Raw genomic sequence first — 115,343 nt, 5'->3', positions numbered from 1 at the left:
GCATAGGGCTCGATTGTGACACACGGATGCGTTTCTAACCGACATCATCGGCCTCCACTATCGACGACCAACTGAACACGGGAGTATCGCTATGAAACCCGAAGTCCGCCCGATCCTGCATCAGCCCAGCCATACCTTCTCCTATGTTGTCTGGGATCCGGCGACTCGCAGGGCTGCCATTATTGACGCGGCCCTCGACTATGACCCGCATTCCGGGCATCGCGGGACCGATACCGCCCAAAAGCTCGTCGATATCGTCACGGCGGAGGGGCTCGAGGTTGAGTGGATTCTGGAAACCCATGCCCATGCGGATCACATGATGGCGATCCCTTTCCTCCGCGCGCATTTCGACGCACCCACGGCCATCGGCGAACATATCACCGAGGTACAGGAGCGCCTGGCCTGGCTATTCAATCTGCGAGCGGATTTCCCCGCCGACGGCAGCCAGTTTGATCGACTGTTCGCCGACGGAGACACATTCTCCGTGGGCCATCTGCCGGCACGCGTCATCGACACGCCGGGGCACACCAGCGATCACATCACGTATGTCATTGGCGATGCCGTATTCGTCGGCGACACCCTTTTTATGCCTGACGCGGGAACCGCCCGTTGCGACTTCCCCGCTGGCGATGCCCGCCGGCTCTATCGCTCCATTCAGCGCCTGTTCACCGAGCTGCCCGCCGACTTTCGGCTGTTCGTTCTGCATGACTATGGCACCAAGGCGCGGGGATTGGCGTGGGAGACCACCGTCGGCGAACAGGAACGCCGCAATATCCATGTTGGCAATGGCGCGTCAGAACAAGCGTTCGTTGCAAAACGCGAGGCCCGGGATGCCACGCTGCCCATGCCAGCGCTGATCCTGCCTGCGGTGCAGGTCAATATCCGCGCCGGGCGCTTCCCAGCCCCCGAGGCCAACGGCCTGCGCTACCTGAAAATCCCGGTGGATGAATTCGGTGCCCACTGGGAGCTGCCCGCATCGGTGAACCGCAGCGCCGAGTGAGCCGCGAGAGACGGAGCCCGGATGCCCGATCACGGGTGAGTCACCGGTTTTATGCCTCGCTCACGGGGTCGAGTGCTCCGGTGCCGACGTTATAGACAAATCCGCTAATGGCGTCGCCATTGGGCAGATAGGGAACGGCCTTTAACCGACGGATTGACTGGCGGACGTCGACATAAGGGTCGTCGAAGGCATCAAGCGCGAACGCCGGCCGATGGCCTGTCTCCTTCTCGACGTCGGCTTTGACCGCGTCATCCTTGAAAGTCAGCATGCCGCAGTCGGTGTGGTGGATGAGGACGATCTCCGTGGTCCCGAGCAGCCGCTGCGAGATGAGCAGCGAGCGAACCACATCGTCGGTGACGACGCCGCCCGCATTACGGATGACATGCGCCTCGCCGAGGCCAAGCCCCAAGAGGCGATAGACATCCAGCCGGGCATCCATGCACGCGACAACTGCGACCTGGCGCCCGGGGGGCATGGGCAGATCGCCTTGCGTGAACGCGCTGGCGTACTGCTGGTTCGCCTCAATGAACTCATCGGCTCGACTCATGACGGGCTGCTCCTTGATTAACTGGAATTGCGATCGTATCAGCCAGCGTTTCAGGGCATGAATACCGAATATTCATGAGCTTAGTCGCAAACGGACTATGCCCCGCATTGCTCCCATTCGCGGGCGATGTCCTCAGCGAGATCGCGCACGGCCTGATCGTCAACATCGCGCTCCGCATAGGTTCGAAGGCCAACGACATCTGCCTGCAGGCGTCGACCCAGCCGCGCAGGATCCAGCCCGTTCGGAACCTCTCCAGCCGCCTGGGCATCGGCAAGACGTTCGGTCAAACGCTGCTCCATGCGGGCGAGCAGGTTCTCGACCCGTGAACGGGCCGCCGCCTCGCGAGGGCCGAATTCAACCAGGCTTTTGACCAGCATGCAGGCGGCACAGGTCTCGCCGCGTTCCCGCAGGCGGCCAAGCGTGCGGATATACGCCACCAGCCCGCCGATCGGAGATGGCTCCGCGGCGATGACACGCTCGAGCTCGGCCATGGTCCGCACCGCGTAGCGCTCAAGGGCCTCGCGGAACAGGTCCTCCTTGCTGCCAAAGCTCGCATAGATGCTGCCCGGGCGCATATCGAGGGTGCGCTCGATATCTTTGAGCGAGGTCGCACCGAATCCCTGTCGCCAGAACAGATGCAGCGCTTTCTCCAGCGATTCGTCTCGGGTATGAACGGCGGTGCGCGGCATAGCATGGTGTCGATGATTTTGAATGATGACTCAAATATAGCTTGAGCGATCGCTCAAAAACAAGCAGACTGTGAACTTAACGACGGACTCAGACACCACTCAACGGAGATATCGGGATGACCGAATTTACCTTGCATGACAAGTCGACTGCCCCGGAGGAAAGCCGGCCATTCCTGGAGAATTCAGAACAGGCTTTTGGGATGATCCCGGGGCTTCACGCGGTGATGGCAGAGGCGCCGGCGCTGCTTGAGGCCTATCAGGCACTGCATCGGCTGTTCACGGAAACCAGTTTCGATGCGACCGAGCAGACAGTGATCTGGCAGGCGATCAACGTCGAGCATCGCTGTCATTACTGTGTTCCGGCGCATACGGCGATTGCGAAAATGACTGATGTGCCGGACGCGGTCAGTGAGGCGCTACGTAACAACACACCGCTGCCAACGGCGAAGCTGGAAGCACTACGCGATTTTACGCTCTCGGTCGTGCGCGATCGTGGCAACGTGGACGAGTCCGCCGTACAGCGCTTCCTTGAAGCCGGTTACACCCGGCGCAACATCCTCGAGGTGGTGCTTGGCGTCTCCCAGAAGGTCATGAGCAACTACACCAATCATCTGGCGGATACCCCGATCGACAAGCCGTTCCAGCCATTCAAGTGGCAGCCGCGTCAGGCGTCATGAACAGGACGCCTGCCGGCGTGTGAGGAGATCCATCATGCAGAACCTTCGCATCGACCTGGTTTCTGATATCGCCTGCCCCTGGTGCGCGATCGGCTACCGACGCCTTGAACAGGCGCTGGAGACGCTCGACGGCGAAATCGAAATCGAGCTCGCATGGCAGCCGTTCGAGCTGAATCCCGACATGCCACCTGAAGGTGAGCCGATACTCGATCATCTATGCCAGAAATATGGCCAGGACGCCGACAGTGTTGAGCGCACCCAGGACGAAATGATCAAGCTTGCGAGCGACCTGGGCCTGAATTTCGATGGTGCGAGGGCTCGCCGTGCGCACAATACGTTCGACGCCCATCGCGTGCTCGCCTGGGCCGCGGAACAGGGCCGCGAAACAGCATTGCAGCAGGCGCTGTTCGATGCCTACTTCGGTGAGGCGAAGCGCCCATCAGACCCGGTGGTCCTGCGCGAGGCGGCCCAGCAGGTCGGCCTGGACGGTGAAGCGGCCGAGGCCGTTGCCCGCTCTGATCGCTACGCCGAGGCCGTCCGGGCGGCCGAGCAACGCTTCATTGAGGCGGGCGTCAGTGCCGTGCCCGGTTTCGTGATCGACGGACGCTATCTGATTTCGGGCGCCAGGCTGTCATCAACCTCGCGCTGCCATTCTTCGCGCTGATTTTCACCGGCTACCTCGCCGCCTCAGCGCGGATGCTCAGCGAGCATACGGTGGGGGGACTGAATACGTTCGTATTCTATTTCGCGCTCCCCGCGCTGCTGCTGGTCGAGACTTACCAGGCACCCGCTGCGACCCGGGACATCGGGTCGCTCATCGCCGGTTACTACCTGCCGGGGATCGCGCTTTTCTTCGCGGCGCTATTGATCGCCCGACGGTTGATCGGGCTCCGCCTCGCCGATGCGGCCGTACAGGCGCTCGCCGCCGTTTTCTCCAATGTCGGCTTCATCGGGCTGCCGCTCGTCATCCTCCTGTTCGGAAGCGAAGCGGCACTACCGGCGGTTGCGATCGTGATGGGGGATACCATCGTGATGCTCGGCCTTGCGACCGCGCTCATCGAGGCCGATCTCGGCGACCCGCGCGCGCTATCCGCGCTTTTCAGGCGCATCGCGGTCGGCGTGGTGAAAAACCCGATCGTCATGGCTGGTGTCATCGGTCTGACGCTTAATCTCACGCAGGTGCCGATCGCTGATCCGCTCATGCGCTATGGCGGGTTACTGGCCGATGCGGCCGGTCCATGCGCGCTCTTTGCCCTCGGCGCAACGCTCGCCGGTCGCCCTATCAGCCAGGGTGCGGGAGAGACCGCCTGGGTCTGTCTGCTCAAGCTGATCGTGCATCCGGCACTCGTGGCCGTCGCGCTCATCGGCCTATTCGATCTACCCCCGGTCTGGGTGGCCGTCGGCATTCTTCAGGCCGCTTTGCCGGTCGCCGCGAACGTCTACGTCCTCGCCCAGCGATATCAGCTCCGCCCGGCCCAGACCTCCACCGGGATTTTCTTCTCGACCGCCCTGGGGATCATCTCACCAACCGCGGAGGCAAATGAAGTGGCCGTCATCACCTGCATCGATGACCTCAAGCGTCTGTACAAGCGCCGCGTGCCAAAGATGTTCTATGACTACTGCGAGACCGGTAGCTGGACGGAGCAGACGTTTCAGGAAAATAGCAGCGACTTCCAGTCGATCTATTTCCGCCAGCGGGTGGCCATCGACATGACCAACCGCACCACGGCGGGCCAGATGCTGGGTGAGGACGTCCGGATGCCGGTGGCGCTGTCACCGGTGGGGCTGACTGGCATGCAGCACGCCGATGGCGAGATCCTTGCCGCCAAGGCGGCCGAGGATTTCGGCGTGCCGTTCACGCTCTCTACGCTGTCGATCTGCTCGATCGAGGATGTCGCCGCGGAAACGACGAAGCCATTCTGGTTCCAGGTCTACACGCTGTCGGATGACGACTTCATGCGTCGGCTGATGGAGCGTGCGCGGGCGGCCAATTGCTCGGCGATCGTCATCACGCTGGACCTACAGGTCCAGGGGCAGCGCCACAAGGACCTGAAGAATGGGCTGAGCGCGCCGCCCAAGCTCACGATCAAGTCCATCGCCAATCTGGCGACGAAGGTCTCCTGGGGCCTGGAGATGCTCGGCGCGAAACGCCGGACCTTCGGTAACGTGGTCGGCCACGCGCAGGGCGTGACCGATTCAAGCTCTCTGTCGTCATGGACGGCGGAGGCCTTCGATCACTCGCTGGACTGGAACCGCGTCAAGGAATTGATGGACATGTGGGGCGGCAAGGTCGTGCTCAAGGGCATCATGAACCGCGCGGATGCCGAGCGCGCCGTGGAATTGGGCGCCGATGCCATCGTTGTCTCCAACCATGGCGGCCGCCAGCTCGATGGGGCGTTGAGCAGCATCCGCGTGCTGCCGGACATCATTGAGGCAGTGGGTGATCGCATCGAGGTCTATTTCGACAGCGGTGTACGGTCCGGTCAGGACATCCTCAAGGCCCTCGCGCTCGGCGCCGACGGCGTCATGATCGGTCGCGCATGGGTCTATGGGCTGGGGGCGATGGGCCAGGACGGTGTCACCAAAGCACTCGAGGTTCTGCATAAGGAACTCGATACCACCATGGCGCTCTGCGGTCATCGCGATATCAACGAGGTCAACCGCGAGATCCTGCATATACCCGAGGATTTCGAGGGTCGCTGGGCCAACTGAGCCGAGAGAGGGAATCATGGACGCGACAGACGAGCTTATCCAGCGGCTGCAGCGCATCGCCGGCGAGCAGCACGTACTGACCGATGCGGCCGCCACACGGCCCTACCGGACCGGATATCGTTCAGGCAGTGGCGATGCCGTCGCTGTCGTCCATCCGGGTACGTTGGTTGAGCTCTGGCACTGCACCCAGGCCGCCATCGAGGCAGGTGCTGTCATCGTCCCCCAGGCGGCTAACACCGGGCTCACCGAGGGTTCAACGCCCAAGGACACCTACGACCGCCCCGCCGTTGCCATCAACGCCATGCGCATCAAGGGTCTGCAGCTGCTCGGCAATGCCGACCAGGCCATCGCCCTACCCGGTGCGACGCTGTTCGAGCTGACCCAGACACTGGCGCCGCACGGGCGCGAGCCGCATTCGGTGATCGGTTCCACCTCGCTGGGGGCGACCGTCGTCGGCGGTGTCTGCAACAACTCCGGTGGTGCGCTGTGCCGGCGCGGGCCCGCGTATACCGAGCTCGCCGTCTACGCCCGCGTCAACGAAGACGGTGAGCTCGAGCTGGTCAACGAGCTTGGCATCGATCTAGGCGACACGCCCGAGGCGATCCTCGATCGCCTTGAGCACGGTGACTACCGCCCCGAAGATATCGACTGGAACGCCGGCAAGGCGAGCGATGACGGCTATCCCGAGATCATCCGCGGTGCTGACGAACCCGGCGCAGCGCGGTTCAACAACGATCCCCGGCTGCTCTACGGTGTTTCGGGCAGTGCCGGCAAGGTGATGGTATTCGCGGTCCGTATGGACACATTCGAACAGGAGTCGGATGTACGGACGTACTACATCGGCAGTAACGACACGCACGAGATGGCGGAATTCAGGGCACGGTTCCTGCGCGAGGCCTCCAGACTGCCGATTACAGCGGAGTATCTGCACCGCGAGCTGTTTGACGTGGCTCGCCGCTACGGCAAGGACAGTTTCCTGCTGATCAAAAAACTGGGTACGGCCCGTCTGCCCAAAGCGTTTGCGCTCAAGACCCGCATTGACGCTTTTTTCCGGCGCTTACCGCTGCTGCCCGCACCGATCACGGATCATGTCCTCCAGCGTCTGTCATGGCTCGCCCCTGACCCGCTGCCTGAGCGCGTCGTTGAATGGCGCGACCGTTTCGAGCATCACCTGATCCTGCGCGCTAACGGTGACATGGCCGAGGAGACGGAGGGATTCCTCCAGGAATGCTTCCCTGATGCCTGGTTCCGCTGCACAGCGGACGAGGCCGAACGGGCGATGCTGCATCGCTTCGCCGCCGCAGGGGCCGGTGTGCGCTACCAGACCATCCACCACAAGGAGGTCGAGGATATCCTGGCGCTGGATATTGCCCTCGCGCGCAACGATCGGGACTGGTTCGAGGAACTGCCCGAGAGCATCACCCGTGATCTGATGCATCGGCTCTACTACGGGCATTTTTTCTGCAACGTATTCCATCAGGACTACGTATTCCGCGAGGGGGCCGATGTGGCGGCTCACAAGGCGAAAATGCTGGAGATCCTCGACGAACGCGGTGCGGAATACCCGGCCGAGCATAATGTGGGCCACCTCTATCCCGCCAAGCCGCCGCTGGCGGCTTTCTACCGCCGACTGGACCCCACCAACCGCTTCAACCCGGGCGTTGGCAAACTCCCGCGCGGGCCGCGGTATGGCGAGGCCGCCGAGGCCTGATCAGTCCGCCGTCGACTCGGTATCGAGTCCCAGGTCGAGGATCGGCGCGCTGTGCGTCAGGGCGCCGACCGAGATGATGTCTACGCCACTGGCCGCCACGGCGGCGATCGTCTCGCGGCTGACCCGACCGGACGCCTCAGTGACTGCCCGGCCGTCCACACGGCGGACGGCCTCGGCCAGCGTCGCCGGATCCATGTTGTCGAGTAGCACGGCATCGGCCTGACCGGTCAACGCCGCCTCGAGCTGCTCCAGCGTATCCACCTCTACCTCGATTCTCACCAGATGCCCGGCCGCGGCTCGGGCCCGGGCCAGTGCGGGTCCGATGCCACCGGCTACAGCGATATGGTTGTCCTTGATGAGCATCGCGTCGTCGAGCCCGAAGCGGTGATTGACGCCACCGCCGGCCCGGACTGCATGCTTTTCCAGTCCGCGCAGGCCGGGTGTAGTCTTGCGGGTGCAGGCGATTCGGGCCGGCCAGTCACCGGTTGCCGCGACCAGCGCCGCCGCGGCGGTCGCGATCCCGCTCAGATGGCAGAGCAGGTTCAGGGCGACTCGCTCGGCGGCGAGGATTGCCCGTGCCGGACCCGTCAGACGCATCATCACTGAGCCCGCCGCGACCGTGTCGCCATCCGCGCAGACCCGCTCCACCATCACCCGCTCGTCAAGCAGCGAGAACGCCAACGCCGCGGCGGCGGTACCCGCGATCCGACCCGGTTCACGGGCGCGGATAACCCCAGCCATTGTCGCGTCCGCGGGAAAGACAGCATCGCTGGTCACATCACCGGCCCGGCCGAGATCCTCCGCCAGCGCCGCACGGACCAGCGGCTCGAGCTGGACGCGGCTCGGATCCGTCACGCCGATCATGCGAGGGCCCTCGCTGTTCGATCAATAACGCCGGGGACAGATCCGGAGTGGGCAAGGTCCGCCAGCGTCAGGGACGCCCGGGCCGGCGCAGGCGAGCGCGTCTGCGGACAGTCATCACGCAGGTGCCCACCACGGCTTTCCGTGCGCCGTTGTGCCGCAGTGGCCACAAACAGCCCGGCAAGCGCCGGATCAGCCTGCCGATGCTGCACATCGAAGGCCACCGGCGTCAGGGCCTCAATGGCCCTATCGAGTCCGGCGGCCGACCGGACAACGCCCACATAATCGCTCATGCAGTCGCGGATCCAGGTGCTGGCGCCCATGCCTGAAAAGGTTCCTGTCCGTCCCGGGTCATCCGTCCGGGCTCGATGCACATCGGTCTGTCCGGCGATGTCCTCGGCGATCCAGCGGGCAAAGGCAAGTCCCTCGAGCAGTGAATTGCTTGCCAGGCGATTGGCACCATGCAGACCGCTACCCGCCACTTCACCGCAGGCCCATAGCCCCTCGACGGTGGTCCGCCCACTGCCATCCACCGCGACACCTCCCATGTGGTAGTGCGCCGCTGGCCGGACCGGGATGCGAGCACGGGCAGGATCAATGCCGGCACGTTGACAGGCAGCAGTGACCGCCGGATAGCGGCTGGGGAATGCATCACCGATCGCCGAGCGGCCATCAAGATAGACGCCATCACCAGCTTCCAGCGCGGCATGGATACGCCGGGCGATGATATCCCGCGCGGCCAGATCGCCGCCCGGGGTATCCGCCATCAACGGCTCACCCGCTCGGTTGACCAGTGTCGCGCCTTCACCCCGCAGGGCCTCGGTGGCGAGGGGCATCGGATCGCGTCCCACCGCCATCGCGGTGGGGTGGAACTGGACGAACTCGGCGTCGGCGATGGCAGCGCCCGCCCGCGCCGCCATGGCCAGGCCACGGCCCGCGGCGCCCAGGGGGTTGGTGGTATCGGCATACAGCCCACTCAGACCACCGGTGGCCAGCACGACCGCACGACCGGTGAGATCGGTATCAGCAACTCGAACGCCCTGAACACGACCTGACGCCGTGATCAGTCCCTCGACCGCCGCGCGTTCGCGGACTTGAATCGACGGCGTTGCGCCGACTGCCTTGATCAGGCTGTTGAGGATGGCCGCACCACTGCCATCACCGCCTACATGGGCGACTCGATGGCGGCTGTGTGCGCCCTCAAGCCCCATCGCCAGAACGCCATCAGCCCCTCGGTCGAAGGGCACACCGAGGGCCGCGAGGTGATCCAGACACGCCGGCGCCGCCTCGGTCACCGCCCGCGCGACGGCACGATCGACCAGATCGACACCGGCGGCTTCGGTATCGGCCTGATGCAGAGCGGGCGCGTCATCACCCGCCATCGCTGCGGCGATCCCGCCCTGGGCCCAGGCTGTGGATGTGTTCTCACGCAGGCGCCCGGCGGTCAGCACCACCACGGGCAGCGGCGCGAGTCGAAGGGCCGTCGCCAGTCCAGCGATACCGGCACCCACCACAATCACCGGCCGGTTCTTCGCGCTCGCGGCCTTCATCGCACGGCCAGCATCCGTGTCACGGCCTGACGCGCCCGATCGGCGACATCGGTCTCGATCTCCACCCGCGGGGCGCCATACTCCAGCGCCTGCCGGATTTTCGGCAGGGTGATCCGTTTCATGTGCGGGCACAGGTTGCAGGGACGGACGAACTCCACCTCCGGCACTTCGGCGGCCACGTTATCGCTCATTGAGCATTCGGTGACCATCAGCACCCGGCGTGGCTTGCGCGATGACACGGCATTGATCATCTGCGCGGTGGAGCCCACCTCATCCGCCGCCGCCAGCACATCCGGCGGGCATTCCGGATGGGCGATCACCATGAGATCGTCATGCGCCTGCCGGTACTGACGGATCTCGTCGCCGGTGAAGCGTTCATGCACCTCGCAGTGCCCTTTCCAGGAGATGATCTCGACATCGGTCTGCAGCGCTACGTAGTGCGCCAGATACTCATCGGGCAGAAAGATCACCCGGTCCACACCCAGCGACTCGACCACCTGGACCGCATTGCCCGAGGTCACACAGATATCGGACTCGGCCTTGACCGCCGCTGAGGTGTTCACATAGGTCACGACCGGAACGTCCGGATAGCGCTCGCGCAGCGCGCGGACATCTTTGGCGGTGATGGATTCGGCCAGGGAGCAGCCGGCGGCGAGGTCCGGGATCAGAACGGTCTTATCCGGGCACAGCAGCTTCGAGGTCTCGGCCATGAAGTGCACGCCCGCCTGAACGATCACATCGGCCTCGGTCTCCGCGGCCCGGCGCGCCAGCGCCAGGGAATCACCGACAATATCGGCCACACCATGGAATATCTCCGGCGTTTGGTAATTGTGCGCCAGGATAACGGCGTTACGCTCGGCCTTGAGGCGATGGATCGCGTCGATCTCGGGCTCGAAGATCGCCCATTCCATCGGTGGGATGGTATCCCGCAACCGCTCCCGTGACTGGCGTGTTTGTTCCATGACTGCTTCCACTGAACGCTCCTTATGCTCGATTTGAGCATTAATGGCGTGACGATATTGCACCGTTATGCACGCTTTGAGCATAAGATCAGGAGAGAAGTTTCATCAAGCCCGATTGAGGCTTCGATATGACCGTCTGATCAGGGACGAGCTACGCGTCCACCGGTCTTGATATCGACACCGGGCGCCGGCCGCTCCAGCGTGACCGCGGGACGGAATCGCATCAACCGGGCGGGGCGGCCGCCGGTCTGTGTTTCATGTTCGCCGGTCTCTTCCACCAGATGCTGGCGTTTCACCAGTCGGCGGAAGTTCTGTTTATGCAGCCGCGCCCCGGATAGCGCCTCTGCCGTGCGCTGGAGCTGCAGCAGCGTGAAAGTGGGCGGCATCAGTTCGAAAAGCAGCGGTCGGTATTTAATCTTGCCACGCAGCCGACCGACGGCCGTCGCAAGGATGCGACGGTGATCGGTCGCCATGGGACGATCGGGGCGCCCGCCCAGATCGGCGGGTGGCACCAGCCCCTGGTCATGCCAGGCCTCGGAGAGCAGCCGGGCGCTGTAGAGCAGTTCGTAGCGCTCCAGCGATCGTTCCTCGTCCCAGGGGGTGGCGTCGCTCGCGAAGGCGAGCCGCAGACGCTCGGTGCGGCGCATGCGTTTCTGCGCACTGGGCGCCGCCTCGACCCAGCGCGCCAGCCCGGCAAGGATGGTGTCAACGACCGCTGGGCGTTGCGTCCGCCAGTCCTCCCAGGGCAGGTAGTGATACCAGGGCTGCCAGGCGGTGGCCGCTCGATGCTGATGCTCAACCTCGTTGACCAGGGCGAGATAGGCGACCGAGACAGGGCGCACACCCGGGCCATCAGCGGCTTCGCTATTGGCCCGATCGCGATCGGCGAAGGTATAGAGCTGTTCCATGTAGCCGAGCCGGAGCCCGGTCTGGTGGGCGACCCAGCTGCGCAGTCCGGCCTGGAGGGTGCGGTGATCAGGCTGCAGTGGTCCGCAGGGCAATGTATCCGGCTCGCCGGCGCCAGGCCGGACGGTGAGGATACGCGGCTCGCCATCGATCATGGCGACGATCACCGCGGTCAGGTCGACGGTTGCCGGGCTTGCCCCCTCACTCAACGCCATCAGGCACTGTCCCGATCGGGCTCCCCAAGCGCATGACGCTGCAGCCGTTTAACCTCGTCACGCAGTTTACCGGCCTCCTCGAACTCAAGGTTGCGCGCGTGCTGATGCATCTTCTGCTCGAGCTCCTTGATCCGCTTCACCGCCTGGGCTGTCGTCAGGTCGGCATAGGCCTTGGCCTCATCGGCCACCTCGGCATAGTGCTCGGCGGTGTCAGGGGCACTGGCGCCGCCCCGCTCCATGACATCGGCGATGGCCTTTTGAATACCCTGCGGCGTAATCCCGTGCTCCTCGTTGTAGGCGATCTGTTTTTCGCGCCGGCGCTCGGTCTCGTTGATTGCCTTACTCATTGAGTCGGTCATCTGATCGGCATAGAGAATGGCGCGGCCGTTGACGTTCCGGGCGGCCCGGCCGATGGTCTGGATGAGTGAGCGCTCAGCGCGCAGGAAGCCTTCCTTGTCGGCATCCAGGATCGCCACCAGGGAGACCTCCGGGATGTCCAGCCCCTCGCGGAGCAGGTTGATGCCCACCAGCACATCGAACGCCCCCAACCGCAGGTCACGGATGATCTCGGTGCGCTCCACGGTATCGATATCGGAGTGCAGGTAGCGCACCCGTACGCCGTTCTCGGAGAGGTACTCGGTCAGGTCCTCCGCCATACGCTTGGTGAGCGTGGTCACCAGTACGCGCTCACCGATCTGGCTGCGTTCGTTGATCTCGCCGAGCACATCGTCCACCTGCGTCCCCGCCGGCCGGACCTCGATCTGTGGGTCGACCAGCCCGGTCGGCCGCACCACCTGCTCGGCCACGGCGCTGGAGTGCTGCTTTTCATACGGACCGGGTGTCGCTGAAATGTAGATCCGCTGCGGGGCGATGGTGTCGAACTCCTCGAACTTCAGTGGCCGGTTGTCGAGCGCCGACGGCAGACGAAAGCCGTACTCGACGAGCGTCTCCTTGCGGGCGCGGTCACCGCGGTACATCCCGCCCACCTGCGAGACTGTGACATGTGATTCGTCGATGAACAGCATTGCATCATCGGGCACGTAGTCGAACAGGCACGGTGGTGCCTGCCCCGGCCCCCGGCCGGAGAGATAGCGCGAGTAGTTCTCGATGCCGTTGCAGTAGCCAAGCTCCTGCATCATCTCCAGATCAAACCGGGTGCGCTGTTCAAGCCGCTGGGCCTCCAGCAGCCGCCCGGCGCCCTGGAGCTGCTCGAGCCGCTCCTGGAGCTCGACTTTAATCTTCTCCACCGCGCTCAGAACCGTGTCGCGTGGCGTCACATAGTGGGACTTGGGATAGACGGTCAGCTGCTGGACACGGCGCAGGACCTCGCCGGTGAGTGGATCGAACCAGGCAAGGCTCTCGATCTCGTCGTCGAAAAGCTCGACTCGCACCGCCTCGTCCTCGGACTCCGCGGGGAAGATATCGATCACATCACCCCGGGCGCGATAGTTGCCGCGCGAGAAATCGTAGTCGTTACGCGCGTACTGCAGCTGCGCCAGGCGCCGGAGGATCTGGCGTTGATCCACCTGTTCGCCCACCTTCAGGTGCAGCACCATTTTCAGATAGGCGCTGGGATCACCCAGCCCGTAGATCGACGAGACCGAGGCAACGATGATGGTATCGCGCCGCTCGATGATCGCCTTGGTCGCTGACAGCCGCATCTGCTCGATGTGCTCATTCACCGAGGCGTCCTTCTCGATGAAGGTATCCGATGCCGGCACATAGGCCTCGGGCTGGTAGTAATCGTAGTAGGAGACGAAATACTCGACCGCGTTATGGGGGAAGAATGCCTTCATCTCGCCGTAGAGCTGGGCGGCGAGCGTCTTGTTCGGCGCCAGCACCACCGCGGGGCGTTGCTCCTTTGCGATCAGGCTCGCCATCGTGAATGTCTTACCTGATCCGGTCACGCCGAGCAGTGTCTGGTGCGAATGCCCTGACTGCAGGCTCCCGGCGAGTGTCTTGATGGCCGTGGGCTGGTCACCGGCGGGCTCGAAGTCACTCTCGAGCTGGAAACGCAGTGTCTGGTCAGTCATAGCGATGCAGGCCCTGTCATGTTTGGCGTATCATTTCGATCAAACTGTGGAAACGGAGACCATCCTTGGCTATTGAACTCTCTGAGCGTGTCGGGCGCGTCCAACCCTCCCCGACCATGGCGGTGACCGCCCGGGCGGCTGAGATGCGCGCGGCCGGCCACGACATCATTGGACTGGGGGCGGGCGAGCCGGATTTTGATACCCCCGAGCATATCAGCGCCGCCGCGATCCAGGCGATCCAGGACGGCCAGACCCGCTATACGCCCGTTGATGGCACCGCTGCGCTCAAACAGGCCATCCAGACCAAATTCGAGCGGGATAACGGCCTCGACTATGCGGCCAACCAGATCCTCGTGTCATCGGGCGCCAAACAGAGCCTCTACAACCTGTTCATGGCCGTCCTGGGCGACGGCGACGAGGTCGTGATCCCCGCTCCGTACTGGGTGTCTTACCCGGACATGGCCCTGCTCGCGGACGCTGTACCACGAATCGTCGAGGCCGATCAGTCGCAACGCTTCAAGATCAGTGCCGAGCAGCTTGAGGCCACGATCACCGAGCGTACGCGGATCGTTGTGCTCAACAGCCCATCCAACCCAACTGGGACTGCCTACACCCGCGCGGAGTTCGAGGCACTGGGTGAGGTTCTGCGGCGCCATCCGGATATACTCATCGCCAGCGATGATATCTATGAGCCGATCCTGTGGACCGATGAGGCCTTTAGCAATATCGCAATGGTCTGCCCCGATCTTGCCGAGCGCACGGTGGTGGTCAACGGCGTCTCCAAGGCCTATGCAATGACCGGTTGGCGAATCGGCTATGCGGCGGGACCGGCCAACGTCATCGGTGCGATGAAAAAGATCCAGTCGCAGAGCACCTCGAACGCCAGTTCAATCTCGCAGGCGGCGTCGGTGGCGGCACTGAACGGCGATCAGGGCGTCATTGCTCCGATGGTGAAGGCGTTCCGCGAGCGGCATGACTTTGTTGTCGAGCGCTTGAACGCCATGAAGGGCGTCAGCTGCATCGCCGGCGATGGCACCTTCTATGCCTATCCCGACGTCAGCCAGGCAATGGCCGCTATCGATGGCATCGACACCGATACGGCCCTGGCCGAGTACCTCATCGCCGAGGCCAACGTTGCCCTTGTGCCGGGTACCGCGTTTGGTCTGTCGGGGCACGCCCGCATCTCTTACGCCACAAGCATGGAGAATCTCCAAAAGGCCATGGACCGACTGGAGAGCGTATTCGGGCGCGATTAGCGGTGCATTCGTGGCGCCGTGCCGGTTGACGGCGCGGCGCAAAACGCTAGACTACGCACGTTCCGACGATAATTCCCCGGTAGCTCAGTGGTAGAGCGAGTGACTGTTAATCACTTGGTCGGCGGTTCGAATCCGTCCCGGGGAGCCACTCCATGCGAGTATCCAGCATGCGCTGTCCGGCGCGGGCATTCCCTCTGAAACCCATTTTCAACGATGTGCAATCGGTCGCCGACAGGTGTTGGATGAGCCGCACGAATGGATGATCAAGCCAATCCACTCAGCATGGATTTCACGCCCTATACGGACTTCGATGCGGCCTCACGCGCCGTCCTTCACGCCCTGAACATGCTCTACCCCATGGGCGCCTGGCTGATGACCCGCGTTGAGGGCGATGACTGGCTCATCCTTCAGTCCGAAGACAACCGCTATATCGGTGTGCCTGTCACCGATGCCAATGGAGCGCTCTTTGGCACTCTGTGCGCGGTGGATACGGTGGAAAAGCCCGAACTGACCGACGCGCTCAATGAAAGAGGACTACGAGACCGCCATTAGGAATGCGGACAAGGCGATGTATGTGAACAAGGCTGAGCGCTATCAATCCGGCATTGTTCCCGACCGCCGGGTCCGTCCGGGACCATGACGCGCGCACTCGGCTGGGGATCCGTGGATGTTACGATGAAAATCTGTAATGCCGATGCGGGCAGAGTGATTTCGCGCCGGTCTGGAGCCGAGCAATGACCATCGCAGGGCGATACAACGCACTGCTCCGTGATATCACCGAGGCATTCCATGCGGTGTTCGACGTCAGCTGCACCGCTGTCGTGGTCGAGGACCAGCCGCTGCCCGTCCACTGCCTCTGTGATCAACCACCGGCTCAGCCGCTCCTTGACTTACCGGCCGTCGCCCAGACGCTGCGCGACGGCCACCCCAGAACGCTGCCTGCACCCGCTGGAGGTCCTTTCGCGGATGCCGCACTGATCGGGATCGAGCCGCTCAGTACCGCGCATGGTGACGGGGCCGCGGTCCTTGTCTTTGTACTGCGTGATCCGGCGCAGACCAACCATGCCGTGGCGCTGGCTCACGCGCTCGCGACAGAAACGGCAAGGGAGCGGGTGGTGCGACAGCAACCGCCGTTCCTTGCCGCCGCGCTCGCCGATGTGGAATGTGGGGTCACCATTGCCGATCCCAACCTCGAGGATACGCCGCTCATCTATGTCAACGAGGCGTTCACCCGATTGACCGGCTACTCCCGGGCCGAGCTGCTGGGCCGGAACTGTCGGTTCATGCAGGGGCACTCGACCGATCAGGCCGCGGTTCAGACCATCCGCCATGCGCTTGCACGCGGTGTGGACTGTACGACGGTCATCGAGAACGTCCGCCGCAACGGGGAGGGATTCCAGAATCGGCTGAAATTGCGACCCATCCGAGCGGCTGATGGGCATATTTCCCATATCGTTGGCATACAGACCGACGTTAGTCGTGAACAGGCCGCGCTGGCGTCGCTCGACATGCAGAAGCGCCGTCACGAGAGCCTGGTCAACAGTGTCGCTAGTTACATCTGGCACATGGACGCCGATGGCGTCATTCGGGATATTGACAGGCGATGGCTTTCACTGGCCGGATTACCGAAGGGTGACACGCGACCGGCGCTGGCGGATATTCGGACGGCTCTCGGAACCTACACCGCACAACGTTTTCGTGAGCGCTGGGCGCAGGCCCTGGAGGCGGTCACACCGTTTGAGGTGACCTATCCGCTGCCAGCCAACGCCACCTCACCGCGCTGGTTCCAGGATCGCATCGCACCCGTGTTGGGTGACGAGGGTCAGCTGCTGGAATGGTTTGGTGTATCGCAGGAGGTGACAGCGCTGCGCCAGGCCGAACAGAACCTCTTCCGGGTCATCCAGAATGCACCGACCGGCATGCTCATGGTGAACAGTGATGGCACCATCGAGTACGCCAACGAGCAGGCGGCCCACTTGTTCGATTACTCGGTGGAGGCACTCAAAGGCATGTCGGTTGATGCGCTGGTGCCGTTGTCGGTGCGCGATCGCCATCATCGGCTGCGGGATCGGTTTATGGCATCGCCATCACTACGCCGGATGGGGATGAACCGCGAGGTCAAAGGCGTTCGGCGTGACGGGACCGAATTCAGTGCCGAGATTGGTCTCAATTCCTTCAGCGATGATCACGAGCGGCGGGTGATCGCCTCGATTACTGATAAAACCGAGCTCAACGACGCCCATCAGGCCCTCGAGCGTGCCGCCTACACCGATCGTGTCACCGGGCTGCTCTCGCGCGACGGCTTTGCCTGGAAACTCGATGAGCTCCGTGAGGCGCGTGTCCTCCATCCAGCGAGTCTGATTGTCTCTATCGATATCTCCGGTCTGCGCGAGATTAATAATGCGCAGGGCTTCGCAGTCGGCGATGAGGTCCTCCGGGAAGCGGGGCGACGGCTGACCGCCGCGGTGGGCCACGCCAACCGGATAGCCCGTCCGGCGGGTGGCGAGTTTCTGGTCATTGTGGCGGTCGACCGGGCGCACACACCCGCACGCTGGCGCCAGCGCCTGGCGGCGCTTTTCGATACCCCCTTCGAGGTCAGCGGCTTTCGGGTCTTTATTGGCGTTGCGTTCGGCTATGCCCGGGTCGGCACGACGGAAACCGTCGATTCGGAGACGCTGATGAACAATGCCGAGTTGGCGCTGCGACGGAGCCAGCAAAGACTCTCCGTCACCTGGACGCAATATACCCGCGCGCTCGAGCAGCACACACGTGCTGTGGTGACGACGACCCGTGAGCTACGCTCGGCACTCGAGTGCAATGACCTCCGGCTTTACTATCAGCCCAAGGTTGATATGAACGATGGTCGCCTGGTGTCAGCGGAGGCATTACTGCGCTGGCAGCATCCCGAACGGGGACTCCTCCCACCGGCGGCATTCATTCCGCTCGCCGAGCAGAGTCAGCTCATCGCACCGATGGGTGAGTGGGTGTTGCGCCAGGCCTGCCAGGACATGCGGCAATGGCAGGACGCCGGGCTGACAGTCGCACCCATTTCCGTCAACATCTCGCTGGTGCAGTTCCAGCTCGGCTCGGTCCCCGACATTGTCAGCCGCGCGCTGACGGATTTCGGCATCGCCCCCCACCAGCTCACACTGGAAATCACCGAAAGCGTCTTCGAGGAGCACTGCGAGGCGCTGAAGGTCGACCTGAACGCCATCAATCGAATGGGCGTGAAGCTGTCACTCGATGACTTCGGGATGGGCTATTCATCGCTCGGTCATCTCAACGATTACCCCTTCGACGAGATCAAGATCGACAAGAGCTTTATCTGGCAGTTGAGCGGCCGGGCCTACGGACAGGCGATCGTGAAGGCGGTTCATGCCATTGCCGAGGCGATCGGCGCGCAGGTGGTCGCCGAAGGCGTGGAATCCGCTGAGCACGTCGAGGCGCTTCAGCGTCTTGGCTGCTGGATCGGCCAGGGCTTTTACTATAGCCGCCCAATGCCCGCCTCGCAGTGGCAGATCCAGCTGGCTGGCCCTCAGGGCACGATCCAGCGCCCCACCCACTCATCCTGACGCTCAAACCAGCCGCGGCGGTGACGATTGCCCAGGTGGAGAATGTCCATTTGCTGGATGGTCATATCAAGCACCGCAAAGGCCGATGGCTGAGGCCACTGTTCATACCCGAGCGAGTCCGCGATCGGGGCACCGGATGTTGGCTGGAAACCGTAGCAGTTCCGCGCATGCTCAGAGAGTTCCGCCCAGACGGGCTCGACGGCCGTGCCGACCTGCACGGCGACATCAGCCAGTAGTCGGATCTGCAGGTGAGCACTCTGATCCCACACATGGATTCCGGCATGGGGCGTCGCCTGCAGTTCATCGACCTTGTCGGCATAGCGATCGGTGTAGACTCTGAGCTTCGCCTGATCCCGATCGGCGGCGCGCAGCACGACCGTTCGCGCCCGCGGCATCCCCTGCCGATCGACGCTCGCGAGCGTTGGATGGCGGGCGGCCGCCCGGCGATCGGCCACGCCGCGGGATAGACGCTTCCATGCCTGCTCACGCAGCGTATCGAGGGATCGGGCCCACTCGTGCAATTCGTCGGTCATTTGTACGTGTCTCTGAGGTCGGTGAACCGGCAGCCGTTGTATCGTCCGTCGGCTTTGCACCCATCGGAATCTTTCCGCGCGCCGGTCGTGTCAAAAGATGGATTCTAATTGCTGCTGTGGAGTATTTGCATGCTCTCGGACCCGCGTATCGCCGGAATGTTGCAGCTAATCAAGGCGGCGCTGCGTCCACCTGCTGGACCCGGTCGTATCTCGCTCGCTCTGGGCGTTGGCGCAGTGACCCACCTGTTATTCACCGCCGGTGTCCTCGCGATGATCATTGCCATGTTTCACGGCATGAGCGCGAGCCTCGGGCGTGTCCCACAGCCCTGGGCCTGGATGGTGAACCTGCTTCTGATCATCCAGTTCCCGCTGGGCCACTCGCTACTGCTGTCGCGGCGTGGCGGGCGGTGGCTGTCACGATTGGTACCGGGACCGCATGGCGGCAAGCTGGCCAGCACCACCTTCGCCTTGATCGCCTCGATACAGCTGCTGATTCTTTTCACCCTGTGGACGCCTTCCGGAATCATCTGGTGGCAGGCGGAAGGGGCGGTTTTCTGGGTAGTCTGCGGTGTCTACGGGCTGTCCTGGCTACTGCTGATGAAGGCCACCTTCGACGCCGGTCTCGAGGTCCAGTCGGGAGCACTGGGATGGATGTCGTTGCTGGCGAGGATCACGCCGCGCTTCCCGGACATGCCCACAGAGGGACTCTTTCGGCTCATCCGGCAGCCGATCTACGTCGCCTTCGCCCTGACGCTGTGGACAGTGCCGGTGTGGACTCCCGATCAGCTACTTCTGGCCGTCAGTTATACGGCATACTGCTTACTGGCACCGCGCCTCAAGGAACGACGGTTCAGCAAGCGTTATGGTGAGCGCTTCGAGCGCTACCGGGCCGCGGTCCCCTACGCCATTCCCGCCATAAGAACCGGTTCGGGAGACAAGCATGCGGAATAACCTGGAGATCTACGACGCAGTTGCCGATCAGTGGTGGTCGGATGAAATCCGCTGGGTGCGAACCCTGAAAAACCTCGTCCCCGGCCGGCTCTCGTGGATGGACCGACAGTTCGACTGGGCCGGACAGACGGTGCTCGACCTCGGTTGTGCCGGCGGGTTCATGGCCGAGGCGCTCGCCGATCGCGGCGCCCGTGTCACCGGCATTGACCCGGCCACCGAGGCGATCGAGGCGGCCCGAGCGCATGCCCGCGGAAACAACCGGGCGATCGATTACGATGTGGGCGTCGGCGAGTCGCTCCCCTACTCCGACGCTCGCTACGACGCCGTGGTCTGCGTCGACGTGCTCGAACACGTGCAGGATCTCGGACAGGTGCTATCGGAGGTACACCGGGTGCTGAAGCCGGGCGGCCGTTTCCTGTTCGACACCATCAATCGCAACCCGCTGGCCCGCTTTGCAACGATCACCGTTGCCGAGGACATCCTGCGTCTGCTGCCACGGGGAACACACGACCCAGCGCTTTTCATCCGGCCCGACGAGCTCCGGACAGCACTCGAAAACGCCGGTCTGGTCGCGGGGCCCTTTACGGGCCTGGGTCCCCGCGGGATCAACCGCCGCGGGGACCTGACCTTCGGCCGCCTGCCGCTGACCGCCATCCTCTACATGGGAACGGCAGACCAGCCGCTGACGCCGGGCGACTAGGCGCAGTTAGCGCGACTCCACCTCGCGCCAGATCTGCTGGACGAACTGCAGCGCATCGCCCTCAAGGCTGGGGATGAACGTAAGCCGGTCCATCTCCTCGTCGGTCGGGGTGATCGGCGGCTCCTGGAGCACCGCATCAAGCATGGGTAGGGAAGCCGCGTTGGGGCTGGAGTAATAATTCCAGTTGGAGAGTTGCGCGCCGACCTCCGCACTCAGGATGTAGTTGATGAAAGCATGCGCCAGCTCGGGGTTGGGGGCATTGGCCGGGATCATCATGTTGTCCACCCACAGCTCGGCGCCCTCCTCCGGGATGACATACCGGATGTCCTCGAAGCCCTCCGGATCCTCCGTCTTATAGAAGACAAAGTCGCCGTTGAAGGTCATGCCGGCGGCGACGGAGCCACGCACTAACTGCTGGAGAATCGGCGTGCCCTGAACGAAACCGGCGAAATTATCACGCTGTTTCGACTCGAGAATCAGCCGCGCGGCGGGCTCGAGCTCATCGCGCTCGATGCAGTCATAGCCGTGACCAAGATAGGCACAGGCCGCGCCGAGACTCACCTGAGCGTCTTCCGGCACCGCGAACGGGGCATCGGCGTTGACTGCCGGGTCGAACAGCACCGACCAACTCGCCGGGACATCGCCGAGCGCCGCCTGGTCGTAGACCAGTCCCGTCGTCCCCCATTGATACGCTGCGGTATATGCGTTGCCCGGGTCGAAGGCCGGATCGATGAACGTATCCATCAGGTTATCGAGGTTGGGTAGCTGCTCGTGATCCAGCGGCTGAACAAGATCGCTGTTGATCAGCCGCGGAACATAGTAGTTGGACGGGACGATCACGTCGTACTGGCTGTCGCCACCCGCCTGCAGTTTGGCGAACAGCTCGCCGTTGGAATTGAAGTAGTTGCGGACCACCTCCACGTCGTGGCGATCCTCAAACCGCTCGATAATGGCCGGATCCATATACTGCGACCAATTGAAAAGATAGAGCGTCTCGCCCTCGAACTGGGCGGCGGCCGGCGCCGCCACGCCAGCCAGACTGAGGGCAAGCAGGCCCGTCCTTGCGATGCGATGGGTCATGATTACGGACTCCCTTGAGTGGGTGATCACGCCGACGGTCGGCGCTGGACGAAAAGGCTGATCAGGGCGACGACGAACACACTACCGATCATGATGGTTGCGATGGCGTTGACCTCTGGCGTCACACCCTTTTTGATCGCGCTCCAGATATAGATCGGCAGCGTTGTGCTCTCGGGGCCAGCGGTGAAGAAGCTGATCACGAAATCATCGATCGACAGTGTCAGCGCCAGCAGAAAGCTGGAGACGATCGCCGGCCCGAGCACCGGCAGGAGAAAGAAGCGGACCCGCTGCCAGGGTGACGCATAGAGATCCTGTACCGCCTCGAAGAGCTGCGGATCCAGGGCCAGCAGCCGCGCGTTCACGAGCAGCGCCACAAAAGGAACCTGAAAGGTCACATGGGCGATGATCATCGTTCCAAGGCCCGGCGCCAGAATGCCAAGACTGCGATCAATGGCGATGAAAAAGATCATTTCGGCGATGCCGAAAATGATATCCGGCATGACCATCGGCAGATAAATCAACCAGATCAGCCAGCTGAGCCGCCGCAGGCGATATCGATAGAAGCCGTAGCCCAGCATTCCGCCGATGACAATCGCGATCAGTGATGATGTCAGCGCGAGGAACACGGTGTTGAGCAGCGCGGCAATGATCTCATCGTTGCTGAAGAGCTGTTCGTACCAGGTTAGCGAGAACCCGGCGAACCGTGCCGACGAATTAATGGCGTTGAACGAGAAAAACACCACCACCGCGAGCGGCGCATAGAGGAACACCAGCAACAGATACCAGAACACCCGCAGCCCGTGATGCAGCGCGCCCCCCTTCACAGCAGCACCTCCCGGTCACCGCCCAGGCGCCGGCCCAGATCACGCAGTACCTTGAGCCCGATGAGGGTGACGACAATCATGATGATCGCGCCGGCGGCGCCGAGGGGCCAGTTGCTCGCCTGTACGAACTGCCGCGCCACCAGATTGCCGATCATCGTCGCCTTGCCGCCGCCGAGCAGCTCGGTGACCACATACATGCCAAACGCCGGGATCGCCACCAGTACGGTGCCCGCCATCAGTCCAGGCAGGGTCTGCGGGAAAACGGCATGCCGGAACACGCCCACCGGTGAGGCGAACAGATCGCGGGCGGCCTCGACCTGTTCGGTATCGAGCCGTTCAAACGCGGCATAAAGCGGCAGCACCATGAACGGCAGAAAGTTATAGACCAGGCCCACAATCACCGCGAACTGCGAGGGGAAGAGCCCCATCTGCGGCTCTGTGAGGCCAATCCATACCGCCAGATCCGAGACCGGTGTGCCGGGGGCGAGGATGTTCATCCAACCCACCGAGCGAATGACCTGGTTCGTCCAGGAGGGCACGACAATGGCGAGCAGCATCAGGGGGCGCCAGCGCGCCGGTTGCCGGCTGATGGTGTAGGCCGCCGGATAGGCGATCAGGATGACAATGGCAGTCGCCAGCAGGCTCTGCCAGACCGAGCGGATCAGGGTGTATAGATTACCGGGGCTCCAGCCCAGAAAGCCGAAACCGGCGAGTTCGCGGAACGACTGCAGGCTGAGCGGCGGTGTCGGCAGCCCATAGGCGCCATTACTGAGAAACGCCATCGCCACCAGATAGGCACTGGGCAGTACCAGAAAGACGACAATGAAAAACACCCCGGGGGCGGTGGTGGCGAGTAGAAAACGGGTATCGCGACGCAGGCTGGACAATCCAGTCGACCTCAGTCCGAAACGGTGGCCGTGCCGCGCGGCGACACACCAATCCGGATACGCTCGCCCACACGATAGCCGGGCTGGCCACGATTGGCGCAGCTTGCGAGCAGCCGCAGCCCGTCGCAGAAGAGGCGGTACTCGGTGGTCTCGCCGCGATAGAGGCGCTCCTCGACCGTTGCCTCGAGGCGGTTGGGCGCGGTGTCGGCCTCGTCATCGAGCCGGATCGTCTCCGGGCGCAGCAGCAGGTGGTCACCGTCGCCGAAATGCCCCTCGAGTCGGCCGAGCGGGGTATCAACCCCGTCGCCATCCCGCCCGTGAATGGGAACAAGGTTTTCATGGCCCATGAAGCGCGCCACGAATAACGCCGACGGGGATTCGTAGATCGCATCCGGCGTGCCGACCTGAGCAATGCGCCCGGCGTTGAGCACCGCCATCCGGTCACTCATCACCATCGCCTCCTCCTGATCATGGGTGACGAAGACAAACGTCATTCCCAACTGCCGCTGGAGTCGCTTGAGCTCGAGCTGCAGGCGACCACGCAGATCCGCATCAAGGGCTGACAGGGGTTCATCGAGCAGCAGTACGTCGGGTTCGTTGATCAACGCCCGTGCCAGTGCCACGCGCTGGCGCTGGCCGCCGGAGAGCTGAGCCACCTCGCGGTCAAGCAATGCGTCGATGCCGATCAGTTCAGCGATCCGATGGGTGCGCGCCGCCACCGCCGCTGGATCGACTCCCTGCATCTCCAGGCCAAAGCCGATATTGCGACGGACATTACGGTGCGGGAACAGGGCATAGGACTGGAAAACGGTGTTGACGCTGCGGCGATGCGGCGGTACGCCGTCCATCACTTGCCCACCGATGGTGATCCGGCCGCTGTCGGGTTGCTCAAGCCCCGCGAGCAACCGTAGCAGCGTCGTCTTGCCACAGCCCGAGGGCCCGAGCAGGGTAAAGAACTCGCCGGCGCCGACATCCAGATCCACGGCGTCGACGGCCTTGACCCCGCGCTCGAATGATTTGGTCGCGGCATCAACGCGAATCGCGGACTCAGTCCGTGGTGAACCGGCTGGGTGATCGGCCATGCGCAACGTCCCTCGGCGGCTGCATTGCGTATAATCCTTCAGTATACCGCAAGTTGAACCGATATGACGGCTCAGCGCGTGGGCAGGCTGGCCCGTTCCCGTTCGAGGCGCTCGCGCGCGCCGCTGCAGACGATGTCACAAAGGTCGAAGATAAACGGCGCGGTGATCTCGAAATACGCCCAGTTACCGGCCTGTCGACGCCCGACCAGGCCGCTGGCGCGCAGTGTCGCCAGATGCTTGGAGACGTTGGACGGACTCGCCCCGGTCTGCGCGGCGATCTCACCCACTGTCTGCTCGCCGGACTGAAGGCAGTGGAGAATCCCCAGTCGCTGCACATCGCCGAGGAGGCGGAAGGTGTGGGCGATCAGCTCCATCGATTCGGATTGCTGCGCGTCAACATCGGCCATTGAGCCGCTCCTGCGTTGGTGATTGCTTGGATCTGGATCGCTACGATAACGGAATGTTCACTGGTTTACTATATGAGCACATAGGCATATAGTTGTCCGCCACTTTCTGATGAGGAGCGGACATGGGTCGTCGGATCGCCAGCCTCGCCATGAACCACCCGCGCATGATCTTTCTTGCCACCCTGCTGTTAACGCTGGTGGGAACGGCGCTGATCCCGCTCATCCAGATCGACACCGATCCGGAAAATATGCTCCCGGCGGATCAGGCGGATCGCGTCCGGCATAACGCCATCAAAGAGCAGTTCAACCTCCACGACATGATCGTTGTCGGTGTGGTCAACGAGCGCGCCGATCCAGGGGTCTTCAACCCGCGCTCACTGTCGGCCATCCATGCGCTGAGCGGGGAAATCGCCGAAATTGACGGTGTCATCCGCCGTGACCTGCTCTCGCTGGCGACCGTCGACAACATTGAGCAGGGCGAGCCCGGTACGATCCGCTTTGAGTGGATGTTGAACAGCCCGCCCGAGACGCAGGAAGAGGCCAATCGGATACGCGAGGCAACACTGGATCTGCCGCTTTTCCGCGACACGCTGATTTCCGGCGATGGGGAGGCCACCGCGCTCTACGTGCCCATCGAGGCCAAGGATCAGAGTCATCGCATCGCCGGCGAGATCGAGGCGCTGATTGATGGGCTCGACACCGACGACCGCTTCCATATCACCGGCCTGCCGGTGGCCGAGGATACCTTCGGCGTGGAGATGTTCACTCAGATGGCGATCTCCGCACCACTGGCTGCGCTGGTGATATTCGCGCTGATGGTGTGGTTCTTCCGCTCGGTCACGCTGGTGATCGCCCCCATGCTGATGGCGTTCGCGGTGGTCCTGACCACCATGGGGGCACTGATTGGGATGGGCTTTACGGTCCATATCATGAGCTCAATGATCCCCATCTTCCTCATGCCGATCGCGGTGGTGGACTCGGTGCATATCATCTCCGAGTTCGCCGATCGCTATCGTCCTGAGCGCGGCGCCCGCGAGACGATGCGCGAGGTCATGGGCCATTTGTTCACGCCCATGTTCTACACCTCGATCACTTCCGGTATTGGCTTTGCCTCGCTGGCCTTCACACCGATCCCGCCGGTGCAGGTATTCGGCCTGTTCGTCGGCGCTGGCATCCTGCTCGCGTTCGTCCTCACGGTGATCTTCATCCCCGCCTATGCGGTGTGCCTCAAGCCCGAGCGCCTCAAGGCCATGCAGACAGCCGGACAGCGTCGCGACCCGGCCCATACACCCCTTGCGCGGAGCCTGCAGGCACTTGGTGGCGTCGCGATCAGCCGGGCCAAGCTGGTGGTGAGTGTATTCGCCATCGCCATTGTCATTGGCGCCTATGGCATCAGCCAGATCACCGTCAACGATAATCCAACCCGGTGGTTCCAGTCCGACCACCCCATTCGGGTGGCGGACCGGGTGCTGAATGACCATTTTGCCGGCACCTACAGTGCCTACCTGCGCCTTGAGTCCGACGTCGGCGAGGGTGCACCGGCGCGCTTCCGCACGCAGGTCCAGCGACTGCTCGATGAGGCCGACCAGGACGGCGTGGCGATCGCCGGCGACTGGCAACAGCTGCGTGATCGGGCCCGCGCCGAAACCGAGCGTTTCGACGCCGAGCTGGAGGCGCTGGGCTCAGCGGTCTCCGATCGGCTGTTCGAGGCCGGCGACGCGAGCTATCCCTACTGGAAGGAGCTGCTCACCGTGATTGATCAGACCCGGGGGGATCTCAACTACTTCCAGCGTCCGGAGATGCTGCGCTACATCGGCGACTTCGAGGCGGCGCTTGTCGAGTCGGCGGAGGTCGGCAAGGTCAACAGCATCACCGACCTGGTCCGCACCGTCTATCGCGAGCTGCGCAGCGGCGAACAAGCCGACTACCGGATTCCGGATTCGCGCCGGGCGGTGGCTCAGACCCTGCTCAGTTTCCAGGGCTCGCATCGTCCCCATGATCTCTGGCGGATGGTGACGCCGGATTATCAGGCCGCGAACCTCTGGGTCCAGCTCACCAGCGGCGATAACCAGGACATGCAGGCGGTCATCGACCGGGCACAGTCGTATGTGGCGGCCAATCCGCTACCGGCGGGTGTGCAGATGAGCTGGGGTGGTCTGAACTATATCAACGTGGTCTGGCAGGACGCGATGGTGAAGGGCATGGCCCAGAGCCTCGCCATCGCCTGGGTCATGGTGGCGCTGATGATGCTGGTGCTGTTCCGCTCGCTGCGTTTCGGGCTGCTGGCGATGGTGCCGCTCACGGTCACGATCGCCATCATCTACGGGGTGATCGGGCTGATCGGCAAGGCCTATGACATGCCCATCGCTGTGCTGTCATCGCTCACGCTGGGGCTGTCGGTGGACTTCGCCATCCACTTCATCGAGCGCAGCCGTGAGTACTATCGGCGGACTGGCAACTTCACCGAGAGCATGCGCCACATGTTCGGCGAGCCAGCGCGGGCGATCAGCCGCAACGCGATTGTCATCGCCATTGGCTTTTTGCCCCTGCTGGCGGCGCCGCTGGTGCCCTACAACACGGTGGGCATCTTTCTGGCGAGCATCATGGCGGCATCGGCACTCGCCTCGATCGTCCTGCTGCCCGCCATCATGACACTCGGCCGGCGCCGGCTCATGCCCGATCGGGCATCGACGGTGCCCGACGCAACGGAGGACTCCCGATGAGAAAGACACTGAGACTCTCCCTGCTGCTGATCGCGGGGCTCTCGACAGGAGCGGCGCACGCGCAGATGAGCAATGCCAGCGAGATCGTTGAGGCGGCCAACATCGCTTCCTACTATGCGGGTGATGACGGGCGCTCGGCCGCGCGTATGACGATTGTCGATGGCGATGGGAGCCGGCAGCGCCGCCAGTTCACCCTGCTACGCCAGGATGTTGCCGATGGCGGCGATCAACGATACCTGGTGGTCTTCAGTCGACCCGCGGATATCCGCGGCACCGTCTTTCGGGTGGAAAAGCATGTCGGAGAGTCCGATGACCGCTGGCTCTATCTGCCGGCCCTGGATCTGATCAACCGGATTGCCGCCGGTGACAAACGCACCAGCTTTGTCGGCTCGCATTTCTACTACGAGGATATTTCCGGGCGCGGGACCGAGGCGGACCGGCACACGCTGATCGAGACCACCGACGATCACTACATCATCGAGAGCACACCCAAGGATCCGGATAACGTGGCCTTCGCGCGCTACCGCACCCGGATCGATCGCGACACCCTGTTGCCGATGCGAACCGAATACCAGCGTGAGGACGGCGAGGTCTATCGGCGCATGGTCGTCGCCGAGGTCGAGACGATCGACGGCTACCCGACCGGCACGGAAGTGCGCATGGAGGATCTGGACACGGGCGGCTATACCCTGACGCAGTTCCGGTTTTCGGACTACGACATCGGTCTGCCGAGCCGCATCTTCAGCGAGCGCTCGCTGCGCAATCCACCCCGTGACTGGCTGCGTCGGGAATGATCCCGCTGATGGGGCGCGCATTGGCTGTGGCACTCGTCATCGCCGGTTCATCGCTGACATCGGTATCCGCTCAGTCAGGCGATGACGGTTGGAGCGACGATGGCTGGGGCGATGATCCCTGGGCGCGGGAGCAGACCGGTTGGCAGTGGTATGGGTTTGTGGAGGGAGCGGTTGCACCGCGCCTGCAGGACGATCCCGCCGTTGATGACGACTATACCGTTGCCGAGGCCCGGGTGCAGATCGAGGGTGAGCGCCAGCTTGGCGACTACACCGCGACGATCAAGGCGGATGCCTGGCTGGATGGTGTTGAGGAAGGCGGTCGCGGCGATCTGCGCGAGGCAAACCTCGCCGGCCGACTGACACCGCAGACGGATATCCGCTTCGGCCGGCAGATCATCACTTGGGGAACGGGCGATCTCGTGTTTCTCAACGATCTGTTCCCGAAGGACTATGTCGCGTTCTTCAGTGGCCGCGGCGATGAATATCTGAAGGCACCGACGGATGCGGTTAAGCTGTCATGGTTTGGCGATGTGAACGTCGATGTCGTCTGGATGCCACGCGCCACGCCCAACCGGTTCATCACCGGCGAGCGACTCTCCTTCTTCAGCCGGGAGGCCGGCCGACGTGTGGCCGCACCCCCGCAGATCGACCCGCGCGAGCGTGATCAGGTTGGCGGGGACAGTGAGTTCGCACTACGGATGTATCAGACGATCGATGGCATCGAATATGCCGGTTATGCCTATCACGGCTACGACAAGCAGCCGAGCGCCCGCGATCCCGACACCGGAAGGGCGTATTTCCCACGTCTGACATCATTCGGAGCGAGTGTGCGCGGGCCTCTGTTGGGCGGTATCGCCAATCTGGAAACCGCCTATTATCACGGTGAGGACGACAACGGCCGCGATCCCGACCGGCCCAACGACGAGTGGCGCTGGCTGGGCGGCTATGAGCATGAACCATTCTCGGACCTCACCCTGGGCTGGCAGTATTCGCTCGAGTGGATCCAGGATCATGATGAACTGTTGGATGCCCTGACGAATGAGCAGCGCCGCTATGCACCGGATGAGTACCGGCACCTTTTGACCAACCGCGTGACCTGGCAGGGCCAGCGTCAGAACCTGACCCTGTCACTGTTTACGTTCTACTCACCCTCTGATGCCGACTACTATCTCCGGCCACGGGCACGTTATCGGTTCAGTGATCGACTGACCGGCACAGCCGGCGTCAATCTCTTTGGCGGGCAGGATGACTGGACGTTCCATACCCAGCTGGAAGACAACAGCAACACCTACCTCCGGCTTCGATACAACTTCTAGGAAGCCGGCACACGCCAGGATGGGCGTTCCGCTCACCCGCTGCGGGTGTGGAGATAGTCGGCGAAGGCGTCGCCAAATTCCGGGTGTTTCACCCCGAATTCGACGGTGGCCTGAAGGTAGCCGAGCTTGTCGCCGCAGTCATAACGGGTGCCTTCGAACTCGTAGGCCATGACGGATTCATCCTTCATCAATGCGGCGATGGCGTCCGTGAGCTGTATCTCGCCTCCGGCACCCGGCGGCGTCTGACGGAGCTTGTTGAAGATGCTCGCGTTGAGCACATACCGGCCGACGACGCCGAGGTTGGATGGCGCCTCCTGCGGATCGGGTTTTTCGACGATCCCCTTGAGGCGTCCGAGTCGGGGGCTGATCGCATCCGTATCGACAACGCCGTAGCGATTGGTCCGTTCGGGCGGCACACGCTCGACGCCGATAATGCTCGCAACCTGTTCGTCATAGCACTCAACCATCTGCGCCAGACAGCCGCCGTTTTGCTCATCGTCGATGAGATCGTCAGCGAGGATCACGGCAAAGGGTTCATCGCCCACCGCGGGCTCAGCGCAGAGTACCGCATGCCCCAGTCCCAGCGCCTCGGACTGACGGATATAGATACACGCCACATGGGCGGGAAGAATGTTGCGCACCGCCTCAAGCCGCTCGAGCTTGCCGGACTCCTCGAGTTCGGTTTCCAGCTCGTAGGCCTTATCGAAATGATCCGGGATGCTGCGCTTATTACGCCCGTTCACGAAGATCAGGGTCTCGATGCCCGCGCGGACCGCCTCCTCGGCCGCATACTGAATCAGTGGCTTATCGACCACCGGCAACATTTCCTTGGGATTCGCCTTGGTGGCCGGCAGGAATCGGGTGCCCATTCCCGCGACCGGAAACACAGCTTTACGGATGCGCTTGGTCATCGACGAATGCTCTCCCTGTTGAGTCGGTATTATTGTTCATCCAAAGCGTAAACGAAGCCGGCGTGCCTGTCAGGCGCACCGGCTTACGGGGCATGCATCCGGTCGGCCAGACCCGTGCTATTCGATCGCGATCACTCCACGCATCGCATCCAGCGTGGTCTCACCGATACCGTTGACCCGTGTCACCGCGTCGATGCGCTCGAACGGGCCGTTCTGCTCGCGATCCTCAATGATGGCTTCGGCCGTGGCGGGCCCGATGCCATTGATCTGTTGCAGCCGATCGACGCCGGCCTCGTTGACATTGATCGGATCCTGGCTGGCGATCGCCGCACCGGCCACCAGACTGGTTACAAGCAGGGTCCCCAGTTGACGAGAAAAGATCATGACACGCTCCTGTGCTTTGCAAATGACGTGTCCAACCCTAGCGCCCGGCGTGCGCCTGCACTGTGATGGCCACCTCATTCGCGATCGATTCAACCACCTGGGGCGGATCACTGGCGCGGGTCACCGGTCGACCCACCACCAGATCGGTGGCACCGGCACGCATGGCCTCGGCCGGCGTCAGAATCCGGCGCTGATCATCCTGCGCCGATCCGCGCGGGCGGACGCCGGGCGTCACGCGGCGAAAGTCATCACCGCTCTGCGCGCGTACCCGGGCCGCCTCCTGCGCCGAGCAGACGACACCATCCAGTCCGGCTGCAGTCGCCAGGCCGGTCAGCCGCGCCACCGCATCCTGCGGCGCGCCGCGCAGACCAATCGCATCGAGTGTTGTCTGATCATGACTGGTCAGCACCGTCACCGCTGTGAGCAGCGGACGATGACCGGTTCGCCCCCCAATCGCCGTCTTCGCCGCGGCGAGCATCGCCGGGCCGCCCAGCGCGTGGACATTGACCATCCAGACCCCCAGATCCGCCGCCGCGCGGCAGGCGCCGGCAACGGTATTGGGGATATCGTGGAATTTGAGATCCAGAAAGACATCCCAGCCATCCCGTACCCACGCCTCCACCAGCCTCGGGCCGGCCCTTGTGAAGAGGGACTTACCGACCTTGAGACAACAGCTTCCCGGCGTCAGGGTATCGACCAGGCGCTGCGCCTCCTCAACGCTGTCATAGTCCACCGCTACGATGAGATTAGGGGTCAAGGTCACTCTCCCTCCGGGCCGCGCCGCGGCTTGATGCTCGCCCACGACCGGCAACTCGGACACTGCCAGTGGAGCTGGCGCCCCTCGAAACCGCACTCCACACAGCGGTACGGCAGACGATCGGCCAGCAGCGCCTGAAACAGCTCACGCAGCACCTGCAGATCCCGCTGGCGGCGGTGGTCCACGTCATCGGAATCGATATTGAGTGTAATCAGTCGATTGAGCCCCCGCACCGATGGTCGAGCCCGCAGCTGGGTGGCGAGAAACTCCACAGCGGCCCCCCTGCCCTCGTCGGTCTCGATCAGCTCGCTGAGTTTGATGATCACCGAAACGCTGGGCTGTGTGTGGAATAGGCGATTGAGCGCCTGGCGATAGCTCCGACGCTCGTCAAGGGCCTGATAGCCCGCCTCAAGGCGCGGGAGGATCTCCGGGATATAGTCCGGGTCCTGGGTCTTGACCTGCTCACATGCCTTGATCGACGCACGCCAGCGTCCCTCATCCTGCTCCAGATCGGATTTGAGCAGTGACGCCCGGACGCAGTCACGATCGAGGTGCGTGGCGCGACGCAGCGCCTGGCGGATCTCCGTCGGCCCGGCATGCTGGCGACGGAGCTGCTCAGCCTGCTCGCAGGCGAACTGCCCCATTTCGGTTCGAAGCTCACCGCCATCCGCCCGCTGGAGGCGTTGCGCGATATCGATCGCCGACTCCCACTCACGCTCCTGTTGATAGATGTCGAGCAGGCACTGAAGCGCAGTGATGCGGAAGTCGGAGAACGCCATCGCCTCAATGAACAGGGCTTCGGCCCGATCGAGCAGCCCCGCCGCAAGGTAATCGCGCCCCAGCTCAAGCAGCGCACCAGCGCGCTGCTCTGGAGCCAGCGAGGGTCGTGCAATAAGGTTTTGATGGATACGCACCGCACGGTCGGCTTCGCCGCGGCGACGAAACAGGTTCCCCAGCGTCAGGTGGGTTTCAACGGTCTCGCTATCGACCTCCACAAGACGGGTGAAAATCTCGATGGCACGGTCAGGTTGCTCGTTGAGGAGGTAGTTCAGGCCCTGGAAATAATCCGCCGGTAGACTGGCGGTGCGGGACCGCGACGACGACCGGCGGCCGATCCACCAGCCGGACAAGGCTGCCAGGGGGAGCAGCAGCCAGAGCAGTTGCCACATGATCAGTTACTGGTCCGGATCGGCAACTTACGCAGTTCAGAGACTTCCTGGCGGGAAGATGCGGCCTCGCGTCGAAGGCGTTTCAGCTGCCAGCGTTGCCGCGTCAGAATACCAATCGCGGAACCCAGCCCCAGCAGCACCCCGAGGGCGAGTGCCAGCACGAGCCAGAGGGAGATCGGCAGCGATAGCTCACCGATATAGAAATCGAGATTGATGGGCGCTGAGTTGAGCGTGGCAAAACTCAGCCCGATCGCGACCACGACCAGCGCGAGCAGAAGAACGATCAAACGCCTCATGAGTCCTCCGAGCGCTCACTGCGACCTTTCTCATCGACCCGCTGGCGCATCTCCTTACCGGGTTTGAAATGGGGGACATACTTGCCCGGTAGGGAAACCGGTTCGCCTGTCCTCGGGTTTCTTCCGATCCGGGGCGGACGATGGTGGAGCGCGAAGCTGCCGAATCCGCGGATCTCAATCCGTTCACCGCCGGCGAGCGATTCACTCATTTGCTCGATCAACGTTTTGACGGCCAGCTCAACGTCACGCTGCGCCAGCTGCTGCTGATTGGCCGCAATCCGATCGATCAGTTCCGACTTTGTCATGGGGTTCCGACCATCGCTATAGCCCTCGAGGGCCAGACCTTCATGCGCCTGACCCTCGATACGGAAGAAAGGCTTCAGCTATCGTTGTCACGACCACCCATCTGCTCTTTGAGCAGATCACCAAGCGTTGTCGTGCCCGCCGTACCGGTACTGCCAAAGCCCTCAAGCGCTTCACGCTCATCCTGCTGGTCCTTGGCGCGGACCGAGAGACTGATCATGCGATTACGCCGGTCGACCGCCATGACCTTGGCCTCGACCTCATCGCCCTCGGAGACCAGCGAACGCGCGTCGTCCGTGCGCTCCTGCGCCAGATCCGCGGCACGAACGTAGCCCTGCACTTCCTCGGCAAGCTCCACGACCACACCCTTGGCGTCGACCTCGCTGGCCGTCCCGGTCACTAGCGTCCCCTTGGGATGGTTGGCAACCCACTGTGAGACCGGGTCCTGGGCCAGCTGCTTGACGCCAAGACTGATGCGCTCGCGCTCCGGATCGACGGACAGCACCACCGCCTCGACCTCTTCGCCTTTCTGGAAGTCGCGGATCGCCTCTTCACCGGCATCGCTCCAGGACAGATCAGAGAGATGAACCAGGCCGTCAATGCCACCCTCAAGTCCGACAAAGATGCCGAAGTCGGTGATGGACTTAATCGTACCGGTCACCCGATCGCCCTTATTGCGGGTCGCTGCGAACTCATCCCACGGATTGGGCTGGCACTGCTTCATGCCCAGCGAGATGCGGCGGCGCTCCTCGTCGATGTCGAGGATCATCACCTCAACCTCGTCGCCGACAGACACCACCTTGGCGGGGTTGACGTTCTTGTTCGTCCAGTCCATCTCGGAGACATGGACCAGGCCCTCGACGCCTTCCTCGATCTCGACAAAGGAGCCGTAATCGGTGATGTTCGTGACCTTGCCGACCACCCGACTGCCTTCTGGATAGCGACGGGCGATGGCCTCCCACGGATCCTCACCCAGCTGCTTGAGACCCAGTGACACGCGATTGCGCTCACGATCGAACTTGAGGACCTTGACCTCGATTTCCTGACCAACGTCGACCACCTCGGAGGGGTGCTTGACGCGCCGCCAGGCCATGTCGGTGATATGCAGCAGGCCGTCGATACCACCGAGGTCGACGAAGGCGCCATAGTCGGTGAGGTTCTTGACGATACCCTTGATCGACTGTCCTTCCTGAAGCTTTTCGAGCAGGGCCTCGCGCTCGGCGCTGTACTCCTCCTCGACCACGGCACGGCGGGAAACGACGACATTGTTGCGGCGGGCGTCGAGCTTGATCACCTTGAACTCGAGATCCTTGCCCTCGAGATAGGTGGTATCGCGGACCGGCCGGATATCCACAAGCGAGCCGGGTAGGAACGCGCGGATGTGGCCGAGATCGACGGTGAACCCGCCCTTGACCTTGCCACTGATCTGGCCGTTGACGGTCTCACTGCCCTCATAGGCGGTCTCGAGAACACGCCAGGCCCGTGCCCGTTTCGCCTTCTCGCGGGAGAGTTTCGTCTCGCCGCCACCGTCCTCGACGGCATCGAGCGCGACTTCAACCTCGTCGCCGACACTGACCTCAACGTCACCGTTCTCGCTGGTGAACTGGCGAAGCGGGATGACCGCCTCGGATTTCAGTCCAGCGTTGACGACAACGTCTTCGCCATCGATTGCAACGACCTGGGCGGTGACAATTGAGCCCGGCCGCATATCGGTCTGCACAAGGCTCTCTTCAAAAAGTTCTGCAAAGCTTTCGCTCATGGGATGATTTGATCCGGGATCGACGGTCCGATCCATTTGGTTGCTGAAAAAACGACGCCGCTCGGCGGCGCCCCCTAGTGAAGCCGGGCCTTAACCCGCTCCATCACTGTCTGGATCACCGCGTCGATCGACTGCTCCGTCGTGTCGATGGTGAACGCATCATCTGCGGGCTTCAGCGGCGCGGTCTGACGCTGCGAATCGCGTGCGTCTCGTGCCTGCAGTTCCTGCAGAAGGTCGTCGAGATTAGCAGTCACACCCTGCTCCATCAACTGCTTATGACGTCGCCGGGCCCGTTCCCCGGCACTGGCGGTGAGGAAGATCTTCACCGGTGCGTCGGGAAAGATGACAGTCCCCATATCCCGTCCGTCCGCCACTAAACCGGGCGGCTGCCGGAACGCACGCTGCCGGGCCTTCAGTGCCTCGCGGATGGTGGGATCGGCGGCGAGCACCGAGGCGCGCTCGCCACAGGATTCGTCACGAATGGCCGCGTCGACCCGCTCGCCCTCGAGAAGCGCTGCACCCGCGTTCTCGCCCTCAACGATGAAGCCGATATCCAGGGCCTCGGCACGCTCCGCGAGGCGGACCACGTTGCCGGGATCGATGTTCTCCCGTAGCGACGCCAGCGCCAGCAGCCGGTAAATCGCCCCGCTGTCGAGCAGGTGCCAGCCGAGCTCGCGCGCCATCTCCCGCGCGATTGTTCCTTTGCCTGCGCCGCCCGGGCCATCGATTGTGATGACCGCTGACTGCTCGCTCATGCCGCACTCTCCTGGCTGCGAATCCTCAATCCAGCGCCCTGCGCAAGCTCGACAAACCCCGGAAACGAGGTATCAACCTCGGCACAGCCGTCAATCGTAATCGCGCCGTCAGCCGCCAGTCCGGCCATCGCGAATGCCATGGCAATGCGATGATCCCCCTGTGCCTGCACCGCACCGCCGTGCATCGCGCCGCCAACAATACGGATACCATCGGCCAGTGGCTCGGCCTCGATACCGAGTGCTGTCAGCCCTTCCGCCATCACGGCGATGCGATCGCTTTCCTTGACCCGCAGCTCCTCTGCTCCCCTGAGCGTTGTCACACCCGTCGCACAGGCAGCCGCAATAAAGATCGTCGGGAACTCATCAATGGCCAGTGGCACAAGCTCGGGCGGTATATCGATTCCCTGCAATGCCGCCGGCTCCACGGTCAGTGTGCCCACCGGCTCGCCGGCATCGGTCTCATCCGCCTCGACGTGTATCCGAGCGCCCATCCGCCGGAGAATATCGATCACCCCGGTGCGGGTCGGATTGAGTCCGACATGGGTCAGGGTGATCGACCCGCCACCGGCGATGGAGGCACCGACCAGGAAAAACGCCGCCGACGAGATGTCACCCGGGACGCTCACCGCAGCCGCTTCCATTGGCGCATCACCGGTCACGCTGACATGCGGGCCGTCGACAGCGACGTCCGCGCCGAACGCCTGGAGCATGCGCTCGGTGTGGTCGCGACTCACCGCCGGTTCCGTGACCCGGGTCCGCCCCTCGGCGTAGAGCCCCGCAAGAAGCAGGGCCGATTTGACCTGCGCACTCGCCACCGGCATTGAGTAATCGATACCGCGCAGCGCCGCGGCCGGCTCGATCGAGAGCGGCGCGGTTCCCTGCGCAGCCGTCTGTATCATTGCCCCCATCTGACTCAACGGCTCGGTGACTCGCCGCATCGGCCGGCGCATGAGCGACTGGTCACCCACCAGCTGGGTGGCGAACCGCTGGCCGGCCAGCAGCCCACTGAACAGCCGCATGGAGGTTCCGGAATTGCCCAGGTCCAGCGCCGCTGCAGCGGGCTTGAGCCCATGACGGCCAACCCCCGCAATACGCAGCCGCCCCGCGTGCGGGCCCTCAATTGATACACCCAGCGCCCGCATGGCCGCGAGGGTCGCCATGGCATCGTCGCCTTCGAGGAAACCACTCACCTCGGTCCCCCCCTCAGCGATCGCGCCCAACATGACGGCACGGTGGGAGATCGATTTGTCGCCCGGGACCTGAAACGTACCGCTGAGCGATCCACCCGACTCGATGATGAACTGCCGCGTGCCATTTACTGCCATGGAGCGTTCCTTGAATGCATTAGCGCTCGAATCCGTGTTTGTGGGCGTCCCGGGTCTGCTTGGCGCTGCTGAACACTGCCTCCAGCCCGGCTCCATCGGCGGCCTCGACCCTTTCCGCGAGTTCTTCGAGATCGCGGCGATAACGACCAAGGGCCTCAAGTACCGCCTCACGATTCCCCAGACAGATGTCCCGCCACATCACCGGATCGCTGGAAGCGATGCGGGTGAAATCACGGAACCCACCCGCCGCATAACCGAGGATCTCCTCGTGATCGGGTTCCCGGGCAAGCATATCCACAAGCCCGAAGGCGAGCAGATGCGGGAGATGCGAGGTAATCGCCAGCATTCGGTCATGGTGGGCCACTGACATGGTGGTGACCTCAGCGCCTGCCTGCCGCCACAGCCACTCGACGGCGGCTATTGCCTCGCGATGCGCCGATGCCAACGGCGTGAGAATGACACGGCGGCCCTCAAACAGACTGGGGAAAGCCGCCTCAACGCCACTATGCTCGGTCCCGGCGATCGGATGGCCCGGAACGAAACCGGGCGGCGCGGCGCCGAGGACGGTTTCGGTATCGTCAACGACACAGCGCTTGGCACTGCCGACATCGGTCATCACGAGATCGTCGTGGAGATAGGGGCGCAGGTCACGCAGCACGGCAGCCGTGGCACCGAGCGGAACGCCGAGGACAACGAGATCCGCCCCTTCGAGTGCCTGCCCGGGATCGGTAGTGAAATGGTCAATCGCCCCAAGCGCCTGCGCCTGAGCGAGGCGGCCGGCGTCACGGCCGAGTCCGGTAATCATCTCCACGCTGCCGGCGCGCTTGAGCGCGAGGCCGAGGGAGCCCGCAATCAGGCCGACCCCGACCAGACAGATCCGACGTGGCTGCGTATTCAAGCGATGGTCCTAGGTGATGGAACGGGGATAGGACCCGAGCACCTTGAGCAGACTGGCAAGCTTTTGCATCTCGCCGAGGGCGCGTTTGAGATCCGGGTCCTCGGCATGCCCCAACAGATCGACAAAAAAGACGTACTCCCACATACCCTCCGGTGAGGGACGCGATTCCAGCCGGGTCATGTTCAGTCCATAACGGGCCAGCGGCGCCAGCAAGCCGGCAAGGCCACCCGGACGGTTTTCCCGCGCGATAACCAGTGAGGTCTTATCCTCGCCGGTGGGCTCTGGGCTTTCCCGCCCCAGCACCAGAAAGCGCGTTGCATTCCGCGACCCATCCTGCATCGCGGCCTGCATGACGGGCAGTTCGTAGCGCTCAGCCGCGGATTCGGAAGCGATCGCCGCCGCCGTTTCATCAAGGCTCGCGAGTCGCGCCGCCTCGGCGGTGCTCGCCACCGGTATGCGCTCGACACCGGGGAGATGTCGATCCACCCAGGCGCGACACTGGGCGAACCCCTGGCTGTGGGAGTAGATCCGGCGGATCGCCGCAATCTCTGGCGCCCGGGTCGCCAGGCTGTGCACCACCGGCATCTCCACCTCGCCCACGATCTGCAGCGGCGAGGAGAGCAGGCGATCCAGGGTATGCGTCACCATTCCCTCAGTGGAGTTTTCAACGGGCACCACGCCATAGGCGGCCTCACCTGACTCCACCTCGCGGAACACGGCATCGATGTTGTCGAGCGGGCTGCTCTCGATGGAGTGCCCGAAGTGCTTGAGCGCTGCCTCTTGGGTGAAGGTGCCCTGAGGGCCGAGGAACGCCACCGTCAACGGCCGCTGGAGTGCCAGGCATGCCGACATGACTTCGCGGAAAAGCCGGGTGACATCGGCATCCGTCAGCGGACCCGCGTTAGCGTCACGAATCCGCCGTAGCACCTCGGCCTCGCGGGCCGGGCGATAATAATCCCCCGATTCCCCTGCCGCCTGTTTGGCGTGAGCGACCTCGGCCGCCGCGGCGGCGCGCTCGTTGATCAGCGCAAGGATTCGGTCATCGATCCCGTCGATGCGTGCCCGAATGCTTTTCAGCGTGTCATCGTTCACGCCTCGCCCCCCGTCTGTTGCTAGATAACCCGGACCATGAGAACGCCTTCGGTGCCCTCAAGCTGCTCGATCACCGCGGGCGGGATGGTCCCGCCCACATCCGCTACGCTGTAGGCAAGGTCGCCCTGCGACTTGTTGTACATGTCGTCGATATTCAATCCAGCCTCGGCAAGGGCGGAAGAGATCTGACCGAGCATGTTGGGCACGTTGGCATTGACGACTGTCAGGCGGTCACCATCGGTGTTGCGCGGCAGAATGAGCTCTGGGAAATTGACTGAATTGGTGACGTTGCCGGTCTCAAGGAAGTCCCGGATCTCGTCAGCGGCCATGATCGCACAGTTCTCCTGCGCCTCATCCGTGGATGCACCGATGTGCGGGAGCGCCACAACGCGGTCGTGACCCTTCAGGGCCGCTGCCGGGAAGTCGCAGACGTAGCTACTGAGGCGGCCCTGATCAAGCGCCTTGATGATCGCCTCGTCATCGACGACGCCCGCGCGGGCGAAGTTGAGCAGCACCTGCCCCTCACGCGCCGCAGCCAGCCGCGCGCCGTTGATCATGCCGCGTGTCTCCTCGATCTCGGGCACATGCAGAGTGACCATATCGGCGGCGGCCATCACCTCATCGACGGTCTGCGCCCGATAGACGCCCGACTCCAGGTTCCAGGCGCTGCGCACCGTGATGCCCGGGTCATAGCCGATGACCTTCATGCCCAGCGATGCAGCGGCATTGGCGACGTTGACGCCAATGGCACCAAGCCCGATCACGCCCAGGGTGCGACCCGGCAGTTCAAAGCCGGTGAACTGCTTCTTGCCTGCCTCGGCGGCCTTATTCATCGCCGCATCATCGCCCTCCAGGGACTCCGCGAACGCCCATGCCGCACAGATGTTGCGGGCGGCAAGGAACATGCCAGCGAGGACCAGCTCCTTCACGGCGTTGGCGTTGGCGCCTGGCGCGTTGAACACTGGTATGCCCCGCGCGCTCATCGCATCAACCGGCACGTTGTTGACGCCGGCACCGGCACGACCAACCGCCTTCAGCGTCGCCGGAATCTCCCAATCATGGAGTTTGGCGGAGCGAAGCAGAACCGCATCGGGATGCTGGATCTCCGAAGACACCTCGAATCCCTCGCGCGGCAGCCGATCCAGTCCACGGGAGGCGATATTATTGAATGTCAGAACCTTGTACATGTTATCTCGATTATCCGTTGCGACGTTCGAAGTCGGCCATGAAGTCGATCAGAGCGTCGACGCCAGCCTCTGGCATGGCATTGTAGATGCTGGCGCGCATCCCGCCTACCGAGCGATGCCCCTTGAGGGTATCCAGTCCGGCCGCACTGGCCTCGCTGAGGAAGGTCGCATCGAGGGAATCATCCGCCAGCACGAACGGTACGTTCATCATCGACCGCGCGTCAGGTGCCACCGGATTCCGGTAGAACGCCGATTCGTCGATCGCCCGGTAGAGCTTGTCCGCCTTGCGCCGATTGATCTCCGCCATGGCGCTGAGACCGCCCTCGTCCTTCAGCCACTGGAAGACCAGTCCGGCGATGTAGAGGCTATAGGTCGCCGGCGTATTGAGCATCGAGTCGGCCTCGGCCTGACGCCGATAGTCCCAGATGGCCGGCACCTGTGCGCTGGCCTGGTTAAGCAGGTCGTCGCGCACGATCACGACGGTCAGGCCGGCCGGCCCGAAATTCTTCTGCGCACCGGCATAGATCACCCCGAAGCGGGAGACATCGAGCGGCCGCGACAGGAACATCGACGACATATCACTGACCAGCGGCACATCGCCCGCGTCCGGAATCTCCGGGAATTCGACACCCGTGATCGTCTCGTTGGCGCAGTAGTGCAGATAGGCAGCGTTGGGGTCGCACTGCCACTCCGACTGTGCGGGGATCGACATCGGATCGCCGTTACCGCCTTCCGCCACGACGTTCACCGCCGTGTACTTGCGGGCCTCGGCGATGGCCTTTTTCGACCAGCTGCCGGTGTTGACGTAGTCAACGCTCGAGGCATCGCCGATGAGATTGAGCGGTACCGCCGAGAACTGCGCCGTCGCGCCGCCCTGAAGAAAGAGCACGCGATAATTATCCGGTACGGCGAGGAGTTCACGGAGATCCGCCTCGGCCTGCTCGGCGATCGATACAAACGCCTTGCCGCGATGGCTCATCTCCATGACCGACATTCCGCTGCCATGCCAGTCGAGCATCTCCTCGGCGGCCTGACGCAGGACGGGTTCCGGCAGAATGGCCGGCCCGGCGCTGAAATTATATACACGCGACATAGTGCGCTCCTGATGATTGATTGATTGGAAAGGTCGGCAGCGCTAGTCGTCAGCGGCATCGTCAGCCGGATCGGCCGCGTCGCTCAGCGCCTCGACCTTTGCCAGACCGACCAGTGTTTCGTCCTCGGACAGGGCGATCAGTTTGACCCCCTGGGTGTTCCGGCTCAGCACCGACACCTCGGCGGCGCGGGTCCGAACCAGCGTGCCGCCGTTGGTGATGAGCATGATCTCGTCATCCTGGTTGACCTGCAGCGCACCGACGACGGCGCCATTGCGCTCTGAGGTCTGGATCCCGATCACACCCATGCCACCGCGGCCCCGGAGCGGGTAGTCCGCGACCGGCGTCAGTTTGCCGTAGCCATTGCCGGTGACGGTCAGGACATCGCCTTCCTCGAGGATCAGTGACTGGATAACAACCTGATCGGTTCCCAGCCGGACGCCACGCACACCAGTGGCGGTGCGGCCCATGGCCCGGACCTCGGACTCGTTGAAGCGGATCGCCTTGCCGGCATCAGTCAGCAGCATGATCTCGCGGTTGCCATCGGTGACGCCGACATTGACCAGCGTGTCGTCGTCGCCGAGGTTGACGGCGATGATCCCGTTGGCGCGCGGCCGAGAGAAATCCACCAGCGGGGTTTTCTTGACCGTCCCCTGACGCGTTGCCATGAATACGAAGCGATCGGCATCGAATTCGCTGATCGGCAGCACCGCATTAATGCGCTCGTCGGTCTCGAGTGGGAGCAGGTTGACGATCGGCTTGCCACGGGCCCCACGACTGCCATGAGGGAGCTCATAGACCTTGAGCCAGTAGCATTTACCGCGGCTCGAGAAACACAGCAGCGTATCGTGGGTGTTCGCCACCCAGAGCTTGTCGACGAAATCCTCGCCGCGCATCTGCGTGGCCGCCTTGCCCTTACCTCCACGACGTTGCGCCTGATAGGTGTCGAGTGGCTGAGACTTGGCATAGCCGCTGTGCGACAGCGTCACGACCACGTCCTGCGGCGGGATCAGATCCTCCATGGACAGATCCAGCCGCGTCTCGAGAATCTCACTGCGCCGATCATCACCATACCGCTCGCGGATCGTCTCAAGCTCCTCGCGGATCACCTGCATGAGACGATCGCTGCTCGCGAGGATATCGAGCAGATCGGCGATGGCCTCGAGGATCTGACGATACTCGTCGACGATCTTGTCCTGCTCGAGACCAGTCAGCCGGTGCAGGCGCAGATCGAGGATCGCCTGCGCCTGCGCCTCGGTGAGGCGATAACCATTGCTCACCCAACCGACATCGGTTCCGAGCGACTCGGGCCGGGAGGCCTCGGCACCCGCCCGCGAGAGCATATCGCTGACAATCCCCGGCGCCCAGTCACGCGCCACCAGCGCCGCGCGGGCATCCGCCGAGGTGGTGGAGGCCTTGATCAGAGCGATCACCTCGTCGATGTTCGCCAGCGCCACGGCGAGCCCTTCAAGGACATGGGCGCGGTCCCTCGCCTTGCGCAGCTCATAGACCGTCCGGCGGGTGACGACCTCGCGGCGGTGGCTGATGAACGCATCAAGCACGTCGCGAAGATTGTGCTGGCGCGGCTGCCCCTCGAACAGGGCGACCATGTTGATGCCGAACACTGTCTCCAGCTGGGTATGCTGATAGAGGTTGTTGAGCACCACCTCCGGCACCTCACCGCGGCGGAGCTCGATCACCATCCGAATGCCGTCCTTATCGGATTCATCGCGCAGCTCGGTGATGCCCTCGATCCGCTTTTCCTTGACCAGCTCCGCGATCTTCTCGAGCAGCCGCGCCTTATTCACCTGATAGGGCAGCTCCTCGACGATGATCGATGCCTTGCCGTTGCTGCTGTCGTGCTCGAAACGGCAGCGTGCCCGCATCACCATCCGACCCCGCCCGGTGCGATAGGCCTCACGGATCCCCTCAACGCCGTTGATGATGCCGCGGGTGGGCAGATCAGGCCCGGGGATGAAAGCCATCAGCGCCTCGACATCGAGGCTGTCGTCATCGATGAGCGCAATGCAGGCGTCCACGACCTCGCGGAGGTTGTGCGGCGGGACATTGGTCGCCATGCCCACCGCGATTCCCGAGCCGCCGTTGACGAGGAAGTTGGGCACCCGAGTGGGCAGGACCTCGGGCTCCTGCTCGGAGCCGTCATAGTTGTCCCCGAAGTCCACCGTTTCCTTGTCGATGTCGGCCAGCAGCTCGTGCGACATCCGCGCCATGCGCACCTCGGTGTAGCGCATGGCCGCCGCATTATCACCATCGATGGAGCCGAAGTTGCCCTGACCGTCAACCAGCAGATAGCGCATGGAGAAGTCCTGCGCCATGCGGACAATGGTGTCGTAGACGGCCGTGTCGCCGTGGGGGTGATACTTACCGATGACATCGCCAACGACACGCGCCGACTTCTTGTAGGGGCGGTTCCAGTCGTTGCCGAGCTCGCGCATGGCGTAGAGCACGCGGCGATGCACGGGCTTGAGCCCGTCACGCACATCAGGCAGGGCGCGACCGACGATGACGCTCATGGCGTAATCGAGGTAAGACTGGCGCATCTCGTCTTCGAGATTGACCGGGAGGATTTCCTTGGCAACGCTGGACATGGAGGGGGTCTCGACCATCGTAGGATTGGCTCAAATTGAGCGGATATTCTAGCACGCGCAGGCCACCGCGGCACGGTGACCCGGGATCGGTGGTCAGTCGCTGCCCACCCGGCGTGCAGCCTCCACGACCACAGGCTCTAGCGGCACGTCGGCCATGCCGTTGCGACGCCCGGTCCCGCCCATAGCGATCCGGTCGACCACATCCATGCCCTCCACCACGCGGGCGAAGACGGCGTAGCCGAAGTCACGCTCACCATGGTCCAGGAAGGCATTGTCGGAGAGGTTGACGAAAAACTGCGATGTGGCGCTGTCGCGATCGCGGGTGCGGGCCATCGACAGCGTCCCGCGTTTATTCAGTCGCCCGTTATCTGCCTCGTTGACGATGGGGTCGCGGGTTGTCCTGCGCTCGAAGCCGGTCGTGAAACCACCCCCCTGGATGACAAAGTCGGGAATGACACGGTGGAAGATCGTTCCGCCGTAGAAGCCATCATCGACGTAGGCGAGGAAGTTCTCGACTGTAATCGGCGCCGCGTCGCTGTAGAGCTCGATCCGGATATCACCGGCGGTGGTCTCGAAGACGACCTGTGGGTTCTCGGCATTCGCCGCGCCAGCGCCGACCGCGGCCGCCAGCGCAAGGCTGAGGGAGAGGGCTTTCATGGGGATGACTCCTGCTGTGTAAATACAGCCGGCATTGTCCCACACCCCCTGCCGATTGGTGCCAGCGTGGTATTATTTCTGTCATGGAGAACGCCGACCCGGATGAAATCGCCAAGTTTGATCAGGATGCCGACGACTGGTGGGATCCAAACGGACCATTCGCGCCGCTTCATGCCATCAATCCGCTTCGACTCGACTATATCGAGCGCTGCGGTGGACCCATCCGCGGCCGGCGGGTGGTTGACGTGGGATGCGGCGGCGGCCTGCTCACTGAGGGACTGGCGGAGCGCGGGGCAGCCCGGGTCAGCGGGATCGATCTGGCCTCGGAGACCATCGAGGTCGCTCGCCAGCATGCGCGGGACCATCACCCATCAATCGAGTATCACGCGACGCCTGCGGAGTCGTTCGCCGCGGCGCATGCCGGCACGTTTGATGTCGTCACCTGCCTCGAGCTTCTTGAGCATGTACCCGACCCGGCATCGGTGATTCACGCCTGCGCAACCCTCGTGCGCCCGGGCGGTTCGGTCTTTTTCTCAACAATCAATCGAAACACCCGCGCCTGGCTGTTCGCGATCGTTGGCGCCGAACGGATCCTGGGACTGCTACCCAGGGGCACCCATGATGCGAGCGCTTTCATCCAACCCGCCGAGCTCGGCCGCTGGGCTCGGCAGGCCGGGCTGAATCTCCGCGATCTCACCGGGCTGCATTACAATCCGATCAGCCGTCGCTACACACTCGGCGGCGACACCCGGGTGAACTATCTTGCCCACTGCCGGCGACCGGAGGCGGTATGAGCACGACGGCCGATGACCGCGCCCACGCGGTTCTGCTCGACCTTGACGGGACCATGCTGGATACCGCGCCTGACCTGGTCGACAGTCTCAATCTGTTACGCGACGAACGCGGGCTGCCGCCCCTGCCGGATGAGGACTTCCTGCATGCGGTCGGCCATGGCAGCGTTCCGATGATCGCTCGTGGTTTCAACCGTCATCCGGGCGACGAGGGGTTCGACCAACTTCGGGAGCGCTTTCTCGCCATCTACGCCGAGCGTGTGAGTCGCCGGACCAGCGCCTATGAGGGTGTGGATCAGACGCTTGCCGCCCTTGAAACCGCCGGCATCCCGTGGGGCATCGTCACCAACAAGCCAGGCTGGCTGACCGCGCCACTGCTAGCGGATCTCGGTTATGCCGGGCGACCCGCCTGCGTGGTCACCGGAGATAACCTGGCACGTCGCAAACCGCACCCGTATCAGGTAACGGAGGCCGCCCGCCAGCTTGATCTGCCGCCAGCGGCGTGTCTGGTCGTCGGCGACACGGAGCGTGACATCCGCGCCGGTCGACAGGCCGGAACCCTGACGCTGGTTGCGTTATATGGCTATCTCAGTGGCGACGATCACGTTGAACACTGGGGCGCCGATGGACTGATCGGTCATCCCGCCGAACTCCTGCGCTGGGTCGCCGATCCAGCGACTCCCCATCGCCAAGCCATCGCGGTCTGAATCATGGAACCGATGCAATACTGCCGGCGCAAGGTCGCGCCGGACGGATCGAGCCTCTATTACGCACTTCTGTTTGCACCGGCCGAGGCACGCGACGGGCTGACCGCGCTTGCCGCCTACCGTGCCGAGGTGCTGGAGATCCCCCGTGAGGTCAGTGATTCTGGAGTCGGGGCCGTCAAGCTCAACTGGTGGCAGGAGGAGCTTGAACGATTGGCCGCGGAGTCGCCGCGGCATCCGGTCACCCAGGCCATGCTGCCCACGCTCCAACACCACCAACTGGACATGGATGGCCTGAGCGAGGTCATTGAGGCGAGCCGGATGGATCTCGAATACGGCCGCTACCCGACCCTGCGCGAGCTCACGCTCTACTGCCACCGCGCGGGCGGGGCCATTGCCGATCTCGCCTGGCGGATCGGGGGGTCGGAAGGCATGGATGCCGCGCCATTCGCGCATGATCTGTCCATGGGACTCGAGCTCACACGAATGCTGCGTCATCTGCGTCGGGATGTCCGCGCCGGCCGGCTGTACATCCCCGAAGACGAGCTCACGATGAGCGGGCTGAGTAGCGAGGACCTGCTCGCCGCCGACCGAAACGATGACGTCCGGGCGCTGCTGGGTCGTCAGGGGGACCGCGCCCGGCGCTTTCTCGATAGCGCCATCAGTCAGCTCCCCGACAATGCCCGGCCCCAGCAGACCTATGGCCTGATCCTTGCCGTGCTGCACCGCCAGTTGCTGGAGAGTATTGGCAGCGACGGCTATGCCGTGACCGACCGGCAGGTCCATCTCACACCGCTGCGCAAGCTCTGGCTCGCCTGGCGGACCGCGCGACGGCCGCACAAAGTCCACCCCCGTCCGGAGCCCTCATCGACATGATCGAACCCCTTACCGCCGCTCGCGACACCGCCGTCAACGCCGGACGACTCGCCGGTCAACGCATTCTGATCACCGGCGCGGCCGGCGGGCTGGGGTCTGCCCTCGCCGAACGGGCGGTCGCCGAGGGCGCGGATGCCATCCTCCTCGACAAATCCCTGAAGGGGCTGGAATCGCTCCATGACCGGATCGAGTCGGCCGGTCATGGACAACCGGCACTCTATCCACTGGATCTGATGGGAGCCGGACCGGATGACTATGCCGACCTTGCCCAGCGGCTCGACGAATCACTGGGCGGTGTGGACACCATCGTCCACGCGGCGGCTGACTATGGGGAACCCGCGCCCCTCGGACTCTACGACCCGCAGGCCTGGCTCAAGTGCCTGCACGTCAATATCAACGCGGCGTTCCTGCTGACCCAGGCCCTGCTGCCCATGCTCCGGGCCCACCACGGGCGGGTGATCTTCGTGACCGATGAGGCGGGCCGGGCCGGCCGTCCAGCCATGGGCGCCTATGGCGTCAGCAAGTGGGCGGTTGAGGGGATCGCGGCGACGCTGGCCGCGGAATACTCCGAGGCCCACCCGGTCATCAGCTGCAGCGTCGATCCGAGTGCGCTGCAGTCGCCACTGAGGCGACAACTTTTTACCGGTGAAACGGTCGATGAAGTACCCACGGCCGACGCGGCCGCGGGGGCACTCGCGCGGCTTCTCGATCCGGTTAATCCGCCCGTGAACGGGACCCAGTATCGCGTGGTCGTCCGACAGAGATGACCGGCTTGTGACAAGCCGTCAGGAAGTGCAAATATCCTCAACATTCGAACAGGACTGGAGAATAATCCCATGGGATTTGCCCTATCGGCCATGCAGGCACGCAGTAATGCCTTTGGCCCCCAACAGCCTATACCGGTACGACATACCGGCGAAGGCGATGACATCGCCCCCTCACTCCATTGGACCGGGGCACCGGAGGGAACCCAAGGGTTTGCGGTGATCTGCCACGACCCCGATGCACCGCTGATCAGCCCCGGCAGCTATGGCTTCGTACACTGGGTCTACTACAACATCCCTCAGGAAGTGACCGCGCTTGAGGAAGGCAGCGAGGCCTATACCCATGGCGTCACCGACTTCGGCCGTCAGACCTACGGGGGCCCGATGCCGCCCGAGGGACACGGCGTCCATAACTACTACTTCTGGGTGCTGGCCCTCGATCAGTCGTTGCAGCTCGAACCGGGCCTGACCATGTGGCAGTTCCTCGAACAGGTCGAGCCCCATGTCATCGGTATGAGTCGGTTGATCGGGACCTACGAGCGCTGAGCATCACTGCTGCCGTAGGCGCACGCCGGCTGTAGCGGGCAACGCCCGCAGCGCGGCGAGCGCGGTCGGCAGTAGTCCTTTCCCACCGCTACGATCAGGGCATGAGCCTCATTGAAGCGCGCTGCATCCGGGGGCAGCGCGGCATGGAAGGCAGCCTGCAGTGGCTCGTACCCGATATCCGCCGGTACGACGCCAACCCGCGAGAAAATCCGCCGGGTGTAGGCGTCGACGACGAACACCGGCCGATTGAATCCGTACAGCAATACATCGTCCACACTCTCCGGCCCCAGTCCCTTCACGGCAAGCAGCGCCGCTCGGGCGGTGGGAGTCGGCATGGATCGCAACCCTGCCTCGCCCCCGAGCTCGAGCCATGTCTCACAGGCGGCAAGCAGCCGCCTGGCCTTGACGTTGTAGTAGCCACTCGGGCGGATGCATTCGCGAAGCGCATCGCCCGGCGCATTGACGATCGCGGTGGCGGACAGCCAGTCACGGGCACGGAGCCGGGCGATGGCCTGCTCGACGTTCCGCCAGGCGGCATTCTGGGTCAGGACGGCGCCGACCAGCACCTCGAATGCCGTCTCGGCGGGCCACCAGTCCTGCGGGCCGAAGGCCTCGGACAGCCGCTCGATCAGCCCCGGGAGGGGGCGAGGATCAGGCACCATTATCACTCACCGCCGGCGCTCACGGGTCCCGCTGCGGCGGGCACCCGGTTTACGGCCAGCGGCGCTCGACGCCTCCGGGGGTGTATCGGTCAGGCCCACCCGATTGGCGAGGTCGCGGATTTCGCCAGGCGTCAGTGATTGATACTGACCCTCGCGGAGGCGTGGTGGCATCTCGTAGGGACCATACTGGACCCGGATCAGGCGGCTCACCTGCACTCCCTGCGACTCCCACAGCCGCCGGACCAGTCGGTTCTTGCCTTCACGCAAGCGCACCCGATACCAGCGGTTGGCCTGCTCTCCCGGATCAAGCGCCTGGATCGACTCGAACGCCGCATTGCCATCATCCAGGGCTACACCGCTGAGCAGTCGCTGACGCACGCCCTCCTCGACCGGGCCGTAGATCCGCACCGCGTAGTCCCGCGCCATCTGCCAGGCGGGATGGGCGAGACGATTGGCGAGTTCGCCATCGGTTGTCAGCAGCAACAGCCCGGAGGTGTTGATATCGAGACGGCCGACTGACAGCCAGCGACCCGACTTGAGCCGCGGCAGTCGCGGGAAGATCGTCTTGCGCCCCTCGGGATCATGGCGGGTGACGAGCTCCCCGGTCGGCTTGTGATAGGCGATCACCTGGCGCTCACCGGCCGAGCGCGCCGCCGCGCCCACGAGCCGGCCATCAACGCGGATTCGGGCATCATCGTCCACCCGATCGCCGAGCGTCGCGCGCCGACCGTTCACCTCCACCCGGCCGTCATCGATCTGCCGCTCCATCTCGCGGCGCGAAGCGATCCCGGCTCGGGCGAGGACTTTCTGCAATTTCTCCGAGGTCATTATTTTCCTTGTTCCGGGCTATCCATCAGTGTGGGCAATTCGCTCAGGCTACTGAGATTGAAGTGATCGAGGAAGTCGCGCGTGGTGGCGAATACCGCCGGCCGCCCGGGGCTGTCCCGGTGTCCCGCGACTCGGATCCAGCCCCGCTCCTGCAGCGTGTGCATCACCGAGGTGCTGGGCGGTACGCCGCGAACGGCCTCGATCTCGGCGCGGGTCACCGGTTGCCGGTAGGCGATGATCGCCAGGGTCTCGAGCACCGCGCGTGAATAACGCGCCGGTTTTTCCTCCCAGAGTCGCGCCACCCAGGGGGCATAGCGCTCGGGCACCTGCAGCCGCCAGCCGCCTGCCACCCGTTTCAGCTCGACACCGCGATCGGTCAGTTGTGTCGCGAGTCGATCCAGCGCCGCCTCCAGAGTCGCTCGATCCGGCGGTGTATCGCCGAACACGGCCTGCAGCTGCTCGATATTCAGCGGCGTCCCGGCGGCCAGCAATGCCGCCTCAATGATGCGCTCCAGCGCCGGATCATCCATCGCGCTGAAGGGCCCGCAGGTAGAGCGGCGCGAAGGGCTCGGACTGGACCAGCTCGAGCAGCGACGCCTTGAGTAGCTCGAGAATGGCGAGGAAGGTCACCACCACGCCAGCCCGCCCTTCCCGGGCATCAAGCAGATCGGTCAGCGCCACGAATCGCTCAGCGTCGAGACGCGTCAGGGTCTCGCTCATGCGCTCGCGGACCGAGAGCGCCTCGCGCTGGATTTCATGGTGGCCGTTCAGTGCCGAGCGTGCCATGACCGCCGCAAAGGCGCCGAGCAGCTCATCCATGCCGATCGCAGGGGCCGGCCTGAGCATCTTTTCAACCGATGTTGCGGCCTGGGCAGGGAACAGGTCGCGGGCCACCCGCGGGAGTGCATCGAGCCGCTCACCGGCATCACGGAACTGCTCGTAGTCGCGCAGCCGCCGCACCAGCTCGGCACGCGGATCGGGGTCTTCCTCGCCGTCGCTGACCGGTGGCCGGGGCATGAGCATCCGCGACTTGATCTCGGCGAGCATGGCGGCCATCACCAGGTACTCGGCCGCGAGTGTCAGACGCCTTTCGCTCATCAGATCAACATACTGCATGTACTGATCCGTGATGCGGGCGATGGGGATGTCGAGGATATCGAGATTCTGACGCCGTATCAGGTACAGGAGCAGATCCAGTGGCCCCTCGAAGGTCTCGAGAAACACCTCGAGCGCATCCGGCGGGATATACAGATCATGGGGCAGGTCCGGATAGGGCTCGCCCCGCACCGTGGCGATACTCATCGCTGACGGTAGTCCAACCCAATGGCGGCGCGAACCTCTTTCATGGTCTCGCGGGCCACGCTACGGGCGCGGTCGCAGCCCTCGTTGATGATCTGCTGGACATGGCCGGGATCGGCCTCGAGCGCCGTCGCGCGCTCGCGGATCGGCGCCACTTCGGCCTGCATGGCCTCAATGAGCGGCTTCTTGCAGTCGAGACAGCCAATACCCGCCGACCGACAGCCATGCTCGACCCATGAACGGGTGGCATCGTCGGCATAGACTTTATGGAGGTCGAACACTGGGCATTTCTCCGGCTCGCCGGGGTCACTCCGCCGGACGCGGGCCGGATCCGTGGGCATGGTGCGGATCTTACGGTCGATATCCGCGTCCGACTCGCGCAGTGACAGGGTGTTGCCGTAGGACTTCGACATCTTGCGCCCATCAAGGCCGGGCATACGCGGGGCCTGCGTGAGGAGCGCCTCCGGTTCGGTGAGCACACTCCGCCCGCCCCCGTCGAGATAACCCACGAGTCGGGCGCGATCGGCAATGGTGAGATTCTGCTGGCTCTCCAACAGCGCCTTGCCCTCGCCCAGCGCCTCCGTATCCCCGGCTTCCTGATAGCGTCGGCGCAGCGAGCGATAGAGCCGGGCCTGTTTTTTGCCCATTTTATTGATCGCCGACTCGGCCTTGTCCTCAAACCCCGGCTCACGGCCGAACAAATGGTTGAAGCGTCGCGCCAGCTCGCGGGTGAGTTCGACATGCGAGACCTGGTCCTCGCCCACCGGCACGCCACTGGCGCCGTAGATGAGGATGTCGGCGCTCTGCAGAACCGGATAGCCAAGGAATCCATAGGTTGCCAGGTCGCGGTCACGCAGCTCTGCAATCTGATCCTTATAGGTGGGTACCCGCTCGAGCCAGCCCAGCGGTGCAATCATCGAGAGCAGCAGATGCAGTTCAGCGTGCTCCATCACTCTCGACTGGATGAACAGCGTCGAGAGGTTGGGATTGACGCCGGCGGCGAGCCAGTCGACCACCATGTCCCAGACGCTCTGCGAGATGACCTCGCGGTTTTCATAGGCGGTGGTCAGCGCATGCCAGTCGGCGACGAAGAAAAAACAGTCGTGGTTGGCCTGCAGGTCAACCCAGTTGCGCAGCACGCCGTGATAATGGCCAAGATGAAGGCGCCCGGTCGGACGCATGCCGGAGAGGATGCGATCGCGGCTGGCAGGGGATTGGCTCAAGGTAACCTCCGCATGGAACGTTTGATTGCATGCATGATAGCGGATTAAGCCTGGAAAACGTGGCCATCTCCGGCACCGTGGCGGATCACCTCGGGCCGCTCGCCGCTCAGATCGACCACGGTGCTTGGCTCGAGCCCACCGGGACCGCCATCAATCACCGCATCGACCTGTCTGCCGAGCCGCTCGCGCATGTCGACCGGATCGGTCATGGGAACGGTCTCTCCCGGCAGCAACAGCGTGGTGGTGGTCAGCGGCTCCCCCAGCGCCTCGAGCAGTGCCTGGGCCACTGGGTGGTCGGGGACACGGATGCCAATGGTCTTGCGCCGGGTATGCTGGACCCGACGCGGGACCTCTGCCGTGGCCCGCAGCACGAAAGTATAGGGACCCGGCACATGGGCTTTCAGCAACCGGAAAGCATTGTTGTCGAGGCGTGTATAACTGCCGATATCGGAGAGATCGCGACACGCCAGAGTGAAGTGATGGCGCTCCTCGAGGCCACGGAGCTGGCGGATCCGATCGACGGCGGACTTCTCACCCATCGCGCAACCAAGGGCATACGTCGTGCCGGTGGGATAGGCAATGACACCGCCCTGCTGGAGGATCTCCACGGCGCGGCGGATGAGCCGTGGCTGCGGCGTGCGTGGATGGATCTCGAAGTACTGGCTCATGACGGGCTCCTCTGGTGTCGGCCGGGCACAGGTATGGTAGCGTTTCGACAGTTTAACGGACGGGATCCTATGTACTACGCCATCATCAGTGAAGACGTTGACGACAGCCGGGAGCGCCGGGCCGGCGCCCGCGAAGCCCATATCGCACGACTCGAGCACCTGCGGGATGAAGGACGCCTGCTGGTTGCCGGACCGACGCCGGCGATCGACGCCCTCGACCCCGGCGAGGCAGGCTTCAGCGGTAGTCTGGTCATCGCCGAGTTCGAATCACTCGCCACCGCCCGCGCCTGGGCCGACGACGACCCCTACGTTGCCGCCGGTGTCTACCGGGATGTGACGGTCAAGCCGTTCCGCAGGGTCCTGCCATGAGTGACATCCCACGCAGCGAACGCCCGGCCATGATCCGCGAGCGACTCCACCAGGCGCTCTCTATTGAATCCCTCGAGGTCGAGGACGACAGCCACCGCCACGCCGGACATGCCGGCGCACGCGCTGGTGGAGGTCATTACAACCTGCGTATCGTCAGCGACGACTTTGCCGGCCAACGCCGCCTTCAGCGGCATCGCCAGGTCTATGACGCCATGGGGGATGCGATGCGCAACGACTGTATCCATGCCCTCAGTATCGAGGCACTCACGCCGGCCGAGGCCCAATCACAGCCACCTGAACAAAGCGAGTAACCCTATGCATTCAACCCCGCTCAAAGCCCTTCAACTGATGGTACCGGCACTGGCACTCACCCTCGGTCTGGGGCTTGCCCAGGCACAGGATGAAGCTGAGTCCGCGGAGACCGGCGAGGAACAGGAGATTCAGGTTCTTGCCGAGATCAACGGCGAAACCATCACCGAGCGTGAGCTCGATCAGCTGGTCTCCCAGCAGACGCAGGGGGAATCAGAGATCCCGCCCACCCAGCGTCGTCAATTCCTCGAGGAGATCATCAATCTGATGCTGCTCGCTCAGGCCGGTGACGCCGCCGGTATCGACGAGGCACCGGATGTGGCCGCTCAGCTCAACAATGATCGGCGCCGCACACTCGCCCAGGGCTTTGTGCGCCAGCTCACCGAGAGCGAACCCGTCGCCGAGTCGGTGCTCCGGGAGCGCTACGAAGCGGTCTATGGCGCCGAGGCACCGCGGGAGTACAAGGCCCGGCATATCCTCGTTTCCGACCGCGTACAGGCATCAGCCATCATCGATCGCCTCGCCGACGGTGAATCGTTCACCGAGCTCGCCGGCCAGTATTCCGAGGACGGCACCTCACGTGACGGCGGCAACCTAGGCTGGTTTGCCCCAGATGACATGGTTGATCCATTCGCCGAGGCGGTTGCTGCACTCGAACCCGGCGCCGTTACCGATGAGCCAGTGGAGACGCGCTTCGGATTTCATGTGATCCGCCTCGACGAAACCCGCGAGACCGAGGCGCCAGCGTTCTCCGATGTCGCCAGTCAGCTACGGATGAGCATCGTCAACGAGCGCATCCAGGCCGAGCTCGAGGGGCTTCGTGAGGACGCGGACATCGACTACGAGGCGAATTGGACCAAGCCCGACAACGGCTGACGCAACCACCGGGCGAGCCGCCCCGCTCCGGGGCGGTCTACCCCACCAGGGCTGTGAAGCCCGATTCGTCCAGTAGCGTCACACCGAGTTTTTCGGCCCGGTCGCGCTTGGATCCAGCATCCGCACCAGCCACCACATAATCCGTCCGCCCGGAAACGCTGGCGGTCACCCTGCCGCCCAGTGCCTCAATCCGAGCCTTAGCCTCATCGCGAGTGTAAGCGGACAGTGTCCCGGTGAGCACGAAGGTCTTGCCTTCAAGGGGTAGCGACTGCGCCGACGGCGGCGTGGACGCTGACGACGGCCAATGAACACCGGCGGCGATCAGGGCGTCGATGACCTCGCGATTATGCGGCTGAGCGAAGAATCGCCGCACCGATTCCGCGACGACCGGGCCGACATCGGGCACCGCCGTAAGGGCATCATCGTCGGCCGCGATCAGCCCATCAAGCCCACCAAAATGCGTCGCCAGCGTCCGCGCGGTCACCTCACCCACCTGATCGATCCCGAGGGCGTAGAGAAATCGTGGCAGCGTCGTCTCCCGCGAGGCATCAATGGCATTGAGAAGATTGGTGGTCGAGCGCTCGCCCATACGCTCAAGGCCCAGCAGGTCACTGCGGGTAAGCGCATAGAGATCAGCCGCCGTCTGGACCCGTTCCCGCGAGACCAGCTGCTCAATCAGTTTCTCGCCCAGCCCGTCGATGTCCATGGCGCGGCGCGAGACAAAGTGCATGAGCGCCCCCATCCGTTGCGCGGGGCAGTAAAGCCCTCCCATGCACCGATGCGCCGCTTCGTCATCGATGCGCACCACGTCGGAACCGCAGACGGGGCAGGCCGGCGGCATCTGCCAGGGATGGGTATGCGCCGGCCGCCGCGACTCGATCACACTGACCACTTCGGGGATCACATCACCGGCCCGCCTGACCATCACCGCGTCTGACTCACGGACATCCTTGCGCCGAACCTCGTCAAGGTTATGCAGTGTCGCGCGGGTGACCGTCACACCGCCGACCTCCACGGGCTCCAGGTCGGCGACCGGAGTAATGACCCCGGTCCGGCCTACGGAGGGCATAATGGCATTGACCTGGGTGGTGGCCTCGCGTGCCGGAAGCTTGTGCGCCAGTGCCCAGCGTGGCGCTCGGGCAGTGGCGCCGAGTCGCTCCCAGACAAGGCGATCGTTGACCTTGTAGACCACGCCATCGATCTCGTAATCGAGGCCATCGCGCGCCTCGATCAGCCGCTCACGATAGGCCAGGCAACCGTCCGCACCCGTGACGCGGCGAACCTGGTCGTTGACGCGAAACCCCCACTGCCCCAGCCGCTCGAGTACGGCCTCGTGCGTTGTCGGGAGGGACGCGCTGGACTCACCAACACCGAACACGAACAGCGTCAGCGGTCGACGCGCGGTCATGCGCGAGTCAAGCTGTCGCAGGCTGCCCGCCGCAGCATTGCGGGGGTTCGCGAAGGGCCGCTCACCGTGCGCCAATCGACGCTCATTGAGTCGCTCGAAGTCCTGGCGGCGGATCACGACCTCGCCGCGCACCTCCACACGGGCGGGCGGGTCCGCGCATTGCAGTCGCAGCGGCACACTGCGGATCGTGCGGGCGTTAGCGGTAATTGCCTCGCCGACTCGGCCATCCCCACGCGTTGCCGCTGCGACGAGCTGCCCGTCCTCATAGCGAAGGTTGACCGACAGACCATCGAGCTTGGGCTCAGCCATATACTCGATCTCGCCAACGCCCAGCGTCTCGCGCAGGCGCCGGTCGAAATCAGTGAGATCGGCCTCGCTGAATGCATTGGCCAGGGACAGCATCGGCTCGCCATGGGCGAGCTCCTCGAATGCCGCGAGCGGCGCTGAGCCAACGCGCTGGGTCGGCGAATCATCGGTCTGCAGGTCGGGACTTCGGCGCTCGATGTCGATCAGCTCCGCCATCAGTCGATCGTATTCGGCATCAGAGATGGCCGGATCATCCCGGACGTAATAGCGGTGGTTGTGATATTCCAGCTGTTTGCGAAGGCTCGCGGCCCGTTCGGCGGCCGTCGCGTCAGCCCCGGTCACGACGCTCCGTCCCGCCGCCGGTCGGCGACACGCGCCCGACGCCGGTATTCGAGCAGCTCCTCACGCAGATGCTCGATGGCCTGCGTGGTCAGATCGCAGCGACGACCATCCAACAACTGTCCACCCAGGGTCTGGGCGACCCGACGGGCGGTGGTCAGCATCATCTCGAACGCCGCAAGGCCGTCGAACGGCGCCGGTAGCTGCATGATCAGCACGATACCCGGCGTCTGGGTCGCGCCAGGATTGCTGGCGTCAAAGGTGCCCGGCTCGACGATATTCGCGACAGTGAACAGCGCTACCGGACCGTCATCGGTTTCAAGCGTACGCTGAAAAACCCCCTGAGCAGTCAGCCGCAGCCCTGCAGACTCAAGGACTTCGGCCACGCCGGCCCCGTTGTAGGGGACCGTCTCGGGCGCCATCACCGACAGGGCGATGATCTTTTCCTCGCCCACGGCACGACCCCGGACCTCGGCCAGCTCGTCGACCGGCGGCTCCGCCGCTGAGGGTGGCTCCGCCGCAGGGGCCGGCTCTGCGCTGTCCCCCGGGTTTGGCGCTGGCGTTGGCGTTGGCGTTGGCGTTGACGTTGGCTCAACGACCCGCGCCGGACCCAGGATGTCGTCGTCGTCATCGTCCAGCGCTGGTTCGCTATAACCTGCAAATGGCTCACGCTGCGCACGCCCCCTCCGGCGCCAGGGTGGCCCGTCACGACGCCAGTCCTGGAGACGGGCATAGCCATAGACCCCGGCGATGATCAGGATCCCCAGGCCCAGTAGTATCCAGCGCAATTCGTCCATTCCAAGTTCCATTCCCGCTAACGGGCATCAGGTTGCAACGCCGCCTGTCTCAACTCAAGTATCGTCGCGGGTCATTTCCACCGCCGAGGCCACATCCACCGCCACAAGTCGGGACACGCCGGGCTCTGCCATGGTCACGCCCGCCAGGTGGCCCGCTGCTTCCATAGTGGTCTTATTGTGAGTGATCACGATGAATTGGACATGATCGGACATACTCCGCAGCAGATCACAAAAGCGGCCGACATTGGCCTCATCGAGCGGCGCGTCGACTTCATCGAGCATGCAGAATGGCGCCGGGTTGAGCTCGAAGATCGCGAACACCAGCGCCACGGCGGCCAACGCCTTCTCGCCACCGGATAATAGATGGATATTGGTGATGCGCTTGCCAGGTGGCCGCGCCATCAGCGTTACACCGGTCTCGAGCAGATCGGCCTCGGTGAGTTCCAGATATGCCTCGCCGCCGCCGAACAGCGTCGGGAATAGTCGCTGCAAACCGGCATTGACCGCATCAAAGGTGCTGCGAAAGCGGCTGCGGGTCTCACGGTCAATGCGCTGGATGGCGTTTTCCAGCGTCTCGAGAGCCGCGCTCAGGTCGGTGTGCTGCGCATCCAGATAGTCCTTGCGCTCGGCCAGCGTGGCCTGCTCCTCGATGGCGGCCAGGTTGATCGGCCCCAGGGCGGTAATGGCGCTGGACAGGCGTTCCAGCTCGGCGGCGTAATCAGCCTCCCGGGCCTCCGCGGGCAGCGCCTGCGCCAGCGTATCGGTCGCCACCGACATCGACTCAAGCTGCTCGCGCTGGGTCTTGAGACGGGCTTCGATCTCGATACGTCGATGACGCAGGGATTCACACGCCTCACGGCGCTCTCGAACCGCCTGCTCCGCCTGCATTCTCTCGCGGTCGAGCCGGCGCAGCGTCTCCTCCCGATCGTCCAGCGCCTGTCGGGCCGCGCTCAGCGCGTTTTCGGCCTCGGCCCGCTCGGCGAGCAGTGACTGCCGCTCGGCCTCGTGGTCCTCATCCGGGTCCGCCAGCGTATCAATCGCCGACTGCAGGTCATCGGCACGCGCCTGAAGGCGCGCGTCCTGCTGTTCAAGCCGGGCGATCGCCTGATGGCGCGATTGACGGGCCGTCTCGGCACGCTCAAGGCGAAGCGCGACCGCCTGGCGTCGATCGCGGACCGCGCTGGCCGCCTCGCGGGCGGCGTCGAGCGCAGCCTGTGCCGACCGGCAATCATCATCCAGCGGCCGCTGACGCTGCGCGGCCGTCTCGGCCTCGGCCCGGGCCTCACGGTGTCGGGCCCGGGCCGCATCGAGCGCCGATTGGCCCGCCGTGATTGATTCAAGCAATTCAGCGCGCTCCGCCGCCAGGCGCGCGCACTGCTCCTCGCGGGCCGCGCGCCGGGACTGTACCGATTCACGATGCGCCTGCGCGGCCGCCTGATCACGATCCAGCGCATGGCGACGATCCACCGCTACCTGACGGCGGGATTCAAGGTCTTCGAGGCGGGCATCCACCGCCGCCAATCGGGACGCCGCATCGCTGATCGTCGTGCGCGTCGAATCGATGCGGGCGGTGACCGCCTCAATGGCCCGTGCACGGGCCACGACGCCGGCTTCCGGGTCGTCCGGCGTCGCCCGCAGGCGCAGCCAGCCCTGCCCGTACCAGCGCCCCTCCGGCGTAATCACCGATTCCCCCAGCGCTAGCTCCGCGAGCCATGCCCGCGCCTCATCATCATCCATCGCGCCATGTACCCGGGAGAGGAGATCGGTGACAGCCACCGGACCGGACACCCTTGCGGCCAGTGAGGTGCGCGGCGGAGCGGCGGGGTTGCGCCCATCCTTCGATGCACCGGTATAGAGCATGACCTCACCGCTATCGGGGATCGTCCACACACTGTCCATTCCGTCGGCATCCGGCCACTCGACCGCCTCAAGTGCACGCTCAAGCACCCACTCCACCGCCATTTCCCAGCCCGTCATGACATCGATCTGATCAGCCAGGCGGCGGCTGACGTCAATGCCATGGCTGTCGAGCCAGCGGGCGATGTCCCGATCACTCCCCAGGGCCTCATCCTGCAGCGTCTGTAGCGACGCAAGCCGCGCCTGCTGTGCGGTCAATGCCGAGCGCTGCGCGTCGAGTTCTGCCTGGATTGGACCGCGCTCATCACGCGCCATCGCGAGGCGAGCATCCAGGCTCGCCACGTGCTCGTCGATATCCTCGCGCTCGGATGTCAGCGCCTCGATGGTCCCGGCCGTGTGGTCGGTGTCTTCCTTTTCCGCCGCGGCGAGTGACGCCCACTCCGCATCAATACGCTCAAGGCGTCGATTCTGCTCCTGGTGACGCGCCTCCTGCTGCTCGATCCACGTTTGCTCCAGCTGGATCCGCCGCTGCGCATCGCGGTCGACCTCCGCCACGGTATCGCGGGCCTCACGGGCGTCCTCAAGGCGTTTAATGGCGGCGCTGACCTCAGCGTCGGCGAGGCCCAGCGCCCGGTCGGCCTCGGCAAGCGCCGGTGTCTCAGTAGCAATCGTCTCCTCAAGCGCCTGTGCCTCTCGGCGATCGTCGGCCATCGCGGCATCGTTATCGACGATCAACGCCTGTGTCTGTTCGAGTTCGCGCTGACTGCGCGCGCGTGCATCGCGATCATGGCGGATCTGCTGCTCCAGCGTGGCGAGCGCCGACCCCCGCTCGTAATAACGCGCCTGGACAGCGTTGAGATGATCGCTGGCGGCCGTCTGTTCGGCGCGCAGCGACTCCATATCGCGCTCACCACGCCGCTGCTCGGCCATCCGCGCCTCGAGCGCGGTCTCCTGCGCGTCCAGATCCGACCGCAGTGCGTCGTTATCCGCCTCCAGCCGACGGATCCGAAGCCATGTAAGCTCGGCCTGGCGCTGGCGCTCCTCCGCCTTCAGCGACCGGTAGCGCTCGGCGGTACGGGCCTGATCATTGAGCCGGTCGAGCTGGCGGACGACCTCGCCGCGCATATCGTCCAGCCGCTCGAGGTTCTCGCGGGTATCGCGGATGCGCCGTTCGGTCTCGCGGCGGCGTTCCTTGTAAAGGCTGATGCCGGCGGCCTCTTCCAGGTACGCACGCAGCGCCTCGGGCCGTGCCTCGATCAGTCGCGAGATCGTGCCCTGTTCGATGATCGAGTAGCTGCGCGGCCCGAGCCCGGTCCCCAGAAAGACATCGGTGATATCGCGACGCCGGCAGCGACTGCCGTTGAGACAATAGGCCGATTGCCCGTCGCGGTTGACCTGACGGCGGATGGCGATCTCGCTGAACCCGGCGTACTGCCCGCCCAGTGAACCGTCCGCATTGTCGAACACCAGCTCGATGCTGGCCTGTCCCACGGGTTTGCGGCTGCCGGATCCACTGAAGATGACATCGGCCATCGAACCGCCGCGCAGATGCTTCGCGGAGCTCTCGCCCATCACCCAGCGCACGGCGTCGATGATGTTCGACTTGCCACAGCCGTTCGGGCCGACGATGGCGGTGATGCCCGAACCCAGCGGGACCGGCGTGGTGTCGACGAAGGATTTGAAACCGCTCAGGCGGATTTTACTGAGCCGCATCGACGCGGGCGTCCCTGTTGCCGTGCAGCATTCAAGATACTCATTTTCCCCGAGAGGAGGAACCAATGCGCCGGTAGAGGGTGCTGCGACTGATGCCCAGCGTCTGCGCGGCGCGACTGACGTTACCGCCGTGCTCCGCCAGCGCCGCCTGAATATGGCGTTGCTCCACGGCTCGAAGGTGGGTATCAGGACAGGCCTCAGCCGACATGTTCCCGACGTCCGCCTCCAGAATGACATCAGGCAGATCCGCCCGTGTCACCGGCGCGCCCGGTCGGCGTAACGCCAGCGCCGTCTGCATGACGCTGTGCAACTGACGCAGATTGCCAGGCCATGAATAGGCGAGAAGCCGCGCGCGGGCATCCGGTGAAAGCGTCGCCATGGGATCCTCCTCGGCCAGAAGCCGGTCGATCAGCGGCTCACGATCGCTGCGCCGGCGAAGCGGCGGCAATTCGATCCGCAATCCGCACAGCCGGTAGTAAAGGTCGGCGCGAAACGCACCGGCTTTGACCCGGGCTGCCAGATCGCAGTGAGTGGCGCTGACCAGCGCAAAGTCCACCGCCCGGGGCTGACCGCCCCCCACCGGCAGGACGGTGCGCTCCTGGAGGACCCGCAGCAACCGGGTCTGAAGCGCGATCGGCATGTCGCCGATCTCGTCGAGGAAGAGTGTTCCGCCATTGGCTTCGGCGATGCGACCCTCGGCACCGCGGGGGTTTGCGCCGGTAAATGCTCCCGGGGCATAACCAAACAGTTCGGCCTCGGCAAGGCTCTCGGGGATTGCCGCGCAGTTGACGGCGACGATCGGCCCGTTCGCCCGCGGCCCCGCCGCATGGAGGGCCCGCACCACCCATTCCTTGCCGGTGCCGGTCTCGCCCTCGATCAGAAGGGGGATATTACGGACGAAGACACGATGGGCACGACGGAGTGTATCCGCCACTGCGTCATCCCCGGCGTGCAACCGCTCGAACGTCGTGCCATCGGACAGCGCAGCCGCCGGCGTCGAACCGTGGATGCGCGACGGCGGCGCGACCAGTCGCAGGCAGGTCATGATCCCACTGAGAGTCCGCCGCAGCGGCATCGATTCGTCACTGCGCAGCAAGCCCTCGAACGTCTCCTCAAAAAGCCCTTCGAAGCGCTCGCCCACGCAGTCGTCACCGAAGTAGCTGCGCGCCACCTCGTTCAGGGCCAATACCCGTCCATCACCATCGAGCGCGAGAATCCCCTCGCTGAGGGTGCCCAGCAGCTCCGGCCGCGCATGGAGATGAAGGTGAAAGCTGTCGGCGAACTCCGCCGTGAGCCAGCGGTTTTCGATCATTCGTGCGCCCATCCGCACCAGCCCCAGGGCATGGATCTGGCGGGCCGACTGATCCCCGGAGACATCCAGCAGGCCAATCACGGTCCCCGCCGTGTCACGGATCGGCGCCGCCGCACAGGTCAGGAACGTATTGCACTGCAGATAATGCTCGGGGCCGTGGACCGACGCTGGACCGGCCTGTGCCAGCGCGAGGCCGATGGCGTTGGTCCCGCGCACCGGCTCGCCCCAGCATGCACCCGGCGCCAGTGCAACGCGCTGACTGCGGGCATGGAAATGCGGGTCACCGTGGCGCTCGAGGATCGTGCCGTGCGCATCGCAGAGCAATACGGCACTGTTGCTGCCGCTGATCTGGTGATACAGGTTTTCGATTTCCGGCAGCGCCAGCGCGATCAGCGACTCGTTGTCGGCCCGGGCCGCCCGCAACGCCGCCGCATCAAAAACGGCATCAGCCGCCTGTTGCCGCGGTGAGAGCCCGGCCGCCGCCACCCGCTGCCAGGAGGCCGCCACCCCATCCGCCACACCGGCCGGCGTGCGCTCACCCGCCAACAGCTGACGCCGCGCGCCGGCAAGCCGGGCGCGATCGTTAAACGGCCGCTCGTCCATCGCCCTCCTCCTCTGTCGCAGTCCGCGACAGACTGTTCTAAAACGGCACACAGGCCACCCGTCTCTAGCGGACAGGTTGAGTAGCACGATCGCCCAGTCCCGGGCGCGACGCAAGCGCCGGGCGCGCAGCCATCAATTGGCGCGGATCTTGCTGGGTGCCTGGTGCGGGCACGCATCGCGTCCCGACCCATAAAAACGGAGGAGAGACCATGATCTACGCCAATCCCGGCAGCACGAACGCCATCGTCCATTTCAAAAGCGAATATCAGAATTTCATCGGCGGCGACTGGCTGGCCCCGCTCGACGGCGAGTACTTCGATAATCCCACACCGGTCACCGGGCAGACCTTCTGCCGCATTCCGCGCTCCAAGGCAGCCGACGTCGAAAAGGCGCTGGATGCAGCCCACGCGGCAAAGGCGGCCTGGGGCAGGACGGCGGTGGCCGAGCGCGCCGTCATTCTGAACACCATCGCCGATCGCATGGAGGCCAACCTCGAGGCGCTTGCCGTGGCGGAGACCTGGGAGAATGGCAAGCCGGTCCGGGAAACGCTGGCGGCCGATCTGCCGCTCGCGATCGATCACTTCCGTTATTTCGCCGGCGTCATCCGTGCCCAGGAGGGATCACTCGGCGAGCTCGATGACGACACGGTGTCCTATCAGATCCATGAACCCCTCGGTGTGGTCGGTCAGATCATTCCCTGGAATTTCCCGATCCTGATGGCCACGTGGAAGCTGGCGCCGGCGCTGGCGGCCGGCAACTGTGTGGTACTCAAACCCGCCGAACAGACACCGGCCAGCATTCTGATGCTCACCGAGCTGATCGCCGACCTGCTGCCGGCCGGTGTGCTCAATATCGTCAACGGCTTCGGCGCCGAGGCGGGCAAGGCGCTTGCCTCGAACCCGCGGATCAGCAAGGTGGCCTTCACCGGAGAGACCACCACCGGGCGACTGATCATGCAGTACGCATCGGAAAACCTGATTCCGGTCACGCTGGAGCTGGGCGGTAAGTCACCCAACGTGTTTTTTGATGACTGCTTTGCCGCCAATGACGGCTTCCGGGAGAAAACCCTCGAGGGGTTCGCGATGTTCGCCCTCAATCAGGGTGAGGTCTGCACCTGCCCGTCACGGGCACTGGTGCAGCGCTCGTTCTATGGCGACTTCATGGATGCTGCGCTTGACCGGGTGGCCCGCATTAAAACGGGCAATCCGCTTGATACCGAGACGATGGTGGGCGCGCAGGCATCGCGCGATCAGCTGGAAAAAATCATGGCCTATCTGGATATCGGCCGGCAGGAGGGTGCCAGAGTCCTCGCCGGCGGTGAGAGTCTGGACCTGGGCGGCGAACTGAGCGGTGGCTACTACGTTCAGCCCACCGTCTTCGAGGGCGACAATCGCATGCGCGTCTTCCAGGAAGAGATTTTTGGCCCGGTGGTCTCGGTCACCGGCTTTGACGATCGGGATGACGCCCTGAGTATCGCCAATGACACGCTGTACGGACTCGGCGCGGGCCTGTGGACGCGCAACGTCAACACGGCCTATCGCATGGGCCGCGGCATTCAGGCCGGGCGTGTGTGGACCAACTGCTATCACCTCTACCCCGCGCACGCGGCGTTTGGTGGCTACAAGCAGTCAGGTTTCGGTCGCGAAAACCACCTCATGATGCTCGCGCACTACCAGCAGACCAAGAACCTGCTGGTGAGTTACAGCGAGTCACCGATGGGCCTGTTCTAGGCGGCCGTATAACGCCTGCCCCGGCGGGCCGATTCCAAACCGTGCGGACCGGACGCCGTCGGTGCCGGTCCGCGTGCTGCGGACGAGGAGACAACAATGAACACGAATGAAATGGGCGTTGTGGCGACACCCGCGGCCGAGGCACTGATCGCCGAGTTGCAGCGGCGCCACGGGCCATTGCTGTTTCACCAATCCGGCGGTTGCTGTGACGGGAGTGCACCCATGTGCTATCCCCGCGACGAATTCAGGGTGGGCGCGCGCGATGTCCATCTTGGCGACATCGGCGGACAGCCCTTTTACATCGGCGGCGACCAGTATGCGCTCTGGGCGCACACCCGATTGATCATCGACGTGATCGAGGGGCGTGGCTCCGGATTCTCACTGGAAGCGCCCGAGGGCAAACGCTTCCTGACCCGGTCTGAACTGTGCAGCGTACCTCCGCGGGATCAGCCACCGGCGGCCAGATAGCGCTGGATGCGACTCACCGCCGTTGCCAGTCGGTCGGTGTCGGTGGTGTAGGCGAAGCGCAGATGCCGCTCGGGTGCCGTGCGTTCAAAATCCAGTCCGGGGGTCACCGCCACACCGGCCTGTTCAAGCAGTCCGCTTGCAAGATCGGCGCTGTCATCGCCGAGCGCGGTGATATCGGCATACAGATAGAACGCCCCGGCAGGATTGCCCGGGATGTGGAAGCCGAGGTCGCGCAACGCCGGCAGCAGAAAATCCCGCCGTTGTCGGAACGCCTCTCGGCGTGACTCGAAAATCTCCAGCGAGCGCTCGGTGAAGCAGGCGAGCGCCGCATGCTGCGCCGGTGTCGAGGCACTGATGAACAGGTTCTGTATCAGCTTCTCGGCCACCGGTATCCAGTCCGGCGGCACCACCATCCAGCCGAGCCGCCAGCCGGTCATGCCGAAATACTTCGAAAAACTGTTCACCACGATGGCATCCGGTGCCTGGACGAGTGCCTGTGCGGGCATACCGTCGTAATCAAGGCCATGGTAGATCTCATCGACCACCAGCCCGATCCGCCGCTGCTGCGCCAGTGACCCGAGGCCCGCGAGTTCTGAGGCGGTGGCGAGCGTACCGGTCGGGTTACCGGGCGAGCCCACCAGCATGGCAGCCGTATCCTCATCACAAGCGGCGTCGGCAAGCTCGGGCGTGAGCTGATAGTTGGTCGCGGCGTCGACCCGCACCGCTCGTGGCACGGCATCCAACAGCTCGACAAAATGGCGATTGCAGGGATAGCCCGGATCCGGCAGGAGAACATTGCGGCCCGGGTCGGTGAGCATCGCCATTGCTACCACGAGCGCACCACTCGCCCCGGGGGTGATCAGGATGCGCCGGGCATCGACCGATACGCCGTAGCGGACCGCATAGTGGCCGGCGATCGCCTCGCGCAGTGCCGGCAGACCCGCCGCCGGCAGGTAGCCCGTATGGCCATCGGCGAGCGCCCGGACACCGGCCTCGCGAACCGGTGTGGCGGTGGGGAAGCCGGGCTCGCCGATCTCCATGTGGACGACGTCGTGCCCGTCGGCCTCGAGTTCACGCGCCCGACCGAGTAGCGCCATGACATGGAAGGGTTGGATGCGATGGCTGCGGGCGGACAGGCTGGGTAGTGACACATCGACCTCGAGCGGTAACCTCGTCTCAGTGTAGCAACCGTCGCGATGGCCGTGGCATCGACCGGACGCGCTATGATGGGGGCATGACGGAGTCCCACTACGTCGGCCGATTCGCCCCCAGCCCGACTGGACCGCTCCATCAGGGTTCGCTCGTCGCGGCCGTGGCGAGCTATCTGGATGCACGATCCGTTGGTGGGCGCTGGCGGCTGCGCATTGATGATGTCGATCGCAGTCGATCACGGGCAGCGGCGGCCAGCGATATCCTCAGGACACTGGATGCATTCGGTCTGGAGTGGGACGGCGCGGTTCAGTATCAGGACAGCCGCCGCGATCACTATCAGGCGGCGCTGGAACAGCTGGAGGCGATGGCCCATGCCTACCCCTGCGGCTGCAGCCGGCGGGAGATCGCGGCCGCCGCCGATTACGGCCCCGCAGGCATGATTTATCCCGGCACCTGCCGTGACGGGCTCCCGCGGGGCAAGACCGCGCGCAGCTGGCGATTCCGGACCCCGGCCGGTACCGAGAGATTCATGGACCGCCGCGCCGGCGAACAGTCCATCGACCCCGCCGAGGCGCTCGGTGACTTCGTCATCCGGCGCGGCGATGGCCTGCATGCCTATCACCTGGCGATGGTGGTGGACGACGCGGCACTGGGGATCACGGATGTCGTCCGCGGTGGTGACTTACTAGCCGCCACATTCCCCCAGATCATGCTGCAGAAGGCGCTGGCGCTGCCCAGGCCGCGCTATCTCCACCTGCCGGTGGCACTGGACGGTCACGGACGCAAGCTCAGCAAGACCAATGCCGCACCGCCTGTTGTGGTCCAGAATGCCCCCCGTTCACTGGGCGATGCCCTGACCTTTCTCGGCCACCCGCCACCCGCTTTCCTATCAGGCGCCCCGGTGGCAGACCTGCTTGATTGGGCGGTCCGGCAATGGCGGGTATCGACAATCCCTGCACCGTAATGAGGCATTCGCGCGATTCGCGCCTGAATTTCGCCGGATGGCTTGGCATCAGGCGCCTGACACCCGCAGTATACGGGTCATAAGAACCATCGGTATTGCAACCTGTTACTCAGGAGGAGAAAACGGAATGGCCGCAGAGAAACGCTATCCGGTACCGCCGGAGACCGCCGATAACGCACTGCTCAGCCGCGAGGCCTACGACCGGATGTACCGGCGCTCATTGGATCAGCCGGAGGCGTTCTGGGCAGAACAGGCGGAGGAGTTCCTCACCTGGTTCCGCAAGTGGGATCGGGTCAGCAACAATGACCTGAGCAAGGGGCAGATCCGCTGGTTCGAGGGCGGCAAGCTCAATGTCAGTTACAACTGCCTTGACCGCCATCTCGATACCCACGGCGACCGCAATGCGATTATCTGGGAAGGTGATGAGCCCGGCGTCACCCGGCACATCACCTACCGCGAGCTCCATGCAGATGTCTGCCGCCTCGCCAATGTCCTCAAGCAGCGCGGCGTCTCCAGGGGCGATCGGGTCTCGATCTACATGCCGATGATTCCCGAAGCCGTGGTTGCCATGCTCGCGTGCACGCGCATCGGCGCCGTCCATTCCATCGTATTCGGCGGCTTTTCCCCCCATGCCCTGCGCGACCGCATCGAGGACGCCGACTGCCGGACGGTCATCACCGCCGACCAGGGTCTGCGCAGTGGCAAGCCGGTACCGCTGAAGGAAAATGTGGACAAGGCGATCGATGGCCTCGAGAGCATTCACAGCGTCATCACCGTCCGCCATACCGGGAACCATGTGCCGTGGAACGATGACCGTGACATCTGGTATGCCGAAGCGCTCGCTGAGGCGTCGACGGAGTGCGAGCCCGAAGAGATGGACGCCGAGGATCCGCTGTTCATCCTCTACACCTCCGGGTCCACCGGTAAGCCGAAGGGGGTGCTGCATACGACCGGCGGCTATCTGCTGCAGGCGTCGATGACATTCAAGTATGTGTTCGACTACAAAGACGGTGAGGTCTACTGGTGTACCGCGGATGTCGGCTGGATCACCGGCCATAGCTACATCGTCTACGGGCCGCTCTCCAACGCCGCGACCAGCCTGATGTTCGAGGGTGTACCGACCTACCCCGATGCGGGCCGTCTCTGGCAGGTAGTCGATGACCATCAGGTCAACATCTTCTACACCGCACCAACTGCGATCCGTGCGCTCATGGGTCAGGGCGAGGAGCCGGTCAAAAAGCACTCCCGCCAGTCCCTGCGCGTGCTCGGAACCGTCGGCGAGCCCATCAACCCCGAGGCCTGGGAGTGGTACTACCGGGTGGTGGGTGACGAGCGCTGCCGCATCGTTGACACCTGGTGGCAGACCGAGACCGGCGCAATCATGATTTCCGCGCTGCCGGGCGCGATCGATCTCAAACCCGGCTCCGCCACACTGCCCTTCTTCGGCATCGAGCCGCAGCTGGTGGACAACGAGGGCAACGTTCTCGAAGGGGCCACCGAGGGCAACCTATGCCTGACCCAGGCGTGGCCAAGCATGATGCGCACGATCTACGGTGATCATGAGCGCTTCATGAACACCTACCTCACGACCTATCCGGGCAAGTACTTCACCGGTGATGGCGCACGGCGTGATGAAGACGGCTATTACTGGATCACCGGCCGTGTCGATGATGTGCTCAACGTGTCCGGTCACCGCATGGGGACCGCGGAGATCGAGAGCGCACTGGTGCTGCATGACGCCGTCGCCGAGGCCGCCGTTGTCGGCTATCCACACGACCTCAAGGGTCAGGGCATCTACTGCTATGTCACGCTGGTCCAGGGTGTGGAGCCCAACGATGCCCTGCAAAGCGAGCTGGCGAACATGGTGCGCAGCGAGATCGGGCCAATCGCCAAGCCCGACGTGATCCAGTGGGCACCGGGTCTGCCCAAGACGCGCTCGGGTAAGATCATGCGGCGCATCCTGCGCAAGGTGGCGACCAACGAGCTCGACAGTCTGGGCGACACGAGCACCCTCGCTGACCCGGGCGTGGTGGACGACCTGATCAGCAATCGGGCCAACCAATAGACGCCCCCACCCCGGCGACGATCGTCGACGTCGCCGGGCGATTGACTGGCATCACAAAAAATCAGGGAGGTTATTCGCGCACCACTATTGAAAAGAATCGACGGAAAAGCGATAAACGAACGGCGACTGCGTCGTTCAATAAAAGCCGGCAGGTCAAGACAAGACACTGTCATTCGATAAAACCGCAGGAGGAGCGGAACAATGGCTTCAGGTCAGGAACAGGCCGCAATGGCCTACTGGAAGGAGAACGTCAGACTGTTGATCACACTGCTGATCATCTGGTTTGCGGTATCCTTCGGACTCGGCATCATACTCGCCCCGTTGCTTAACAATATCGTTATCGCGGGCTATCCCCTCGGGTTCTGGTTCGCCCAGCAGGGTGCCATCTACTCATTCATCGTCATCATTTTCGTCTACGTGTTCCGGATGAACGCGCTGGACCGGAAATACGACGTCGACGAAAAGTAACGAGGGGAAAACAACATGGATCTCTCTCTCACCACTTATCTAATTGTCGGCGCCACCTTTGTGCTCTACATCGGTATTGCGATCTGGGCGAAAGCGGGCAGCACCGGCGAATTCTATGTGGCAGGCAAGGGGATTAACCCCATCGCCAATGGCATGGCAACGGCGGCCGACTGGATGTCGGCCGCGTCCTTCATCAGCATGGCGGGCCTCATCGCCTTTCTTGGCTATGACGCATCGGTCTATCTCATGGGCTGGACCGGCGGCTATGTGCTGCTCGCGCTGCTGCTCGCGCCCTATCTGCGCAAATTCGGCAAGTTCACCGTCCCCGAATTCATCGGTGATCGGTTCTATTCCACGCCGGCGCGGGTGATCGCGGTCATCGCCCTGATCGTGGCCTCGCTGACCTATGTCATCGGTCAGATGAAGGGCATTGGTGTGGCTTTCTCACGCTTTATGGAGACGAGCTACGAGATTGGTCTTTTCACGGGTATGGCGATCGTCTTCTTCTACGCCGTGATCGGCGGCATGAAGGGCATTACCTACACCCAGATCGCGCAGTACTGCGTGATGATCTTCGCCTACACCATTCCGGCGATCTTCATCTCCCTGGCGATCACCGGTAATCCGCTGCCGCAGCTCGGTCTGGGCGGCACGGTCGGCGACGGTCAGTATCTGCTCAACACGCTTGATAATATCCTCGTTGACCTGGGCTTCTCGCAGTACACGGTCATGAAGGGCACAACGCTCAACATGTTCTTCCTGACCATGTCGTTGATGATCGGTACAGCAGGTCTGCCCCACGTCATCGTTCGCTTCTTCACGGTACCGCGAGTGCGTGATGCGCGCCTGTCGGCGGGCTGGGCACTGGTGTTCATCGCCATTCTCTACACCACCGCACCGGCCGTGGGGGCCATGTCCTTCTACAACCTCATCAACACCGTCCAGCCGGGCGAGATCGGGGCGGAAGAGGGCAATCTGGCCTACGAGAACGTGCCGGGCTGGTTCTCGCGTTGGGAAGAGACCGGTCTGCTCGGCTGGGAAGACAAGAACGACGACGGCCGTATCCAGTACTACAACGACGATAATGCGGCATTTGATGACACCGCCGCGGAGTATGGCTGGGCCGGTAACGAGCTGACGGTGGACCGGGACATCATGGTGATGGCCAACCCGGAGATCGCGCAGCTGCCGAACTGGGTCATCGCCCTGACGGTGGCCGGCGGACTCGCGGCGGCACTATCCACGGCGGCCGGATTGCTGATGGCGATCTCCTCGGCGATCTCGCATGACCTGATCAAGGGTGTCCTCAACCCCAGAATCAGCGAGAAAGGTGAGTTGCTCTCGGCCCGCGTGGCCATGGGTGTCGCTATCCTTGTGGCGGGCTATCTGGGCCTGAATCCACCAGGATTCGCGGCACAGGTGGTGGCTCTGGCATTCGGACTGGCGGCCTCCTCGCTGTTCCCGGTCCTGATGCTCGGGATCTTCAGCCGACGCATGAACAGTGCCGGTGCCATCGCCGGTATGCTCTCGGGCCTCACCTTTACGCTGGTCTATGTGTTCATCTTCAAGGGCTGGTTCTTCGTCCCGGGGACGAACATGCTGCCGGACAACCCTGAGAACTGGCTGCTGGGCATTGGCCCACAGTCCATCGGCGCAGTGGGCGCGGTCATTAACGCCGTGGTTGCGACGCTGGTGTGCCGATCCACGGCACCGCCGCCGAAGGAAATCCAGGACCTGGTGGAGAGTATCCGGGTGCCCCGCGCGGCCTGAGCGGCCAACCGATCAGGGCGTCGATCGTCGACGCCCTGATGCACCCAACCCAACCCCGGCGGCCCTGCCCCGGGGTTTTTTTATAGCTGGAAGCGCACTTCGAGCTTTTTGTGAAGCCGCCGCGCCTCGCGGAACGCCTCCTTGAGGATCCGGCGGTCCATTGGATTCACGCCCTCCGGATCCAGCCGGTTGCCCATCCGATCCCCGCTGGTCGACTGGTATTGGTGTTCGCGCATCCGCAGAAGCTGCACGAAAGCGAAAGAGCGCTCGAAAGCACCAGCATCCTCCGGCGTCAGTACGCCGGCTCTGACCAGCTCGCGGAATCGCGTCTGGGTATGGCCATCGGCGATACCGGCCTGCAGCGCCAGCACCCGTGCAGCATCGACGAACGGCGTCAGACCACGCACCTTGAGATCCAACCGGTGAACACCGTCATCATCCCGATCGGTGACAAAATCCCGAAATACGCCGAGCGGCGGCTTGATCGCCATACAGTTGCTGGCAAGGGTGTGGAGGAATACCGAATTGCTGGCCGCGAGCTCCACGACCCGGCGCTGCAGCGCCTCACCGGTGGCCAGATCCCCCCAGACCGGACGAAAGTCGAAGTAGATGGTCGAGTGGAGGACATTCTCTGGTGTGGCGCTACCCACCAGCCGCCGAAAGGTCGCTTCCCATTCCTCGAAACTCAGGCATAGCCCCGGATTGCTGGCCATGACGTTCCCGGTACAGAGCGCGAAACCACAGGCATCCAGTACCTCATTAATCCGCCGGGCAAGTGGCAGCAGGCGCTCGCGCACCGCCTCCGGTGTCTCCCCGCCGGGATCGAACAGAATGCCGTTGTCCTGATCGGTGACGCGGGTCTGTTCGCGGCGCCCCTCACTGCCGAATGCGATCCACGTGAATGGCACACCGGGATCGCCCCGCTCCGCGAGCACCAGCTCGATCGCACGGGTGACGGTCCGGTCATTGAGCAGGGTGATGATTCGGGTGATCTGCTCAACACCGGCACCATGCGCCATCATGCTGTCGATCAACGCGCCAACCTGACCGCGGGCGAGCACCAGTGCGTCGACGTCCTCCGCCCCAGTGATCGAGCGGGTGAGATGGACGAGATTGATCCGCTGCAGCGCGAATATGTCGCGCTCGGAGATGACGCCGGCGAGGCGTCCACCCTGATCGGTGACGATCATGTGCCGGATGTGGTGACGCGCCATTTCCACCACCGCCTCAAAGGCGTAGGTCTTGACGTCAAGGGTGATCGGCTCACGGGTCATCACACTCGCCAGTGACTCGTCCAGATGACTGCCATCGGCGACCACCGAGCGCAGATCATGCAGCGTGAAGATACCGCGTGGGCGCTCTTCCGGGTCAGTCACCAGCACACTGCCCACCTTACGGCTGTGCATTGCCGCCACCGCGTCACGCACCGAGATCTGCGCCTCGCAGGTCAGCGGCCGGGCGTTCATAAGCTCGCCGAGCGGCGTATCCATGGTGGTATCGCCGCCCAGATTCCCCGCGGCGCGGTGCTGGATATCCTGCTGGACCTGATCGAGCAGGCCGCTCACACCGCGCAGGCAGTAGTCGCGGAAGATCGGGCTCTCGCTGATCAGATGCTCAAACGTCGTCCGGGGGATGCGCAGGCACTTTGCCGGGGTCCCCGCCCGATAGACCGTCCGCGTTGCCCGCTGCCCCACCATTGCCGCCATCGGAAAGTTGTCACCCGGGCCGAGTTCGAAGCGCTCACCCCCCGGCCGCTCCGCGCGAACCTGGCCTTCCACGATCAGATAAAAGTACGCCGCCGGCTGTGTCGAGGGCTCGAGAATGATTGTGCCCGCGGTGTAGTCGCAGCGCTCACAGTGTTCGCGGAAATACCGCTGTAGCGCGCGCGGCAGCCGATCAAAGGGCGCATGGGAATCGAGAAAGGCGCGGACGACCGAGGCGTCAGTGCTCGCAGTGGCATCCGTCATGGGAATCTCCGAGGGCATTGATTGACTGTTGCGTCAGCGTACCTCGACAAACGGGCGATGGAGTAGCCTATACTGCGGGAAAAAGAGGAGGAGGCAGCATCCGTGAGGTGCTGAGTGGCTTATGGTTAAAACGATTCTAATTGTCGACCATGAATCCAATCTGACCAGCGCGCTTCGATTCCTGCTCGAGCAGTCCGGGTTTCAGGTGGCGCTCGCAAGTAGCTGCGCTCAGGCCGAGGCTGCCATGGCTGAGGCCTGTCCCGACGTGGCGCTGGTCAACACCACGCTACCTGACCGAAGCGGTTATGACCTCTGTCAGCGGCTGCTCTCCGGTGCCGGAACAGCCAGTCTGCCGATCCTTATGCTGACCTCGCACAGCCTGGAGGTCGAGCGCGAGAAGGCATTTTCGCTCGGTGCGACTGACTTCATCGTCAAGCCCTTTGACCCCGCCACGATCCTTGGCCGAGTGCGGTCACTGGTCAGCGGAGCCGCCTGAGCGTGAGGGCATTTCGACTGCCGCGGTTGCGCAAGCGACTCTGGGGGTCGGTGGCCGCCATCGGCGCGCCCACGGCGGCAGTGGCACCGATGCTGGCGAGCGTGCACCCGCTGCTCGGCGGAGGCGTTATCGGCGTGGGCGTTGCCGGCATCGGTCTGGTCCTCGATTGGCGGATCACTCGGCCCTTGAGCGCGACCGAACGGGGCGCCGGTATCATCGCCGGCTCCAACCCCGGTCATCAGCTTGAGCTGGGTGGTCATCACTGGCTGGGCCGCCTGCCTGAGACCGTGGAACAGCTCGGCGGCACGGTTGCCCGGAGCCGGCGAGAGATGGAGGAGGCGGCCTCGGCCTGGACCACCCGCATCGAGGCCCGGAAAGCGCGGCTCGAGACCATCCTGCGGGAAATCCGTGAAGGCGTGGTGGTCTGCGGGACCGACGGCCGCATCAATCTCTATAACCGCACGGCGCGGACCCTGCTCGATGCCGAGCCGGCGCTGGGGCTGGGCCGGAATATCAACGAGGTGCTCAATGATGGACCGCTGCGGCACGCACTGGGCCTGATCGATCCGACCGCGAACACCACCAGCGGCACCGACACCGAGCTGGTCTGTGCCACCGCCAGTGGTGAGCGACTCCTGCGCTGTCGAGTCGCACGATTGATGACCGACGACCCCGGCACCGACGGCTTCGTCATCACCCTGACTGACGTCTCACGTCAGACCCGTGCCGTGCTGCGTCGCGAGCAGAGCCTCCGCGCGGCGGTCGAGTCGCTACGCGACCCATTGACCAGCCTCTATACAGTCAGCGAGAGCCTACGGCTCGCACAACAGGCCAATCTTGGCGCCGAAGCCGACCGCTTCGGCCTGATGGTCCAGGAAGAAACCCGCCGTCTGACCGAGGCCTTTTCGCATCTCTCTGATGAGACCACATCGATGGTCACGGATAACTGGCGGCTGGAGGATCTGCACCTCGGCAGTCTCATCTCCGGGATCAAGAAAAACAGCCAGTCGGCCGGCATGCCACGGATCCAGTGCGGCGCGGATGTCTGGGTATCGGCGGAGCCCTATCTACTCAGTCAAGTGATCGAGGCACTGCTCGTCCGGCTTGCGAGTGCGCTCGACATCGCGGCCGTCGCGATCACCGGGCGTGAACAGGGTAGCCTGGTCTACCTCGACATCAACTGGTCTGGCGACGTGGTCGCGCCAGATCAGCTTGATGAGTGGCTCGATGCGGGACTGGATGACGTGGGTGGAACCGTTTCCCTGCGTGAGGTCCTGCAACGCCATGACACCACCGCCTGGAGCCAGGCGGATCTGTCGCGCGTCGGTCGAGCAATGCTGCGGCTGCCACTCCCCGGAGCGCCGGAGAAGACCGAGACCCCGAGCGCCATCGCCGCGCGCCCCGAGTTCTATGACTTTGCCGCCGATGAGGCCGATCCGGTTCTGGCCCTGGGCGATCAGGCGGAGCGGCGACTGACCGATCTGGATTATGTCGTATTCGATTGCGAGACCACCGGCCTGGCACCCGGCCAGGGTGATGAGATCGTCGCCATTGGCGCCGTCCGTATCCATCAGGGACGCGTCATGCACGGCGAGACATTCGAACTGCTCGCCAATCCAGATCGCTCAATCCCCGCCCTTGCCACCAGCATTCACGGCATTAGGGATGAGGATGTCGCCGACGCGCCGCCGGTGGAGGAAGCCGTCCGGCGGTTCCACGCCTTTGCCGGCGATGCTGTACTGGTGGGATTCAATATCGCATTCGACATGCGGTTTCTGCGGCTCAAACAACGCCGCTGCGGTGTTCGCTTCGACCACCCCACACTGGATGCCCTGCTGCTGTCGATCATGCTCCATGACCATACCGGCGAGCATACGCTCGAGGGCGTGGCCCGACGGCTGGGTGTAGGCGTTGGCGGTCGGCATACCGCCCTGGGTGACTCCCTCACCACCGCCGAGATCCTGATCCAGCTGTTCGAATTGCTACCCGACGCGGGGATCGTGCGCCTCAACGATGCAGTCAGCGCGCAGGAGAAAATGGTCGAATTCCGCCGCCAGCAACGCGCTTTCTAGCCCACAAAAAAACCCCGGGGCCATGCCGCGGGGCTTTTTCAGGTCGCCGGTGAACGGCCGAATGTGACCGGTGGCGCTAGCCCTCGGCGCCCTCTTCCTGCAGCGCCTTGATGCTGAGCCGGATCCGTCCCTGACGATCGACTTCGAGGACCTTCACCCGGAGGCTCTGTCCCTCGGCCAGCTCATCCGCAACGCTCTCAACGCGGCGCTCCGAGATCTGGGAGATGTGCACCAGCCCGTCACGCCCTGGCAGGATGTTCACGAAGGCCCCGAAGTCCATCAGCTTGATGACCTTGCCCTCGTACACCTGGCCGACCTCAACATCCGCCGTGAGCAGCTCGATCCGCCGGCGCGCCTCTTCACCCGCAGCCTTGTCGGTGGAGCCGATCGTGACAACTCCCTCGTCGGTGATATCGATCGTCGTGCCGGTCTCCTCGGTCAACTGGCGGATGGTTGCGCCGCCCTTGCCGATCACATCCCGGATCTTGTCGGGATCGATCCGCAGGGTGATGAGCCGGGGTGCATAGACCGACATTTCCTCACGGTGCTCGGCGATGACGTCATTCATCTTGCCAAGGATGTGCAGCCGGCCGTCGCGGGCCTGCGCCAGCGCCTGCTCCATCACCTCGCGGGTGATGCCATCGATCTTGATGTCCATCTGCAGTGCGGTCACACCGTTATCGGTGCCGGCGACCTTGAAGTCCATATCGCCGAGGTGGTCCTCGTCACCGAGAATATCGGTCAGGACCGCAAAGTCATCACCTTCCTTGATCAGTCCCATGGCGATACCGGCCACCGGCGCCTTGAGGGGCACACCGGCATCCATCAGCGAGAGGCTGGTGCCACAGACCGACGCCATCGAACTTGAACCGTTCGACTCGGTGATCTCGGAGACGACACGGACCACGTAGGGGCAGTCTTCCGGTTCCGGCATGACCGCCTCAACACCGCGCTTGGCAAGCTTGCCGTGACCAATCTCACGACGTTTCGGCGTTCCCATGAAACCGGCCTCGCCCACACAGTAAGGCGGGAAGTTGTAATGGAGCATGAACTGCTCGCGCCGCTCGCCCTCGATTCCATCGATTATCTGCGCATCACGGCCGGTGCCCAGGGTGGTCACCACCATGGCCTGCGTCTCACCCCGCGTGAAGATCGCGGATCCATGCGTCCGGGGCAGGCTGCCAACCTCGATGTCGATCGGCCGGACACTGTAGTTGTCACGCCCGTCGATCCGACGCTCCCCAGCGATGATGCGGCCACGGACGATGGTCTTTTCAAGGTCCTTGAAGGCATCGCTGACCGCCTCGGCGCTCCAGCCGTCCTCGCTCTCACCGTCCGCCACAAGGGCGGTGGTGACGTCACTGCGGACGGCCGCGATCGCCTCTTGACGGGCTTGCTTATCAGCAACCGCATAGGCCTCGGTCAGTGGCTTCTCTGCGTGCTCACGGACCCGGGCGGTCAGGGACTCGTCGGTCGGTTCCGGCTCCCAGTCCCAGCGCGGTTTGCCGGCCTCGGCGGAGAGCTCCTTGATCGCATTGATCGCCGACTGCATCTGCTCGTGGCCATACAGGACCGCATCAAGCATGGTCTGCTCGGGCAGGCGGTTGGCCTCGGACTCGACCATGAGCACGCCCTGCTCAGTACCGGCAACCACCAGATCGAGCTCAGAGCTCTGCAGCTGGGTGAACGAGGGGTTGAGGATAAACTCACCGTCATTGTAGCCCACGCGGGCGGCGGCGATGGGCCCCTCGAACGGGATGCCACTCACGGCCAGCGCGGCGGACGTCCCGATCAGTGCCGGGATGTCCGGATCGACCTCGTCATTCATGGAAATGACGGTCGCGACGACCTGGACCTCGTTGGTGAATCCGTTCGGGAACAGCGGCCGGATCGGCCGATCGATGAGGCGGCAGACCAGGGTTTCTTTCTCGGAGGGACGGCCCTCACGCTTGAAAAACCCACCCGGGATCTTGCCCGCCGCGTAGGTCCGCTCCTGATAGTTGACAGTGAGCGGCAGGAAACTTCGCCCGGGTACGACCTCACGCTTGCCGACGACGGTGACAAGGACGACGGTGTCGGACATGTTGACCATGACCGCACCACTCGCCTGACGGGCGATCTTGCCGGTCTCGAGCGTGACGTTGTGTTCCCCGAACTGGAACGACTTTTTGACGGCGGTTGGAGTCACTGAGATTTATCCCCTGGTCTCTTGTGGAAAGCCTTACTTGCGCAGGCCCAGTCGTTTGATGACCGACTGATAGCGCTCGAGGCTCTTGCGATGCAGATAATCCAGCAGCTGGCGACGCTGGTTGACCAGCTTGAGAAGACCGCGGCGGGAATGGTGATCCTGCTTGTGGGTGGCGAAATGATCGGTAAGGTACTGAATACGGGCGGTCAGAAGGGCGATCTGCACTTCCGGGGATCCCGTGTCCCCGTCGGCGCGTCCGTAATCACGGACGATCTCCTGCTTCTGTTGAGCGCTGAGCGACATCAATGACTCCTGATTGAAAACTTGATTAACTACAACTGAATATTCTAGCCGTGGGGGCTGCGCTGAACAAGCAATCGCCGCGGCGCGACCCCGTGTTCGGCATCGCCAAGCCCGATACCGAGGAATATGCCGGTGTTGGCGTAGACCCGACACAGCCCTGCGGGCATTTGTGAGCCAGCGGCGCCGGCGACTCGCTGCCCCTGGCAGAAGGCGGGCGTCTGTTCACGCCCGAGCATGACTGCCGGGTAGTCGACAAGCCCCTGATCAGGGGGCAGGAGGAGCTCATCCAGACCGTGAGGATCAGCCTCGCGCCGGGCCTCAAGGTGCTCCAATGTCGACATGCCCTCACCAGAGAATGGCCCCAGTGCGGTGCGCCGCAGCGTTTCGACATGTGCCCCACAGCCAAGCGCCTCACCGATATCAGCGACCAGGCTGCGCACATAAGTGCCCTTGGAACAGTCAACCGTCAGCTGCAGGCGATCCGGGCCAATCCAGTGACCGGTCAGTGAGCGGATCGTGACCGGCCGCGGGGGGCGCTCGACGGTCTTGCCCTCGCGTGCGAGCTCATGCAGCCGACGCCCCTGGTGCTTGAGCGCCGAGACCATCGGCGGTACCTGCGAGACCGCCCCGCGGAAACGGGCCAGGACCGCCTCAAGGCCATCGTGATCGGGCGCCGGCACCGGCCGCTCCAAGAGAACCTCGCCGTCGGCGTCTGCGCTGTCCGTGACAATGCCCAGACGCGCCGTGGCGACATAGCGTTTATCGGCATCAAGCAGCCAGCCACTGATTTTGGTGGCCTCGCCGAAACAGAGCACCAGCAGCCCTGTCGCCAGCGGGTCGAGATTGCCGGTGTGGCCGGCCTTGCGGGCATCGAGCCAGCGACTGACCCGGCGCAGCGCCTGATTGGAGTTGATGCCGCCGGGTTTATCGAGCAGCAGGATGCCGTCGATGAACCGACCCTTGCGACGCGCCATCGCGGCCGGTCAGTCCGAGTCCGGTGTCGCCGGACCCTCATCCGGCTGGACATCGTCGATCAGCCGATTGAGGCGCGCGCCGCGATCGAATGTCGGATCATACTGGAACCGCAACACTGGGACCTTGCGCAGCGTCAGCCGCTGGGCGAGCGCACGGCGCAGGAAGTTACCCGCGCCGGTGAGCACCCGCACCATCTCTTGCGACTCCTCCGCCTCCATCCCCAGGCCGGTCACGAATACATCGGCATAGGAGAAGTCGCGACTGACGCGCACCTCCGAGACGGTCACCGATCCCACCCGGGGATCGCGGACCTGGTCGCGGATAAGCCCGGCCAGCTCCTGCTGGATCTGATCGCCAACGCGGCGTGCCCGCGAGAAATCCCGCGGCATCGTTACAGCGTCCGCTCAATGGTGACGCGCTCGTAACACTCGATCTGATCACCGACACGGACGTCATTGTAGTGGCGGACGCCGATACCGCATTCGGTCCCGGACTGCACTTCCTTGACGTCATCCTTGAAGCGCCGCAGCGATTCCAGCTCTCCCTCGAAAACGACAACACTGTTGCGCAGCACGCGGATCGGATTCCGTCGACGGACCACACCGTCGACGACCAGACAGCCAGCGATCTGGCCGAGCTGCGAGGAGCGGTACACCTCGCGGACTTCGGCGGTGCCGATGATATGCTCGCGTGTCTCGGGCTCGAGCATGCCGCTGATCGCATTGCGAAGCTGGTCGATCGCATCGTAGATAATGCTGTAGTAATGCGGCTTGACGTCGTTTTCCTGCGCAAGCCGTCGCGCCTTGGCGTCTGCCCGCACATTAAACCCGATCAGCAGGGCCTCAGAGGCCATCGCCAGGTTGACGTCGGACTCGTTGATGGCACCAACGCCGGTTGCCACCGGCACGATCCGCACCTCATCGGTGGAGAGATTGGCGAGCGACTGGGTCAGGGCCTCCACCGACCCCTGGACATCACCCTTGATGACCAGGTTGACGGTTTTCACGACGTCATCCTGCGCCTGGTTGAACAGCTCATCCATGCGCGCGGCCTTCTGGGCCTGAAGCCGCTTGTCGCGGCTCTTCTCCCGGCGACGCTCAATCAGCTCGCGGGCCTTGCGCTCGTCCTCGACCGCGAGGACCTCATCACCTGCCTCGGGTAGCCCGGACAGCCCCAGCACCACTACCGGTGTGGACGGACCGGCGGATGTGACCCGCTCGCCGCGCTCGTCGAGCAGCGCACGGACCCGGCCGAATTCGGTACCGGAGATGATCGTGTCGCCCTGACTCAGCACGCCGTTCTGGACAAGGATCGTCGCCACCGGACCCCGGCCGCGGTCGAGACTCGATTCCACCACCACGCCAGAGGCAGGGCAGTCACGGACCGCCTTGAGCTCGAGTAGCTCAGCCTGCAGCGCGACGGCCTCGAGCAGTGCCTCGACCCCCTGGCCATTCAGGGCCGAACAGGGGATGAACTGCGTATCACCGCCCCACTCCTCGGGAACGACCTCGCGGGCGACCAACTCATTCTTGACCCGGTCGGGATCCGCCTCCTCACGGTCGATCTTGTTGACCGCCACCACCAGCGGCACACCAGCAGCGCGGGCGTGCTTGACTGCTTCCTCGGTCTGCGGCATCACACCGTCGTCCGCCGCCACCACCAGAATGACCACATCGGTCACCTGGGCGCCCCGGGCACGCATCGCCGTGAACGCCTCATGGCCGGGTGTATCCAGGAATGTGAGATCGCCGCGCTCAGACGGCACCCGATAGGCGCCGATATGCTGGGTGATCCCCCCCGCCTCGCCGGATGCAACCTTGGCGCGGCGGATATAGTCGAGCAGCGTCGTCTTGCCATGGTCGACGTGCCCCATGATCGTGACCACTGCCGAGCGCGGCTCTTCAGTGCCCTCCGGCTCAGTGGTCTGGCTGAGGACCGCCTCCTCGAGATCGTTCTCCCGCACGATATGCGGCCGATGGCCGAGCTCCTCGACCAACAGCACTGCCGTATCCTGATCAATGGCCTGATTGATGGTGGCCATGACGCCCTGCTTCATCATCTCCTTGATCAGATCGGCGGCCTTGACGCTCATCCGCTGGGCGAGATCGCCAACGGTGATCGTCTCCGGCACCTGGACGTCGCGTATGACGGGTGCGGTCGGCTTCTCGAAGCCCTGCTGGAGTGCGGAACTCGCGGCGCCGGCCGCGCCGCCGCCTCGCTTGGATCGACGGCCGCCGGCCTCGGCCTTCTTGCGCGCCTTACCCTTACCCCGGGACGCCTTGCGAGCCGCACGCTCCTCGGCTTCGCGCTCACGCTTGGCCTCGGCCTCAAGGCGCTTACGCTCCTTGTCGTCCTCGATTTCTTTATTGCGGGCCGCCTCGGACTCGGACTTCTGGGAATCCGCCTCCAGGTCGGCCGGCGTCTGAACCTCTGCTGCGGCCTCACCGGGTGCCGTTTCCGGCGTCTCAGTATCGGACTCAGGCTGTTCGGTCCGCTCCGTCTCACGGGCGGCGGCTTCGGCTGCTTCCGCGGCTTCCCGCTCCTGGCGTTCTGCCTCGGCCTTCGCCTCGGCCTCGGCCTTGACCCGCGCCTCTGCCTGACGCGCCTCCTCGGCCGCGTTCACATCTTTCTGCAGGGCGCGCTCGAGAACCTGGGCATCCTGTTCAGCGGCTTCGGCCTCTACCACGCTGCGCTTCACGTAAGTGCGCTTCTTGCGGACCTCGACATTGACGGTCCGACCGGCACCCGCCCCGCGGCTACCCCGTGGCGCACGGCGCTCGCCGCCACCAGAGGGCATCTTGAGCTGACTATGGCTGCGCCGCTTGAGGGTGATCTGCGAGGGACCGCCTTCCTCACTGTCATCCCGGCGGCCATGCGTCTTGCGGATGTGCTCAAGCAGGGTGGTCTTGTCCGCGTCAGACAAGGCGGTATCGGGGTCGTCGTTGGGGATGCCTGCCTCACGGAGCTGAATAAGCAACCGATCCAGCGGCACACCCGTCCTGTCTGCAAAATCCCTGACTGTGCTCTGCGCCATATTCATAACCTCCGTCCCGGCTGAACCGGAATTACTCCTGACCCTCGCCGGCGTCAGCGAACCACGGTTCGCGGGCCTTCATGATCAGTGCCGCCGCACGCTCTGCATCAAGGCCTTCAATCTCAATCACATCATCGACCGACTGTTCCGCGAGATCCTCCATGGTACGGATACCGTTGGCGGCCAGCTGCTCAGCGAGCGCTGTATCCATGCCCTCCAGTCCGAGCAGGTCATCCGCGGGCGCCTCGGCGGCCGCTGCCTCCGCCTCGCGGCTCGCGAGTACGTCCCGCGCCCGTTGACGCAATGCGTTGACCAGCTCCTCATCGAAACCCTCGACCTCGAGCAACTCGGCGACCGGCACATAGGCGATTTCCTCGAGGCTCGAAAAGCCCTCCTCCACCAACAGGCCCGCCAGCTCCTCATCGACGTCGAGATCGGTCGCGAAACGCTCGACCAGTTCGGCGGCCTCGGACTCACTCTTCGCCTCAGCCTCGGAGGCGGTCATCACATTCAGCTCCCATCCGGTCAGCTCACTGGCCAGCCGGACATTCTGTCCACCCCGACCGATCGCCTGGGAGAGCTGATCCTCGCCCACCGCGATGTCCATGCTATGGCGATCTTCATCGACAACGATGGATTCCACCTCCGCGGGCGCCATGGCGTTGATCACGAACTGCGCCGGATTTTCATTCCAGAGAATGATATCAATGCGCTCGCCGGACAGCTCATTGGATACCGCCTGTACCCGCGAGCCCCGCATGCCGACGCAGGCACCGACTGGATCAATCCGGCTGTCGAGAGCGTTGACCGAAATCTTGGCCCGCAGCCCGGGATCCCGCGCCGCGCCAAGGATATCGAGCAATTCCTGGCCGACCTCCGGAACCTCGAGCTTGAAAAGCTCGACCAGGAACTCCGGCGCCGAGCGACTCGCGAACAGCTGTGGCCCACGGACCTCCTCGCGTACCTCCCGCAGCCAGGCGCGCAGCCGGTCGCCCGGCCGGACCGCTTCGCGCGCGATCATTTCCTCGCGGGGGATGAAGGCCTCGGCATTGCTGCCCAGATCGAGGAAGACGTTGCCTCGCTCAACCCGCTTGACGACGCCGGAAATCAGCTCGCCAACACGATCGCGATAGGCCTCGACAACCTTGGCCCGTTCGGCGTCGCGGACGCGCTGGACGATCACCTGCTTGGCGGTCTGTGCCGCAATGCGCCCGAACTCCACCGATTCCATCGGCTCTTCGATCACGCCGCCGACTTCGATATCCGGATCAATCTCACGCGCCCGGGACAATGGTATCTGGTGATCCGGGTGCTCGAGTTCAGCCGTGAGCTCGCTGTCATTATCGGTATCCGTATCGGCCTCAGCGTTCTCTTCGGCGGACGCCGGATCCTCGACGACCTCCCAGTAGCGGAAGGTCTGATACTCGCCTGTCCGCCGGTTGACTGCGACCCGGGCCGCGATCTCCTCGCTGTGACGCTTCTGCGTTGCCGAAGCGAGGGCGGCCTCGATGGCCTGGAAGATCACTTCCTGCTCGACGCCCTTTTCGTTGGCGATCGCATCGACTACCAGCAGAATTTCCTTGCTCATCGTCTACCGTTCTCCGATTGGAATACGCCGCCGCTCACGGCTCCAGCTCAATATGTGCGCCATCAATTGCCGTCAGCGGCACCGCAGTGCGCCCGTCCGCTGTTTCGACGATGACCCCTTCATCCGTCAGTCCGGCAAGTCGGCCGGTGATTTTCCGCCGCCCATCAATCCGCTCACGAAGCCGGATACGGACGGATTCGCCACTGAAGCGCTCGTAATCGGAGGTCTTGAAGACCGGGCGATCAAGTCCTGGCGAGGACACCTCGAGGACATAGTCCCCCCGGATCGGGTCTTCGACGTCGAGCACACCGCTGACCTGGTGACTGACGCGGGCGCAGTCATCGACATTGACGCCGTCCGGCCCGTCGATGAATACGCGTAGGACGGATTCGCCCCGGCTCGGGTGGAACTCCACCCCGACGCATTCGTAGCCAAGCCCTTCGATAACGGGCTCCAGAAGCTCTATGACGTGTTCAGGCGCTTTCATGTTTCGTTGTATCCGGCCTTCCCGGAACAAAAAATGGGCCCGAGGCCCATTTTCACACCGACTACCGCCTTGACGGCATCGGCAAAAAAAAAGGCCGCAAGCGGCCTTCTCGAAGATGCCTAATTGGTAGCGGGGGCAGGATTTGAACCTGCGACCTTCGGGTTATGAGCCCGACGAGCTACCGGACTGCTCCACCCCGCAACCGACAAAAAGAATGGTAGACGCCCTACCGGATTTTTTCAAGACTCGCGTCTTCGATACTGACGCCGGAGTCGGCGTCGCAGGTCGTGGCAGTAAATAAACCCGGGCAGCGCCAGCACCGCGAATAACGCGAGGTTGATGACCCAGAACTCCCAGCCCTGAACCTGGAGTTGTCCCTGAGTCCGATATTCCAGCCCGGCAGCGATCAAGCCCACGACCACGAACATCGCCAGCCACTCGGCCCACCGGATCCACTCCGACTTGCCCCTTGCCGGCGGCGCCGCAAAGAACGCGATCCGATCGCTCAGCCACGGCAGATTCGCCGCGATCAGTGCGACGATCATCAACAGCACGATGGCGGCGCCGGTCCCCACTGGCCGCTTACAGTCCCAACGCGGTCTGACAGATTTCGATCAGACGATCAGGGAACAGGCCGAGCACGAGGATCGCACCGCCGTTGACGGCGACGATCGCGCGCTGCCCCATCGGCGCCTCAAGCGGAGCCGGAGCGTCGAGGCGGTCAAAGTAAACCGCCTTGAGCACGCGCAGGTAGTAGAACGCGCCGATCACCGCGAACAGCACCGCTACCACAGCCAACCAGACCATCCCCGTGTCGATGAGCGATTGAAGCACCAGCCACTTCGCGTAGAAGCCGACCGTTCCGGGGATGCCCGCCATTGAGAACATCAGCAGCAGCATCACCAGCGCAAAGCCACTGTGGCGGTCGTTCAGCCCGCGCATATCGTCGATCATCTCGGCCTCGAAGCCGCGGTGCGAGAGCAGGATGATCATGCCGAAAGCACCGCTTGCCATGATGCCGTAGCTGATGGCGTAGAACAGCGCCGCGGCGTAGCCCTCTTCGGTCCCGGCGATCAGACCGAGGAACAGGAAACCGATGTGGGAAATGGTCGAATACGCGAGCATGCGCTTGAGATTGGTCTGGACGAGCGCGAACAGGTTACCGATCGCCAGTGACCCAACCGCCAGGATGATCGCCATCGCCTGCCACTGGCCATGCAGATCGCCAAGCCCATCGACGAGCAGCCGCAGGAACAATGCCAGTGCCGCGACCTTCGGCGCCGTACCGAGAAATGCTGTCGCGGCCGTCGGCGCACCCTGATAGACATCCGGTATCCACATATGGAATGGCGCAGCCCCGAATTTGAATGCCACCCCCACCAGCGCGAAGGTCATGCCAAATCCCATCAGCAGCAGGTGATCGCCGGTGGCGGCCTGTGCGGCGATCTCGTCGATGAGCAGGCTGCCGGATGCGCCGTAGATCATTGACATGCCGTAGAGCATCATCCCTGAGGATAGCGCACCCAACACGAAGTACTTCATCGCCGCCTCAGCACCCAGGCGGCTATCCCGGTCAAAGGCGACCATTGCGTAGAGGCTGAGCGAGAGCATCTCCAGGCCGACATAGAGCACCAGGAGGCTGCTCGCCGAGGCCATGACGAACATGCCCAGATTGGCCATCAACGCGAGCAGATAGAATTCACCCTTGAGCAGGTCACGTTGGCGGAGGTAGTCCCTGCTGTAACCGAGCGTCGCCACCGACAGGCCCGCCACGGTCATCTTAAGCACCGCGGCAAGGCTGTCGCTGACATACATGCCGTTAAAGGTAATCGAGCGCTCGACGCCCCAGTGCGTATTCACGGCCAGCCCGATGGCCACGAGCAACGTCGCCTGCGTGAGAAAGAACGCGACCCGGCTCTCCTGGCTGCGGTCGAACAGATCGGCGATCAGGACGACGCATACCATGACGCCCAACCAGATCTCCGGGGCGGCCATCGCGAATTGGGGCATTTCGAAATTCATGATCGTCCTCTGGCCAGCGTACTAGGGAGTGGGCACAACAATGCCAAAGAGCGCATCCAGCGAGGGCGCCATCACGTTGATCAGTGGTGCGGGATAGAGCCCGAACAACAGCACCACCACAACCAGGCTGCCCAGCAGCAGACGCTCGCGCGGATTCACGTCGCGGAGCTTGTCGACCTCAGCATTCCGGACCTCGCCGTAGACAACGCGCTTGATCATCCAGAGGCTGTAAGCAGCCCCCAGGATAAGCGTCAGTCCGGCGATGGCGGCATACCAGAACCCAGCCTGGAAACTCGCCAGGATGACCATAAACTCGCCCACGAAGCCAGATGTCCCCGGCAGGCCAGCATTGGCCATCGCAAAGAATACGAAGAGCCCCGCGAACACGGGCATACGATTGGCGACGCCACCATAGTCGGCAATACGCCGGGTATGCATACGGTCATAGAGCACGCCCACGCAGAGGAACATCGCCGCAGACACGAATCCATGCGAGATCATCTGCACCAGACCACCCTCGAGCGCCAGCAGCGCCGCGTCGCGGCTGCCACTGGCGGCAACGATCCGGAAGATCAGGAAAAAGGCCAGCGTCACGAACCCCATGTGCGCGATCGACGAGTAGGCGATGAGCTTTTTCAGATCCTCCTGCACCATTGCCACGAGGCCGATATAGACCACCGCGATCAACGATAACGAGATCAACAGCCAGTCCAGTGCCATACTGGCCTCTGGCACGATCGGCAGACTGAAGCGGAGGAATCCATAGCCTCCGATCTTCAGAGTGATCGCGGCAAGGATCACCGAGCCGCCGGTGGGGGCCTCAACGTGGGCATCCGGCAGCCAGGTGTGGACCGGGAACATCGGCACTTTGACCGCGAACGCCGCCAGAAACGCCAGAAAGACCAGTACCTGCGTGGTGAACGGCAATGCCAGCCCATAGAGATCCGGAATAGCGAAACTGCCAGCCTCGGTGCGCAGATAGATGAGCGCGATCAGCATCATCACTGATCCGAGGAAGGTATAAAGGAAAAACTTCAGGGTGGCGTAGATCCGATTCGGTCCGCCCCAGATACCGATGATGAGGAACATCGGAATCAGCATCGCCTCGAAAAAGACGTAGAACAGAATGGCATCGAGGGCACTGAAGACGCCGATCATGATGCCTTCCATGATCAGGAACGCCGCCAGATACTGGGCCGGCTTATAGCGCACGACATCCCAGGCGGCCACCACGACCAGCAGTGTCGAGAATGCCGTGAGCACCACGAGCGGCATCGATATGCCATCAACGCCGAGGTAGTACTCAACCCCGAACGCCTGTATCCATGAGGCACGCTCGACGAACTGCATGCCGGCAACGCCGACCTCGAAACCGAACCAGAGCGCGACGCCGAGCAGCAGGGTCAGCGCCGAGACGGCGAGTGCCGACCAGCGGGCCCGATCCGCATTGTCCCGCCCCGCCAGCAGGACACCGACACCGCCCACGATCGGGAGCCAGATCAACAGGCTCAGCAACGGCCAACCTCCCAACATGCTTAGAACCATCCCCGCCAGCTACCCACGAAAACCGTCAGCAGCAACAGCAGCCCGACAATCATCGCGAACGCGTAGTGATACAGAAAACCCGACTGCCCGCCGCGCAGCGCCGCTGCCAATCGGCCGACCGTACGGGCCGTACCGTTGACCAGAACGCCATCGATGACGCCCTGATCACCGCCCCGCCATAGCGCCCGCCCCAGCAGACGCCCGCCGCCGGCGAAGCCGGCATTATAGAGGTCATCGAACCCATATTTGCGCTGCAGGACACGGACGACCCAGGACAGCCGGGTATTGATCGCGGGGAGCAGCCCCGGTCGCATGATGTAGAGGAACCACGCCGTGACCGCACCAGCCACAGTCAACCAGAACGCGGGGTTAACGGCGGCATGCAGACCGAACGCGAACGGGCCATGGAAGCTCTCCGCCTTTTCGGCCAGAACATCATTGGCAGGCGTGACCTGTATGGCATTGCCAAAGAAATCACCAAAGAGCATTGGCTCGATGGTGAAATAGCCAAGCACGACCGACGGGATCGCCAGCACCACGAGCGGCCACTCCATGACTGGCAGAACATAGCGCGGGAGGTGTTGCATATGCGCTTTGGCATGGGGATCGATCCGCTCCTCGCCCCAGAAAACCAGAAAGTAGAGCCGAAAGCTGTAGAGCGCGGTGATGAACACGCCTGACAGGACCGCCCAGTAAGCGAAATCGGCGCCGGCCCGATCGGCAAGATGGACAGCCTCGATAATCGCGTCCTTGGAGTAGTAACCCGAGAAAAACGGCGTTCCCACGAGCGCCAGCGTCCCCAGCAGCATCGTGATGTGGGTGACCGGCAGATAGCGCCGTAGATTGCCCATGCGGCGCATATCCTGCTCGTGATGGAGCGCCACGATCACCGCACCGGCACCGAGGAACAGCAGCGCCTTGAAAAAAGCGTGCGTCATGACATGGAACACGCCCGCGGCATAGGCGGAGGCACCAAGCCCGACAAACATGTAACCAAGCTGTGAGAGCGTCGAGTACGCGATCACGCGTTTGATATCGGTCTGCACCAGCCCCACCAGCCCCATGAACAGCGCGGTCACCGCGCCGAGTATCAGCACGACCGAAAGGGCTGCTTCAGAGAGCCCGAACAGCGGTGAGAGCCGGGCGACGAGAAAGACACCCGCGGTCACCATCGTAGCGGCGTGGATCAGCGCGGAGATCGGCGTCGGGCCTTCCATTGAGTCGGGCAGCCAGACATGAAGCGGGACCTGCGCCGATTTACCCATCGCGCCGATGAACATCAGGATCGCCACCACGGTGGCCACAAGCGCCTCATTACCGAACAGATGCATGGTCTGCTCAGGCGCCGAGGCGGCTGCCGTGAACACGGCTGAGTAATCAAGACTGCCGTAATAGGCCAGCACCGCGGCGATACCGAGCAGGAAGCCGAAATCACCGACACGGTTGACCAGGAACGCCTTGAGATTGGCGAAGATTGCCGTTTCCTTGTGATACCAGAATCCGATCAGGAGATAGGAGACGAGGCCGACGGCTTCCCAGCCGAAGAACAGCTGGAGGAAATTATTCGCCATGACGAGGGTGAGCATGGCAAACGTGAACAGATTGATGTAGCTGAAAAACCGTTGGTAGCCGGGATCGTCATACATGTAGCCGATCGTGTAGACATGGACCGCGAACGAGACGGACGTAACGATCACCATCATCAATGCGGTCAGGCGATCGACGAGAAAACCGACCTCCAGGTTCAGGCTACCGACCAGCGCCCATTGATAGATTGTCTCGTTGAACACGGCGGCACCCCCCCAGACATGCTGGTAGAGCACGATCAGGGAGAGCAGTGCGGACAGGCCAACGGCACCCACGGTCACCCGATGGGCATTGACCCACCCGATTCGGCCACCGGCCAACCCGGCAACGACAGCCCCGAGCAGAGGCGCAAGCACGATAATCAGATAGAGCGACTTCATTGCCTAACCCCGCATGCTGTCCAGATCGGCGACGTTGATGGTGTCCCGGTTGCGGAACAGCACCACGAGAATCGCCAGCCCGATCGCCGACTCGGCCGCAGCAACCGTGAGGATGAAGAACACGAATACCTGTCCGTGAATATCACCGAGGAAGTGCGAAAAGGCGATGAAGTTGAAGTTGACAGCGAGCAGGATCAGCTCGATCGACATCAGCAGTACAATGGCGTTCTTCCGGTTAAGGAAGATGCCCGCCATGCCAATTGAAAACAGCAATGCGCTGAGGACCAGATAGTCGGAAAGCGCTAACATGTGTGCCCCGGTTGTTGTTATGAGTCGGTGTCGCGTTCGCTTCGCATACGCACCATCCGCAGCCGGTCGGATTTCTGCGTGCGGACCTGCGAGGAGATATCCTGATGTTTCGTGTCGCCACGTCGGCGATGGGTGAGCATGATTGCGGCAATGATCGCGAGGAGCAACACCAGCGCTGCAAGCTCGAACGGATACACGTAGACCGTGTACAGGACGCTGCCAAGCAATCGGATATTGTTGCTCTCAGCCGCTGTCGCGGCCGCCTCCGGCACCCCCTCTCCAATATCGACCACGCCGGCGCCAATGACGAGCAGCATCTGGAGGAGCATGACCAGTCCCACCAGTGCGCCAATGGGCAGATAACGGGCAAATCCCTCGCGCAGGATCGATAGATTGATATCGAGCATCATGACCACGAACAGGAACAGCACCATGACAGCGCCCACGTAGACGAGCACCAGGGCGATACCAAGGAACTCCGCTTCGACCAGTAGCCATAGCGCGGCGCTACTGAAGAACGCCAGCACCAGCGACAGCGCGGAGTGAACCGGGTTACGCGCGGTCACGACCAGCGTAGCCGCGAGCAGCAGCACCGCTGCAAAGAAATAGAATATGCCTTTTTCTATCACGTCGTGCCCCGACCCCCCTGAGGCTTACCGGTATGGTGCGTCCGCTGCGCGATCTTCGAACAGCTGAGCCTCATATTTATCGCCAACCGCGAGCAGATCTTCCTTGTGCATGATCTGCTCACCGCGCTCTTCAAAATGATATTCGTGAAGCCGCGTCTCGACGATGGAATCGACCGGGCATGACTCTTCGCAGAAGCCACAGTAAATGCACTTGAAAAGGTCGATATCGTAACGAGTCGTGCGCCGCGTGCCGTCCTCACGCTCCTCGGAATCGATCGTAATGGCGAGCGCCGGGCATACCGCCTCGCAAAGCTTACAGGCGATGCACCGCTCTTCACCATTGGGATAGCGACGCAGCGCATGAAGCCCGCGGAAGCGCGGTGACTTCGGCGCCTTCTCCTCAGGATACTCGAGCGTGTACTTGGCCTCGAAGAGGTTCCGGCCGGTCAGCCGCATCCCCTTCAACAGCTCGGTGAGCATGAAAGTCCCGAAGAATTCCCTGACTGACTGCATTTCTGACTACCTACCTATGAAAACCATGGGCCGACTTCACCCAGACTGAGCCCTGCCACCACGATCAGCCACACCACCGTGACCGGTATGAGCACCTTCCAGCCCAGCCGCATGATCTGGTCATAGCGATACCGCGGGAATGTTCCCCTGAACCAGATGTAGAGGAACAGGAACAGACAGACCTTGAGCAGGAACCAGACCAGACCCGGCACCCAGCTGAAAAGCGGTCCCAGTAACGGCAGCCCGTCGAATGGTGAGTACCAGCCACCGAGGAACATGATCGCCGCCAGACCCGATATCAGAATCATGTTCGCATATTCGGCAAGGAAAAAGATTGCGAATGCCATGCCCGAATACTCGACATGGAAGCCGGCGACGATTTCCGACTCACCCTCGGCGACGTCGAATGGCAGGCGGTTGGTCTCCGCCACGCCCGAGATCCAGTAGACAATGAAGAGAGGCAGAAGGGGTAACCAGAACCAGTTCCAGATCGGCCCTTCCTGGGCGCGGATGATATCGCCCATATTCAGGCTGCCGGCCGCCATCAGGACGCCGACCAGCGCAAAGCCCATTGCAATCTCGTAGGAGACCACCTGCGCACCCGCCCGTAGCGCCCCGAGGAGCGCGTATTTCGAGTTGGACGCCCAGCCGGCAAGGATGATCCCGTACACGCCCATGGAGGTCATCGCGAGGACATAGAGCAGCCCCGCATTGACGTCGGCGATGACCATCCCTTCTGACAGCGGCAGCACCGCCCACGCGGCCAGCGCCGGCATGATCGAGAGCATCGGCGCGAGCACGAACAGGAAGCGGTTGGCGTTCTGTGGTAACACCACCTCTTTCATGAGCAGCTTGAGCGCATCCGCGAAGGGTTGCAAAAGCCCGTGCCAACCGACTCTGTTGGGACCCCGCCGCAGCTGCATGGAGCTGATGACCTTGCGCTCGGCATAGGTCATGTAGGCAACGGCCAGGAACAGCGGCACGATCAGCGCCACGATCTTGGCCGTAATCCAGCTGAGCTCGATGAGTGCGTTCATTCGCCGGCTCCGGCTGCGGCCACCTCAATCGGCCCCATCAGCGCACCCAGGCCTTCACTTCCCTCAACACCCGCTGGTATCCAGACGCTGCCAACGGGAATGTCATCACTGACCGACAGCGGTAGCGTCCGCCGGTCGCCGCCCTGCTGGACTGCGACCGTATCCGCCGACGCGACCCCCAGCCGCCGGGCATCCGCCGGATTCAGGACCGCCGACGCGGCCGCCGCATGGTCGGTCTGCTGAAGGGATTCAGCATGACGCGTGAGCGCGTCGACTCCGAACATGGCGGGATAACCAATCCGGGTCAGACCATCGACCGCCGGTGCACTGGCCGTCACCGCCACTGATGGCCGCGCCACACCCGATCCTGCCGCCAGCGCCTGCACCTCGCGATGAATCTCATCGGGGGCCTGGTACTCGAACCCGTCGAGCTCGAGGACGTTGGCCAGAACCCGTAGCAACCGCCATGCCGGACGCGCGTCACCCTGTGGGTAACCAACGCCCGCGAAGGTCTGCCAGCGCCCCTCGGCATTGATCAGCGTGCCCGCCGTCTCGCCCAGTGTGGCCACCGGAAGCAGCACATCCGCATGAGCCCGCAGGGCCGGCGAATCATAGGCCGACATGGCGACCAGCGTCTCGCTGGCAGCCAGCGCCTGGATCGCTTCGGCACCGTCGAAGAAATCGTGTTCCGGCTCGACGTTGAGCAACACATAGCCCGATCGCGGCGAGGACAGCATCGCCGCCCGATCCAGGCCATTGGTGGCCTGACCATCGGCGCGACGATTGGGGACCGCACCCGCGAGCCAGCCACCCGCGGTGTTCGCACCCGGTGTCAGCTCGCCATAATCGGCACCCGTCAGACGCGCGATGACACCGGCGAGATAGCGCAACTCGGCTCCAGCCGGATGGCTGTCGGCCAGTCCGCCCAGAAGCAGTGCGCGACGCCCGTCACCCACGAGCGCACTGGCGATCCGCTCCGCCTGCTCATCCGGCGCGCGCGCTCCAAGCCACTGATCGAGGTCTTCCGGCTCATCAATCCGCTTGTGGCGGGCCACCGCCCGTGCCACCGCCGCAAGGGCGACCGGCATCTCCGTCGACGGCACGACATGCTCCACACCGAGTGGGATATTCCAGTCGAAGGCGCGGGGATTCAGGGCCATCACATCCCCGCCGGCACGCGCCGCCTTGCGCAGTCGATGATTGATCAACGGCTGCTCGTGACGTGGATAACCACCGATGATGAGTGCCGCGTCAAGTGTTTCCAGATCGGCGACCGCCGTCTCCAGTCCGGCAAAGCCTGCATGCTCCACACCGTCGCGGAAATCGGCGCGCCGCAGCCGGCAGTCAATGTTGTGACTGCCGAGCGCACGGGTGAGCTGTGCGAGAAGATACATTTCCTCAAGCGTCGAGGACGGCGAGACCAGCGAGCCGAGTGCCTCGCCGCCATGCCGCCCGACGACATCACGCAGCGCATTGGCGGCCGCTTCGATCGCTGTCTGCCAGTCGACGCTCTGCCACTCCCCGTTTTCCCGGATCTGGGGCTCGGTCAGGCGCTGCTCGCTGTAGATACCCTCGTACGAAAACCGGTCACGATCGCTGATCCAGCACTCGTTGACCGACTCGTTGTCACGGGGGACGACGCGCTTGACGGTACCGCGGACCTGATGGAGATCGATATTCGAGCCAAGACAGTCATGCGGCGCGATGCTGGCGTGGCTGAGCATCTCCCAGGCACGCGCGGTGTATCGATAGGGCTGGGAGGTAAGTGCCCCCACCGGGCAGAGATCGATGATATTCCCGGAGAGCTCCGAGTGAACGCCGGTGCCCACCAGTGTTCCGATCTCGGTGTGCTCGCCGCGGTACATCGCACCGAGCTCAGAGGTGCCGGCGATCTCGTCGAGGAAACGGACACAGCGCGTGCAGTGGATGCAGCGCGTCATCTCCGTAGCGATCAATGGCCCCAGATCCTCGTCCTCGACCACGCGCTTGCGCTCCGAGAACCGTGACACACTCCGGCCGTAGCCGAGCGCCAGATCCTGCAGCTCACACTCTCCGCCCTGATCACAGATCGGGCAGTCGAGTGGGTGATTGATGAGCAGAAACTCCATGACCCCGCGCTGGGCCTTCAGGGCCCGCTCAGAGGTCGTCTGCACGACCATGCCATCCGCCACGGTGGTGATGCAGGCTGGCAGCGGTTTCGGTGCCGGCCGACCGTTCATCTCGATATCGACCAGGCACATCCGGCAGTTCGCCGGCGCCGAGAGCTTGCTGTGATAGCAAAAGCGCGGGATATCAATCCCGTGCTCATCGGCCACCGAGATCAGCGATGCGCCCTTGGGTGCCTCGATCGACTGCCCATCGATGGTGAGACTGACCGTCTCCGGGTTCTGTGTCTTGACTTCTGCGCTCATGCGGCGGCCTCGACGATGGATCGCTTGTGCTCGATGTAGTGCTCGAATTCATGACGCCAGTGTTTGAGCACGCCCTGAACCGGCCAGGCCGACGCCTCACCAAAGGCGCAGATCGTATGCCCGGCGATCTGACCAGCCGCGGAGTCCAGCAGCTCGAGATCCTCCGGGCGCCCGTTGCCCTCATAGATCCGCTTGATGACCCGATACATCCAGCCAGTGCCTTCGCGACATGGCGTACACTGCCCGCAGGATTCGGCGTAGTAGAAGCGGCTGATGCAGAGTAGCGCCCGAACCATGTCCGTGGTCTCGTCCATCACAACGACACCGCCTGACCCGAGTGCTGAACCGGCTTCCATCAGCGCGTCGTAGTCCATGGTCAGATCCATCATCTGGTCACCGGGGATCATCGGCATCGACGAGCCACCGGGAATCACCGCCTTGAGGCGACGTCCCTTCCACACGCCGCCGGCCATCTCCAGCAGATCACGGAATGGCGTGCCCAGCGGAACCTCGAAGTTACCCGGCTTCTCCACATGGCCTGATACGGAAAATATCTTCACGCCCCCATTGTTGGGCTTACCGAGCTCGAGGAACCAGTCAGCGCCATTGCGGATGATCGCGGGGACCGAGGCGATGGTCTCGGTGTTGTTGATGGTCGTCGGGCGTCCGTAGATACCCGACTGCGCGGGGAATGGCGGCTTGTTGCGCGGCATCCCCTTCTTGCCCTCGATCGATTCCATCAGGGCCGACTCTTCACCGCAGATGTAAGCCCCGGCGCCGACATAGTTGTAGACCTCGAAGCTGACTCCGGACCCCATGATGTCGCGGCCCAGATAGCCCGCCTCACGGGCCTCGCGGACGGCCTGCTCCATACGCACGTTGGGCTCTTTGATGAACTCGCCGCGCATGTAGTTGTAGCCAATCTCCGCACCCATGGCATAACCCGCGATGATCATCCCCTCGATCAGGGCGTGGGGGTTGTAGCGCAGGATGTCACGATCCTTGCAGGTACCGGGCTCGGACTCGTCCGAATTGACCAGCAGGTATTTCGCGCCCGGGGCATTGCGGGGCATGAAGCTCCATTTGATGCCCGCCGGAAATCCAGCGCCTCCGCGCCCGCGCAGGTTGGCCGACTTCACCGTTTCGATGATGTCTTCCTGACTCATCCCGTCGCGAAGCACCTTCTCAAGCGCCTGATAGCCACCGACTGCCCGGTAGCTCTCGAGCGTCCAGGGCTCGTCGAATTGCAGTGTCGTGTAGCAGACGTTGGTCATGACTACTCCAGGTCGTCGAGAATTCGGTCGATTTTCTCCGGGGTCAGATCGGTGTGAAAAGCCTCGTCCACGAGCATCATGGGCGCGCCCCGGCAGGCAGCCAGACACTCCTCCTCGCGCTTGAGCGTGATGCGGCCATCACTCGTCGTTTCACCCAGACTGATGCCCAGCTTTTTCTCCACATACTCGACAATCTCGTCCGACCCCCGAAGCATGCACGAAATGTTGGTACATATATTGACCCGGTGACGGCCACCAGGTTCGACCTCAAACATCCCGTAGAATGTCGCCACCTCGTAGACCCGTGCCGGCGGCATACCCAGGTGGTCTGCGACAGCGTCCATTCGTGCCCGCGACAGCCAACCGCTGTTGTGCTGCACGATATGCAGGGCAGGGATCACTGCCGACCGGCGGCCTGCCGGCGTATCCGGAAACTGCCCGGCCCAGCGCTCGATCTCCTCGCGCTCGGCATCCGTCAGCCCGGTCTCGATCGACTCTTCGGTACTGCTCACCGATCCACCTCTCCGAAAACGATATCCATAGTCCCCATGACGGTCACCACATCCGCCAGCATATGGCCACTCACCATCTCATCCATCGCGGACATGTGGGCAAAGCCGGGCGCGCGCAGTTTGAGCCGATAGGGTTTATTGGCGCCGTCGGACACGATATAGGCGCCAAACTCGCCCTTGGGCGCTTCGACGGAGGCATAAACCTCGCCGGCGGGCGTGCAGTACCCCTCGGTGAAGAGCTTGAAGTGATGAATGAGTGACTCCATGTCGTCTTTCATCTCTTCACGGCTGGGCGGGACGACCTTGTGGTCCCCCAGGATCACCGGCCCCTCATTGCGGCGCAGCCAATCCGAACATTGACGGATGATCCGCACTGACTGGCGCAGCTCCTCCATCCGGACCAGATAGCGGTCGTAACAGTCGCCATTGGTCCCGACCGGAATCTCGAAATCCATGCGGTCATAGACCTCGTAGGGCTGCTTGCGGCGCAGGTCCCATTCAACGCCCGAACCGCGCAGCATCGGCCCGGTAAAGCCGAGTTGCAGGGCCCGCTCGGGGGACACCACGGCGACATCGACCAGGCGCTGCTTCCAGATGCGATTATCCGTCAGCAGGGTTTCAAGCTCGTCGATCGTCCCCGAGAAACGGTCACAGAACGCATCGATGAAATCGAGCATGCTGCCCTGCCGGTCAGCATTCATGCGCTTGAGATCCTTCTCGCTGCGGTACTCAGAATCCCGGTACTTGGGCATACGGTCGGGGAGATCACGATAGACACCGCCCGGCCGGTAATACGTGGCGTGCATGCGCGTTCCGCTGACCGCCTCATAGAGGTCCATCAGCTCCTCACGCTCCTTGAAGGCGTAGAGGAAGACGGTCATCGCACCGACGTCGAGCCCATGGGCGCCGATCCAGAGCAGGTGATTGAGAATGCGCGTAATCTCGTCGAACATCACACGGATGTACTGCGCCCGCTCCGGCGGCCTGATGCCGAGGAGCTTTTCGATGGCCAGTACGTAGGCGTGCTCGTTGCACATCATCGACACGTAGTCGAGCCGGTCCATGTAACCGATGCTCTGATTGAACGGCTTGGTCTCGGCGAGCTTTTCCGTTGCCCGATGGAGCAACCCAATATGGGGATCGGCGTGCCGCACGACCTCACCATCCATCTCCAGCACCAGGCGCAGAACGCCATGCGCCGCCGGATGCTGTGGACCGAAGTTGACGGTATAGCTACTGATCTCAGGCATCGGATGCCTCCTGCTTGGAGGGGTCGGCGTAGCGGTTATCGTCCCGGATCACTCTTGGCACCAGCACCCGCGGCTCGATGGAGACCGGCTCATAGACCACCCGACCCCGATTTTCGTCGTACCGTACTTCGACATTGCCGATCAGCGGGAAATCCTTGCGGAACGGATGACCGACGAATCCGTAATCGGTGAGGATGCGACGCAGGTCCGGATGACCGTTGAAAATAATCCCGAACAGATCAAACGACTCGCGCTCCTGCCAGTTTGCCGAAGCCCACAGGGGTACGATCGAATCCAGCATTGGCAGATCGTCATCCGCGGCAAAACAGCGCACGCGCAGGCGGTGGTTATATTCGACCGACAGAAGGTGGTAGACCGCGGCAAAGCGTCGTCCGGTGCTCTCCTGCACCGGCTGTATCCCATAGATGCCAGTCAGACCCAGCCGACCGGTACTGAAGCCATCAACGCCGCGACTGAAGCCGGTGCTGGTGGCATCTTCCGTGATCCACTCATCCTGCCCATAGGCGGCATAATCGACGCCCGCAATATCTAGCAGCTGGCTGAAAGCGAGCGAGGAATCGTCACGCAGACGCTGCATGGCCGCGTACAGATTGGATGGCGCAACTTCGACCTCGGCCTCGCCATACTCACAGCGGCTCGCAACCACCCATTCGCCGAGCGACGCCCGCGCTCTGTCGAGAACCTTTTCCGCCGTCGAAGCCATGGCGTCTCTCCCTAGCGTGCAATCGTATTGGTGCGGTGGATCTTGTTCTGCAGCTGCACCACTCCATAGAGCAGGGCTTCAGCGGTCGGGGGACACCCCGGCACGTAGATGTCCACCGGTACAATCCGGTCACAGCCCCGCGTGACTGAGTACGAGTAGTGGTAATAACCGCCGCCGTTCGCGCAGGACCCCATGGAGATGACCCATTTCGGGTCAGGCATCTGATCGTAGACACGCCGAAGGGCGGGCGCCATCTTGTTGACCAGCGTCCCGGCGACGATCATCACGTCCGACTGGCGCGGTGAAGGCCGGAAGATCAACCCAAGGCGATCCATGTCGTAGCGCGCCGCTCCAGCGTGCATCATTTCCACCGCACAACAGGCCAGACCGAAGGTCATCGGCCAGAGCGAGCCTGTCCGGGCCCAGTTGATGAGCTTGTCGGCGGACGTCGTTACAAAGCCCTTATCGAGAGCACCTTCTATTCCCATTCCAGAGCCCCCTTCTTCCATTCGTAGAGGAAACCGACCAGCAGAACGCCGATGAATATCGCCATCGCCCCGTAGCCGAACAACCCGATCTCATCGAGCACGATGGCCCAGGGGAAGAGAAAAGCGATCTCCAGGTCAAAGATAATGAACAGTATCGCGACGAGGTAATAGCGCACGTCAAACTGCATGCGCGAATCCTCGAACGCCTCGAACCCGCATTCGTAGGGCGACAGCTTGTCGTGGTCAGGCCGCCTGGGTGCGAGGATAAAGCCTGCGGCGAGCGGCACGATGCCAATCCCCATGGCGATCGCGATAAAAACGAGGACAGGCAGATAGCTCTCGATCATAGGCGTATGCCACCTTTCAGTCGGAGAACGTGGGTAGGACCTAGATGGTGCGGATGGCCGGACTCGAACCGGCACGGCTTGCGCCACTGCCCCCTCAAGACAGCGTGTCTACCTTTTCCACCACATCCGCGGCACAGTGGCCTTTCAACACGGGAAATACTACCAGCGCAGCCGTCTTCCGGCAATGCGCGATGCCTGACCGCGCTGGTGTGAGGACACCTGTCGGTTCAGTCCGGCGCCGGCGCTGGCGCGGATGCGTCACCCGACTCATCAGCGGCGCCGCTCGAAGGCGCAGGCGCACTGTCCGTGACCGTCGGCGCTTCCGAGTCCGAACCGTCGACCACGCTCCCACCGCTGCTGAACGTGCCAGCCATGATGGCGAGTGTCAGGCTGGTCGCGAAAAACCCGACCCCGAGGATACCGGTCAACCGCCCGAGAAATGAGGCGGCGCCGCGCGCGCCGAACACGGTATTGGAGGCGCCACTGCCAAAGGCCGCGCCCGCATCCGCGCCCTTGCCGTGCTGCAGCAGGACAACGCCAATCAACACCAGTGCGAGTCCGAGATGGATCGCCAGAACAATCGTGTACATCAGTCAATCGATTCCGTTTTTCTACGGGGGTCAGCCCCGCGCTGCCGCGGCACAGATGGCCACGAAATCATCCGGTTTAAGCGACGCGCCGCCGATGAGGCCACCGTCAATGTCTGGCTCAGCCAGCAGCTCTGCTGCATTGGCGGCCTTCATGCTGCCACCGTAGAGGAGCTGCATCCGCTCCGCCAGCAACGAATCACGCAAGGCGAGCGTCTGGCGGATGAACGCGTGCATCGCCTGGGCCTGCTGCGCTGTCGCCGTGTGCCCGGTGCCGATCGCCCAGACCGGTTCGTAGGCAATCACCCCATTACCGAGACCGACTTCGGCATCAAGCCGGTCGATCACACCATGGAGCTGGTTCGCTACCACGGCCTCAGTCCGATCCGCCTCGCGCTCCGCCAGCGTCTCACCGACACAGAGGATCGGCCGCAGGCCGTGTGCGAGTGCCTCGGCATAGCGGGCGGCGATCAGCGCCTCGTCCTCGCCGTAATACTGCCGCCGCTCCGAGTGCCCAAGGATGACATAGCCAACACCCAGATCAGCAAGCATCGACGCCGATACTTCGCCCGTCCGTGCGCCCGTTGGTGCATCGGCACAGTTCTGGGCGCCCAGCGCCACGCGGTTGCCCAATACCGCCCGAACCAGAGGCAAGTGGACGAACGGTGGGCACACCACCGTTTCCACGCCCTCAGTTGCCTGCACCCCGTCGCTGACGGCCTCGGCCAGCGTCCGTGCGTCGGCGCTCAGACCGTTCATCTTCCAGTTACCGGCGATCAGCGGCGTCCGCATCACAATCCCCTGTTCAAAAACCCCGGAGGTTACTCATGGAGCGACGGGGAATCAATTCGCCTCGGCGTCCGCGTGATTGGGTGCCCCGCAGAACGCCTCGACCTCCGCGGCCAGGGCCTGCGCCTGCGCCCGCACCTGATCGGCATCCTCACCCTCCACCATGACCCGTAGCACCGGCTCGGTCCCGGAAGGTCGCAACAGCACGCGCCCGCGCTCACCCAGTTGCGTTTCAAGGGTCTCGACGGCAGCCGTGATGCGGCTGTCGCGCATCGGCCGACTGGCGCGGGCGATGGGGACGTTGATCATGTGCTGCGGCATCCGCGTCATACCCGCCGCCAGTTCAGCGAGCGGTCGACCGGCGGCAATGGCCGCACTGAGAACCTGCAACGCAGAAACGGTACCGTCGCCAGTGGTCGTCCGATCAAGGCAGACGATATGGCCGGAGGACTCACCGCCGAGCACGCCCTGCTCGGCCAGGAGCATCTCCAGGACGTAACGATCGCCGACCCGCGCCCGGTGGAAAGCGACGCCCATGGACTGCAGCGCCTGCTCGAGACCGAGATTGCTCATCTGTGTTCCGACCACTGGGCCGGCCAGCGTGCCCTGGGCGGAGCGGCTGCGGGCGATGATCCACAGCAGCTGATCCCCATCGAGGACCTCACCGCGGTGGTCGACCATAATGACCCGATCGCCATCGCCATCCAGCGCGATTCCGGCGTCGGCATTGTGCTCGATCACCGCCTGCTGGAGTCCGCGAGGCTGCGTCGACCCACAACCGACATTGATGTTCAGGCCATCAGGCTGCGTACCACGCTTGATGACCGTGGCGCCGAGCTCCTCGAATACCGCAGGTGCGACCTGGTAGGCCGCCCCATTCGCGCAATCCACGACAAGTCTGCAGCCACGGAGGTCGACCCCGGCCGGGAGGGATGCCTTACAGAACTCGATGTAACGCCCCGGGGCGTCCATCAGTCGGGTCGCCTTGCCGAGCGCGGCGGAATCGACCGTTTCAAGCGGTCGGTCGATGTTTGCCTCAATAGCCTTTTCGGCCTCGTCATCGAGCTTGAATCCGTCGCCGGAGAAGAACTTGATGCCGTTGTCATGATGGCTGTTGTGCGAGGCACTGATCACGATGCCTGCACTGGCCCCCAGCGTGCGCGTCAGATAAGCGATCCCGGGTGTCGGCATCGGACCGAGCAGGCGGATATCGATACCGGCGGCGGACAGTCCGGACTCAAGCGCCGACTCGAACATATAGTTCGACAGCCGGGTATCCTTTCCAATCAGGACCTCGCCCGAGCCCTCGCGCTGACTGATCATCCGACCCGCCGCCCAGCCGAGCTTGAGCATGAAATCCGCGGTGATTGGTGGCTCACCGACCCGCCCGCGGATCCCGTCCGTTCCGAAGTATCGCCGCGTCATCAATCACTCCCGCCCTGCGCCCGGACATATTCCATCAAATTGACCGCATCAACGGTTTCCGCGACATCGTGGGCGCGCACGATTGCCGCCCCCTTCCAACTGGCCAATGCCGCCGCGGCAATACTGCCGGCGAGCCGGTCGGGCAATGCCCGCCCCAGCACTCGGCCCACCAGTGACTTGCGGGATAGGCCGGTCAGCACCGGGAAACCGAGTTCACCAATCGCCGGCAATTCCGCCAATAGCTTCGCATTATGCGGATCGCGCTTGCCAAACCCAAAACCGGGATCGACCAACAGCTTACCCGCTGGGATACCTGCCTCCTGGGCAGCAGTGAGTCGTTCCTGGAGAAAAGCACGAACCTCGGCGACCACATCGTCGTAGACAGGGTTGTCCTGCATGGTGGCCGGCGTCCCCTGCATGTGCATCAGACACACGGGTAATCCTGTGTCCCGCGCCGCTTCCAGCGCGCCGGGCCGGCGCAGCGCCATGACATCATTGATCAGCCCAGCCCCCGCCCTGGCAGACGCCGCCATCACCGCCGGTTTGGAGGTGTCCACGGACAGTGGCAGATCGACGCTGTCGTTCAGCGCCTCGATCACCGGAATGACCCGGTCAAGCTCTGCCTGAATGGAGACGCCAGTGGAACCGGGCCGGGTGGATTCGCCGCCGATATCGATAATGGCGGCCCCGGCGGCCTGCATGGCCTGCGCATGCTCGATGGCCGCCGATGCCCCAACGAAACGACCCCCGTCCGAGAAGGAATCGGGGGTGACATTAAGAACGCCCATCACCTGGGGGCGGTGCAATGACAGCATCCGCCCCCCGCAGTCGAGACTGGACTCCATCGGTGACTAGTGCTCGCTCGCGGGTTTACCCACCCCAGCGCTGTCGTCCGCGGCTTCATCGCCACTGGCATCTGCGGCTCCGCCACTGGCGGGCGTGCTGGTCGGTCCGCCACTTTCCTTGGGAGGCCGTGGCGGCCGGCCATTCATGATGTCATCGATCTGGGCACGATCGATGGTTTCATATTTCATCAATGCATCGGCCATGGCATGCAGCGTGTCGCTGTTTTCCTTGAGCACGCGCGTCGCCTCCGCGTAGTTCTCCTCGACGATCCGGCGGACCTCTTCGTCGATGGAATGCGCGGTCTCATCGGAAATGTTCTTCTGCCCCATCGGCAGACCCATGGCGTTGTTGCTTTCATCCTCGCCATAAGCGAGCGGCCCCATCTTATTGGACAGCCCCCACTTGGTGACCATGTTGCGGGCGATTTCCGTGACCCGTTCGATGTCGTTCTGGGCACCAGTGGTGACCCGCTCGGCCCCGAAGATGAGCTCCTCGGCAATACGGCCGCCAAACAGCCCACAGATGGAGCTGTTGAGCCGCTGCTTGGTGTAGCTGTAGCGATCCTCCTCGGGCAGGAACATCGTCACGCCAAGGGCACGCCCGCGCGGGATGATGGTCACCTTATGCACTGGATCGTGATCCGGCACGTTGAGCCCGACGATGGCATGCCCCGCCTCGTGGTACGCGGTGAGACGCTTTTCGTCTTCCGTCATGACCATCGATTTGCGCTCGGCACCCATCAGGATCTTATCCTTCGCGTCCTCGAAGTCGTTCTGGTCGACGACACGCTTATTGCGGCGAGCGGCAAACAGCGCCGCCTCGTTAACGAGGTTGGCCAGATCAGCGCCCGAGAAACCGGGACAGCCGCGGGCAATGGTGCGGGCATTCACATCAGCGTCTAGCGGCGTCTTATTCATGTGCACGCTCAGGATCTGTTCGCGACCGCGAACATCCGGCAGCGGCACGACGACCTGGCGGTCAAAGCGTCCGGGACGAAGCAGTGCCGGATCGAGCACGTCAGGCCGGTTGGTGGCGGCGATGACGATAACGCCCTCATTACCCTCGAAGCCATCCATCTCGACGAGCATCTGGTTGAGCGTCTGTTCGCGCTCGTCATTACCACCGCCCATGCCGGCACCACGCTGGCGACCGACCGCATCGAGCTCATCGATGAAGATGATGCAGGGCGCCTGCTTTTTAGCCTGCTCAAACATGTCGCGCACCCGCGAGGCGCCGACACCCACGAACATCTCTACGAAATCGGAGCCAGAGATGCTGAAGAACGGGACCTTCGCCTCGCCGGCGATCGCCTTCGCGAGCAATGTCTTACCCGTGCCCGGTGGCCCCACCATCATGACGCCGCGGGGAATATTGCCGCCGAGCCGCTGGAACTTGGACGGGTCGCTGAGGAACTCCACCAGCTCGACCACATCCTGCTTGGCCTCCTCGACGCCGGCGACGTCCTTGAACGTCACCTTAACCTGCTCCTCAGACATCATCTTCGCCCGGCTCTTGCCGAACGACATGGCACCGCGGCCGCCACCGCCGCCCTGCATCTGCCGCATGAAGTAGATCCACACGCCGATAAGGAGGAGGAAGGGGAACCATGAGATCAGGATCTGCAGCAGCATGCTCTGACCTTCCGGCTCTTCAGCGCGGATATTCACCCCGCTGTCCATGAGCTGGCCGACCAGCGCGCTGTTATCGGTCTCGGGGTTATAGGTCGTGAAGTTGGACCCATCCGAGCGCGTTCCACGAACGACCGGCCCTTTCATCGTGACCGAGTCGACCCGATCATTCTCGACCTCAGTGAGGAACTGAGAATACGGAACTTCCTGAGCGGTCGTGCCCTGATTCTGGAAATTGCTGAAGACGGACATCAGCACAACGGCGATGACCACCCAGAGGAGCAAATTCTTTGCCATGTCGTTCAAGACGGCTCACCTCTATACATCGATTATTTCTGCAGCCTACACTGCCCGGAAGCCACGGGCCAGCAGGTAGATTTCCCGGCTCCGGCCGCGCGAGGCGGGCGGTTTGCGGCTCTGCACCCGGTGAAAGCACTGGCGCATCGCCGCAAGCAATTCATCAAAACCCTGCCCCTGAAACGTTTTGACCAGCATCCCGCCGCCAGGTTTCAGACGATCCTCACAGAAATCCAGCGCTAGCTCGGCGAGTCGCATCGCGCGGGGCTGATCAATCGCCTTGTGTCCAGAGAAGTTGGGGGCCATATCGGAAAGTACAAGGTCGACCGCGCAGTCGGCGAGTGCTTCATCGAGCGCGGCCAGCCCGTCGTCAGCACCGAAGTCACCCTGAACGAAGACCACGCCCGGTGGCGGCGTCATCTCCAGCAGATCAATGGCGATCACCCGACCCGATGGACCGACTCGGTGAACAGCGTATTCGCTCCAACCCCCAGGCGCCGCGCCAAGGTCCACCACACACTGCCCGGGTGCGAGCAGCTGGTCGCGGCGGTCGATTTCTTCGAGTTTGAAGGCCGCACGGGAGCGCAGCCCCCGGCGCTGTGCTTCACGCACGTACGGGTCGCTGAAATGCTCATCCAGCCAGCGCCGGCTGCCACTGCTACGTGCCATCGTGATGATCCCGAAGGATAATGCGGGTCCGCCAGGCAACCCAGCCACCCGCGCCGAACCCAGTCAGCGCGAGCAATCCCAGATCCGCCCAGTGACTCATTTCCACCCGCCAGACCACTACGAGCGCCCCAATCACCAGACCGATCACCACTGCAAGCTCGAGCTTGACCGCATCGAGCCGATCGAGGCTGTTATTCGTATCGGACCTCGACGATTTCATAGGCCCGGTGCCCTCCCGGTGTCTGGACATCGACGACATCGCCCTCTTCCTTACCGATCAGCGCGCGGGCAATCGGCGACTGGACCGAGATCCGAGCGTTCTTGATATCCGCCTCATCCTCGCCAACGATCTGATAGGTCTTCTCCGAACCGTCTTCCTCGTCGGCGAGCGCCACCGTCACGCCGAACACAACCTTGCCGTTCGCCGGCAACGCGGTCACATCGATCACCTGCGCGTTCGAGAGCTTGCCCTCGATCTCGGCGATGCGCCCCTCGATGAAGGCCTGTTGTTCACGCGCCGCATGGTATTCCGCGTTCTCCTTGAGATCACCGTGTGCGCGTGCCTCAGAGATCGCATTGATCACCCGCGGGCGCTCTTCGGTCTTGAGCCGATTGAGCTCGTCGCGAAGCTTTTCCGCACCGCGCACGGTCAGCGGGGTTTTACTCATGTTCTGGCCTCCTTGTGCAGATCCTGGAGTGAACGCACGTCATCGGATTCGAGATAGCCGAGCGCCTGACCGGTCGCCCGGGCACCGGCAATCGTGGTTGTATAGCAGACCTTATGCTGCAGGGCCTCACGGCGGATCGAGAATGAATCAGCGATCGCCTGACGGCCCTCGGTGGTATTGATGATCAACTGGATACCGCCATTTTTGATCGCATCAACGATATGCGGTCGACCTTCGGCGACCTTGTTGATGCGCTCGCACTCGATCCCGGCATCCTCGAGCACTTCTGCCGTCCCGTGGGTTGCCACCAACCCGAATCCCTTGCGTGCCAGATCGCGGGCGATGGGCGCGATCACTGGCTTGTCGGCATCCCGCACACTGATGAAGACCCGGCCGCTTCGCGGCAGCTCAACACCGGCAGCGTGTTGCGACTTGGCGTATGCCTCGCCGAACACCGGCCCGATACCCATCACCTCGCCGGTGGATTTCATTTCCGGGCCGAGAATGGGATCCACCCCCGGGAATTTAATGAATGGGAAAACCGCTTCTTTCACGGAATAGATCGGCGGCACCCGCTCCCGCGTACAGCCCTGATCAGCCAGTGTCCTTCCCACCATGCAGCGGGCCGCAATCTTGGCGAGCGGCAGGCCTGTCGCCTTGGAGACGAACGGCACGGTACGGGAGGCACGCGGATTGACCTCGAGGACGTAGACCTCATCACCCTTGACGGCGAATTGGGCATTCATCAGCCCGACGACATTGAGCCGCAGCGCCATCTCGCGCATCTGCTCACGCAGCCGATCGACGACCTGTGGCGCGAGGCTGTACGGCGGCAGCGAGCAGGCGGAGTCACCGGAGTGCACACCCGCCTGTTCGATATGCTCCATCACGCCGCCGATCAGCACATCCTCACCATCACAGATTGCATCGACATCAACCTCGATGGCGTCGTCCAGGAAGCGATCGAGCAGGACCGGTGACTCATTGGACACACGAACCGCTTCGTTCATGTACTGCGCCAGTTCGGATTCCTGATAGACGATTTCCATCGCCCGGCCACCGAGCACGTAAGAGGGCCGCACCACCAGCGGATAGCCAATCTCTCCGGCAAGCCGGAACGCCTCGTCGGCGCTGCTCGCGGTGCGGTTCGGCGGCTGCTGGAGCCCTGCGGCATTGATCAGCCCCTGAAAGCGCTCGCGATCCTCTGCAAGATCGATGCAGTTCGGCGTTGTCCCGACAATCGGCGCGCCACAGGCTTCCAGATCGCGGGCCAGCTTGAGCGGCGTCTGACCGCCATACTGGATGACAATACCCGTCGGCTGCTCAATCTCGACGATCTCAAGCACGTCCTCGAGGGTCAGCGGCTCGAAATACAGCCGGTCGGAGGTGTCATAGTCGGTGGAGACCGTTTCTGGATTGCAGTTGACCATGATGGTCTCGTAACCGTCCTCACGCAGTGCGAGGGCGGCATGCACGCAGCAGTAATCGAATTCGATGCCCTGCCCGATCCGGTTGGGTCCGCCGCCCAGGATCATGATTTTCTGGCGATCGCTCGGGTCCGCCTCATTCTCCTCATCGTAGCTCGAGTAGAGATACGCGGTGGCCGTCGCAAACTCCGCCGCGCAGGAATCCACCCGCTTATAGACCGGCCGCACATTAAGCTCGTGGCGGCGTTCGCGGACGGCCTTCTCCGGATTGCCGAGCAGACGCGCGAGCCGTGCATCGGAAAAACCGCTGCGCTTGAGCCGTCGCATCGCGTCGGCCCCAACCGCACCCAGATCCAGTCCTTCGAGCTGACCCTCGCGCTCGATCAAATCACCGATCTGGGCGAGAAACCACGGATCGATCCACGTGTGCGCGAACAGCTGCTCGAGGTCGAGCCCGGCGCGGAATCCGTCTGCCACCCAGAGTAATCGCTCGGGCCCGGGCTGGCGGACCTCCTGGATCACACGCTCGAGTGCGCCGGCACCGGGCGGCACGCGCGGATCCAGCCCCTCGAGGCCGTTTTCCAGACCTCGCAGCGCCTTCTGGAGGGACTCCTGGAAATTCCGCCCCATCGCCATGACCTCGCCCACTGACTTCATCTGTGTCGTCAGCACGGGCTTGGTGCGCATGAATTTCTCAAAGGTAAACCGCGGGATCTTGGTGACCACGTAGTCAATGCTCGGCTCGAATGAGGCCGGCGTGCGTCCGCCCGTGATCTCGTTACGCAGCTCGTCGAGCGAGTACCCGACCGCGAGCTTGGCGGCTACTTTCGCTATCGGGAAGCCTGTCGCTTTTGATGCCAGCGCGGAGGAGCGCGAGACCCGCGGGTTCATCTCGATCACCACCAGCCGGCCGTCCTCCGGATTGACCGCGAATTGAACGTTGGAACCGCCGGTCTCGACACCGATCTCACGCAACACCGCCAGCGAGGCGTCGCGCATGATCTGGTATTCCTTGTCGGTGAGCGTCTGAGCCGGTGCGACGGTAATCGAATCGCCGGTATGGACACCCATCGGATCGAGGTTCTCGATCGCGCAGATGATGATGGCGTTGTCGCTGTGATCGCGTACCACCTCCATCTCGAATTCCTTCCAGCCGAGCACCGACTCCTCGATCAACAGCTCATTGGTCGGCGACAGGTCGAGCCCCCGCTCACAGATTTCCGCGAACTCGTCGGCATTATAGGCGATACCGCCGCCACTCCCTCCGAGAGTGAACGAGGGCCGGATGATGGTCGGAAACCCGACTGCCCGCTGCGCCTCGTTGGCGTCCTCCATACTGTGCGCGATACGCGCCGCAGGCGTATCCAGGTCAATCCGCGCCATGGCCTGACGGAAAGCCTCGCGATCTTCCGCCATGTCGATCGCCGACTGGGTGGCACCGATCATTTCAACGCCGTGCTCGGTGAGCACACCCCGGCGGTCGAGTTCGAGCGCGCAGTTGAGCGCGGTCTGCCCGCCCATGGTGGGTAGCACGGCGTCCGGCTGCTCGCGCCGGATGATGCTGGCAACCACCTGCGGCTGGATGGGCTCGATGTAGACCGCATCGGCCATCTCCGGATCCGTCATGATCGTCGCCGGATTGGAGTTGACCAGAATGACGCGGTAACCCTCCTCGCGCAGGGCCTTACAGGCTTGGGCACCGGAATAGTCAAACTCGCAGGCCTGACCGATAACGATCGGTCCGGCACCGATGATCAGGATGCTTTCAATGTCGGTACGCTTGGGCATAGGGGGATTACTACCTGGTGGAACGGGCCGCCTGGCGGGCGGCCATCAGATCAACGAAGCGGGCAAACAGCGGCGCGACATCATGCGGCCCGGGGCTGGCTTCCGGATGACCCTGGAAGCTGAAGGCAGGGGTATCGGTCAACTCAATACCCTGAAGACTGCCATCGAACAGTGAGCGGTTGATCACCCGTACGTTCTCCGGCAAGGAATCGGCGTCGATTGCGAAGCCATGATTCTGACTCGATATCATGACGCGGTTGGCATCGGCATCAACCACCGGGTGGTTCGCGCCGTGATGACCAAACTTCATTTTCAGGCTGGCCGCCCCGGCAGCGAGCCCCAGCAGCTGGTGGCCCAGACAGATGCCGAACACCGGCATGCCGGCCGCCAGAAAGCGCCGTGTCGCATCGATCGCATAGTCCAGGGGTTCCGGATCACCCGGACCGTTGGAGAGGAAGACCCCATCCGGCTCTAGCGCCAGGACTTCATCCGGCGGGGTCATGGCCGGAACCACCGTCACCCGGCAGCCGCTGTCGACGAGGCGCCGGAGGATATTGCGTTTGATACCGAAGTCGTAGGCCACCACATGCCAGCGCAGGTCGGCGTCATTGTGGGGCGCGCCCTCCTGCTCCTGTCGTCCCAGCGACCAGGTCCCAATCCGCCATGTGTAGGACTCAGCGGTCGTCACGGACTGGACGAGATCGCGCCCCGTCAGCGAGGGGTGGGCCTGTGCCGCCGCGATCGCTGTCGTCGGATCGGCATCATCGCCGGCGATGATGCAGCCGTTCTGTGCGCCCTTTTCACGAAGCAGCCGCGTCAGGCGCCGGGTATCAATATCACTGATCCCCACTACGCCATGCTCGGCCAGATAGTCGGGCAGAGAAAGCCGTGCCCGCCAGTTGCTCATGCGCACCGGTGCGTCGCGAATGATCAGTCCGGCGAGCTGGGGACCATCGGCCTCTTCGTCGAGGGGCGTCGCGCCGGTGTTACCAATATGCGGATAGGTCAGCGTCACCATCTGCCCGTAATAGGAGGGGTCGGTGCAGATCTCCTGATAGCCGGTCATCGCCGTATTGAAGCAGACCTCGCCTACCGTCTGGCCGCTGGCACCCAGTGCCGCCCCCCTGAAAATCGAGCCGTCTTCCAGCCCCAGAATCGCCAATTGAGTCACGCCTGTACCCCATCTGCTCGCAAAAACGGGAGGGTTCCGCGGAAGCCCTCCCGTCCACTGTTTCAAGCGATGAGTTTACGCCGCCAGGCGCAAAACTGTCCAATGAACCCGCCGCTCACTTCCCTTGCACCGACACGGCAAAAGGGGCTAGCCTCCACGTCTTTCAGTCGCGTTCCAGCGACTCTTCAATCCGGTTCAATTCAGCATGAATGCGCTTTCTCTTCGTCAGTTGAACAAGACGTATCCTGGCGGCGTCACGGCCCTGCGCGACATCAATCTTGAGGTCCGTCCCGGCGACTTCTATGGCCTGCTCGGGCCGAATGGCGCCGGCAAGACCACGATCATCGGCACCGTGGCCTCACTGGTGCGCCCCACCTCGGGCAGCGTCGAGGTGTTCGGGCACGACATCCTCAAGGATCCGTGGCAGGCCAAATCCAACATCGGCCTGGTGCCCCAGGAATTCAACTTCAATCAGTTCGAGACCGTCGCCCAGATCGTCACCAACCAGGCGGGCTTCTACGGCATCGACCGGACGACCGCCCGGGAGCGGGCGGAGAAGTATCTGCGCGAGCTCGACCTGTGGGGCAAGCGTGACGCCCCGTCGCGGCAGCTGTCCGGGGGCATGAAACGCCGCCTGATGATTGCCCGCGCCCTGGTCCATGAACCGCGGCTGCTGATTCTCGACGAACCCACGGCCGGCGTGGACATCGAGCTGCGTCGATCAATGTGGGAATTCCTCCGGCGTATGAACGAACGCGGCACCACCATCATCCTGACCACGCATTACCTCGAGGAGGCGGAATCCCTCTGCCGGGGCATCGGGATCATTGATGGCGGGCGGATCGTCGAAGACACCGACGTGCGATCGCTGCTGACGAAACTCAAATCCCAGAGTTTCGTCCTTGATGTGACGACACCCGTCAACTCGCTTCCCGCACTCCCGGATTTCGGCGTGCTGCCGCTCGATGAGCGCACCATCGAGGTCGAACTGCGTGGCGAGCAGACGCTCACGGAACTGTTCAGCGCGCTCAACGCCGCCGGGGTTGAAGTCACCAGCATGAAGAACAAATCCAATCGGCTCGAAGAGCTGTTTGTACGCATGCTCGGCAATCACAATACCGAGCCCCAGTCGGAGACTGCTTGATCATGGCCGGACTTTACCCCGCGTATCCCCGCCAGACACTGACGGCGCTGCAGACCCTGGCCGGCAAGGAAACCCAACGCTACATGCGGATCTGGGTGCAGACCCTGGTGCCGCCGGCCATCACCATGACGCTGTATTTCGTGATCTTTGGCGGCCTGATCGGCTCGCGGGTCGGCCCCATGGAGGGATACAGCTTCATGGAGTTCATCGCCCCCGGGATCATCATGATGGCGGTGATCACCAACTCCTACAGCAATGTGGCCACGTCGTTTTTCGGCGCCAAGTTCCAGCGGCATATTGAAGAGCTGCTGGTCTCGCCCACCCCCAATTACGTCATCCTGGCCGGCTATGTCGCCGGAGGCGTCGGACGTGGGTTATGCACGGGGCTGATCGTCACGATCATCGCCAGCTTCTTTGCCGATCTGAATATCCACAACCTCCCGGTGACGATCTCGGTGGTTTTCCTCACCGCGGTGCTTTTTTCGCTGGGCGGGTTCATTAATGGCGTTTTCGCGAAGAAATTCGACGATATCTCGATCGTGCCCACGTTCATCCTCACACCGTTGACCTACCTCGGTGGCGTGTTCTACTCGATCTCGCTGCTGCCGGAGTTCTGGCAGCATGTATCGCTGATCAACCCGATCTTCTACATGGTGAATGCCTTCCGCTATGGCGTTCTCGGGAGCTCAGACATCCCCATTGGCATCGCCTATATCCTGATCATCGGCTTTATCGTGGCGGGAACAGTTCTGAGTCTGTGGCTTCTCGATCGCGGCACCGGGCTGCGCAGCTGAACAAACGGTAACGGAATGAATCTGGAGCAAACGCCCCTTCTCACCGATCTGTACGAACTCACCATGCTCCAGACCTATTACGAGCATGGGATGACGGAGGATGCGGTTTTCGAGCTGTTCATGCGTCAGTCGCCGCATCGGGGCTTTTTCGTGGCCGCGGGCCTGGAGCAGGGTCTGGAGTGGCTCGAGCAGCTCGAATTCGGCGCAGAGGAACTGGAGTGGATGCGCGACTCGGGCCTGTTCTCGGCGGCCTTTGTCGACACCATGGCGGAATTCCGTTTCACCGGACAGGTGAACGCGCTTCCGGAGGGTCGTGTGTTCTTCCCGGAAGAGCCCCTGTTGCAGATCGTCGCGCCCCTCCCGGAAGCGCAGCTGATCGAGTCGCGACTGATGAACATTCTCCACTACCAGACGCTGATCGCGAGTAAGGCGGCGCGCTGCCGCCTTGTGGCAGGCAATACACCGATCATCGACTTCGGCATGCGCCGTGCCCATGGCGGTGAAGCCGGCGTCTGGGCTGCCCGGGCCTGCTATCTGGCTGGATTCTCAGCGACGGCAACCTGTCTGGGCAGTGTCCGCTACGGCATTCCACCCACCGGCACGATGGCCCATGCCTTCATTCTTGCCCATGACAGCGAGCTTCAGGCTTTCGAGAACTTCGCCCGCAGCCACCCGAACAACGTCGTCCTACTGATCGATACCTACGATGTCCGTCGGGGCGCCGAGCACGTCGTGGAGGTATCCCGACGGCTGGCGAGCGATGGGATCCCCATTCATGGCGTGCGCATCGACAGCGGCGACCTGGCCGCGAATGCCCACATGACCCGAGAGATCCTCGACGCCGCCGGTCTGCAGCACACGCGCATCCTCGTGAGCGGCGGACTCGATGAATACCGGTTGGAGACATTGCTCTCGGCAGGCGCGCCCATCGATGGCGTAGGCGTCGGTTCGAACGTCAACACATCCGCCGACGTGCCGTTCCTTGATTCCGCCTACAAGCTGCACTACTTCCGGGATCGCCCGCGAGGCAAGAATGCCTCGGGCAAGACCGATCTGCCCGGCCGAAAGCAGATCCACCGCCATTACGACGATCAGGGAATCTTCGTGGGTGACACCCTCGGCCTGATGGGAGAGGACGCCCCGGGTCAGCCGTTGCTCCAGACGGTCATGGAGGCGGGTCGACGCACCGCGGCAGGCCGTACTCACCTGGATGACGCCCGTCAGCACTGCATCGCGCAACAGGCCGCCCTGCCAGAGGGCATCCGCGCGCTGCGAGCGCCGGGAACCTATCCGGTCACCCTGTCACCCGCACTGGAGGAGCTGCGGGCCGCACAGGCGCCTGAGCGCTAGCGCAGGGTCTGTGCGGGGTCACCGGCATTCGTGGCATCGACTAATCGATGCGAAGCTCGTCCAACGGTCGGCCCTCGGCCTCCCAGTCCTTGATCCAGACCGGTTTGCGACCGCGACCTGACCAGGTCTTCGAAGCATCCGTCGGATGCTGGAACCGCACCTTACTCTTGGCACGCGTTTTCGCGGGCTGACCGGCCACCAGGTCATTCAGGGTAAAGCCGTAGCGCTCTGCCACCTGTTTCATTTCCTGCTGTGCCTTTTTAGCGTCTTCCTTGCGACGGCCCTGGATTTCCGTATCAATATCCTTTTTAAGCTGATTCAGCTGCTCGGTGGTATAGCTAGAAAGGTCCATTCATTCCTCGTTTCAGTACAACTGCATGTGATTAACCCCCATAAGATAATCGATCAGGTATCAAAAAGCAGCCCCTTGCATGTCACCTTTTGACCAGGCGAATGCTACACTCTTTATTTTCATTCAATGGAGGCAGTAATGGCGTCTGCCCTTTCCGCCACCCCCGCTGTTCTCACCGTGGAACTGGACCCCGAACACATTATGCGTCAGCGGCCTCCAGAG

The 115,343-nt window shown here is 63.4% G+C and carries 107 protein-coding genes and 3 tRNA genes (2 of these 110 cut by a window edge); 34 read left to right on the top strand and 76 right to left on the bottom strand.

Annotation, left to right across the window (positions count from 1 at the left end; all coding sequences use genetic code 11):
• On the bottom strand, nt 1–4 hold the 5' portion of the coding sequence (locus tag SPICUR_RS03655; protein WP_041381648.1) for a glutaredoxin family protein. 410 nt of this gene lie to the left of the window's left edge; the window shows 4 of its 414 coding nt (coding positions 1–4); it begins with the start codon at nt 2–4; the stop codon falls past the left edge of the window.
• 87 nt (nt 5–91) lie between these two features.
• On the opposite strand from SPICUR_RS03655, the gene SPICUR_RS03650 reads away from it, so the two are divergent.
• Nucleotides 92–1,000, top strand: coding sequence for an MBL fold metallo-hydrolase (locus tag SPICUR_RS03650; RefSeq protein WP_023366164.1), 909 nt, complete (start codon nt 92–94; stop codon nt 998–1,000).
• A 49-nt stretch (nt 1,001–1,049) separates the two neighbouring features.
• On the opposite strand, the gene SPICUR_RS03645 is transcribed toward SPICUR_RS03650, so the two are convergent.
• On the bottom strand, nt 1,050–1,547 hold the full coding sequence (locus tag SPICUR_RS03645; protein WP_023366162.1) for a beta-class carbonic anhydrase: 498 nt from the start codon (nt 1,545–1,547) through the stop codon (nt 1,050–1,052).
• A 95-nt stretch (nt 1,548–1,642) separates the two neighbouring features.
• Nucleotides 1,643–2,236 (bottom strand): TetR/AcrR family transcriptional regulator, encoded by a 594-nt coding sequence (locus SPICUR_RS03640; RefSeq protein WP_023366160.1) that lies wholly within the window; start codon nt 2,234–2,236, stop codon nt 1,643–1,645.
• 116 nt (nt 2,237–2,352) lie between these two features.
• On the opposite strand from SPICUR_RS03640, the gene SPICUR_RS03635 reads away from it, so the two are divergent.
• Genes SPICUR_RS03635 through dld form a run of 4 tightly spaced genes read left to right on the top strand, consistent with a single transcriptional unit; the run spans nt 2,353 to nt 7,336 of the window.
• Nucleotides 2,353–2,913: a carboxymuconolactone decarboxylase family protein gene (locus SPICUR_RS03635; RefSeq protein ID WP_023366158.1), complete on the top strand. Its 561-nt coding sequence runs from the start codon at nt 2,353–2,355 to the stop codon at nt 2,911–2,913.
• Between the two features lie 34 nt (nt 2,914–2,947).
• Nucleotides 2,948–3,577 carry a DsbA family oxidoreductase gene (locus tag SPICUR_RS03630; protein WP_023366156.1) on the top strand — a complete coding sequence of 210 codons (630 nt, stop codon included), beginning with the start codon at nt 2,948–2,950 and terminating at the stop codon, nt 3,575–3,577.
• The gene (locus SPICUR_RS10185) at nt 3,547–5,625 is read left to right on the top strand and encodes an L-lactate dehydrogenase (RefSeq protein ID WP_335324155.1); all 2,079 of its coding nucleotides are present in this window, start codon (nt 3,547–3,549) and stop codon (nt 5,623–5,625) included. Before SPICUR_RS03630 ends, SPICUR_RS10185 begins: the two co-directional genes overlap by 31 nt.
• A gap of 16 nt (nt 5,626–5,641) precedes the next feature.
• Nucleotides 5,642–7,336, top strand: coding sequence for a D-lactate dehydrogenase (dld, locus tag SPICUR_RS03620; RefSeq protein WP_023366152.1), 1,695 nt, complete (start codon nt 5,642–5,644; stop codon nt 7,334–7,336).
• On the opposite strand, the gene nadC is transcribed toward dld, so the two are convergent.
• From nadC to uvrB, 5 genes are read right to left on the bottom strand one after another with little or no spacing between them, the layout of a single operon-like run.
• Nucleotides 7,337–8,200 carry a carboxylating nicotinate-nucleotide diphosphorylase gene (gene nadC, locus SPICUR_RS03615; protein ID WP_023366150.1) on the bottom strand — a complete coding sequence of 288 codons (864 nt, stop codon included), beginning with the start codon at nt 8,198–8,200 and terminating at the stop codon, nt 7,337–7,339.
• On the bottom strand, nt 8,197–9,747 hold the full coding sequence (locus SPICUR_RS03610) for an L-aspartate oxidase (RefSeq protein ID WP_023366147.1): 1,551 nt from the start codon (nt 9,745–9,747) through the stop codon (nt 8,197–8,199). The genes nadC and SPICUR_RS03610 overlap by 4 nt, the downstream gene beginning before the upstream one ends.
• Complete coding sequence (nadA, locus tag SPICUR_RS03605; RefSeq protein WP_148291311.1) at nt 9,744–10,793, bottom strand: quinolinate synthase NadA; 1,050 nt, start codon at nt 10,791–10,793, stop codon at nt 9,744–9,746. The genes SPICUR_RS03610 and nadA overlap by 4 nt, the downstream gene beginning before the upstream one ends.
• A 56-nt stretch (nt 10,794–10,849) precedes the next feature.
• Nucleotides 10,850–11,830 (bottom strand): NUDIX hydrolase, encoded by a 981-nt coding sequence (locus tag SPICUR_RS03600; RefSeq protein ID WP_023366143.1) that lies wholly within the window; start codon nt 11,828–11,830, stop codon nt 10,850–10,852.
• Nucleotides 11,830–13,863 (bottom strand): excinuclease ABC subunit UvrB, encoded by a 2,034-nt coding sequence (gene uvrB, locus SPICUR_RS03595; RefSeq protein WP_023366141.1) that lies wholly within the window; start codon nt 13,861–13,863, stop codon nt 11,830–11,832. The genes SPICUR_RS03600 and uvrB overlap by 1 nt, the downstream gene beginning before the upstream one ends.
• Before the next feature lie 65 nt (nt 13,864–13,928).
• On the opposite strand from uvrB, the gene SPICUR_RS03590 reads away from it, so the two are divergent.
• From SPICUR_RS03590 to SPICUR_RS03575, 4 genes are all read left to right on the top strand, one after another.
• Complete coding sequence (locus SPICUR_RS03590; protein ID WP_041381646.1) at nt 13,929–15,119, top strand: pyridoxal phosphate-dependent aminotransferase; 1,191 nt, start codon at nt 13,929–13,931, stop codon at nt 15,117–15,119.
• Between the two features lie 73 nt (nt 15,120–15,192).
• Nucleotides 15,193–15,267, top strand: a tRNA-Asn gene (locus tag SPICUR_RS03585).
• A 107-nt stretch (nt 15,268–15,374) separates the two neighbouring features.
• Complete coding sequence (locus SPICUR_RS03580; RefSeq protein ID WP_023366137.1) at nt 15,375–15,671, top strand: hypothetical protein; 297 nt, start codon at nt 15,375–15,377, stop codon at nt 15,669–15,671.
• Nucleotides 15,672–15,853: 182 nt separating this feature from the next.
• Nucleotides 15,854–18,691 (top strand): sensor domain-containing protein, encoded by a 2,838-nt coding sequence (locus tag SPICUR_RS03575; protein WP_023366135.1) that lies wholly within the window; start codon nt 15,854–15,856, stop codon nt 18,689–18,691.
• Here SPICUR_RS03575 and SPICUR_RS03570 read toward each other — a convergent pair.
• Nucleotides 18,655–19,224 (bottom strand): pyridoxamine 5'-phosphate oxidase family protein, encoded by a 570-nt coding sequence (locus SPICUR_RS03570; protein ID WP_023366133.1) that lies wholly within the window; start codon nt 19,222–19,224, stop codon nt 18,655–18,657. The two genes, SPICUR_RS03575 and SPICUR_RS03570, sit on opposite strands and share 37 nt — an antisense overlap.
• A 156-nt stretch (nt 19,225–19,380) precedes the next feature.
• Between SPICUR_RS03570 and SPICUR_RS03565 the strand changes: the two genes are divergently transcribed.
• Complete coding sequence (locus SPICUR_RS03565; RefSeq protein WP_023366131.1) at nt 19,381–20,175, top strand: hypothetical protein; 795 nt, start codon at nt 19,381–19,383, stop codon at nt 20,173–20,175.
• Nucleotides 20,165–20,875 (top strand): bifunctional 2-polyprenyl-6-hydroxyphenol methylase/3-demethylubiquinol 3-O-methyltransferase UbiG, encoded by a 711-nt coding sequence (gene ubiG / locus SPICUR_RS03560; protein WP_023366129.1) that lies wholly within the window; start codon nt 20,165–20,167, stop codon nt 20,873–20,875. The genes SPICUR_RS03565 and ubiG (SPICUR_RS03560) overlap by 11 nt, the downstream gene beginning before the upstream one ends.
• Nucleotides 20,876–20,881: 6 nt before the next feature.
• On the opposite strand, the gene SPICUR_RS03555 is transcribed toward ubiG (SPICUR_RS03560), so the two are convergent.
• From SPICUR_RS03555 to SPICUR_RS03535, 5 genes are all read right to left on the bottom strand, one after another.
• Complete coding sequence (locus SPICUR_RS03555) at nt 20,882–21,955, bottom strand: ABC transporter substrate-binding protein (protein ID WP_023366127.1); 1,074 nt, start codon at nt 21,953–21,955, stop codon at nt 20,882–20,884.
• A gap of 26 nt (nt 21,956–21,981) precedes the next feature.
• Complete coding sequence (locus SPICUR_RS03550) at nt 21,982–22,779, bottom strand: ABC transporter permease (RefSeq protein ID WP_023366125.1); 798 nt, start codon at nt 22,777–22,779, stop codon at nt 21,982–21,984.
• Nucleotides 22,776–23,666 carry an ABC transporter permease gene (locus tag SPICUR_RS03545; RefSeq protein ID WP_023366123.1) on the bottom strand — a complete coding sequence of 297 codons (891 nt, stop codon included), beginning with the start codon at nt 23,664–23,666 and terminating at the stop codon, nt 22,776–22,778. Before SPICUR_RS03545 ends, SPICUR_RS03550 begins: the two co-directional genes overlap by 4 nt.
• 11 nt (nt 23,667–23,677) lie before the next feature.
• On the bottom strand, nt 23,678–24,748 hold the full coding sequence (locus SPICUR_RS03540; protein WP_023366121.1) for an ABC transporter ATP-binding protein: 1,071 nt from the start codon (nt 24,746–24,748) through the stop codon (nt 23,678–23,680).
• 71 nt (nt 24,749–24,819) lie between these two features.
• A complete protein-coding gene (locus tag SPICUR_RS03535) occupies nt 24,820–25,155 on the bottom strand; it encodes an ArsR/SmtB family transcription factor (RefSeq protein ID WP_023366119.1) in 336 nt (111 codons plus the stop codon).
• Between the two features lie 122 nt (nt 25,156–25,277).
• Between SPICUR_RS03535 and SPICUR_RS03530 the strand changes: the two genes are divergently transcribed.
• Genes SPICUR_RS03530 through SPICUR_RS03520 form a run of 3 tightly spaced genes read left to right on the top strand, consistent with a single transcriptional unit; the run spans nt 25,278 to nt 29,988 of the window.
• On the top strand, nt 25,278–27,878 hold the full coding sequence (locus SPICUR_RS03530) for an efflux RND transporter permease subunit (RefSeq protein ID WP_023366117.1): 2,601 nt from the start codon (nt 25,278–25,280) through the stop codon (nt 27,876–27,878).
• Complete coding sequence (locus tag SPICUR_RS03525) at nt 27,875–28,672, top strand: outer membrane lipoprotein-sorting protein (protein ID WP_023366115.1); 798 nt, start codon at nt 27,875–27,877, stop codon at nt 28,670–28,672. Before SPICUR_RS03530 ends, SPICUR_RS03525 begins: the two co-directional genes overlap by 4 nt.
• A gap of 26 nt (nt 28,673–28,698) precedes the next feature.
• Nucleotides 28,699–29,988, top strand: a complete 1,290-nt coding sequence (locus SPICUR_RS03520) for a DUF1302 family protein (protein ID WP_237220350.1) — start codon at nt 28,699–28,701, stop codon at nt 29,986–29,988.
• A 32-nt stretch (nt 29,989–30,020) separates the two neighbouring features.
• On the opposite strand, the gene galU is transcribed toward SPICUR_RS03520, so the two are convergent.
• The 15 genes from galU to SPICUR_RS03445 form a co-directional block, all read right to left on the bottom strand.
• Nucleotides 30,021–30,899, bottom strand: a complete 879-nt coding sequence (gene galU / locus SPICUR_RS03515) for a UTP--glucose-1-phosphate uridylyltransferase GalU (protein ID WP_023366111.1) — start codon at nt 30,897–30,899, stop codon at nt 30,021–30,023.
• Between the two features lie 117 nt (nt 30,900–31,016).
• A complete protein-coding gene (locus SPICUR_RS03510) occupies nt 31,017–31,283 on the bottom strand; it encodes a ComEA family DNA-binding protein (protein WP_023366109.1) in 267 nt (88 codons plus the stop codon).
• A gap of 37 nt (nt 31,284–31,320) precedes the next feature.
• The gene (pyrF, locus tag SPICUR_RS03505; RefSeq protein ID WP_041381641.1) at nt 31,321–32,046 is read right to left on the bottom strand and encodes an orotidine-5'-phosphate decarboxylase; all 726 of its coding nucleotides are present in this window, start codon (nt 32,044–32,046) and stop codon (nt 31,321–31,323) included.
• The gene (gene lapB, locus SPICUR_RS03500) at nt 32,043–33,209 is read right to left on the bottom strand and encodes a lipopolysaccharide assembly protein LapB (protein WP_023366105.1); all 1,167 of its coding nucleotides are present in this window, start codon (nt 33,207–33,209) and stop codon (nt 32,043–32,045) included. The genes pyrF and lapB overlap by 4 nt, the downstream gene beginning before the upstream one ends.
• A 2-nt stretch (nt 33,210–33,211) precedes the next feature.
• Nucleotides 33,212–33,505 carry a lipopolysaccharide assembly protein LapA domain-containing protein gene (locus SPICUR_RS03495; RefSeq protein ID WP_023366102.1) on the bottom strand — a complete coding sequence of 98 codons (294 nt, stop codon included), beginning with the start codon at nt 33,503–33,505 and terminating at the stop codon, nt 33,212–33,214.
• Nucleotides 33,502–33,810, bottom strand: a complete 309-nt coding sequence (locus SPICUR_RS03490) for an integration host factor subunit beta (RefSeq protein ID WP_023366100.1) — start codon at nt 33,808–33,810, stop codon at nt 33,502–33,504. The genes SPICUR_RS03495 and SPICUR_RS03490 overlap by 4 nt, the downstream gene beginning before the upstream one ends.
• Nucleotides 33,811–33,884: 74 nt before the next feature.
• Nucleotides 33,885–35,567 carry a 30S ribosomal protein S1 gene (rpsA, locus tag SPICUR_RS03485; RefSeq protein ID WP_041382136.1) on the bottom strand — a complete coding sequence of 561 codons (1,683 nt, stop codon included), beginning with the start codon at nt 35,565–35,567 and terminating at the stop codon, nt 33,885–33,887.
• Nucleotides 35,568–35,641: 74 nt separating this feature from the next.
• Nucleotides 35,642–36,322 (bottom strand): (d)CMP kinase, encoded by a 681-nt coding sequence (cmk, locus tag SPICUR_RS03480; RefSeq protein WP_023366097.1) that lies wholly within the window; start codon nt 36,320–36,322, stop codon nt 35,642–35,644.
• Nucleotides 36,319–37,647, bottom strand: coding sequence for a 3-phosphoshikimate 1-carboxyvinyltransferase (aroA, locus tag SPICUR_RS03475; protein ID WP_023366095.1), 1,329 nt, complete (start codon nt 37,645–37,647; stop codon nt 36,319–36,321). Before aroA ends, cmk begins: the two co-directional genes overlap by 4 nt.
• A gap of 19 nt (nt 37,648–37,666) precedes the next feature.
• Nucleotides 37,667–38,545, bottom strand: a complete 879-nt coding sequence (locus SPICUR_RS03470) for a prephenate dehydrogenase (RefSeq protein WP_023366093.1) — start codon at nt 38,543–38,545, stop codon at nt 37,667–37,669.
• 9 nt (nt 38,546–38,554) lie between these two features.
• On the bottom strand, nt 38,555–39,637 hold the full coding sequence (gene pheA / locus SPICUR_RS03465) for a prephenate dehydratase (protein ID WP_023366091.1): 1,083 nt from the start codon (nt 39,635–39,637) through the stop codon (nt 38,555–38,557).
• Nucleotides 39,638–39,657: 20 nt separating this feature from the next.
• The gene (locus SPICUR_RS03460; protein WP_023366089.1) at nt 39,658–40,824 is read right to left on the bottom strand and encodes a phosphoglycerate dehydrogenase; all 1,167 of its coding nucleotides are present in this window, start codon (nt 40,822–40,824) and stop codon (nt 39,658–39,660) included.
• Between the two features lie 10 nt (nt 40,825–40,834).
• A complete protein-coding gene (serC, locus tag SPICUR_RS03455) occupies nt 40,835–41,917 on the bottom strand; it encodes a 3-phosphoserine/phosphohydroxythreonine transaminase (RefSeq protein ID WP_023366087.1) in 1,083 nt (360 codons plus the stop codon).
• Between the two features lie 42 nt (nt 41,918–41,959).
• Nucleotides 41,960–44,524 (bottom strand): DNA gyrase subunit A, encoded by a 2,565-nt coding sequence (gene gyrA / locus SPICUR_RS03450; RefSeq protein WP_041382134.1) that lies wholly within the window; start codon nt 44,522–44,524, stop codon nt 41,960–41,962.
• Nucleotides 44,525–44,617: 93 nt separating this feature from the next.
• Complete coding sequence (locus SPICUR_RS03445) at nt 44,618–45,181, bottom strand: peptidylprolyl isomerase (RefSeq protein WP_023366083.1); 564 nt, start codon at nt 45,179–45,181, stop codon at nt 44,618–44,620.
• Nucleotides 45,182–45,264: 83 nt separating this feature from the next.
• Between SPICUR_RS03445 and ubiG (SPICUR_RS03440) the strand changes: the two genes are divergently transcribed.
• From ubiG (SPICUR_RS03440) to SPICUR_RS03420, 5 genes are all read left to right on the top strand, one after another.
• Nucleotides 45,265–45,975 carry a bifunctional 2-polyprenyl-6-hydroxyphenol methylase/3-demethylubiquinol 3-O-methyltransferase UbiG gene (gene ubiG / locus SPICUR_RS03440; protein ID WP_023366081.1) on the top strand — a complete coding sequence of 237 codons (711 nt, stop codon included), beginning with the start codon at nt 45,265–45,267 and terminating at the stop codon, nt 45,973–45,975.
• Nucleotides 45,972–46,679 carry an HAD-IA family hydrolase gene (locus SPICUR_RS03435; protein WP_023366079.1) on the top strand — a complete coding sequence of 236 codons (708 nt, stop codon included), beginning with the start codon at nt 45,972–45,974 and terminating at the stop codon, nt 46,677–46,679. The genes ubiG (SPICUR_RS03440) and SPICUR_RS03435 overlap by 4 nt, the downstream gene beginning before the upstream one ends.
• A 3-nt stretch (nt 46,680–46,682) precedes the next feature.
• Nucleotides 46,683–47,552: a squalene/phytoene synthase family protein gene (locus SPICUR_RS03430; protein ID WP_041381639.1), complete on the top strand. Its 870-nt coding sequence runs from the start codon at nt 46,683–46,685 to the stop codon at nt 47,550–47,552.
• A complete protein-coding gene (locus tag SPICUR_RS03425) occupies nt 47,549–48,319 on the top strand; it encodes an SDR family NAD(P)-dependent oxidoreductase (protein WP_023366075.1) in 771 nt (256 codons plus the stop codon). The genes SPICUR_RS03430 and SPICUR_RS03425 overlap by 4 nt, the downstream gene beginning before the upstream one ends.
• Nucleotides 48,320–48,388: 69 nt before the next feature.
• Entirely contained in the window at nt 48,389–48,862 is a 474-nt protein-coding gene (locus tag SPICUR_RS03420; RefSeq protein WP_023366072.1) for a YbhB/YbcL family Raf kinase inhibitor-like protein, read from the top strand.
• Here SPICUR_RS03420 and SPICUR_RS03415 read toward each other — a convergent pair.
• Genes SPICUR_RS03415 through SPICUR_RS03390 form a run of 6 tightly spaced genes read right to left on the bottom strand, consistent with a single transcriptional unit; the run spans nt 48,850 to nt 53,542 of the window.
• Nucleotides 48,850–49,524 carry an endonuclease III domain-containing protein gene (locus tag SPICUR_RS03415; protein ID WP_023366070.1) on the bottom strand — a complete coding sequence of 225 codons (675 nt, stop codon included), beginning with the start codon at nt 49,522–49,524 and terminating at the stop codon, nt 48,850–48,852. The two genes, SPICUR_RS03420 and SPICUR_RS03415, sit on opposite strands and share 13 nt — an antisense overlap.
• A gap of 6 nt (nt 49,525–49,530) precedes the next feature.
• Complete coding sequence (rluB, locus tag SPICUR_RS03410) at nt 49,531–50,352, bottom strand: 23S rRNA pseudouridine(2605) synthase RluB (RefSeq protein WP_023366069.1); 822 nt, start codon at nt 50,350–50,352, stop codon at nt 49,531–49,533.
• Entirely contained in the window at nt 50,352–50,882 is a 531-nt protein-coding gene (scpB, locus tag SPICUR_RS03405) for an SMC-Scp complex subunit ScpB (protein WP_023366067.1), read from the bottom strand. Before scpB ends, rluB begins: the two co-directional genes overlap by 1 nt.
• Nucleotides 50,875–51,654: a segregation and condensation protein A gene (locus tag SPICUR_RS03400; protein ID WP_023366065.1), complete on the bottom strand. Its 780-nt coding sequence runs from the start codon at nt 51,652–51,654 to the stop codon at nt 50,875–50,877. The genes scpB and SPICUR_RS03400 overlap by 8 nt, the downstream gene beginning before the upstream one ends.
• Nucleotides 51,651–52,874 (bottom strand): tryptophan--tRNA ligase, encoded by a 1,224-nt coding sequence (locus tag SPICUR_RS03395; protein ID WP_257719851.1) that lies wholly within the window; start codon nt 52,872–52,874, stop codon nt 51,651–51,653. Before SPICUR_RS03395 ends, SPICUR_RS03400 begins: the two co-directional genes overlap by 4 nt.
• Before the next feature lie 44 nt (nt 52,875–52,918).
• Nucleotides 52,919–53,542 carry an L-threonylcarbamoyladenylate synthase gene (locus SPICUR_RS03390; protein ID WP_023366061.1) on the bottom strand — a complete coding sequence of 208 codons (624 nt, stop codon included), beginning with the start codon at nt 53,540–53,542 and terminating at the stop codon, nt 52,919–52,921.
• Between the two features lie 69 nt (nt 53,543–53,611).
• Here SPICUR_RS03390 and SPICUR_RS03385 point away from each other — a divergent pair, with 69 nt between their 5' ends.
• Genes SPICUR_RS03385 through SPICUR_RS03375 form a run of 3 tightly spaced genes read left to right on the top strand, consistent with a single transcriptional unit; the run spans nt 53,612 to nt 55,096 of the window.
• Nucleotides 53,612–53,911, top strand: coding sequence for a YciI family protein (locus SPICUR_RS03385; RefSeq protein WP_023366059.1), 300 nt, complete (start codon nt 53,612–53,614; stop codon nt 53,909–53,911).
• Nucleotides 53,908–54,222: a BolA family protein gene (locus tag SPICUR_RS03380; RefSeq protein WP_023366057.1), complete on the top strand. Its 315-nt coding sequence runs from the start codon at nt 53,908–53,910 to the stop codon at nt 54,220–54,222. The genes SPICUR_RS03385 and SPICUR_RS03380 overlap by 4 nt, the downstream gene beginning before the upstream one ends.
• Before the next feature lie 4 nt (nt 54,223–54,226).
• Nucleotides 54,227–55,096 (top strand): peptidylprolyl isomerase, encoded by an 870-nt coding sequence (locus SPICUR_RS03375; RefSeq protein WP_023366055.1) that lies wholly within the window; start codon nt 54,227–54,229, stop codon nt 55,094–55,096.
• 37 nt (nt 55,097–55,133) lie between these two features.
• On the opposite strand, the gene ligA is transcribed toward SPICUR_RS03375, so the two are convergent.
• Genes ligA through SPICUR_RS03355 form a run of 4 tightly spaced genes read right to left on the bottom strand, consistent with a single transcriptional unit; the run spans nt 55,134 to nt 63,431 of the window.
• Complete coding sequence (gene ligA / locus SPICUR_RS03370) at nt 55,134–57,152, bottom strand: NAD-dependent DNA ligase LigA (protein WP_023366053.1); 2,019 nt, start codon at nt 57,150–57,152, stop codon at nt 55,134–55,136.
• Nucleotides 57,149–57,958, bottom strand: coding sequence for a cell division protein ZipA (gene zipA, locus SPICUR_RS03365; RefSeq protein ID WP_077176310.1), 810 nt, complete (start codon nt 57,956–57,958; stop codon nt 57,149–57,151). Before zipA ends, ligA begins: the two co-directional genes overlap by 4 nt.
• Nucleotides 57,959–58,000: 42 nt before the next feature.
• Nucleotides 58,001–61,516, bottom strand: coding sequence for a chromosome segregation protein SMC (gene smc, locus SPICUR_RS03360; protein ID WP_023366049.1), 3,516 nt, complete (start codon nt 61,514–61,516; stop codon nt 58,001–58,003).
• Nucleotides 61,517–61,556: 40 nt separating this feature from the next.
• Nucleotides 61,557–63,431 (bottom strand): sigma-54-dependent Fis family transcriptional regulator, encoded by a 1,875-nt coding sequence (locus SPICUR_RS03355; protein ID WP_023366047.1) that lies wholly within the window; start codon nt 63,429–63,431, stop codon nt 61,557–61,559.
• Nucleotides 63,432–63,640: 209 nt separating this feature from the next.
• On the opposite strand from SPICUR_RS03355, the gene exaC reads away from it, so the two are divergent.
• On the top strand, nt 63,641–65,161 hold the full coding sequence (gene exaC / locus SPICUR_RS03350; protein ID WP_023366045.1) for an acetaldehyde dehydrogenase ExaC: 1,521 nt from the start codon (nt 63,641–63,643) through the stop codon (nt 65,159–65,161).
• Between the two features lie 96 nt (nt 65,162–65,257).
• Nucleotides 65,258–65,629 (top strand): DUF779 domain-containing protein, encoded by a 372-nt coding sequence (locus tag SPICUR_RS03345; protein ID WP_051373231.1) that lies wholly within the window; start codon nt 65,258–65,260, stop codon nt 65,627–65,629.
• On the opposite strand, the gene SPICUR_RS03340 is transcribed toward SPICUR_RS03345, so the two are convergent.
• Entirely contained in the window at nt 65,608–66,726 is a 1,119-nt protein-coding gene (locus SPICUR_RS03340) for an aminotransferase class I/II-fold pyridoxal phosphate-dependent enzyme (RefSeq protein WP_023366041.1), read from the bottom strand. The genes SPICUR_RS03345 and SPICUR_RS03340 overlap by 22 nt on opposite strands.
• A 137-nt stretch (nt 66,727–66,863) precedes the next feature.
• On the opposite strand from SPICUR_RS03340, the gene gluQRS reads away from it, so the two are divergent.
• The 4 genes from gluQRS (at nt 66,864) to SPICUR_RS03320 (ending at nt 72,048) form a co-directional block, all read left to right on the top strand.
• Nucleotides 66,864–67,745, top strand: coding sequence for a tRNA glutamyl-Q(34) synthetase GluQRS (gene gluQRS, locus SPICUR_RS03335; protein WP_023366039.1), 882 nt, complete (start codon nt 66,864–66,866; stop codon nt 67,743–67,745).
• Between the two features lie 127 nt (nt 67,746–67,872).
• Nucleotides 67,873–69,810, top strand: coding sequence for an acetate--CoA ligase (gene acs, locus SPICUR_RS03330; protein ID WP_023366037.1), 1,938 nt, complete (start codon nt 67,873–67,875; stop codon nt 69,808–69,810).
• Between the two features lie 201 nt (nt 69,811–70,011).
• Nucleotides 70,012–70,278: a DUF4212 domain-containing protein gene (locus tag SPICUR_RS03325; RefSeq protein WP_041381635.1), complete on the top strand. Its 267-nt coding sequence runs from the start codon at nt 70,012–70,014 to the stop codon at nt 70,276–70,278.
• Nucleotides 70,279–70,293: 15 nt separating this feature from the next.
• Complete coding sequence (locus SPICUR_RS03320; RefSeq protein WP_023366033.1) at nt 70,294–72,048, top strand: sodium:solute symporter family protein; 1,755 nt, start codon at nt 70,294–70,296, stop codon at nt 72,046–72,048.
• An 80-nt stretch (nt 72,049–72,128) separates the two neighbouring features.
• On the opposite strand, the gene SPICUR_RS03315 is transcribed toward SPICUR_RS03320, so the two are convergent.
• Nucleotides 72,129–74,015 carry a DUF294 nucleotidyltransferase-like domain-containing protein gene (locus SPICUR_RS03315; protein WP_023366031.1) on the bottom strand — a complete coding sequence of 629 codons (1,887 nt, stop codon included), beginning with the start codon at nt 74,013–74,015 and terminating at the stop codon, nt 72,129–72,131.
• A 121-nt stretch (nt 74,016–74,136) separates the two neighbouring features.
• Between SPICUR_RS03315 and SPICUR_RS03310 the strand changes: the two genes are divergently transcribed.
• Nucleotides 74,137–74,511: a response regulator transcription factor gene (locus tag SPICUR_RS03310; protein ID WP_023366029.1), complete on the top strand. Its 375-nt coding sequence runs from the start codon at nt 74,137–74,139 to the stop codon at nt 74,509–74,511.
• Nucleotides 74,512–74,513: 2 nt separating this feature from the next.
• A complete protein-coding gene (locus SPICUR_RS03305; RefSeq protein WP_148291310.1) occupies nt 74,514–76,583 on the top strand; it encodes a 3'-5' exonuclease in 2,070 nt (689 codons plus the stop codon).
• 76 nt (nt 76,584–76,659) lie between these two features.
• Here SPICUR_RS03305 and pnp read toward each other — a convergent pair whose 3' ends face one another.
• The 34 genes from pnp to carA all read right to left on the bottom strand — a co-directional run bounded on the left by pnp (nt 76,660) and on the right by carA (nt 111,481).
• Complete coding sequence (pnp, locus tag SPICUR_RS03300) at nt 76,660–78,771, bottom strand: polyribonucleotide nucleotidyltransferase (protein ID WP_023366025.1); 2,112 nt, start codon at nt 78,769–78,771, stop codon at nt 76,660–76,662.
• Nucleotides 78,772–78,804: 33 nt separating this feature from the next.
• On the bottom strand, nt 78,805–79,074 hold the full coding sequence (gene rpsO / locus SPICUR_RS03295; RefSeq protein WP_023366023.1) for a 30S ribosomal protein S15: 270 nt from the start codon (nt 79,072–79,074) through the stop codon (nt 78,805–78,807).
• Nucleotides 79,075–79,118: 44 nt separating this feature from the next.
• Nucleotides 79,119–80,048, bottom strand: coding sequence for a tRNA pseudouridine(55) synthase TruB (gene truB / locus SPICUR_RS03290; protein WP_023366021.1), 930 nt, complete (start codon nt 80,046–80,048; stop codon nt 79,119–79,121).
• A 9-nt stretch (nt 80,049–80,057) separates the two neighbouring features.
• Nucleotides 80,058–80,438: a 30S ribosome-binding factor RbfA gene (gene rbfA / locus SPICUR_RS03285; protein ID WP_023366019.1), complete on the bottom strand. Its 381-nt coding sequence runs from the start codon at nt 80,436–80,438 to the stop codon at nt 80,058–80,060.
• 2 nt (nt 80,439–80,440) lie between these two features.
• Entirely contained in the window at nt 80,441–83,083 is a 2,643-nt protein-coding gene (gene infB, locus SPICUR_RS03280) for a translation initiation factor IF-2 (RefSeq protein ID WP_041382121.1), read from the bottom strand.
• Nucleotides 83,084–83,114: 31 nt separating this feature from the next.
• A complete protein-coding gene (gene nusA, locus SPICUR_RS03275; protein ID WP_023366015.1) occupies nt 83,115–84,671 on the bottom strand; it encodes a transcription termination factor NusA in 1,557 nt (518 codons plus the stop codon).
• Nucleotides 84,672–84,705: 34 nt separating this feature from the next.
• Nucleotides 84,706–85,158 carry a ribosome maturation factor RimP gene (gene rimP / locus SPICUR_RS03270; RefSeq protein ID WP_023366013.1) on the bottom strand — a complete coding sequence of 151 codons (453 nt, stop codon included), beginning with the start codon at nt 85,156–85,158 and terminating at the stop codon, nt 84,706–84,708.
• 124 nt (nt 85,159–85,282) lie between these two features.
• Nucleotides 85,283–85,359, bottom strand: a tRNA-Met gene (locus tag SPICUR_RS03265).
• Nucleotides 85,360–85,397: 38 nt separating this feature from the next.
• Nucleotides 85,398–85,703, bottom strand: coding sequence for a DUF2818 family protein (locus tag SPICUR_RS03260; protein WP_051373285.1), 306 nt, complete (start codon nt 85,701–85,703; stop codon nt 85,398–85,400).
• Nucleotides 85,704–85,740: 37 nt separating this feature from the next.
• Nucleotides 85,741–87,180: an NADH-quinone oxidoreductase subunit NuoN gene (gene nuoN, locus SPICUR_RS03255; RefSeq protein WP_041381633.1), complete on the bottom strand. Its 1,440-nt coding sequence runs from the start codon at nt 87,178–87,180 to the stop codon at nt 85,741–85,743.
• A gap of 21 nt (nt 87,181–87,201) precedes the next feature.
• Nucleotides 87,202–88,713 (bottom strand): NADH-quinone oxidoreductase subunit M, encoded by a 1,512-nt coding sequence (locus SPICUR_RS03250; RefSeq protein ID WP_041381631.1) that lies wholly within the window; start codon nt 88,711–88,713, stop codon nt 87,202–87,204.
• A gap of 2 nt (nt 88,714–88,715) precedes the next feature.
• On the bottom strand, nt 88,716–90,692 hold the full coding sequence (nuoL, locus tag SPICUR_RS03245; RefSeq protein WP_023366005.1) for an NADH-quinone oxidoreductase subunit L: 1,977 nt from the start codon (nt 90,690–90,692) through the stop codon (nt 88,716–88,718).
• A 3-nt stretch (nt 90,693–90,695) separates the two neighbouring features.
• On the bottom strand, nt 90,696–91,001 hold the full coding sequence (nuoK, locus tag SPICUR_RS03240) for an NADH-quinone oxidoreductase subunit NuoK (RefSeq protein WP_023366003.1): 306 nt from the start codon (nt 90,999–91,001) through the stop codon (nt 90,696–90,698).
• 17 nt (nt 91,002–91,018) lie between these two features.
• A complete protein-coding gene (locus SPICUR_RS03235) occupies nt 91,019–91,630 on the bottom strand; it encodes an NADH-quinone oxidoreductase subunit J (RefSeq protein WP_418064542.1) in 612 nt (203 codons plus the stop codon).
• Nucleotides 91,631–91,654: 24 nt separating this feature from the next.
• Entirely contained in the window at nt 91,655–92,143 is a 489-nt protein-coding gene (gene nuoI, locus SPICUR_RS03230) for an NADH-quinone oxidoreductase subunit NuoI (RefSeq protein WP_023365999.1), read from the bottom strand.
• A gap of 14 nt (nt 92,144–92,157) precedes the next feature.
• The gene (gene nuoH, locus SPICUR_RS03225) at nt 92,158–93,180 is read right to left on the bottom strand and encodes an NADH-quinone oxidoreductase subunit NuoH (RefSeq protein WP_023365997.1); all 1,023 of its coding nucleotides are present in this window, start codon (nt 93,178–93,180) and stop codon (nt 92,158–92,160) included.
• Nucleotides 93,177–95,591, bottom strand: coding sequence for an NADH-quinone oxidoreductase subunit NuoG (nuoG, locus tag SPICUR_RS03220; RefSeq protein WP_023365995.1), 2,415 nt, complete (start codon nt 95,589–95,591; stop codon nt 93,177–93,179). The genes nuoH and nuoG overlap by 4 nt, the downstream gene beginning before the upstream one ends.
• Entirely contained in the window at nt 95,588–96,865 is a 1,278-nt protein-coding gene (gene nuoF, locus SPICUR_RS03215; protein ID WP_023365993.1) for an NADH-quinone oxidoreductase subunit NuoF, read from the bottom strand. The genes nuoG and nuoF overlap by 4 nt, the downstream gene beginning before the upstream one ends.
• Nucleotides 96,866–96,867: 2 nt before the next feature.
• Entirely contained in the window at nt 96,868–97,377 is a 510-nt protein-coding gene (gene nuoE / locus SPICUR_RS03210) for an NADH-quinone oxidoreductase subunit NuoE (protein WP_023365991.1), read from the bottom strand.
• The gene (locus tag SPICUR_RS03205) at nt 97,374–98,627 is read right to left on the bottom strand and encodes an NADH-quinone oxidoreductase subunit D (RefSeq protein ID WP_023365989.1); all 1,254 of its coding nucleotides are present in this window, start codon (nt 98,625–98,627) and stop codon (nt 97,374–97,376) included. Before SPICUR_RS03205 ends, nuoE begins: the two co-directional genes overlap by 4 nt.
• Nucleotides 98,620–99,351, bottom strand: coding sequence for an NADH-quinone oxidoreductase subunit C (locus tag SPICUR_RS03200; protein ID WP_023365987.1), 732 nt, complete (start codon nt 99,349–99,351; stop codon nt 98,620–98,622). Before SPICUR_RS03200 ends, SPICUR_RS03205 begins: the two co-directional genes overlap by 8 nt.
• An 11-nt stretch (nt 99,352–99,362) precedes the next feature.
• Complete coding sequence (locus tag SPICUR_RS03195) at nt 99,363–99,839, bottom strand: NuoB/complex I 20 kDa subunit family protein (RefSeq protein WP_023365985.1); 477 nt, start codon at nt 99,837–99,839, stop codon at nt 99,363–99,365.
• Nucleotides 99,830–100,186, bottom strand: a complete 357-nt coding sequence (locus tag SPICUR_RS03190) for an NADH-quinone oxidoreductase subunit A (protein WP_023365983.1) — start codon at nt 100,184–100,186, stop codon at nt 99,830–99,832. Before SPICUR_RS03190 ends, SPICUR_RS03195 begins: the two co-directional genes overlap by 10 nt.
• Before the next feature lie 45 nt (nt 100,187–100,231).
• Nucleotides 100,232–100,316: transfer RNA gene (locus tag SPICUR_RS03185), tRNA-Leu, on the bottom strand.
• A gap of 97 nt (nt 100,317–100,413) precedes the next feature.
• The gene (secG, locus tag SPICUR_RS03180) at nt 100,414–100,776 is read right to left on the bottom strand and encodes a preprotein translocase subunit SecG (protein ID WP_023365981.1); all 363 of its coding nucleotides are present in this window, start codon (nt 100,774–100,776) and stop codon (nt 100,414–100,416) included.
• A 30-nt stretch (nt 100,777–100,806) separates the two neighbouring features.
• Complete coding sequence (gene tpiA / locus SPICUR_RS03175; protein ID WP_023365979.1) at nt 100,807–101,565, bottom strand: triose-phosphate isomerase; 759 nt, start codon at nt 101,563–101,565, stop codon at nt 100,807–100,809.
• A 51-nt stretch (nt 101,566–101,616) separates the two neighbouring features.
• On the bottom strand, nt 101,617–102,987 hold the full coding sequence (gene glmM, locus SPICUR_RS03170; RefSeq protein WP_023365977.1) for a phosphoglucosamine mutase: 1,371 nt from the start codon (nt 102,985–102,987) through the stop codon (nt 101,617–101,619).
• Nucleotides 102,987–103,802, bottom strand: coding sequence for a dihydropteroate synthase (gene folP, locus SPICUR_RS03165; RefSeq protein WP_023365975.1), 816 nt, complete (start codon nt 103,800–103,802; stop codon nt 102,987–102,989). Before folP ends, glmM begins: the two co-directional genes overlap by 1 nt.
• A 36-nt stretch (nt 103,803–103,838) precedes the next feature.
• The gene (gene ftsH, locus SPICUR_RS03160) at nt 103,839–105,758 is read right to left on the bottom strand and encodes an ATP-dependent zinc metalloprotease FtsH (RefSeq protein ID WP_023365973.1); all 1,920 of its coding nucleotides are present in this window, start codon (nt 105,756–105,758) and stop codon (nt 103,839–103,841) included.
• Between the two features lie 45 nt (nt 105,759–105,803).
• Complete coding sequence (gene rlmE / locus SPICUR_RS03155; protein WP_023365971.1) at nt 105,804–106,427, bottom strand: 23S rRNA (uridine(2552)-2'-O)-methyltransferase RlmE; 624 nt, start codon at nt 106,425–106,427, stop codon at nt 105,804–105,806.
• Nucleotides 106,417–106,647 (bottom strand): hypothetical protein, encoded by a 231-nt coding sequence (locus tag SPICUR_RS09905; RefSeq protein WP_148291309.1) that lies wholly within the window; start codon nt 106,645–106,647, stop codon nt 106,417–106,419. Before SPICUR_RS09905 ends, rlmE begins: the two co-directional genes overlap by 11 nt.
• The gene (greA, locus tag SPICUR_RS03150) at nt 106,619–107,095 is read right to left on the bottom strand and encodes a transcription elongation factor GreA (RefSeq protein WP_023365967.1); all 477 of its coding nucleotides are present in this window, start codon (nt 107,093–107,095) and stop codon (nt 106,619–106,621) included. Before greA ends, SPICUR_RS09905 begins: the two co-directional genes overlap by 29 nt.
• The gene (gene carB, locus SPICUR_RS03145) at nt 107,092–110,310 is read right to left on the bottom strand and encodes a carbamoyl-phosphate synthase large subunit (RefSeq protein WP_023365965.1); all 3,219 of its coding nucleotides are present in this window, start codon (nt 110,308–110,310) and stop codon (nt 107,092–107,094) included. Before carB ends, greA begins: the two co-directional genes overlap by 4 nt.
• A 10-nt stretch (nt 110,311–110,320) precedes the next feature.
• Nucleotides 110,321–111,481: a glutamine-hydrolyzing carbamoyl-phosphate synthase small subunit gene (gene carA, locus SPICUR_RS03140; protein ID WP_041381627.1), complete on the bottom strand. Its 1,161-nt coding sequence runs from the start codon at nt 111,479–111,481 to the stop codon at nt 110,321–110,323.
• Nucleotides 111,482–111,686: 205 nt separating this feature from the next.
• Here carA and SPICUR_RS03135 point away from each other — a divergent pair, with 205 nt between their 5' ends.
• The 3 genes from SPICUR_RS03135 to SPICUR_RS03125 are packed head-to-tail and all read left to right on the top strand — an operon-like array spanning nt 111,687 to nt 114,769.
• Nucleotides 111,687–112,625, top strand: coding sequence for an ABC transporter ATP-binding protein (locus tag SPICUR_RS03135; protein ID WP_023365961.1), 939 nt, complete (start codon nt 111,687–111,689; stop codon nt 112,623–112,625).
• A gap of 2 nt (nt 112,626–112,627) precedes the next feature.
• On the top strand, nt 112,628–113,419 hold the full coding sequence (locus tag SPICUR_RS03130; RefSeq protein ID WP_051373230.1) for an ABC transporter permease: 792 nt from the start codon (nt 112,628–112,630) through the stop codon (nt 113,417–113,419).
• A gap of 15 nt (nt 113,420–113,434) precedes the next feature.
• On the top strand, nt 113,435–114,769 hold the full coding sequence (locus tag SPICUR_RS03125) for a nicotinate phosphoribosyltransferase (protein ID WP_023365957.1): 1,335 nt from the start codon (nt 113,435–113,437) through the stop codon (nt 114,767–114,769).
• Between the two features lie 40 nt (nt 114,770–114,809).
• Here the strand turns inward: SPICUR_RS03125 and SPICUR_RS03120 are convergent, their stop codons facing one another.
• Nucleotides 114,810–115,121 carry an H-NS histone family protein gene (locus SPICUR_RS03120; protein ID WP_023365955.1) on the bottom strand — a complete coding sequence of 104 codons (312 nt, stop codon included), beginning with the start codon at nt 115,119–115,121 and terminating at the stop codon, nt 114,810–114,812.
• A 138-nt stretch (nt 115,122–115,259) separates the two neighbouring features.
• Between SPICUR_RS03120 and SPICUR_RS03115 the strand changes: the two genes are divergently transcribed.
• Nucleotides 115,260–115,343: the beginning of a hypothetical protein gene (locus SPICUR_RS03115; RefSeq protein WP_023365953.1), read on the top strand. 1,152 nt of this gene lie beyond the right edge of the window; only the first 84 of its 1,236 coding nucleotides appear in the window; it begins with the start codon at nt 115,260–115,262; its stop codon lies beyond the right edge, outside the window.

Origin of the sequence: Spiribacter curvatus (assembly GCF_000485905.1) — a bacterium.
Classification (GTDB): Bacteria; Pseudomonadota; Gammaproteobacteria; order Nitrococcales; family Nitrococcaceae; genus Spiribacter; species Spiribacter curvatus.
The sequence above is the reverse complement of the archived record's forward strand: the minus strand, read 5'-3'. Positions and strand labels throughout refer to the sequence as shown.

Bases quoted from the DNA above. Each gene is read 5' to 3' on its own strand.
- SPICUR_RS03325 (WP_041381635.1), top strand. From the start codon at position 70,012: ATGGCTTCAGGTCAGGAACAGGCCGCAATGGCCTACTGGAAGGAGAAC.
- ubiG (WP_023366081.1), top strand. From the start codon at position 45,265: ATGGAGAACGCCGACCCGGATGAAATCGCCAAGTTTGATCAGGATGCC.
- SPICUR_RS03495 (WP_023366102.1), bottom strand. From the start codon at position 33,505: ATGAGGCGTTTGATCGTTCTTCTGCTCGCGCTGGTCGTGGTCGCGATC.
- SPICUR_RS03345 (WP_051373231.1), top strand. From the start codon at position 65,258: ATGAACACGAATGAAATGGGCGTTGTGGCGACACCCGCGGCCGAGGCA.
- secG (WP_023365981.1), bottom strand. From the start codon at position 100,776: ATGTACACGATTGTTCTGGCGATCCATCTCGGACTCGCACTGGTGTTG.
- SPICUR_RS03205 (WP_023365989.1), bottom strand. From the start codon at position 98,627: ATGCCTGAGATCAGTAGCTATACCGTCAACTTCGGTCCACAGCATCCG.
- SPICUR_RS03640 (WP_023366160.1), bottom strand. From the start codon at position 2,236: ATGCCGCGCACCGCCGTTCATACCCGAGACGAATCGCTGGAGAAAGCG.
- greA (WP_023365967.1), bottom strand. From the start codon at position 107,095: ATGAGTAAAACCCCGCTGACCGTGCGCGGTGCGGAAAAGCTTCGCGAC.
- SPICUR_RS03555 (WP_023366127.1), bottom strand. From the start codon at position 21,955: ATGACCCATCGCATCGCAAGGACGGGCCTGCTTGCCCTCAGTCTGGCT.
- SPICUR_RS03400 (WP_023366065.1), bottom strand. From the start codon at position 51,654: ATGAGTATCGCCACGGTGCGGGGCGAGCCCTATCCGGACCTGCCCCAT.
- SPICUR_RS03390 (WP_023366061.1), bottom strand. From the start codon at position 53,542: ATGAGCCAGTACTTCGAGATCCATCCACGCACGCCGCAGCCACGGCTC.
- SPICUR_RS03380 (WP_023366057.1), top strand. From the start codon at position 53,908: ATGAGTGACATCCCACGCAGCGAACGCCCGGCCATGATCCGCGAGCGA.
- SPICUR_RS03130 (WP_051373230.1), top strand. From the start codon at position 112,628: ATGGCCGGACTTTACCCCGCGTATCCCCGCCAGACACTGACGGCGCTG.
- SPICUR_RS03460 (WP_023366089.1), bottom strand. From the start codon at position 40,824: ATGTACAAGGTTCTGACATTCAATAATATCGCCTCCCGTGGACTGGAT.
- SPICUR_RS03530 (WP_023366117.1), top strand. From the start codon at position 25,278: ATGGGTCGTCGGATCGCCAGCCTCGCCATGAACCACCCGCGCATGATC.
- nadC (WP_023366150.1), bottom strand. From the start codon at position 8,200: ATGATCGGCGTGACGGATCCGAGCCGCGTCCAGCTCGAGCCGCTGGTC.
- tpiA (WP_023365979.1), bottom strand. From the start codon at position 101,565: ATGCGGACGCCGCTGATCGCCGGTAACTGGAAGATGAACGGTCTGAGC.
- SPICUR_RS03535 (WP_023366119.1), bottom strand. From the start codon at position 25,155: ATGGCCGATGTTGACGCGCAGCAATCCGAATCGATGGAGCTGATCGCC.
- aroA (WP_023366095.1), bottom strand. From the start codon at position 37,647: ATGGCAGTAAATGGCACGCGGCAGTTCATCATCGAGTCGGGTGGATCG.
- SPICUR_RS03120 (WP_023365955.1), bottom strand. From the start codon at position 115,121: ATGGACCTTTCTAGCTATACCACCGAGCAGCTGAATCAGCTTAAAAAG.
- gyrA (WP_041382134.1), bottom strand. From the start codon at position 44,524: ATGTCCAGCGTTGCCAAGGAAATCCTCCCGGTCAATCTCGAAGACGAG.
- SPICUR_RS03375 (WP_023366055.1), top strand. From the start codon at position 54,227: ATGCATTCAACCCCGCTCAAAGCCCTTCAACTGATGGTACCGGCACTG.
- SPICUR_RS03385 (WP_023366059.1), top strand. From the start codon at position 53,612: ATGTACTACGCCATCATCAGTGAAGACGTTGACGACAGCCGGGAGCGC.
- dld (WP_023366152.1), top strand. From the start codon at position 5,642: ATGGACGCGACAGACGAGCTTATCCAGCGGCTGCAGCGCATCGCCGGC.
- nadA (WP_148291311.1), bottom strand. From the start codon at position 10,793: ATGCTCAAAGCGTGCATAACGGTGCAATATCGTCACGCCATTAATGCT.
- SPICUR_RS03430 (WP_041381639.1), top strand. From the start codon at position 46,683: ATGGAACCGATGCAATACTGCCGGCGCAAGGTCGCGCCGGACGGATCG.
- SPICUR_RS03635 (WP_023366158.1), top strand. From the start codon at position 2,353: ATGACCGAATTTACCTTGCATGACAAGTCGACTGCCCCGGAGGAAAGC.
- SPICUR_RS03645 (WP_023366162.1), bottom strand. From the start codon at position 1,547: ATGAGTCGAGCCGATGAGTTCATTGAGGCGAACCAGCAGTACGCCAGC.
- SPICUR_RS03525 (WP_023366115.1), top strand. From the start codon at position 27,875: ATGAGAAAGACACTGAGACTCTCCCTGCTGCTGATCGCGGGGCTCTCG.
- SPICUR_RS03510 (WP_023366109.1), bottom strand. From the start codon at position 31,283: ATGATCTTTTCTCGTCAACTGGGGACCCTGCTTGTAACCAGTCTGGTG.
- nuoI (WP_023365999.1), bottom strand. From the start codon at position 92,143: ATGCAGTCAGTCAGGGAATTCTTCGGGACTTTCATGCTCACCGAGCTG.
- SPICUR_RS03260 (WP_051373285.1), bottom strand. From the start codon at position 85,703: ATGATCGTCGCACTGATCGCGGCGAATCTGCCGTGGCTGAGCGATCGG.
- gluQRS (WP_023366039.1), top strand. From the start codon at position 66,864: ATGACGGAGTCCCACTACGTCGGCCGATTCGCCCCCAGCCCGACTGGA.
- SPICUR_RS03355 (WP_023366047.1), bottom strand. From the start codon at position 63,431: ATGGACGAGCGGCCGTTTAACGATCGCGCCCGGCTTGCCGGCGCGCGG.
- rimP (WP_023366013.1), bottom strand. From the start codon at position 85,158: ATGAAAGCGCCTGAACACGTCATAGAGCTTCTGGAGCCCGTTATCGAA.
- nuoF (WP_023365993.1), bottom strand. From the start codon at position 96,865: ATGACCAACGTCTGCTACACGACACTGCAATTCGACGAGCCCTGGACG.
- acs (WP_023366037.1), top strand. From the start codon at position 67,873: ATGGCCGCAGAGAAACGCTATCCGGTACCGCCGGAGACCGCCGATAAC.
- ftsH (WP_023365973.1), bottom strand. From the start codon at position 105,758: ATGGCAAAGAATTTGCTCCTCTGGGTGGTCATCGCCGTTGTGCTGATG.
- SPICUR_RS03570 (WP_023366133.1), bottom strand. From the start codon at position 19,224: ATGACCGACGAATTGCACGAGTGGGCCCGATCCCTCGATACGCTGCGT.
- exaC (WP_023366045.1), top strand. From the start codon at position 63,641: ATGATCTACGCCAATCCCGGCAGCACGAACGCCATCGTCCATTTCAAA.
- infB (WP_041382121.1), bottom strand. From the start codon at position 83,083: ATGGCGCAGAGCACAGTCAGGGATTTTGCAGACAGGACGGGTGTGCCG.
- scpB (WP_023366067.1), bottom strand. From the start codon at position 50,882: ATGGATGATCCGGCGCTGGAGCGCATCATTGAGGCGGCATTGCTGGCC.
- SPICUR_RS03315 (WP_023366031.1), bottom strand. From the start codon at position 74,015: ATGACGGATGCCACTGCGAGCACTGACGCCTCGGTCGTCCGCGCCTTT.
- SPICUR_RS03420 (WP_023366072.1), top strand. From the start codon at position 48,389: ATGGGATTTGCCCTATCGGCCATGCAGGCACGCAGTAATGCCTTTGGC.
- ubiG (WP_023366129.1), top strand. From the start codon at position 20,165: ATGCGGAATAACCTGGAGATCTACGACGCAGTTGCCGATCAGTGGTGG.
- nuoG (WP_023365995.1), bottom strand. From the start codon at position 95,591: ATGAGCGCAGAAGTCAAGACACAGAACCCGGAGACGGTCAGTCTCACC.
- rlmE (WP_023365971.1), bottom strand. From the start codon at position 106,427: ATGGCACGTAGCAGTGGCAGCCGGCGCTGGCTGGATGAGCATTTCAGC.
- SPICUR_RS03600 (WP_023366143.1), bottom strand. From the start codon at position 11,830: ATGGCGTTGAGTGAGGGGGCAAGCCCGGCAACCGTCGACCTGACCGCG.
- lapB (WP_023366105.1), bottom strand. From the start codon at position 33,209: ATGTGGCAACTGCTCTGGCTGCTGCTCCCCCTGGCAGCCTTGTCCGGC.
- SPICUR_RS03195 (WP_023365985.1), bottom strand. From the start codon at position 99,839: ATGGGAATAGAAGGTGCTCTCGATAAGGGCTTTGTAACGACGTCCGCC.
- cmk (WP_023366097.1), bottom strand. From the start codon at position 36,322: ATGAGCGAGCAGTCAGCGGTCATCACAATCGATGGCCCGGGCGGCGCA.
- SPICUR_RS03490 (WP_023366100.1), bottom strand. From the start codon at position 33,810: ATGACAAAGTCGGAACTGATCGATCGGATTGCGGCCAATCAGCAGCAG.
- nuoN (WP_041381633.1), bottom strand. From the start codon at position 87,180: ATGAATTTCGAAATGCCCCAATTCGCGATGGCCGCCCCGGAGATCTGG.
- SPICUR_RS03320 (WP_023366033.1), top strand. From the start codon at position 70,294: ATGGATCTCTCTCTCACCACTTATCTAATTGTCGGCGCCACCTTTGTG.
- carB (WP_023365965.1), bottom strand. From the start codon at position 110,310: ATGCCCAAGCGTACCGACATTGAAAGCATCCTGATCATCGGTGCCGGA.
- SPICUR_RS03565 (WP_023366131.1), top strand. From the start codon at position 19,381: ATGTTGCAGCTAATCAAGGCGGCGCTGCGTCCACCTGCTGGACCCGGT.
- SPICUR_RS03425 (WP_023366075.1), top strand. From the start codon at position 47,549: ATGATCGAACCCCTTACCGCCGCTCGCGACACCGCCGTCAACGCCGGA.
- rpsO (WP_023366023.1), bottom strand. From the start codon at position 79,074: ATGTCGCTCAGCGCTCAACAGAAGCAGGAGATCGTCCGTGATTACGGA.
- SPICUR_RS03575 (WP_023366135.1), top strand. From the start codon at position 15,854: ATGACCATCGCAGGGCGATACAACGCACTGCTCCGTGATATCACCGAG.
- uvrB (WP_023366141.1), bottom strand. From the start codon at position 13,863: ATGACTGACCAGACACTGCGTTTCCAGCTCGAGAGTGACTTCGAGCCC.
- folP (WP_023365975.1), bottom strand. From the start codon at position 103,802: ATGCTGTCATTGCACCGCCCCCAGGTGATGGGCGTTCTTAATGTCACC.
- rbfA (WP_023366019.1), bottom strand. From the start codon at position 80,438: ATGCCGCGGGATTTCTCGCGGGCACGCCGCGTTGGCGATCAGATCCAG.
- SPICUR_RS03200 (WP_023365987.1), bottom strand. From the start codon at position 99,351: ATGGCTTCGACGGCGGAAAAGGTTCTCGACAGAGCGCGGGCGTCGCTC.
- glmM (WP_023365977.1), bottom strand. From the start codon at position 102,987: ATGACGCGGCGATACTTCGGAACGGACGGGATCCGCGGGCGGGTCGGT.
- serC (WP_023366087.1), bottom strand. From the start codon at position 41,917: ATGTCGCGTGTATATAATTTCAGCGCCGGGCCGGCCATTCTGCCGGAA.
- SPICUR_RS03310 (WP_023366029.1), top strand. From the start codon at position 74,137: ATGGTTAAAACGATTCTAATTGTCGACCATGAATCCAATCTGACCAGC.
- SPICUR_RS03435 (WP_023366079.1), top strand. From the start codon at position 45,972: ATGAGCACGACGGCCGATGACCGCGCCCACGCGGTTCTGCTCGACCTT.
- SPICUR_RS03630 (WP_023366156.1), top strand. From the start codon at position 2,948: ATGCAGAACCTTCGCATCGACCTGGTTTCTGATATCGCCTGCCCCTGG.
- nusA (WP_023366015.1), bottom strand. From the start codon at position 84,671: ATGAGCAAGGAAATTCTGCTGGTAGTCGATGCGATCGCCAACGAAAAG.
- rpsA (WP_041382136.1), bottom strand. From the start codon at position 35,567: ATGAGCGAAAGCTTTGCAGAACTTTTTGAAGAGAGCCTTGTGCAGACC.
- SPICUR_RS03415 (WP_023366070.1), bottom strand. From the start codon at position 49,524: ATGGTGCCTGATCCTCGCCCCCTCCCGGGGCTGATCGAGCGGCTGTCC.
- SPICUR_RS03250 (WP_041381631.1), bottom strand. From the start codon at position 88,713: ATGTTGGGAGGTTGGCCGTTGCTGAGCCTGTTGATCTGGCTCCCGATC.
- SPICUR_RS03650 (WP_023366164.1), top strand. From the start codon at position 92: ATGAAACCCGAAGTCCGCCCGATCCTGCATCAGCCCAGCCATACCTTC.
- SPICUR_RS03125 (WP_023365957.1), top strand. From the start codon at position 113,435: ATGAATCTGGAGCAAACGCCCCTTCTCACCGATCTGTACGAACTCACC.
- smc (WP_023366049.1), bottom strand. From the start codon at position 61,516: ATGCGGCTCAGTAAAATCCGCCTGAGCGGTTTCAAATCCTTCGTCGAC.
- SPICUR_RS03135 (WP_023365961.1), top strand. From the start codon at position 111,687: ATGAATGCGCTTTCTCTTCGTCAGTTGAACAAGACGTATCCTGGCGGC.
- nuoL (WP_023366005.1), bottom strand. From the start codon at position 90,692: ATGAAGTCGCTCTATCTGATTATCGTGCTTGCGCCTCTGCTCGGGGCT.
- SPICUR_RS03190 (WP_023365983.1), bottom strand. From the start codon at position 100,186: ATGATCGAGAGCTATCTGCCTGTCCTCGTTTTTATCGCGATCGCCATG.
- SPICUR_RS09905 (WP_148291309.1), bottom strand. From the start codon at position 106,647: ATGAAATCGTCGAGGTCCGATACGAATAACAGCCTCGATCGGCTCGAT.
- truB (WP_023366021.1), bottom strand. From the start codon at position 80,048: ATGGCGCGTCGCAAGGGTCGGTTCATCGACGGCATCCTGCTGCTCGAT.
- SPICUR_RS03540 (WP_023366121.1), bottom strand. From the start codon at position 24,748: ATGGCCGATCACCCAGCCGGTTCACCACGGACTGAGTCCGCGATTCGC.
- nuoK (WP_023366003.1), bottom strand. From the start codon at position 91,001: ATGTTAGCGCTTTCCGACTATCTGGTCCTCAGCGCATTGCTGTTTTCA.
- nuoH (WP_023365997.1), bottom strand. From the start codon at position 93,180: ATGAACGCACTCATCGAGCTCAGCTGGATTACGGCCAAGATCGTGGCG.
- SPICUR_RS03340 (WP_023366041.1), bottom strand. From the start codon at position 66,726: ATGGCGCTACTCGGTCGGGCGCGTGAACTCGAGGCCGACGGGCACGAC.
- SPICUR_RS03445 (WP_023366083.1), bottom strand. From the start codon at position 45,181: ATGAAAGCCCTCTCCCTCAGCCTTGCGCTGGCGGCCGCGGTCGGCGCT.
- SPICUR_RS03580 (WP_023366137.1), top strand. From the start codon at position 15,375: ATGGATGATCAAGCCAATCCACTCAGCATGGATTTCACGCCCTATACG.
- zipA (WP_077176310.1), bottom strand. From the start codon at position 57,958: ATGGAACTTGGAATGGACGAATTGCGCTGGATACTACTGGGCCTGGGG.
- rluB (WP_023366069.1), bottom strand. From the start codon at position 50,352: ATGACCTCGGAGAAATTGCAGAAAGTCCTCGCCCGAGCCGGGATCGCT.
- SPICUR_RS03610 (WP_023366147.1), bottom strand. From the start codon at position 9,747: ATGAAGGCCGCGAGCGCGAAGAACCGGCCGGTGATTGTGGTGGGTGCC.
- galU (WP_023366111.1), bottom strand. From the start codon at position 30,899: ATGACCAAGCGCATCCGTAAAGCTGTGTTTCCGGTCGCGGGAATGGGC.